Here is a 115,343-nt window from a genome sequence, read left to right as displayed (position 1 = left end):
TCATTCCTGGGGCGTAAACCCAATACCAATTATGAAGCTACAGCAAAAGGGAAAAAGGCATTCGCCGATCATCTGGATGCTTTGGAGCAATTAATAAAATCAACAAAAAGTTAAACTATATTTTTTTTACCCATTCACTTTGAAATACAAAGTACTTTTAATAATCACACAATGGAATACGAACAAGAAAAACCACAGGGATTTATGAACTGGCTCCAGGAGTCGGTCACCTTAAAATTAATGTTTATCGGCTTACTGGTATTGCTGCTGCTCATCCCCTCGTCAATGATAGAGAACCTGATAGGCGAGCGCCAGATTAGGCATGATGAAATGGAAAAAGATGTATCGGATAAGTGGTCGGCGAGCCAACTTATCCAGGGACCGGTATTGGTCATCCCTTACAAGCGCCAATATAATAACCGTGATACCAATAATAAGCTTATCATGAAAGAGGTTACAGAAAACCTGTACCTGCTACCCGAGCATCTGCATATCAAGGCAAATGTTATATCTGATATCCTGCACCGCGGTATGTATGAAACCGTGGTTTACAATACCCATGTTAAAGTTTGGGGCGATTTTAAAGCTGAACTCGCCAAACTAAGCCTAACTCCCGGTCAGTTATTACTTAGCCAGGCCAAATTAACTTTTAGCATATCAGACTTAAAAGGATTAAAAACTAATCCGCTGATAAAACTGGGCACGCAAACCCAACAGGCAGAGCCGGTATTTGATGCAAAAGGGTTATTTGAAAAAGGGTTGCAGGCCGGGATTAATTTACCTGTTTTACCAGACAGCGCGCTGCCGTTTGATTTTGACCTGGATTTGAAGGGCAGCCAGGAGCTTAGATTTTTACATACCGGCAAAACTACCGATGTAGAAGTTACAGGCAACTGGCCTGCTCCGAGTTTCAGCGGCCGCTACCTGCCCGATTATAGAAAGATAGACGAAAAGGGCTTTACAGCTAAATGGCGTATGTTATATTTTAACCGCCCTTTTGCACAACAATGGACGGCCAATGACACCTTGCTAAATAATATGCAAACTCATCAGGATGCCGTTTTTGGCGTGAGGCTCAAAGTACCGGTTGACCAATATCAAAAAACAATGCGCACCAGCAAGTATGGTATATTGATCATCCTCCTTACGTTTATTTCGCTGTTCCTGACTGAGCTGATAAGCAAAAATAAAATACATGTATTTAATTATATATTAATTGGCGCGGCTATGATCATTTATTATACACTGTTACTGTCTTTTTCTGAACAGATAGGGTATAATTTGGCTTACCTGATAGCATCAGTAGCTACAATAACACTTATCGCCACGTTTATCGCATCGTTGCTAAAAAACAAATTAGCGGCTATATTATTCGCGGTCATTCTTACCGTATTTTATGTCTTTATTTTTGTTATTATACAATTGGAGGACCTGGCCTTATTAATTGGCAGTATTGCGCTATTCGTCATCGTAGCTGCACTGATGTATTGCTCGCGAAAAATTAACTGGAATAAACCTTAACCTTATTATAATTAAAAAGCCTTCCCACTATTTAGTGAGAAGGCTTTATCTTAAGAATAAATATAGTTTTAAGCTACTTTTACGTTAATGGCATTGATACCTTTTCTGCCTTCTTCAACATCAAATTGTACGGTGTCGTTATCACGGATGTTGTCGATTAATCCTGTCGAGTGTACAAAGATCTCTTTGCCACCGTCGCTAGGTGAAATAAAACCAAACCCTTTGGTTTGATTAAAGAATTTTACTGTTCCTGTTTGCATTATAAATAAATTAATTTTTTAAATATAACTATATTATTGATAGTTAACTAAATGTGTGGGGGCATATCAATATTTAGCGGCAACAAAAAAGCCTTCCTACATAAGTAAGAAGGCTTTTGGTACGATTAATAAATATAGTTTTAAGCTAATTTTACATTTACCGCGTTAAGGCCTTTTTTGCCTTGTTGTGCCTCATAAGTAACTTCGTCATTCTCACGAATTTTGTCTATCAGACCTGAAACGTGTACAAAGATCTCTTCGCCGCTATCAGATTTGATAAAGCCGAAGCCTTTTGAGTCATTAAAAAATTTTACTGTTCCTGTTTGCATTATAAATTGATTTTAAAGTTATTGCAAGTTAGTAAAATATTTAATATCCAACACTATACCCTTAATTTCGATATTTTTTTCGCTTTTAGCTTAATTTGTATATCGCCGTTAATGGCTTTTAACGCCGTAATAAATTCGGTTTTATTTGGCGGGGAAATAACAATACTGTCGTATTTATTATATAAAATCTCAATCCTGTCTAGCGATAACGCAGGTGCGCTTAAAGCAGAATTGGTTTCGGTTATTGATTTTATATTGGCTATATCAATATCGGTATTATAAAAAAAACCGCAATGCACATTAAGGATATTACCGATGATGGTGTAATAAGTGGTAACTATCAAATACACTGTAAAAGCTGCAACTATTGCTATAATTGCCAGAGCATCCCAGATATGATTAGCAATATAGAACACGCTCAGCCCTCCCGGTAGGATGCCAAATGTCACCCATATAGCCGGTCCTATTTTTGATTTATAAACCATGTTTATTGTCTTAGGTGATAACGTTAAGCCGCATCTGATATATACTTAACCAAACAACGCTTTGCTACCGGTAACAAAGTTTGCTCCAGCGGAAAAGCGATATCGCTATGCACATGATAAACTGCGGGATTAGGCAGATGCCTGTTGTTTTTTATTAATTGCAGTTTTATAGCTTCGGGCGTGTTGGTTAAGCTTTGCTCATAAGTATCTATCAGTTGGATGTTGATGCCGCGGTACTTATCGTCCTTATCTTCAAAAATTGTAAAATGATATTCATATAAATGATTGGTGGTTTCTTTTCCATTACGTAACGAAAAGTAGCCATCATAAGGCAGCAGGGGCATTATACCAACCGGGTCGATATTTAACCGGCTTTCTACAAAATCATAAATCTCTCTGCCTGTTTGTATAGCCGGATCCATTTTATGCAGGGCGTAGGCAATGATCTGTTCAATCTCACGCATAGTGCTGTCATCCTCAACTATTTTTTGGTAGGTAAGCTTTACCGCAGCTATGTCGGCTTTGGTTAAACGCTGCGGAAAAGAATTTTGCAGCGTAGTCTTATTTTGTTTAAAGCAAAGCAGGTTATTGTAATGAAATACCAGGTCGCTCAGGTTTGGGTATAGCCTGCTCTTGTCAAAGTGGCGGTTTATGTCCTGCAGGTAAGCCAGCAGGACATATTTTTTATACTCAAAATCTATTGACCCTTCTATAAACCAGTTAACACCTAATGAATTCATTTTTTACATTTCCTTTCTTAAAAAGCTCCGCTCCCGCTGAAGCCGGATTAGGTTAGGCTACTATGCGTTAAATTAAACAAAAATGAGCAATTTTGCAATATGCCTAACGGAACCCTTTTTTTGATACCCGTGCCGCTTGCAGATGATGCCGCGGCCAAAACATTCACGCCTTACCTGGTTGATACCATAAACCATATAAAGGAATATATTGTAGAGAATGAAAAAACCGCCCGCCGCTTTTTAAAGGAAGCCGGGCTTAAAACACCGCAAAGCGAGCTGGTGATCCATGACTATGGTAAACACGCACGCGGTGCAAGTATTAAGCCCTACTTTATCGGCCTGCAATCTGGTAAGGACGTGGGGTTAATGAGCGAAGCCGGTTGTCCCGGCGTTGCCGATCCCGGTGCAGAAATTGTAGCCGAGGCGCATAAACGCGGGATTAAGGTAGTACCGTTAGCTGGCCCAAGCTCTATTTTGCTGGCATTAATGGCATCGGGTTTTAATGGCCAGAGTTTTGCGTTCCAGGGCTATTTACCTATTGATAAAATCGAAAGAAGCAAACGCATCAGGGAGCTGGAGGGCTTATCTGACAGGTTGAATCAAACTCAAATCTTTATTGAAACACCGTTCCGCAATAATCCGTTGCTTGAGGAAATTTTAAGGACCGGCCACCCTAAAACCAAGCTTTGTATTGCCAGTAATTTAACCGCGGCTGATGAGTTTGTGCAAACCAAAACCATCGCCGAATGGCAAACCCAGGTACCCGATCTTCATAAAAAGCCAACCATTTTCATCATATCGCGTTCTGTATAAGTGTTAATTGCGCAGCAACATACCTCTGTTTTAATTGTGGGTGCCGGTCCATCGGGTTTAATGATGGCTGCCCAGTTGCTTAGACACGGTGTTACACCGCTAATTATTGATATTAAACAAGGCCCTACCGATCAGTCGAAAGCCTTAGCGGTGCAGGCCCGTTCATTAGAAATCTACCGGCAAATGGGGGTGATTGACAAAATACTGGCTAACGGCAAACAAGCCGGCGGGGTAGCCTTTAACCAGGGCGGAAAAGTATTAGCCGAGCTATCCCTGGCAAATACCGGCAAAAGCGAAACCAGATTTCCGTTTATTCACCTGTATCAGCAAAGTAAAAACGAGCGGCTGCTGCTTGATTTTTTAACTGTTAATTGCTGCCCCGTTTACTGGGACACCAATTTAATCAGTGTTAAACAAGATCAAACACAGGTTAGCGTAGAATTGCAATCGGGAACCGAAACGGTAACAATAACGTGTGACTGGCTAATAGGTGCAGACGGTGCACACAGTGCTGTCCGCAAGCAATTACAAATACCATTTAACGGCGATACCTATGCGCATGAGTTTTACCTGGCCGACGCCGAGGTCGCTAACAAAGAACTGAGCGAAACTAAAGTGGGCCTTTACCTATCTAAAAAAGGATTTGCCGGTTTCTTCCCCATGCCCGAAGCAGGCTGCTACCGCATCATTGGTAACTTACCACAGGGGATTAAACCTGACGAAGATTTACAAATAGCAGATATCTTACCTCATTTAAACAGCGTAACCCAACTGGACACCCACATAGTGAACCTAAAATGGTTTACTACTTATCGCCTGCACCATCGCATGGCCGATAATTTCAGGAAACAACGTTGTTTTTTAATTGGCGATGCGGCCCATATCCACTCGCCAGTTGGTGGGCAGGGTATGAATACCGGTTTGCAGGATGCCTATAATTTAGGGTGGAAGCTGGCAGGTGTAGTAAACGGGCAACTTAAACCGGCAATTTTAGATACCTATGCTACCGAACGCATCCCCGTTGCTAAAGAATTGCTGAATACTACCGACCGGATTTTTAAAATAGTAATGTCAACAAGCTGGGTTACCATGTTATTTAAAAGATGGATAATGCCCGGGGTGCTTAAGTTTGTTTGGGGCAAAGAGGGTATCCGCGAAATATTTTTTAAGCGGGTATCTCAAATATTTATTAATTACCGGCATAGTAATATAAGCCTGCATTTAAGTAACGCTGCTAACGTACGCGCCGGCGACCGCCTTCCCTATCTAAAAGTATTCGACGAAAAAAAACAAGAGGAAACTGATTTGCACGAGTGGTGCGCAAAACCCGGCTTTACACTCATTGTATTGGGTAAGCTGCAAGAGATTGATCTGTTTACGCTGGCCAAATGGATCAAGCAAAACTATCCTGCAAATCTTAATTTCTTTTATCTCCCGCAATCAGCCAAAAATTCGGAGGTGTTTAAAATGTTTGAAGTTAGCAAAGGCAAAAAGAAAGCGCTGATTGTGAGGCCGGATATGCACATTGGATTGATCAATGATGTGGTTGATATAGAGATGATGGATAATTATCTGAATAATGTATTAGGCCTGTCCAATGCCAGCTCATGATTAGCCGTGTATGGTTTCGGCTTTACCGTAGTTTTTTACTACCTGCGCTTCGTAAGCTAAAAACTCTTTCCAGCGTTTATCTACATCTATATTAACTGCATGCTTTTTGGCCAGGTTGATAAACATAGTATAATGGGTAGCCTCACTTATCATTAACTCATAGTAAAATGCGGATAGCTGCTCATCATTAATATTTTCTGACAGGACTTTAAAACGTTCGCAACTGCGCGCTTCAATCATTGCCGAAAACAATAATCTGTCGATCAGCTGAGCCTCGCGGCCGCCGCCGATAATTATAAACTTACGCAACTCGTTTACGTAATCGTCCTTCCGTTCTTTCCCCAGCACAAAGCCACGTTGCAAAATAATTTCGTGCACGCGCCTAAAATGATCCATTTCTTCCTGTACCAATGCAATCATTTGTTGCACCAGATCGCTTAGGTTAGGATTTTGTACAATCAGGGTAATAGCGTTGGTAGCCGCCTTTTGCTCACAATAGGCATGGTCTGTCAATAATTCCGCAATATTGCTTTCCACTACATTTTTCACCCAGGTCGGGTCAGTAGGCAGTTGTAATTTAAGGATTGTCTTTTCGCTCACGGCACAAAGATAAAAGTTAATATTTTAAGGCGAAGCTAAACATATTGTTGCCGGCAGCCTTTAAGGCACACATAAAACTATTTTATAATTGAAGCCGTCTTTAAAATTATCAAAAAAGATATTTTACAAATCAAAACCCTGAGCCCGGATCTTATTTATACAAACTCTTACTCTCAATAAATTTTAAAACCGGATCAGGCACAAAGTATTGCACATTCTTTTTTTCGGCTATTGACTTGCGGATGAATGTTGCAGAAAGCTCCATTTGTGGCGTCATGGTGATAGTCACCGACGGATGTGAAGCAAGTTCGGCATTTTCATAGCCGGGGCGCGGATAAACATAGATTTGGTAGTCGCGTAATATCAATTTATAGTTTTTCCACTTAGGTAAACTTACCAGGTTGTCTGATCCCATAATGAGCGCAAACTCATGCTCGGGGTATTTCTCCTTTAAGTGGGTAAGCGTATCGATGGTATATGATGGTTGGGGCAATTTCAGTTCAACATCACTCACCTGTATGTTCTGCGCGTTGTCAGTTGCCAGGCGGGCCATCTCTAGCCTGTCGTAGGTATTGATCAGATCGCCGTATTTTTTTAGCGGATTTTGTGGGGATACCACTAACCAAACCTTATCTAAAGAGGTGTGATTAGCAAGGTAATTAGCTATAATTAAGTGGCCGATATGTATGGGGTTAAACGAACCGAATAATAAGCCGATCTTCATATCAGTTGCAGTTATCAGTTAATAGTGGCAACAACTACTTCAAAAAATTCTTCACCAATTCCTCGGCGTCTTTGCATGCCGTTTGAAGATCGTTATTTTTTAGGATAATATCAAATCTGGGCGCGTAATTAAGCTCTTTTTCGGCTTTGGCAAAGCGTTCCTTTAATTTTTCTTCACTATCAGTGCCCCTTCCCGTCAAACGCTCTTTAAGCACTTCTAATGACGGCGGTTGTACAAAGATAGCCAAGGCAGCGCCGTTGTACTTCCGTTTAAGATGTAACCCGCCTTCTACATCAATATCAAATATCACAGTTTTCCCTTTTTTCCAGATCCGTTCAATTTCTGTACGCAGGGTACCATAAAAAGTACCTGAATATACTTCCTCAAACTCAACAAATTGTTTTTTGGCTATCAGGTGCAAAAACTCTTCTTTACTTATAAAATGATAAGCTTTATCAATTTCCTCGTCACCCCGCGGTTCTCTGGTGGTTGCCGATACAGAAAACTCCAGTTCAGGAAATTTAGTAAGCAGGTGCTTAACAATAGTGGTTTTACCGGCTCCTGATGGTGCAGAAAATATAATGAGTTTTCCTTGTTTGGCCATTGGGTATTAGTCATTGATCATTGGTCACTGGTCTTCACATTAGCAAATCACTAATGGCTGTTGACTAATGACCGATGACTATAGTACGTTAAGTAATTGTTCTTTAATTTTTTCCAGCTCTTCTTTCATGCCCACCACTAGTTTCTGGATATTGGCATCGTTTGCTTTTGAACCCAGGGTATTTATTTCACGGCCTATCTCCTGCGAAATAAAGCCCAGTTTTTTACCATTGGCATCTGCATTTTTCAAGGTTTCGATAAAATAATCGCAATGGGTCTTCAGGCGGATCTTTTCTTCGGTAATATCCAGTTTATCAATATAATAAATCAATTCCTGCTCAAACCTGTTTTGATCAACAGCCTCACGGCCAACCGCTTCACTTAAAAACTGGTTAAGGCGCTCACGTATAACGGGCACACGCTTCGGCTCTTCAACCTCTATTAATTTTAAATTCTGGATGATGATGTCTATGCGGTATTTAACATCCTGCTCAAGGGTATTGCCTTCGTCAGTCCTAAATTGCTGAAAAGCGGCCATAGCCTGGTTAAAAGTTTGCTCAACTATCTTCCACTCATCTTCTGATACCGTTTCCTCGTCGTATTTTACAACTTCGGGCAGGCCCAGTGCCAATTGCAGTAAATTTGTTGCAGGCTCATTAAGCTCATCGCTCACAGCTTTTAGCTGCGAGTAATAATTCTTTAAAAGCGCGGTGTCAATACCCGCAGCTTTTACAGCGGCCGAATTGGCTTGCTCTACATTAATAGATAAGTTTACTTTACCACGTTCTATTTGCTTGCTGCAATCATTACGCAACTGAAACTCTTTTTCTGAAAATATTTTGGGCAGGCGCAAAGACAGTTCGAGAAATTTACTGTTCAGGGATTTAATTTCGACTGTGTATTTTGTATTACCCGAGTCAAAACTGGCAATTCCATATCCTGTCATGGATTTTATCATGCGTAAAGATAGCGTTTTTTAGTTATTAGGCTTAAAGATTAGTACCTGAAGATTAAAGATTAGCCCGGCCGGCCTGTATAATCACAGCTAAAATATAAGAAAATCGGCTTTCGGACGTTAGGCAGATAATGGCTGCTCATTCGTATAATCCAAAAATTAACACTTTTTTACATTTCTACTCAGATACAATGTTTAATTTTACATGTTGAATAAATTATCCATATACCTCCGTTTAGGCATAGTAATATTTTTTTGCCTTTGCCTCGCTTGCCCTGCTTCTGCACAACAATTTATTGTAAAGGGGGTGATTTTTAAAAAAAACTCGCCGGTAACAATTTCCTATGCTACCATCAGTAACTTAAATAAAAAGGTACCGGATGCAACAAGTGATGAGTTGGGTAGCTTCCGTATTGAGGCTGCTATGGGGGATACCCTGCTTTTTAAAAAGGCCGATTATACCCCGCAGTTTATTGTGGTTCAAAATTATTCGCCCCAGTCAATATATATGCAGCCGGTAATTCACTTAAATGAGGTAAGCGTTAAAGATATCAGCAAGCGCCAGGAATTAAATAACGCGCTTGATGATTATAAGAAGAAAGGGCAGTATTATACCCTAAACCCAAGTATAATGTCTGTTATAAGTTCACCGCTGTCCGGGCTTTATGAGTTGTTTGGTAAGGGCCCGTCGCAGGCACGTAAGTTTCAAAAATATTCAAAAGAAGAAATGGAGCGCATAGAAATAGCCAGGCGCTATAACAAACCACTGGTAAAACAGATAACCCAAATGCCTGACACTGACCTGGAAGACTTTATGTTGAACTTCACCCCAAATGTTGAAGATATCCGGATTTGGACCGACTATGATATTATAGATTATATTAAAAGATCATATGCTTATTTTGTTAAAAACAAGGGGTCTATGAAACTTCAAAAACTGTATTGATTAAATCCCCAAAGCTTCGCAGGCTTTTTCGGCGGCTAATTTCTCGGCGTTCTTTTTACTAAACTCTTTGCCCAGTCCCATTATCTGCCCGTCAACACTGGCCTGCACGGTAAACAGCTTGGTATTTTCGCCATCGCCATTATCCACTAAATCAAACGAGATATCTTTGCTGTGGCGCTGGCACCACTCTATCAGCTTGCTTTTAAAATTCGTTTCGGTTTGCTCAAGGGTATGGATATCAATGTGCGATTTGATAATATGGTTCACCAAAAAATGTTTGGTAAAATCATAGCCTTTATCCAAATACACCGCGCCAATCAGCGCCTCAAAGGCATCGCCTAATAATGACCCCTGCCGGGTTGGGCCCAGTGCGCGGTTGTCATATTCAATTAGCTGTTCAAAACCCAGTTTACGGGCCAGTTGGTTAAGGTTTACGCGGCTAACGATTTTTGACCGAAGCTCGGTTAAAAAACCTTCATCCTCATACGGATACAATTTAAAAAGCACCTCGGCTACCACGCTGCCTAAAACGGCATCGCCTAAAAACTCAAGGCGCTCATTACTGTTTTTTACGCCTTTTTTTACGCTTTGGGCTACCGATTTATGGCGAAATGCCAACCGGTATAAAGACAAATTGCCCGGCACGAAACCGAGCAAATTCTTTAAAACCTTAACATATTTTCTGTGTGGCGACAGGTATAGTTTATATAACCGACTAACTGGCATCCACAATTAAGCTTCGTACTTTTTAAATATTACAGAAGCATTGTGACCGCCAAAACCAAAGCCATTGCTCTGCACAATGTTTACATCTCTTTTTTGAGCCTTGTTAAACGTAAAGTTTATTTTAGGATCAAAAGTTGGATCATCAGTGAAGTGGTTAATGGTTGGCGGTATTATACCGTGGTTTAAAGCCAGTATAGATGCAATAGCCTCAACAGCGCCTGCTGCACCTAACAGGTGCCCGGTCATTGATTTTGTTGAGCTGATATTTATCCGGTAAATATCATCGCCAAATACATCTTGTATAGCTTTAATTTCCTGCGGATCACCAATTGGAGTAGATGTTCCGTGTACGTTTACATAATCAATATCAGATGCCTGCAGGCCCGCGTCTTCTAAAGCAGAACGCATTACCAGCGCGGCACCAAGGCCGTCAGGATGCGGAGCTGTCATGTGGTACGCATCGGCACTCATGCCGCCGCCCATCATTTCTGCATAAATTTTAGCGCCACGTGCCTTAGCGTGTTCAAGTTCTTCTAATATAATGGTGCCCGCCCCCTCACCTGCAACAAAACCGTCCCGGTCAAGATCAAACGGGCGTGATGCCGTTGCCGGATCGTCATTACGTACAGATAAAGCATGCATGGCATTAAATCCGCCTATACCGGCTTCATTAATAATGGCCTCAGACCCACCGCTTATAAACATATTAGCTTTACCCAAACGGATATAGTTAAAAGAGTCTATCAGCGAGTTGTTTGACGATGCGCATGCAGATACTGTTGAAAAATTTGGACCTCGTAAACCGTATTTAATGGAGATATGCCCGGGAGCAATATCAGCAATCATTTTAGGAATAAAGAACGGATTAAACCGGGGCGTACCGTCGCCCTTGGCGAAGTTAACCACCTCATCTAAAAACGTTTTTAACCCGCCAATGCCTGATCCCCAGATAACGCCTATGCGGCTGGTATCCAGTTTAGAAAAATCCAAACCGGCATCTTTTACCGCTTCTTCGGTCGAATACAGGGCGTATTGCACAAAAGGATCCAGCTTACGCGCATCCTTTCTACCTAAAAAAGCGTCTGCGTCAAAGCCTTTTACTTCGCACGCAAATTTCGTTTTGAACAGTGTTGTATCAAAACTTTTGATCAAAGCTGCGCCACTTACTCCATTGATTAATGAGTTCCAGTATTCTGGAACGCTATTGCCAATTGGAGTAAGTGCCCCAAGCCCGGTTACTACAACTCGTTTAAACCCCATTTAATTAAATTAAGGAGAGCTTATTTAACGTTTTTTTCAAGGTAAGCTACGGCTTGACCTACTGTGCCGATAGTTTCAGCCTGATCGTCAGGGATAGCCACATTAAATTCTTTTTCAAACTCCATGATCAGTTCCACGGTGTCTAAAGAGTCAGCACCAAGGTCGTTGGTGAAGCTAGCCTCAGGTGTAACTTCACTTTCGTCAACACCCAATTTTTCTACGATTATAGCTTTTACTCTTGAAGCGATATCAGACATAGTATTATAGTTTAATGATTAATAATTTCAGTGCAAAGAAAAATAAAATCTATCAAATATCAAATCTAAAACTTTTTACTTTAGACGGTAACAAAATTTTAGCTGTAAAGGTTTCAATTTGTATTTTTACCGGCGCAAATGTAATCATAATTGAATAGGAAATTTTTAAAGTTTGAGATTGATCTGGATTTTGTTCTGATTGCAGTAACAACTTCGCTTAAAGACTATCGTGTTTGTTACCTTATTAATAAATATTTAAATTTTAATTTTATTAAGACAGACGATCTGGCGGTTGATATCCATCCCGGAACAGCGCCTGTATACTTTTCTTTATACACACATAACTGGGAAGCCAGCGAGACAGATTTCTTTTTTATAGGCAATAAAGGCTCTGACGGCTACCTGATCCCTGAAATGAGGAAGGCTGACTATTTTTTAATGATTAAAAATTATATCGACGATAATGACCTTGACAACCTGATTTCGGCCCTAAACCGCATACCAGAAATTGTCGCGGCAGTAAAGATTGATCCTAAAAAAATAAAATCACGCGAAAATCTCTTATTTTAGCGCAAAATTTAAAAGGATTATATCGCATCAGTGATGCGCCACCTAAATAATGGAACCCAATAAACTATGAATATACCTTATAACCGTACTAAAATCGTTGCCACGATGGGCCCGGCCTGTGCCAAGAAAGAAACCTTGTTAGCGATGATTAAAGCCGGCGTAAACGTTTGCCGCCTTAACTTTTCGCACGGAAAGCCCGAAGATCATAAAAAGTTTGTTGATCTGATCAGGGAGATTAATGATCAACATAAAACCAATGTTGCCATACTTGCCGATTTGCAGGGACCAAAAATCAGAATTGGTTTGGTAAAAGACGGAGGCATAAACCTGGTTAACGGTACACATATTGATATTACTACCCATGAGTGCATTGGCGACGATAACAGGATCTATATAACTTATGATACTTTCCCGCAGGATGTACAGGCCAATGAAATTATTTTATTGGATGACGGAAAGATCCAGATGCGTGTTATTGAAACCAATAAAATTGATACTGTAGTCTGCGAGGTCGTACACGGCGGTATATTGACATCACGCAAGGGGGTTAACCTGCCAAATACCAAAGTATCAATACCCAGCTTAACCGAAGAAGATCTGGAAAACCTTCAATACGCCCTTGAGTGGGATATTGACTGGGTGGGCCTTTCATTTGTACGCAACGCTGACGATATTACTGAGCTTAAACAAGTGATTGCACGCAGCGGCAAAGCGGCAAAAGTAATTGCTAAAATTGAAAAACCAGAAGCTATTGACAATATTGACGCTATTATAGCCGCAACTGACGGTGTAATGGTTGCCCGTGGAGACCTTGGCGTTGAAATGCCGTTAGAAGAAGTTCCGTTATTACAAAAAATGATTGCCCGTAAATGCCGCGCGGCATCAAAACCGGTGATTGTGGCAACACAGATGCTGGAATCAATGATCACCACTCCGCGCCCAACACGTGCCGAAGTTAATGACGTTGCAAACTCTGTATTGGACGGCGCCGACGCAGTAATGCTGAGTGGTGAAACGTCAGTGGGCGAATTTCCGCTGATTGTTATTGAAACAATGGCTAAAATAGTACGTAATGTTGAAGAGCTGGGTTATCCTTTTAATACAGAAAGAGGTTCAGTTTCTGACTCTGCTTCGGCAGGTTATTTAAGTGATGCCGTATGCGAATCAGCTGTTTATTTAGCCGATCATACCAATGCCGTAGGCGTGGTATCCATGACTACTTCGGGCTATACCGCTTTCCAGATATCAAGTTACAGACCCAGGGCCCGCACCTTTATATTTACATCAAACAAACATCTGTTAAATGCGCTTAGCCTTATCTGGGGTGTGCGTACATTTTATTATGATAAAGTTGAAAGTACAGATCAAACTATTGCTGATGTAAACAATATGCTTAAAGCAGAGAACCTGGTTTCAGAAGGTGACGTGGTTATTAATACCGCAGCTATACCAATTGTAAATCACGGTAAAACTAATATGCTTAAAGTAACCGTAATAGAATAACCGGTCTTAAAAGATGAAAAAGGGGTTGAAGATCTGCCGATCTTCAACCCCTTTTATTTTTAATAGATCCCGGCATGGCACACCATGTCTGATATCTTTGCGGAACTGCCAAAATAATAGTTCCAATATATCCTTACTATTTCCATAACCTTAAAGCTGATTAAATCTAAGACTGTTTAAGCTAACCAAAGTTTAAATCCTGCCTAATAACTAACAGATAATCGAAGATAATATTTTTAATTAAGTATTTGTATCTTTTTTGTTACGCTAAATTTTGATTTGATGACACTTTGATTATATTCGTGGCATTAACCCCTAATTGATTGAAGATCATCGTGCGGACGTATACGCTAACGGTATACATGGTGCTTGGCAGTACCGGGATATTATTTGCCCAGGATAAACAGGATTCGCCGGAGGTATTGCGCAGGCAAACCGATGCCAAAGAAGTGATCAGTAACTTTTTTAATGGCAAACACGGTTTAGATACTTCTGCCAGCGGTAAAACGCACTCTACATTTTCCACCCTGCCGTCTGCAGGTTATAACCCCAGTACCGGCTTTTCTGTCGGTGTGACATCAACAGGCGGGTATGTTTTCGGTAATCCAAAAACCACCACGTTTTCTGTAGTCAACGCAAATGCTTATGTATCTACCATGGGCCTGGCCTCATTTGAAGCCAAGAATAACATTTTTACCAACAACGATTTATTTAACCTTCAGGGTGGCATACAAGTTGGCAAAACGGTAGCGCTTGATTACGGCGTCGGCACGGGTCGCAAAGTCCAGGGAGACGGATCATTTGCCTTAAATGACCTGCCGTTGGATAACAATCCGGATGTTTTCCCAATAAGGTTTTCATACCTCAAATTTTCCGAGCGGGTATATCGCAAAATATTTGAGCATATATATGCAGGCGCAGGCGTAATTTTTGATAAATACAGTAATATAGATGACGAGCGGCAAACCGGGCCCAACATCAATACGCATAACTTCAGGTACAGCATGATCCATCATTTCCCTACCTCGGGTTATTCTGCCAGCGGTCTGCTTTTTAATATCGAATATAACTCGAGAGATCATATCAACCGCACCTATAAAGGCTTATATGCTGATGTGGTTTTAAGAATGAATGAGCCATGGCTGGGTAGCGAGCACAAAACCGTGCAGGTAAAAACCGAGTTAAGAAAATATTGGAGCCTGTCAAAAGTTAACCCCGAGCATATATTAGCATTTTGGTATTGGGGCTGCTACCTGCTTAATGGCACCTTGCCTTATTTAGAGCTGCCCGGCACCGGCAGTGATGCCGCTAACCGTATTGGCAGGGGATATACCATCGGGCGCTTTAAAGGCACCTCTTTTGTTTATAGTGAGGCAGAATACCGCTTCCCTATATCTAAAAATAAATTATTTAGCGGTGTGGTGTTTACCAATATTGAAACAGCAAGCAACAACCGCAATATAAACCTGACAGAATATATCGAGCCCGGAGCCGGCGTAGGTTTACGCCTGTTGTTTAATAAATACTCACGCTCAAACCTGTGTATTGATTATGGTATGGGTAACTATGGCTCAAAAGGAATATTCCTTGGCCTGAACGAAGTCTTTTAATCCCTGTTAATACCCCTCTTAACGCAAAAAGCGGGTTCAATCGAAATTGACCCGCTTTTATTATATTATTATGTTTCTTAGTGATTTAATCTGCCTTCTAAAGCGTCGGTTGAGGTTATACCTGCCTCGGGTAAGCTACGGTGCGGCCTGGTTAAAAAAGGTGACTGGTCTGCAAAAATACCTTTTATTAATAAACCTAAACCTAAAAGGAAATGCGGCCAAAATACTTGTCCGCAAAAAGCGTAGGTCCATGGCAGCGCCAATAAAAATGATCCCATTAAAACATCAACACAGTTTTGCATTTGCATCGGGAACACTTTCAGGAAACTGAAGCCCAACGGGTTATCACTAAAAATTGACATAATAAGCTGCAACCAGCCCATTATCAGCGGCATTAATAACGCCGCAGCAATAGTTACATGCGAAAACCCAAATAACCATGGTGATGCAATTAACAGTGCCGCTAACGCGTAATTTAAAACTCCGTAAAATGTTTTTGAAATGAATGGTTTCATTATATAATGATTTTATGCTTGTCTATCCGCAAAATTAATAATTTATGCCTAACATCATTTGTTTAATTAAAAAAAAATGATGCCCGTATATCAGCGGCTATTTAGGGTTCTTCTTAACTATCTTTGAAGCTATAAAAGAAAACAACCCCAGCACAACGCCAAACATTGCCCCAAAAAGAGGGCCATAAACCAACATCATTTTACGGGGATGTATACCGGTATACATGGCCGCCATATCCGGATGATGTGCGGCATAGCTATTATAAAAGAAAAAGTGGATTGCGGTTATCCAAACACAGTTAACCAGGCTTACTAAAAAGCCATGTAAAAAATATTTCCCCGGGGCCGCTTTTGCAATTACCCAGGCGCAAAATACAAATATCACCAGCCAAAAAACAGGTTCAATTTTCTCGGGGATGAGGGTTACCGTTGCAAAGGCCATAATAAGCCCGAAAAGAGATAGTTGAAAGATGAGTTTCCAGTTCATAATTGTAATAATTGGTTATATAAATATAGAAATAATTATATAACTAAATGATATGCAACTAAATAGCCGGATCTAGCCGCCATTAATCAACCTAAACCCTGAGTCTTCATTGGGTTTATGTTCAATAAATTTTAATCTGAAAATTACAGGCATTTTGAAAAGCACCCTTACTGCCCGGTGCTTTTTATAACCCGGTGTCCACTTAGGTGATAGTTTCATAACGCGCAAGGCTTCTTCTTCCGTCCCGTAACCGGGACCATTTAGTACTTTGAAATGACTAAGTGAACCATCAATCTCGACAATAAACTGCAAATTTACATCATTCTCAATCTGGCGGTCGCGCATAATTTCCGGATACTTTATATTTTTTGACAAAAATTTAATGTAAGCATCTGTACCGCCCGGAAAGGCTGGTTCTTTATCCACCTTTACAAAAACGGTGTCATTATTTACCGTATCTGTTACCGGCTGATTAATATCAGCCTTATAGCTGACGATTGTGGTTGCCGCCTTACTGCTGTTTGTGTTGGTTAATACCCCTATTATTAATACCACCGGCCAACAATAGGAAATTAGCCAACTACAGCGGCGAATGTTTTTTGTTAACATAGTATAGGTTTTAAACCTTCTGAAAAAAAAACTATCCTTTACCCAGCGAAAAACTGATGGGTACAGTATAAGATACCCTTACCAGTTTGCCACCCTGATATCCCGGTTTCCACGCCGGCGACAAAGAAAGCACACGTACCGCTTCTTTTCCCATGGCTTCGGTTGGGGTACGTATCACTTTTATGTTTGATAAAGTACCGTCTTTCTCAACTACGAAAGTGCAGATAACACGCCCTTCTATTTTGTTCCTGGCATCATCGGCGGGGTAATGTATGTTTTGCCCCAGAAAGGCCCCAAAGGCTTGCAAACCACCCGGGAACTGCGGCTGCATTTCAACCCGCGAAAAAACGGCATCGCGGGTGGTATCGGTGAAAGGCTTGTTAATATTTGCCGCCTGGCCGTTATTTATGGCTGCAAAGCAGAACAGTAACATCAAAATAAACAGCGGAGCAACAGGTTTTTGTTTGATTGATAGATTCATGGTAAGGTTTATAATTTGAGATAAATATAATATTATCATCAAATCAAACCAAATACAAAAAAAGCCCGCAGGATTTAACCGGCGGGCTTTAATTTATTTTTACTGAATTAAGGTTTAGTGGTCTTATCTAAAGCGAAATTAATAGGCACCGTATACATTGTTCTTACCGCTTTTAAATTTAGTATGCCCGGGTTCCATTTAGGTGATAAACTTAATACCCGCACCGCTTCTGCACCCATTGCCTCGCTTGGTGTACGTATCACTTTAAAGTTGGTTAAACTTCCGTCCGTTTCAACTACAAACTGCACTATAACCTTTCCCTCTACGCCATTTTTACGATCTGCAGCCGGGTAGCGGATATTGCTGGAAAGAAATTTAGTAAATCCTTCCATCCAACCGTCCTTGAAAGCTGGCTGTTTATCTACCTTTTGGTACACCTCATTATCTTCAGGCTCGCCTAAGGTAAATTGAATAGGCAGCGTATATGACACCCTAACCGGTGCGCCATTTTGAGTACCGGGGGTCCATTTAGGCGATGTTAGCATTACTCTTACCGCTTCTTTCTTCATGGTCTCGCTGGGGCCGCGTACCGCTCTGACATCACTCAGCGTTCCGTCTGTTTCTACAACAAATGTGCAAATCACTTTTCCGCTAACGCCGTTCTCCCTATCCTCTTTTGGATACCGTACATTGCCGCCTAAAAATTTACCCAGGGCTTCTAATCCACCGGGAAATTGCGGTTGTTTTTCAACTATCGAATAAATTTTTTCGCCACCGGCGGTTTCGTTAACTATTGGTGGCTTTCCATTGCCAGGATTGTTTGGACCGTCCGCAGGCAGTGTAAACCTGATCGGTACCGTATATGAAACCCGTACCGCTTTGCCATCCTGGTAGCCTGGTGTCCATTTAGGCGATAACAACAGTACCCTTTTTGCTTCTTTTCCCATTGCTTCTGTTGGGCTGCGCACAACCTTAATATTTGTCAGGGTACCGTCCTGCTCAATAACAAACGTTACAATAGACATTCCGCTGACTTTATTGGCTTTGTCCTCTGCGGGATAATGCACATTGTTGGCCAAAAATGACCCGAAGGCAGGAAATCCGCCAGGGAACATTGGTTGTTTTTCAACCTTAAAAAATATTTTATCTGTGTCTGCAGCAATAGTTGTAGCGGCACTTTCGTGCTTTACTGCTGTTATGACAGTCGCTTGTTTTACAACCGGTGAGTTTGCTGGTTGCTTAACAAAAGGTACCGCTTGCTTTATAACGGCAGTTGCCGGCATTGCAAATACTTTTTCTGTTTTTTTATTGATGAGTTTAGCCGCTTTGCTGTTGTTAACAGTTGCTGATGAGAATATCAGCATTAAAATAAATAACGGTGCAGATAGCCCGTATTTAGCCAGCGCTATGCGCTGCGATTTGTTTTTTTGTAACATGGTGATCCGTTGTTTAAGTAGGCTGTGATTATAAAATGGTGTAACCAGGGTATGGTTATCTACCTCGAAGGTTTGGCTTAATAACAGCAGGGCATAATCTGCCTTATTGGCGCCTGCCTGTATTACCTGCCTGTCGGCTATAAATTCATGGATATATTTTATAGCAAACCGGTACAGATAAACCACCGGGTTGAACCAATTGATGATCATTACTATTTCAATGATCATCACATCTGCCGAATGCCATTGGCCGGCATGCACCTGCTCATGTTGTGCAATGAGGTTTGATTGCGAGTTGTTCTCGCCCAGACTTATCTTCTTAAAAAAAGAATAGGCCGCAGATGGCGCAGGTTTTTCTATCGCCTTTTTCAACACCAACAATTGCCATGCTAATCTTATTACCAAAAAAACAGTAACAGTGATATATATCACGTTGATTATTTGCCCGAGGGTTATTGAATTATCAGCGGTTGGCCTTACCGTAAAATTGTATATCATGCCCCGCGGGCCATTGTAAATAGTTTGCTGTACCTGTTGCGTAATAAACAGATCCTGTACCCAGTTTGCCTGTATCAGCGGAATAAAAAACGACAGCAATGATGCCGCAACCAGGTAGGCCCGGTTAAGCTGGAAAAATGTTTCCCTGCGCAAAAACAAGGTATAGAAGCCGAAAAATAATACCAGGTAAAAATTTACCAGTAATAAATAATGCCACCAGGTCATAGCTATTTGTTTTTAAGTTTCTCAATCAGTTTCATGATCTCGTCTGCTTCTTTCAAATCAATTTTTTCCTTTTTCACGAAGTAAGAGAACATGTGTTTTACAGAATTATCAAAGTACCCGTGCATTAACTTATCAGTAGCAAAATTTTGGTAATCTTCTTTACTGATGATGGGGTAATATTGATGGCTTTTGCCAAAGGCGTTATAAGCAACAAAACCTTTTGCTTCCAGTATCCTAATAATGGTTGATACCGTATTATAGGCCGGCTTGGGCTCGGGCAGGTGTTCCATTACATCTTTTACAAAGCCCTTTTCTAGCTGCCAAAGTATTTGCATCAGCTGTTCTTCGGCACGTGTCAGTTCCTTAATTTCCATAATGTTACGTCGGTTAAATTGGATTGGTTTATAATCTCAAACGAAGTTATTAGTTATAAATGACATTAACAACTAATTTTTTAGTTTTTATTTAATTAAACTTTTTTTTATCACCTTCGTTGTCCTTCTTTCAACCTCGATTATACAAATGGATATAACTTTTCACGGCGCCGCCCGTAATGTAACCGGTAGTAAGCATTTAATACATTTACAGGATGGCACCAGCATTTTGCTGGATTGCGGCATGTTTCAGGGCCTGGGCGAAAATACCGAAGGACTGAATGGACATTTTGGTTTCAATCCCAGGAAGTTGAACTATATGATCTTATCACATGCACATATTGATCATTGCGGACTTATTCCCCGCCTGGTTGCCGAGGGCTTTGAAGGACCGATATTTTGCACCTCGGCTACGATGGATCTGACGCGGATACTGCTATTGGATTCCGCTAAGATCCAGATGGGTGATATAGAGTACAGTAACAAGCATCGTGCAAAAAAGGGTTTGCCGTTGCTCGAACCGTTGTATACCGACGAACAGGCAATTACATCATTAAGACAATTTAAAATTGTTGAATATCATGAAGAATACGCAATAACGCCCAATGTAAAATTTCACTTTAGCGATGCCGGCCATATAGTAGGTAGTTGCGCCGTGCATTTGGCCATACAGGAAAACGGGAAAGAAACGCGGGTAACTTTTAGCGGCGACGTTGGCCGCTACGGCGACCTGCTTTTAAAGAGCCCGCAACGTTTCCCCCAGGCTGATTATGTTTTATTAGAATCAACCTATGGCGATTCATTGCATAAATCGTTAGAACCTATTGAAGACGCACTGCTGGAAGTAATTAAACAAACCTGCCTGATAAAAAAAGGCAAAGTTATTATACCGGCATTTAGCGTCGGCCGTACACAGGAGCTGTTATACGCTTTAAACGCGTTAGAACTTAAAGGAACTTTGCCTGATGTACCCTATTATGTTGACAGCCCGCTATCAGACAAAGCTACGCAGGTATTAAAAGATCATCCTGAAGTTTATAACCGCGATGTGAAAGAAGTTTTAAAGATAGACGAGGATCCGTTTGCTTTTAAAGGATTAAGGTTTGTTCAGTCCACCGAGGAGTCTATCGCTTTAAATGACGACCCGCAGCCGTGTGTAATTATATCGTCATCGGGCATGGCCGAAGCCGGCCGGGTTAAGCACCATATTAAAAATAATATTAACAACCCTAAAACTACTATCCTGATAGTAGGCTATTGCGAGCCAAGCTCGTTAGGCGGCCATCTGGTAAGAGGCGATCAAGAGGTGTTTATTTTTGGCGATAAATACGAGGTAAAAGCCGATGTGCGGTCTATCAAATCTATGAGCGCACACGGCGATTACGAAGACCTCCTTCATTTTTTAAAATGTCAGGACCCCAAACAGGTTAAAAAGATATTTTTAGTGCACGGCGAGTATGAAGTACAACAGCATTTTGCCAAAACACTAAATGATCATGGTTTTTCAAATGTAGAAATACCTTATCAGCACCAAAAAATTACATTAGAATAGCATGATACAAAAATATCGAAGAATGAAATGACTATAATCACTTCATTCTTCGATATTCAAAATTTATATTGATATTATCTGAGTAGTTATTTCAATAAAACTGCAACGGCGAACGAATCAATAACGATTAATTAACCAGCAGCTTATACCCCTTGCCGTGTACATTAATGATCTCGACCGAAGGATCATCTTTCAAATACTTGCGGATCTTACTTAAAAACACATCCATGCTGCGGCCGTTAAAATAATTGTCATCATGCCAGATATGCAGCAGGGCCTCTTCGCGGGTTAGCACCTCATTTTTTTTGAGGCAAAGCAGGCGGAGTAATTCAGCCTCCTTGGTTGACAGCTTTTGCTGGGTCCCGTTTATGGCTATCATTTGCGTGGTATAATCAAAGTGATAGTTGCCTATTTCAAATCTTGAAGGCTGCATCTCTTCCTTCTTCTCGGCACTGTCGGTACGTTTAAGCAATGCGTTAATACGTAATAACAGCTCTTCTATCCTGAAGGGCTTCGTAATATAATCATCGCCACCCAAGGTAAAAGCTTCGGTTTTATCCTCAATCATTCCCTTGGCCGTGGCAAATATAATTGGTACGTGCGGGTTTATCTTACGGACATCTCTGCCCAAAGTAAAACCATCCTTTTTGGGCATCATTACATCAAGTATCAGCAGATCATAGTTTTGTTTGGTGAAGGCCTGCAGGCCTTCCTCGCCATCGGTACATAAAACAACATCAAATTTCCCTTTTAATTGCAGATAATCCTGAAGCAGCAAACCCAGGTTGGGGTCATCTTCAACCAGTAATAATTTTTTCATAGGATGCAGGTTTATGTGGTGTATGTTTTGTTATAACGATCAATGCAATGTTATTGTATCATGCGCCTTGAAATCTCAACTCAAACTCTGATCCTTTATCCTTTTCTGAGCGTACATTTATAGTACCATTAAGTCTTTTTACTACCGTGTTTACATAGCTTAAGCCCAAACCAAATCCTTTAACATTATGTACGTTACCAGTAGGTATACGGTAAAATTGTTCAAATATCCTGGTTTGCTGGTCGCGGCTCATGCCTATGCCTTTATCGGCAACTTTAATAATTACATGTCCGTTTTTATTGGAGCTGCTGATGGTGATCTGTGGTTGGTCCTCGCTATATTTTATAGCATTATCTATCAGGTTGTACAGCACGTTTGAAAAATGCAGTTCATCTGCATTAATTATAGAATTGGTGGCATCCAGCTCCAGTTTCACATCGGCATTGCACTTTTGCAGTTTTAGGGCCATGCTGTCAACTACAATTCCTATCATCTCATTCACATCGAGCGGTTTTTTGTCCAGCTTGAAATCGTTTTTATCAATTTTAGCAATATTTAATACCCGCTCTATATGGCTGCCCAAACGTTCATTTTCTTCATAAATGATATTGGCCAGCCTGGCAATCCGGCTTCGGTCAATAGCAACCTCACTGTCTTTTAAAGCCTCGCTGGCTATCATAATAGTTGATACCGGGGTTTTAAACTCGTGGGTCATGTTGTTAATAAAATCAGTTTTCATCTCAGAGATCTTCTTCTGCCTGATGATGGAGAAGAGCGTATATCCAAAACAAAATATTAACACCAGCAACAAGCCGCCGGTAATACCCATGGTAGCCGTCATGCGGCTTAATATCAACGAATTTTTTTGCGGGAACGCTATTTTAATAACCCCCGGGTCATTTAATACCTCTTTACCAAATATCGGTGTCTGGTAGGTATCTGCCGGGGTAAAGGTTGGCTTTGCCCCCGTAAGGTCCATCGCTTTTGAAAATATTACTGAGTCGGTATTTTTTGTTGAAACCTCATAACTAAATGGAAGAAAGACTCCTTTATTATGCAGCTCCATCCTCAGCAGGGTATCTATCCAATAGGGACTAAGGCGTTGTTTTAATGGCTCGCCTGATTTTTGATACTCCTCATAAACGGTTTGCATCACATTGGGCTTTGCAGCCTGCGCCGTTTGCGCCGAATCAGCCGCCAGCATTTTCTTCACTCTGTTAAGCTGTGCCTCTTTTTGCAGACGGTCCTGCTCCTGCAACCATAGCGGGTTGATCTCCTTTTTGGTGATCAGTTGCTCGCCAAATTGCGGATCAGGGTAAGTATAATGAGTAATGATATACTTATCTAACTTACGGTGCACTTTAACTTCATTATGAGATGGCGCCTTCAAAACAGGCGTTAGCCTGCCGTGTATAATACCAAACTCATCTGTATACTCTTCAATGCGCATTTGGATATTGCTGGTCAGCTCATCCATAGTCTGCCGCATTAGCATATGTTTAAGGCTATCGCGTAACAACGCCAGTTTACGCAAGCGGTGCGCCTGTTTCTTCGCCGAATCTTTGTTTATAAATTTTGTTGAAACATTAGCGGGGCCTTTGCCTGATATTACAATAACCTGGCTTTCATTTGCTTTTTTTTGCACCGCGCTGCCGCGCTGGGTTTTATTATTTAAGAAATTAATAGCGTCCTGCTTGGTTAATTTTTCGGCGACATTGTCAAGCGCATCATTAACCGAGCGATCAAAAAGCTTTGATTGCATATCATAAGATTGCCTTAGAAAGTACAGCTGCATAGCAACTACACCTATTAGCGCAAAACTCATTAAGCCAATAATTACCCTTATGCTACTCTTTTTCAACGTTTAAATTGTTAACCGATTGATGTACATTATATCGCAACAAACAAAAATATTTTAAATAAGGCTATTAAGGTGGGTTTTAACAATTTTTAACATATGTGCGCCTGCCGTCTTATACGTTGTGCGACCCGACAGGTCATTATTGTAACCAGCCTAATTCTTATTCTTAAGGACAGATAAAGGTAGATGGCCCCATTTTAAACACCGATCAATGAGTGGGATCTTTCCATTAATTTACGTTCGGATATTTTGCAGGTTAGTTGTACCGGAAAACACAACATGATGAATAAAAAGGGATATGAAAACCTAAAAAAACAACAATCAATATTATCCGATAGTAACCGGGATAGCGTTTACATTCGCTTTTGCAACCATCTGTAATGCCCAGGAAACAGTTGCTGGCTGAGGTTTTTGTTAGAAGGTAGGTTCATAATTATCTCCATCTAAATCCTTTTAAGCGGCTGCGCACTAGCAGATATACTACCGTTTCCTAAAAGTGTTTTGCGCGTAAGGTTTTCTATTTTACCCTGTGCATCACGGTTTATATACACACGTGACACATCGGGGCCAATGTTGGCATTTAAGCCTGTGATAACCAGCACATCGGGCTTAACCTCTTTGAGTACATAACTTTCAACAGGTTTACCCGGCTCAACCCTGTTCCATAATAAATTTCCTTTATCGTAGGTAACAGTGATATTACTGGTGTATTTGCCCACCAGGCCTCCATACTTACTTTTCATATTTACTGCAGCATTTGCAGCTATGCCGTCGTTGTCTATCATCCATAGTGCAGCTGCTTTCTGCACTGTATCTGTCGATGTTTTCAGGATATCCTGCAGGATTAGTTTGCGGGTTGCAGCAAGGGCATCTTCCTTACCTGTTTCTACATCAGGTATTACCCCTGTGCCTTCCCAGCCTACATTGCTGTTTGGGCCTACCACCATTTTAAATGGTGTAAATACCACAAGATTGTTTTTTAGCGGCACATAAGTACCTGCTATGCCAGCACCGGCACTGGTATCGCCAACTATGGTGGCCCGTTTTAATTTCTGCATCGCGTAGGCAAACCCTTCTGAAGCCGAACCGGTGCCCCTTCCGGTGAGAATGTAAACGTTCGCGTCGCGCATATGCTTACCGGGCACGTAAGAATAGGTCCATTCCTGTTCATCATGTTTACGATCCTTATAAAATCCGTTAAGATAAAACTGCTCGCGTCCCGGATCATAAAAATAAGATGCGAGGAAACGCCCCATTTGCCCGGTGCCGCCCGGATTATGGCGGATATCCAATATGACATATTTGCTGTATGCGGCCATATTCATACTTGCAGCCGCCATTTCAAATGCCTCCTGCGATCCATAGAATGGCCCGGGTATTTCCACATAAGCTGTTGAGGTAGCGCCGTCAATCTCAACTTTTTTAAATCCGTAATTGGCTCTTTGCTCCGAGTTATCTCCGGCACCTCTCCTTCCCCTTCCATTGCGCAGCTCGGTAAGGTCTTTATAAGTATTTTCGTTTCGCATAATGCGCAGGTGCACATCCTTATGTGTCTTTCTTAGGTCCTCTGTAAGTCGTGAGGCTAGTTCGTCCTCAGATAAATTATTGTAACGCCCGGCTGCTTCATTTATAAGCAACGCCTCTTTGTACTTGGCGCTTATTTCGGGAAAAGGATATACGTCTACCAACTTATCACCAAGTTTGGTTACGATCTCGTGCCTGTCGGCGTCATTTACAGTTTGTGCAAATAATGGCACGCTGCTTATCAATAACGTCATTGCCGTGCCTAGCAACCGGCATAATCGTTTAATAGGAGTTGATTTCATCAGATAAGTTAATATGAGGTAATTAATTCAGTCAAATATAAAAGTCCTGCGGTCTCGATACAAACGCCTCACTTAATTACCGTCTGTATAAAGCCGACTTGCTGTGGCTACCTGAAAGTTAAAAGCCTCTTAGATTTCTCTGAGAGGCTTTTGTAATAAACAAAGAATATTATGAAAACAACGGCATAGCGGATTGCGAATCATTACAGTAAGTGTTTCGCCGTAACCTGCTTGTCTCGGTATATTAAGTTTTTTTTAGTTCATCTTAGGTGTTTCACGGCTGCTTTGGGGTAAAAGTACAAACCTCATAAAGTTTTTGCCGCTTAGGTATTTTTGAGCCATCAGCTTTAAACTTTGTGAGGTAATGGCCTGGACTTCGGCATTATAGCCGTCCATATCATTAAGTGGCTCTTTGTCTTGTAGTTTTCCGTTTAAATAAATCAACCACCATTTGTTAGTTTTAATGCTGGTTTCGTGGCTACGCTGGTATTCTGTTTTATATTTGTCGATATTTACCTGCGGCGGGCCTTCGGTCTTTAATTTATTGACTTCATCTAAGGCTGATGCTATCAGTTTATCAACATTTTTCGGGTCACAGCCAAATGTGATGACGAAACTATAACGTGGATGCGGATATTTACCTGCGCTGGCGTAAACACCGGGTGTATAAACGCCACCTTCATCCTCCCGCAGACGCTCTAATAGCCTGAACTCAAGTGTTTCCTTAAGTGCTTCAAGTTGTTCTTTATCTTTTGTGGTGTAATTAAAATCGCCTGTAAAATATAGTTGCACAGATGCCTTGGCTTCGGTGCCTTTATAAATATTTTTTTCCAAACGTCCGGCCGGCGGATTAATGCCCAGATCTTTAGCCTTCTCCATTTTATATGTTGACGGTAAAGAAGCGATATATTTTTCGAGCAATTGCCTAATGTTTCCCATATCAATTGAGCCAACAAAAGTAAAAGTCATACCAGAAGCATCCGCAAATCGCTCATTGTATATCTGGTAAGCCTTGTCCAGGTTAATCTGTTCTAATTTAGCCAGCGTCGGCGCTGTACGGCGGATATTGTAATTACCGATGATAGCACTTAGCGAATCTTTAAACACGGTAAGGGGATCGCCGCCGCGGTTGGCCAAACCTGCTTTAGCGCGGTTAATGATACTTTGAAACTGATTTTCGTCTTTACGGGGCTCGGTAAAGTAAGCATAAACAAGTTGCAAAGCGTCTTCCAGATATTTAGGTGTTGCGCCGCCGTTTACACCCTGGCTGCGTTCGCCAATATAAGGCTGTACGCTAACTTGTTTACCGGACAGGTACTTACTTAGTTCTGTGACGTTATAGTTACCTGCGCCAAATGATGCTATAATGACAGCGTTAGCCGCGCTCTGATAATCAGCATCGTTGTACAGCGAGGTTCCGCCGGCCGAAAACGAGCTAAACATGATCTCATTGTTTTTAAAATCGGTAGGTCTTAATATTACTTTTACACCGTTACTTAAGGTAAAGGTAGTAATACCTAAATGCGCGTCTTTTTCTTCCTTTACAATCTTGCCGATTACGGGCGCTTTTTTTAACAATGCCAATGTACTTACCTCATCGGTATAAGGTTTAAGATCTTCCGTTTCAACAGCTTTTAACCACCCTGTTACGGTAGCTTCGTCAGGCAATCCGGCCTTATCTTTTTCGGGTGCCATCAGCAAGATATCGCGATTATCATTGCGGATATAAGTTTGCACAAGCTTACTCATATCTTCCAGCGTAATCTGCGGCAATGTTGTTTTTACCAGTTCAAACTCAGCATCAATACCCGGGGCAACCTCATTTTTTAAAAAGTGTTTTAAATACTCCTGCACATAGCTTTCAGAGCTTGTCTTATTTTTTTCCTTCAGGGCTGATTCCATCTGGCCAAGATAGCTTTTCTTAGCACGGTCAAGTTCAGTAGCGGTAAAGCCAAAGCGCTTAACCCTTTCAACTTCGCGCCATACTGCTTTTATACCCATTTCCATACCCTGGGGCTTAACTGATACGCTGACGTTAAAATTGTCCAGCCCTCCTAAAAAATCTTCAATACCGGCACCGCCCTTAAGATAAGGCGGGTCGGCCTGTCTCAGTAACTCGGCATATCTTGCCCTCAGCATGTGGTTAAATAGCTGGCTGGTAATTGCAGCCCTATATTCAGAAGCTGTTATTAGTTCAACAGCTTTGTGCTTTATCATGATCTGTGCTACCAATGATGTCATTTCCGGATCGGTAACCGCCTGGAATTGATTTTTGCCCGTTAGCGGGACTGTATATTTAACGCGGGCTTTTTCACCCTGAGGATTTTTCAGGTCGCTAAATTTGGCTTTAATGGTTTGCTCCATACGGTTAACATCAATATCACCAACCACAATCAGCGCCTGCAAATCAGGCCGGTACCAGGTGTGATAATAATCTTTGATAACTTCGGGTTTAAAACCCTTTAATATTTCTTCGGTACCAATAGGTAAACGGTTAGCATAACGCGATTGATTCAGCATCATAGGAAAATACTGACGGCGCATACGTTCCTGGGCGCCTTTGCCCAGGCGTTTCTCTTCTAATATAACACCGCGTTCTTTATCAATTTCAACCGGGTCTAAAGTGGCTTCCTGTGCCCAGTCGCGCATAATCTGGATGCCGTTTTGCAGTATTTCCGGCTTATCAGTTGGCAATGGCAGCTGATAAACGGTTTCATCAAAGCTAGTATAAGCGTTCAGATCGGCACCGAAACGCACGCCCGATTTTTGCAGGTAATTAACCAACTCGTTTTTAGGAAAATGCGTAGTTCCGTTAAAGCTCATATGCTCCATAAAGTGGGCAAGCCCCTGCTGCTCGTCGGTTTCTAAAATCGAGCCTACCTTATTAGCCAGGTAAAATACCACCCGGTTCTTAGGTTCTTCATTATGGCGGATATAATAGGTAAAGCCATTGGGGAGTTTACCCATGCGTACCGCCGGATCAAGCGGCAGCGGTTTTTCTTGCGCCAGCACGTTCGCAGCAACTACCAGGACTCCGGCTATAGCCAGATAAATTTTTTTTAATTGCATTTTTCGTTTTCGCTTTGTATAAGGGACTTATTAAAAGCCGTCTTTTTATTTATCTTCTTAGTTTAATAAAGCAACATTGCAAGCCTTCACGCCTGGCCTCTCTTTACCTGGGAACGTCACACTTAACCACCCGCTGATACGCTCATGCTTGTAGCAGCATTATTGCTATCAGCATGAGCGTATCCTACTGAGGGTTATTTACTTGACAGCCACGCTAAATTCAATAGTTTCAGGTGGCAGGCACTGCTTGTCATTACAGGTCATATATTCTACCGTGCCTTTTACCGTAGCCTGGCCGGTTTTTAGTTTTATTTTTTGTTGGAATACAACGGAATGCTCAAAAAAACTAACATCCATGCTAAACACTTTTTCGTTACGGGTAATCGGCGTTGGCTCAATAGTTTTGCCAACCAAAGCGTATGATTTTGATGCGGGGAATGTAAATGTGGTTTTAATCGGGCCACCTTCTTTTAAGGTTTGCGAGTAAAGGTGCCATCCTTCCTCTATAGTAGCCTTCATAAAGATTACAGCTTCGCCTTTACTGATCTTTTTAAAACCGTAGCTCCATTTTACGGGAGTAAGTATTTGAGCGTGTAGTTGAGTACCCAATAAAATGGCTATTGCCACAAATAATAATGACTTTTTCATTTGGAAGAGGTGGTTAATATATTCATTATTTAACTAAAGCGGAAAGTTTGGTCAGCAACTCATCACCGCGAAGGTTTTTTGCAATAACTATTCCGTTGGGGTCAACTAAAACATTTTGTGGTATTGCGTCTATACCGTATTGAAGTGCTACTTCATTTTTAAAGCCTTTAAGATCGCTGACCTGCACCCAGGGTAATCCGTCATGTGCTATCGCCTTTATCCAGGGGTCTTTTTTATCATCCAGGGATATGCCAATGATCTCAAAGTTTTTCCCTTTTAACTGGTTATAAGCCTTTACAACATTAGGGTTTTCGGCACGGCAAGGGCCACACCAACTTGCCCAAAAATCGACCAGGACATATTTACCTCTAAAATCTGATAGCTTAACGGGTTTACCATTTACATCATTTTGCGTAAAATCCATGGCTGTTGCGCCATTTTCTCTTTTCTTAGCCATCGCTATTTTTTCTGTTTCCTGTTTGCCCAGATCAGAAGCTTTGAGCGCCGCCGAGAATTTGTTAAACTCTTTCTCTGCAACCTTCGGGTCGAAATTGTAACCCAGAGCTATATTGTTAAATGAAAGCAAGGCGATATATGAGTTGGGATGCGATCCGATAAAGTTCATATATATGGCTTTCTCTTCAGCTATCATCTTTCGCAAACTATCTGCTGCTTTAACATAAGCCGGATTTTCAGGTTGCGGCTTTACTCCTGTCCAGGCAATTTTTAAAGCATTTATTTTATCTTTTAATGGTTTTAAGGTCCTATTCAATTCCTTATTTTCATCATTGATAATGGACCCTTTAATGATCGCCCGTTTCACTGAATCAGGTGAACTTACTTTTATATTCGCATTTTCCAGGTAAAGCCCTAAAACATCGATGTTTTTGCCGAATGGGGCAGCATCGTGTTTAATAGTAATACCGGCAGAAACAGGTGATTGCACTGATCCTTTAAATTGAAATGCACCATTATTAACTTCAACGGAGTCAATAACTTTTTTACCTTGAGCCATATATACCAGGTAAGCTTTTGCCGGCGGGTTTAATGCTCCTACTTTTCCCGTGATCGTATATCCACTTTGTGCCTTTATCAAAAACGGTAAAAGGCAAAATGTTATTAAAATTATTTTTTTCATAGTCATGATGATTTTGGCAGATTATTTAATTAATGCTGATAATTGTTCTGTAAGATCTTCGCCGCGCAGGTTCTTTCCTATGATCATACCCTGCGGATCTATCAAAACATTTTGGGGTATGGCGGTGATGCCAAATTTAACAGCAACTTCATTTTTAAAACCTTTAAGGTCGCTCACCTGCGCCCATGGCATTTTGTCCTGGGCCACAGCTTTTAGCCATGCCGCTTTGGTTTCATCAAGGGAAATTCCTACAATCTCAAATTTTCTATCTTTTAAGGTATTGTAGGCTTTCAGTAAATTAGGATTCTCAGCACGGCAAGGTGCGCACCAGCTGGCCCAAAGATCTACCAATACGTATTTTCCTCTTAAAGAAGATAATTTAAATTCATTTCCTTTATCATCAGTCTGCGTAAAATCCAACGTTTTGCCTATAGATAATTGCATAGCTTTTTGGTACCTGGCTGCCAGCTTTTGTCCCGTAAAGCTGCTCATTACCCTTTTACTAAGCGACTTATAATAAGGGTCAAAAACTTTCGGATCAATAACAGCAGCTTTTTCGGTAGCAACCAGGTCAAGCGTTACATAAGAGTCAGGATGACTAAAAATAAAGGCATCCAGCGTGGCATTCATCCTCATGCCAAGGGGTTTGCCTTCTACCTGTACCTGTTTCATAGCGGCTTGGTCTTTTGCCGACCTTGCCTTCAAATATCTATTTGCAAGCACCCTATAGTGTGCTTGCATTGTATCCATTAAGCTGGTATAAACAAGGAAGTCGGTTTGAGCCTGTGTACCTGTTATTTTTGCAGTTGCTATGCTATCGGTACCAACCACCCTGTATTTACCTTTTTCCAGATAAAAGGCCTGGTAATCTGGTTGACCGCTGTGCTGTACGTCTTTTTTTTGTGATACTAAAGAAAGGTAAGACCTGTTGCCAAACGCGGTTTCACCTTTGAATTTGAATTTTCCGTTATTGATAGCTGCCGTGTCGTTCTTGTCTTTACCACTACTATTTTTATAGCTAAGCACAACTATTTTGTCGCTAATTGTTTTAGAAAGATTTCCGGATATTTCAAATTTATCCTGCGCCATTACCACGAAAGGTAACAGGCACAGTATCGTAAAAATTATTTTTTTCATGACCTTATAGATTTTTTAGCCCTGTTATTTAATAAATGCTGATAATTTTTCGGTAAGATCCGCACCCCTAAGATTTTTGGCTATGATAACACCCTGGGGGTTGATAAGCAGATTTTGAGGCACTGAACTGATAGCGTACATAAGCGCTACGGCATTATTCATTCCTTTGAGATCACAAACATGGATCCAGGGAAGCTTGTCTGTCTTCACGGCGTTCTCCCATGAGGCCTTAGAGTTATCAAGCGATACACTCACAACTTCAAAGTTTTTGCCTTTTAGTACCTGATAGGCTTTTAAAAGGTTAGGGCTTTCGGCGCGGCATGGCCCGCACCAGCTGGCCCAAAAATCTACCAGTACATATTTCCCTCTAAGAGACGAAAGGGTAAAGGGCTTTCCATTAATGTCATTCTGCGTAAAATCGGTAGCCTTTATATTGGTTTGACGCCTTTTACCCGCCTCAATTCTCTCAAGGGCATGCCTGCCCAATTCTGACGATTGAAGTTCCGGAGAAAACTTATAAAATAATGGTTCTACCTTCGCCGGATCAAATTTACTGTCGAGGACATTTTGATTAAAGGTATACAAACCCATAAAAGAGTTAAGGTGTGTTTCCGCAAAATTAAAGTAAACGTTTTTGATCTCTGCCAGCAGGCTTGCTGCTTTATCCCATGCTTTTTTATAAGCTTCATCTTTAGGCTTTCCACGGAATTCATTATTCAATCTGATAAATTCATTTGTAAATGGTTTTATCGACGCCTCTAACTCGCGGTTTTCCCGGTCGGACCTTGAGCCGCTGACAGACGCATTACTGATGGAGTCGGTGCCCGATATTGAAATCTGCGCGTTTTCGATAAATAAAGCTAATGCATCCTGCCCGTTGTTTGCCCGTGGTGAGTTGGCATGCGTTAAGGTCAGCATAACCCTGGTTGGAACACTCAGATTTCCCGCCAGCTTAAATCGCCCGTTTTTAACCTCCGCCGAATCTCTGGTTTGCCATCTCAGGTCCTTTTCAAACGAAAGATAAACTTTAGCGGGCTCTTTTAAACCGGATATTTTACCGGATATGGTGTAACCGCCCTGTGCCATTGCTGCCAGCGGCAATAAGCCGGCAACCAACAAGATTATTTTTCTGATACTCATTTTTACTTTATTCACGTTTTACTCTCTTTACGTAGTTTGATATTCGCATTTAGGCGCCGGCTAGCAGCCTACAATTTGCAGGCTGCTTCCTTTGACTCCTCTTTTATTTCAGGAACCTTGCTATTACATTAAAACAGCGCAGCCAGCTTTGTCCAGTCTCACCATGAAGGTTTTTGGCAATGATTTTCATCTAATGTTACCGGTTAGTTATTATTTAAGGCACCAACGATATACCACTAATAAATATGGCCGAATAGGTTGACGAATACTTTACCGAGGTTAGTGAAGTAAAACGCACATACCTGGCGGTAACCAGGCCCGTGTTAAGCGTCTGCATATTATTAACTATGTTTCCTGCAAATACGCCTTTACTTACCCAGGTTGTTCCATCCATGCTTGTTTCAATTTGTATAGATGTTGGATAACCTCCAAGCGTTGGATATTTTAATGCGGTAGGCACATAATAATTCAAAGCACTGAAAGTAACGGTCCGGTTAAAATTGATAGCTATCCATTGAGGCATTTGCTGGGTGATGTTACTTGTCCAGTATGTAGTGGTGTTATTGTCGTCAAGCACATTGGTAGCAACAAACGTGTTAAAGACTGATGAATAACCCGCGATAGTCCATCCAATTTTATTAATAAATAAAGGTTTGCCTGTTTTAAATACGAAATACACTACCCGGCTTGTTGCAGGGCCTTCCGTATTACCATCTACCGATTGGATAACAACAGGCAATACATAAGTTGTATACTCAGTTAATTTGGTCTCCAAAACAATATTAAGTTGCGCGGGATCAGAGACCGAAGCGCCGGCAGGCAAACGCGTCATCGGCTTATAAAAGAAATAAGAGCTGCTGGGCAATACAACCGCGGCTCCGTATTTGGCACGGAACAGGGCTATTTTTGTTGTGTCAACGGCAAAATTTACCCAGTGATCAGACGAAGAGGCACCTCCTGACAGGGCGGCCTTAAGCGTCATCACCAAAGTGGTATCACTTAATATTGAAACAGGCATCTGCAGGGTGTCTTTACCGGCAGCATATTGAAAAGAAATACTGCCATTGGGTAAAGCAGCCGGCTTGTTTTCTTTGCGGCATGCTGTTAATAACGCAATTAACGAGCAAAATATAACGATATTTTTATACATATAATTTCTTATTAAGGGTTTTGTTGCATACCCGGATTAAAACTTAAAACCTGAACAGGTATCTGTAATGTATACCGATTGCTATGCGGGGGTAATGTGGCAATAATATTCCCCTGTGCATCATATCTGTTCACTGTACCCATCCTGTTTTCTTTATCTAGCCTGCGCATATCAAACCAGCGCAGTCCGCAAAAGGGTAATTCGTGGCTCCGCTCTCTTAAAACTTCCTTCAGTACGTCTTCCCTTACGGTTGATTGATAACGCACGTAGCTGGCGGTCGCATACCTGTTTTTACGCACTTCGTCCAGCTGTTGCAAGGCAACAGACAAATCATTGCTGCGCGCTGCGCATTCCGCGATAATTAACTTCATCTCCTGAACGGAAGTCCCGGTATTTACATTGTCTAAAACCGGGGTAATTCTTGTTGGTATAAAGACTGTAGCACCCCTGGTAATAAATTTGTAACCGTCGTTACTGAAGTAGAGTTTTTTTACACGGAGGTCATTGGAATCAAACGAGCGCATAAAATCCAGCGTAGGGGTAATATTTCCAAGTACATATCTGCCATAAATAACATCCGGCATCACGGTTATTAAATCGGAGGTGGGCAGGGTGCCATTAAAATCAATCATCACTGCTTTGCTATTAGCCAGGGCCAACTCAGCATTCTTCCTTGCCTCGGTATAATTCCTCGCATAAAAATAGATCCTTGCCAGCATGCTATAGGCTGATGCTGTTGATCCGCGGAACCTGTTGGTGCTGTTATCCAGGGGCAGGTTCGGGATAGCCGAATTAACATCATCAATGATATGCTGATAGATTTCTGCTATGGTGCTGCGTGGCGGTACTTTTTGAGTTACGTCATTTGATGTAACAAAAGGAACGGCAAGATCCCTGTTTACCGTTGTTGAGTCGTATGGTTTTCCGTATTCATTTACCAGGTAGAAATATTCCAGGGCGCGGCCCAGCAGGGCTTCAGCTTTAAGGCTTCTTTTCTGGCTTTCTGTACCACCCGTTGCTGCGTCAATGCCATTCACTACAGTATTATACTCGTTGATTTTAGCGTAGTGTTCTCCCCAAAATAAGGGAGGAGTGCTAACATCAGTTGTAAACTGTGGCATCCAGGTATAAATCAATTCGGCTGGGAGTGTTGGGGGAGTTGTGATAGTAGGGGCATCTACGTTATCAGCGAAATAATTAAAAGTACAGGTCGGAGCTCCAAATCCCTGGTCTAGAGCGGGATCATTCAGCCACTGATCATAATCGGTAACAGTAGTAAGCAGTGTCTTTCCCTTTGGTTTGATATCAAGGAATTTATTACATCCGGCTAACGCTGTACCGCCAAGCGCCAGCAGAATAAAGATATATTTATAATGTTTCATTTGTTTTCGATTTAAAAGTTCGTAAAAATCCCAAGCGTGTAAGTAGGCGTTATATATGACTTTTGAAAACTGCCCATAGACGCACTGTAGTTAGATTTATTAAAACCATGAGTCCATAAATTCGAACCCTGACACTTTATTTCGAAATGGGTAAATCCGAGTTTCTTAATAACCTTACTGTTTAAACTGTAAGAGAGCGTCAAATCTCCTAACGTAATGTAGTCGCCATTTACTACGTACTTATCAGAATACGCGTACGCATTATTTGAATTTGCGCTGGTAGAGAAAGCCGCCAGGCTCATTACATCAGTCGTTTTCTCGTCGCCGGGAGCCTTCCAGTAATTGCCGGAACCCTCCAACGGTCTGAATGCGGAGGGGTTAGGTCTCGGTATCCTTACTTTAAATCCGCCATAATAGTTGATCATACAAAATATGTAGAAGTTGCCTATATCTACCCGGTTACTTAAGCCGGCACTGATAGTAGGTATAGAAGATCCCATATAACGGGTCACACCCGAGGTGTCGCTTGATAAAATAGCGGTTTGAGGAGAACCAAGGGCATTGTTATCTGTTTGGAAAATCTTACCATTTTGATTTTGTACCTGCGGGTATCCTGCACTATTAAGCCCGGCATCTCGGTAGGCAAACATGGCGCCAACAGGATAGCCTTTTACATAACCCAATACGTTTAAAGTTTGCGGATTATAGGCACCGCTCTGATAAACATCCAATACCTTACTAGTGTTGCGGGCAAGTACCAGGCCGGTGTTCCAGTTTAGGTTTTTCTTCGCTATCCAGTCGGCATGCAGACTAAACTCTATGCCGTTATTCCGGATAGTAGCCTTGTTTATTATGGAAGGACTAAGGCCTATCGTAGGATCAATCAATGAGTTCCCTAATAAATCAGTACTATTTTTTATATAGTAATCTACACTTCCGGTAAGGTTTCTAAAAATATGATAGTCTAGCCCGATATTTGAATTCTTTGTTTGTTCCCAACGCAAACTACTGTTTGCATAAGAGAGTGGCCTAAGCGCCGTACTGCTGGGCAATGTGTTTGTATTAAGCACATATTGTGCTATTGCCTGTGGCAGCGATAATTTTGCCACGTTACCATTGAAACCGTATGCCGCACGGAGTTTGAGCTGGTTAACCCAGTTAACATCCTGCATAAAGCTTTCTTTGTCGATATTCCAGGCCGCACCAACAGACCAAAGTGGTTTATATTTATACTTAGGATTGGTCCCGAACAAATTAGATTGATCTACGCGAATGCTACCCGTAAGAGAGTAAGTATCTTTAAATGAATACACCATGTTGCCGTACCCTGATAGATATCTGTCTTCGATATATTGCTGATCAAATAAATTGCTGTAGCTGCTTACAAAAGGCGATGACAACGCAAATGAACTTCTTGTAGTTCCGTTAACTATGCCTGCATAATCTACTGGCTGCTGCAATAACGTTTCATCGCTATAACCGAAGTAAGACGCCAGGTTGCTTTTATTGATCACATCCCTCACCTCTGTACCCAGGATACCGTTAAAAGAATGCTGACCTATTCTTTTATTATAGTTTAATTGTGCACGGGTAGTATAAGTGGATGTGTTCTCTGTTTCCTGACGAAGGTAGCCGCCTTTGGGAATGTTATATTTAAGCGTTCCATCTGTATTCAATTGTATATAGTCATCAATGTACTGCTTTGCCTGCGAAGAGTTCGCCGAAGCATAGTGCCGGATATCTGATTTAGATGTTTCATATATTCCTCCAAACGACAGACCAAATCCCCTACCAAGATTATAATTAAAATTAGCGGTAATGCGGTTATTAGCGGTCCGCGTTTTATCATTTTGCTCATTAACATCGATCAGCGGATAATAAAGACTATTTTCCAAACCCTTTGACATAAGCGCATTGTTATAAAAAGGGTTAACAGCAGACCCCGATGTAACAGCTACAGGATTTCCGTTTACGTCCTGTAAATGCTCGAAAGGCATTAATGAACTTATATCCGGAACTGGTGCACTGTTAAAACGTTGCTCCTGGTAATCGGTTGTTAACTCCAGGGAAAGCCGGGTGGATAACTTGATCGTACTGCGGGCTGAAAGTGAAATCCTGTTGTTATCGTTGTTGATTTTCGACAGACGGTTCCCCGTATAATTGCCTGTGATATAATAGAGCGCATTATCGCTTCCCCCAGAAGCATTTAAATTATAGGTCTGTGTCACTGCCGGCTGCAAAAACAATCTGCTATAATCTTCGCTATTGTTGTAATTCTGCAATGCAGCATACGAATTCGCGGCCTGCTCTGGCGTAATGACCTTTGCTGCCGACTCCGCTATGATATAGTACACCGGAGAAAACGGACTCCTGGAATTACTGCCGATAGTTGACATTTGCGACCAGGTGGTTGCGTCTATGCTTTTTGAATAAAGGGTTTTCTGATAGTTTAAAACGATAGATGATTCATCGTCAGCCGTTCTGTAACGAGTGTAATTTTCTTTTGGAGTAATGCTTGTTGTAGCGCGAAAAGTAAACCTGGCCTTGCCTGCTACTGCCTGCTTTCTTTCAATTATAATAACTCCGTTGGATGCCCTTACACCATATACTGTAGCGGCCGCGGCATCTTTAAGAATTGTTACAGATTTAATTTCGTTAGGATCAATCATATCAATTGTAAGTTCCGTCGGATACCCGTCTATTACAATTAAAGGATTTTGATTTGCCGACATCGTGGATATACCGCGGATATTAAATAAACTCCTGGCAGTAGAAGTAGTGCTGCCGGGGGTAATACTGTTAAAAGGCACATCATTATTAATCATCAGGCCCGGTAACCGGTTTACCAATCCGTCCAAAAAGTTGGTACTTATCCTTGATTCATACTCTTTGGTTCCAATTTGTGCGACAGCGCCAGTGCTTTGTTCGGGGCGTATACGCTGATAGCCCGTGTTAACCGTTACCCCAACTTCCTGCAGGTTTCCTACGGCAACCTCCATCTGAATTGTGCCAACGTCTTTTGAGGATTTAACCTCTTTCGCTTTATAACCTATAAAGGAGATAACCAATATTGCGTTCTCATCAACATTTGGCAAAAAGAAGGCACCATCGGCCCCGGTTCTGGTGCCTTTTGTTTGTCCTTTAACAATTACGGTGGCGCCCGCTAGCGGACCACCGGTAACCATATCGACAACCCGTCCTTTAACATCAATCGGCACAACGAAGAGGCTACTTACTCGTTCCAGAAAAGATTTTTGTTTTGGAGAAACAACAACCGCTTTATCTTCAATAGAAAACTCTAACGGCTGCCCGTCAAAAATCTGTTTAAGAACATCATTTAAATTGGCGTTTGTTACATTTACACTAACAGGTTTAGTACCTTTTAATAAAGTAGTGGTAAACAGAAAATCGTAACCCGTCTGTGAACTGATTTTGTTAAAAATTTGGCCAAGTGGCGCATTTTTTTCATTTAAAGTTACTTTTTGAGCAAGGGTAGTTGCGCTAACCTGTAAAATCATTGCCATTAAAAGAAGTGTGGTCAGCTTCATAGTCAACAGGATTTGCGATATACAGCCAGGTGGCTGCACAAAAATTTTAGGGTAAAATTTGTACATTTGTATAGAATGGATTTTAAGCGTTAGCGCCTTTTGCATTTTCCAGATGGCAGGCACTCACAGTTTGTGAATAATTTAAACGATTATTAAGGCCCCATTCGATAAACCATTCCGGCTCGAACCGGAATGGTTTTTTTTGGGTATAACCTTCAGTTAGTAAAATTTGCTATATAACGGTCACCCTCCTTCCTTCTACTTTAAAATGAACAGCCTTTGTTTTCTCAAGCATTTTTAAAGCCTGACTTATATTCTTGTAGCGGGATATTTTGCCGTTGAATCCCTCGTCTGACGGATTCCCTTCAAAAACCACCTCGATATTATACCAGCGTGAAAGCTTACGCATTACACTACTGATTTTTTCATCATTAAAACGGAAATAGCCATATTTCCAGGCCACTGCTTCCTCCACATCCGCTTCAGCAACATTTAAGTTATTGCCTTTCAAAACAGCTTGCTGCCCTGGTTTAATGAACTTAAAACCATTTAATCCGGTTACTTTAACAGATCCTTCCAACAGCGTAGTCTTGGTTTCATTTTCATCTGCATAAGAGTTAATGTTGAAATGGGTACCCAACACCTCAACAAGCTGGTTATTGGACTGAACGCGGAAAGGTTTAGCGGCATTGTGTGCTACCTCAAAGTACGCCTCGCCGGTAATTTCTACCTTACGTTCGGCGCCGGTAAAAGCTGTTGGGTATTTTATGGAAGAGGCAGCATCTAACCAAACATTCGTCCCATCTGCTAAAGTTAAGTGGTATTGACCACCTATTGGGGTACTTACAGTATTATAAACTGAGGTTGATAGAGTCGCAGATTGCCCGCCTGCCTGTTTATAAACGATGTCGCCGTCAGCGGTCTTGGTTATCTCAGTGTTTCCCTGCAAAGCCAGTTGCCCATTTTTTGCACTTGTTAATACAATATGCTGCCCATTGGCTAAAGTCAAAATAGCTTTGTTGCCGCCCGGAGCAATATCATTCTTAATTTGTATTTGAGCAAATTGCTGCTGATCCTGTTTATCTATATAATACCCCCCAATTCCCAGAGCAAACAATATAGATGCCGCTACCGCTATCCGCGGCCATTTAGATGTGCGCTTTGGGCCGATATTCCCTCTTTTGACGATGAGGTTGTATAACCTGCGCTCTGCTTCCTCATGTGATTCATCCGAATTTATTTCAAGTACATCCTCAAAATCAGCATACCATTCCTCGAATTCTTTCTTTTCTAGATCGGTAATGGTTCCGTCCTGCCATTTTACGGCTATTAAGTTGATCCGTTCTGGTGGGTTTAACTCGTTCATGTATTACGCTTTTTATATATAGCCAAATTAAAACGGGAATACCCTACCATTTTTTGCAAATAATTTTTAAATTAGTTAAAAAAATAATGAAACCGGGAAAATCATGCCACGGAACCGCAGAATGAGTTAAATAAAAAAAATAAGAAGAGCGAAAAGTACCCGAAAACGCGTTTTTAGTATTTTAAGCGCATGGGTAATGTGTTTTTCAACGGCCTTTTCAGAGATTTGCAATTCTAACGCTATTTTTTTATTGGTCTCTCCCTTTTCACGGCTCATTCGAAATATTAACTGACATTTGGGCGGCAATGAACTAATGGTATGTTCCAGCTGCTTTTGAAGCATGTCAAAATCAAAACGCTCAAAAGCGTTTTTTTGCTGTCCGGCAAGTGTTTCTGCAAAAGCGTTATTTCGTTGACTTTCCCTGGCTCTTTTAGCCAACCGGTTAATCACTTCGAATTTAATCGCGACAGCAAAATAATTATCGAAACCTATTTTTAAATTAAAAGACTCCCGTCGTTTCCATAAGTTCAGGAAAATGTCCTGTACAGCCTCTTCCGCTTCCTCTATATCATTTAGGCGCCTTCCGGCAACAACCAAAAGTTTACCCCAATATTTTTGATAGATCACCTTAAACGCGGCATCATCACCAATCCTTAAAAGATCTGCTAATTCCCTGTCCGAAAGCCCGCTATAAGTGATCATAAAGTTATAACAAATATAACGATAAATTAACATTAAAGATAGCGACTGCATTTCAATGCCTGATATTGGTTGATGAAATTTAAACATTGCCATTCTTCCAATAATTTCGGCGACGGGTAATTACGGAAAATTCAGAAACTCACATCCCGGGATTAGGTTTCACTCATGTAAAACAAAGCATCAGACCATTACAGCAACTGATTAACTTCTTTATTTCACGTTTGCCTTGTCACATTTACACTTTGTTGTTAAGAAATAAACTAAACCTGGATTTATTTGTTAGCCGTTAAGGAAAATTAAGCCTGTAACGGATGAGCAAAGTATTTACAATAACCGACGGCCTGGAAAATATGGGCGCATTGCGAACGGGCGGACAGGGATCGGTATATAAAGGCCGCAGAATTGGGCCTATAATTACCGCGGTTAAGATCTTGCCTACGCCGATACATTCTGAAAGCGAGGAAGATAAAAACTATCGGAATTTTTTGAATGAGGTTGATAAACTAAAAAAAGTTAATGAAGTCCCCAATCCTAACGTAGTAAAAATATTAAACTCCGGTATTACCGAAAGCGGTTCGTTCCCTTTTATCGAGATGGAATTTATTGAAGGACCGGATCTGGGCGATTTACTGGCCCCTCCTAACGATAAAATATTCACACTTAAGGATGTTATTAAATTAGCCGATCAACTGGCTTGCGCCCTCGCTCACTGCCATAAAGTTGGTGTTAAGCATGGCGATATTAAAAGCAATAACATAAAGTTCAACATCCATTCGGGCAACTATGTTTTATTGGATTTTGGGTTGTCCATAATGTCTGATGAAGATCGCCGTAGCAGTATGCGACATGCCGGAGCTATTGAATTTATGGCTCCGGAACAAAATGAAGGTAAAATGCTGACACAAACTGATGTGTATAGCTATGGGGTTATTTTATTTGAGCTATTAGCCGGGGTTGTCCCCTTTCCGTTGGAAGATAACGGCGAAACCGCCCGGAACAATGTAATGTTAGCCCATATGGAGGCTAAGGTGCCGGATATTTTAAATCTGAGAAAGCAAAATCTTCCCACCGGCTGGTCAAAAAAACAGCGTGACCAGGAAATGAATGTGCCCCAATGGCTGTTAAAATTAACTTACAAATGCCTGGAAAAATCGCCGGACAACCGGTTTGCCAACGGCATGGAGCTGCACGAGGCTATTATCCAAAACAGCATTGCTGATATAAAATTTGAGGCTCCCGCCAAAATTGATAACGATACTATAAAAGAACAGGCCCGGGAGGTTGCTGATCCAGGAATTACAGGCGGATCAGCTGGAAGCAACAACATGATCCAAATGTCTAAGCCGGTATTTACCTGCCTTATACTATTACTGATGGGTTTTATGGGCTATACGGCTTATTTATTATTTAACAAACCAGCCGGGCAAACCGGAACAGCTATACACCCAGTCTCAGATAGTGTCAATACAGCAGATAGTATTGCCACAGTAAACAAAGCCCACGCCTTGTACCGCGAAAAAAAGCGGCTTACCGACTCCATTATGAAAGCTACGGTAAGAGAGGAATTGGAGAAGTCTAATAAAAAAAATCCGTATGAACCGGACAGCACAGTGGTAGATACTTCTGATACAGAACCAAAAAACTAGCAGTGACTGGAACAGCGGGCATATTTATTATAATGATTAGTTTAAAACATCTGCGGGGTTAGCGCTGTTAATAAATCTGATTTACACTACATTAAACTCGTATACTATTACATGGATCCTAAGACTTCTATCTGGCAACGCATTGGGCTACAGGACTGGTTTTTAACCAGCGAAAATACCGGCAGCTCAAAAAAACAACAATCACTTACGCCCGATGATGTTTACAATTACGTAATTGATAAGTTCAATGATTCTATCCGTCAGCTATCATTTGCCGACCGGGTAGTATTTTACCACGAGTATATTATTAGTTTTAATCCTGATGATTATCAGGAATTCATGAATAATAAACAGGGCATATTTGGCCTTATCGTAAACGAAACGGTAAAAAAATTCTATGAACAGTTAAAGCAGTACCGGGTTACAGGCAAAACAGTAGTGCCATCCAGCTCAAAATGGGTATTCCGTTTAGTATCTCATCCCGATTACGCACGTGGTGATATTGGGTTCATTGGCAAACTCTTACCGGGAACTGTAAAAAAGGAAGAAAATTTACGGGTGACTTTTATTCCGCGTCAAACAGGTATAGCGCAAACATTTGACGTGAGCCAAGATGTCTTGAAAGGATTTAACTATTACAGTGAGGGATATTATGAATTACCCTATATTGAAGACCTTGAATACGATGAAGAAGCGCCGGCCGATGATAGAAAGAAAAGTTTCGCGCGCTTTGAAACCGTATTACCTGAAAAGCAATTTGCCGGCAAAAAGGTTGAGTACATAATGAAGGACGACGAGATCGTGGTATCCGGCGACGAAGAAACACGGGAAGATTCGAACATTTTTAAAATACCAACCGAATGGGTAAATACCCCACACCTGCAAATCAGGTTCAACAAATCGGATGGAAAATTTTATTTGGCATCATTTGGCGAGCGCACCATTTTAAATGAAAATGAGGTGGAGAAAAGCGATATCAATTCCCCATCATGGGTAGAGCTTCCGGTAAACTCAAAAATATTGCTTAATGGTATTGTAGGTATTAATATCTTTAAATCATAAACCTATGTCACAGGTGCTATCGGCAGGCTTACTAGTTATTGTGGTTATATTATTAACTACCCATTTTTTAGATATCAAAAACTCAGGAAGAAACAATGGCTGATCAGTTTTACGGGCTAACAGATACCGGTAAGGAAAGAACCAATAATGAAGACACTTTTATTGCACAGGTGGGCGCCGGCAATAAGTTTGTTATTGCCTGTGTTATTGACGGGGTTGGCGGTTACTCGGGCGGCGAAGTTGCAGCAGCATTGGCCCGCGAAGCGATATTGCGACGACTGGACAAACCTACAGGCGAGATCATCCCTATAATGATCGATTGCTTTAACCTCGCGAACCAAAAAATTCTTGACGAAAAAAATCAGGTAAAAGAACACGATAGCATGGCTTGTGTTGCCACCCTTGCCCTGGCAGACATCGAACACAATCAATTTTATTACGCCCATGTGGGTGATACACGCTTGTATCTTTTACGCGATGCTTCCTTAATCAAAATATCCCATGACCAATCCTTTGTGGGATTTTTAGAAGAATCGGGCCGTGTAACCGAAGGAGAAGCTATGGCCCATCCAAAGCGTAACGAAATTAATAAAGCGCTGGGGTTTGAAGCCAACCTTGCCAGGGATAGCGATTATATTGAAACCGGGCAATCACCCTTTTTACCCGGCGATATGCTATTACTTTGCAGTGATGGTTTGACTGATATGATTGACAAAGCAGGGATCACTGCAATTATCACCACCGACAAATCTTTGAAAGACAAATGTAAGGACCTTATAAATGCGGCTAATCAACGTGGCGGTAAGGACAATATTACCGTAGTACTGGTTCAAAATAATAAGCAAACTTTAAAACACGATGCTACTATGCCAATGGCAGGTCAAAAAAAAAATGAGCAACCAAACATAGCTTCATCTCCGGCAAAACCAAAACCGCAAATAATACCCGAAACGCAGACAGCCCCTCTCCCGTCGAAAAACAACTTCCTGTTAAGTACGATATTAAGCTTTTTGGTGCTTTTGTTTTTAGGGACCACCATTTGGCAATACGTGCAGAATAAACATACCACGACTGTTGTCGCAACGGTAACACCTGATATCGTCAGGCCATTAAGCGCCGGGGAGATTAAATTGCAAACTGCCATAAATAGCCTAAAAGGGAATGTGCTTTTGCTTTCTGATTCTGTCTTTACTTCCCCTATACACATTAGCCGGGCCATCCAAATAAAAAAGGATACTTTATTTATTAAAACCCGGGGAAAAATTGAACTGCTTAGTGATACCGGATATACAGGTGCTGCATTTAACATTGATCAGCAATGTAAGTTGGTATTATTAGATAGTTTAAACATTAAAAATTTCAAAACAGCTATCGTCACATACAATAACGCCCTGCTTTTAAAAAATGTACGGTTTGACAATTGCGCTATTTCGGTTCAACATCTATTTGCTTTTGCTGACAACAAATATATCAACGGTGGCATCCAATCCTTTAAAGCAGACACCTTACCTGTAACGCATAAATAATGGATCAGGAAATTATAACGCCGGTTAACAGAACAAAAGAACGGTTATTCTTGTCGTTGATAGCATTGGTATTACTGTTGCTGTTTGGCCGCCTTTTTTATATAGAACAAAAGAACTTCACCGACGTGGCCAAACGCCTGCAGGACGGCACAATGGTAAATCTAAACGCCAAAAACCCGGCGAAGAATATCAGGACTTTACTCGAGCGTGGCTATTATTTTGATGATAAACGTGACGTCGACCTTATTGAAAAAATTATCGCAGAAAGAATAACCACCGGCAGCAAGTTTGAAAACATTGGTGAACTAAACAAAAAGAAGTACGACGTCAACGCCGATACCGCCATGAGTATGGGTGGCAAGTCGTTCCAGCAACGTGTTGTCGTATCACGCTCCTTACTGGGATATACCGGCGATGATTCATTACGGTTTGTACAGGAACGAACCAACCCTCCTGTTTTACCAGCCGTTACGGATGTCGGCTTAGCCGGTGGCTCAATATCCGGACAGGTATTAGCCAAAAAAGTGCCTGTTGCAGGAGTCTTATTACGGCTGCAACTAATATTGCCTCAGGACAGCACCTATAATGACGAAGAAACGGACCAGGTGATTACTAAAACCGAAAAAGGAACCGGCTTTAAGAGACAATATGTATTTGATGAACAAAAGCAGCGGCACCTGCAATCGCTGATAGCCTTTGCCCGGACAGACGAGCATGGCCGCTATACTTTTAAAAATCTGCCCGCGGGTAAAGCCTTTGAAGTTCTGCCGTTACAGCCGGGCTATCAGTTTGGCCGGTCAGCGGGTACCGAGAGTTTGGACGAAGACGAGACTTTTAACTTTAACCGGGCGCCACATACTATCAGGCTGTTATCGAATCGTGATTTTAACATCCTGAAAAAAGAAAAGTCATTTATAATACGCACGCCGGCAGAATTCAACTTGTGGTTTTTTGTCATAATCGGTTGTTTTTTTGGCTGCTTTACTGTAGCGCATTTACTTTTAAGCTGGAAGTTTAATACAGCCGATCAATTGATCCTGCCATTTATAATGGTCCTTACCGGCCTGTCTTTTCTTACGCTGCTAAGCCTGCAGGATCCTTTGCGTGATCGTTTTTTGGCTAAGGACTCCTTAGTTTACCTGGCGATGGGATTTGCTGCAATGGTGATTATGCTGTTGTTTAACCTGCGTCGTTTTACAGCCGATTCTACTTTGTATAGACTATTGATCTTTAAAAACAACCGTAAAGCGGGTAACGGTTGGCCATGGATCATTATCGCTATAAGCTTGTTGGCATTGACCATACGTTTTGGGTCGGGGCCCGAGGGTAGCGGCGTTAAGGTAAATCTGTTTGGCTTTCAGCCAAGCGAAATAGTAAAATATTTGGTGATCATTTTTTTAGCCGGCTTTTTTGCAGCCAATGAGCGCTTTATAAGTGAATATGCCAGCTTTAAAAAGCGGTTCTCCTTCTTTTCCTTTGCCGTTATAGCTATCGGTATCACGCTGTTTCTGTTTCTTATCCTTGGAGATCTGGGACCGGCAATGGTAATATGTTTTACGTTTATCATTTTGTTCTCGTTTTCGCGGGGCGATTTCTTGTTCATGGCCGGGTCTGTTATTTTTTATGTATTGGTTACCTGGATATTTAAGAGTGTCTGGCTTTCGGCATTGGCGACAGTTGTCATGCTGGTAGCGGTGACAGTATTCAAAAGAAAACAATTGAGCGAGTCGGCCATCATGGCGCTCATTATTATAGCCGGTTTTTTAACTATCGACAAAGTACCGCATCTCGACAAGCTGATACCCGGACCTGTACAAAGGCTGGTGGACAGAAAGGCTATATGGCAGGATGCCTGGGATAATGAAGTTTACGGCGGCGACCAGGTTGCCAATGGTCTTTGGGCCATGGCCAGTGGCGGCATTACCGGGCAGGGAGTTGGCGAGGGATTTGCCAAGACTATCCCCGAAGCCCATACCGACATGATTTTACCGTCTATCGGCGAAGAGTTTGGGTGGACGGGTATCGTATGTATATTCCTTATATTTTTACTATACCTCCACCGGTCCATTATAATTGGCAGGCAAACGGGCACGCCTTTCCTGTTTTATTTATGTGCCGGTATCGGTATTTGCACCTTTGTGCAATTTTTATTGATAGCCGGTGGTTCAACGGGGGCATTACCCCTATCAGGTGTCTCGCTTCCGTTTGAAAGCTATGGTGGTTCATCGCTGGTTGCCAACTTTTTAGCCGCCGGTTTTTTATTGTCGGCATCAAGGGTGAAAGGCACGGCTGTACAAATGAACTTTATTACCAAACAACAAGACAGGAACCTGGTGCCTGCATTGGCAGTAGCCTGTATCGGGATATTATTACTTACAGTAAACGTATCGCGCTATTTGTTTAACAATGCCAAATGGATAGTAAAGCCAGCATTGGTAGCAGACAAAAGCGGCGCACGCATGTTTAGTTATAACCCTCGCATTGCCGTATTAATGAATAAACTGCAGGCCGGTACTTTATATGACAGAGGGGGCCGTATACTGGCGACCAGTGATCCGAAGCTTATTCAAAAACAGCGACGGCTTTTAGATTCTTCGGGGATTCAGAGCTATAATCTTGATTCGGCTATGCATAAGCGGCTAACGCGTTATTATCCTTTTGAAGAGCAAACTTTTTTTTGGGTGGGCGATGCTAATAGCGGCGTGTTTAATGGCAGCACCAATGGTTATTTTGCCGAATATGAACATGCTGCAGAACTGCGTGGATTTAAGATGCCGGTTGCCAGCTATAATACCCACGCCAGCCGGTTTAAAGAGGACCGGTTTTTACCACGTGGCGTAAAGGAAATGTCTGTAAGTAAAAAAGATTACAGCGCATTGGTTCCATTGCTTATAGCCGGAATTAACAGCACTGAAGTGGCTGAATTTAAAAACCGGAACCGGGATGTACAGCTAACCGTAGATGCCGATCTGCAAACAAAAATACAGAAATCCATCGCGACAGATACCTCGTTATACGATAACCGGGTTTCTGTAGTAATTATGCAACCGTCAACCGGTGACGTCCTTGCATCGGCTGTATATCCATTACCACCTGTGCACAACTGGGATCAGTTAACGATGCCGTTAAATGAGCAAAATAAGCTATCGCAATGGCTAACAACCAGCGACCTTGGCTTTACTTATGCTACGCAACCCGGATCGACAGCCAAAGTACTTACAACAATGGCATCTTTCAACAAGCTGGGTTTAGCTGCTGCCAATAAAAAGTTTAATGTAGCCAGCTGGGAACGTATTCGTACCAAAGGAATAGAACCCGACGAAACCGGTGTGATCACTTTGGAAAGAGCGGTAGCTAAATCAAACAATGTGTACTTTATTAAGTTAGCTAATCAGGAACAACTGCAGGAAGATATGGCTACTTTGTATTTAAAGACCGGGATGTTTTTGCATGGAGTAGGCGGGTACTTTTATGGAAAGCAGCCTGACAATGCTGTACAGGAAGAAAAATGGCGCGAGCTTTGGCGTAAAACAGAATTTAACACTAAACCGCGATACGATCCTAATAATATACGCCGTACGCGTGCCAAAGGCATCTCAGGCATGGCGTGGGGCCAGGGCGAATTGATAGCCACCCCGGCTGCCGTTGCCAGATTAGTATCCGGTGTGGCCAACCATGGGGATCTTGTAGCTAATCGTTTTGTGTTAAGGGTAAGTGGCACGGAGCAACCGGTTAAAGGCAGTATTAAATTGGCTAATGATCCGCAATATACCGCGCTGATAACCAAATATATGATAGAGCAAAGCGCGCCAAAGGCGCCTATATTAGGCTTAAGCGTAGCGGGTAAAACCGGAACGCCTGAGCGTATCTGGAAGAAGAATGGCATTAACGATGGGTGGTACGTGTTTTTTGCGCCAATGGCCAGAGGCGGGGGTAATATTGTGGTATGTATCAGGATAGAATCAACCAAGGGATCTGCAGATGCGGTACACCTGGCAGGCAGGCATGTTATCCCATTCCTTATAAAAAAGGGATATATCAAGAGTATAGTACCTGCTAAAGAAGAAAATATAAACACTGCCGGTAAAGAGCAAAGTGATGATCTGCCTGTTAAAGGACCGGACACAGCGACATCAAATTAAAATTAACAGAGAATGTTCAAAATATTCAGCCAAAGTAACGATGGTCCTAACGATGTAAAAGGCGTGCGTGACGCCTTGTTACGGGGCATAAAAGAAAATTTGCAAAAATCGGAAGGAGGGGAAGGACGCAACATTAGAGGGATTAATCTTTTTATAGATACAAGCGGTACGGACAAGCATATGTACGAAGCGGCGGTGTACCAGGATGAACCCGATAAATTCAAAGATGAGGTACAACGGATCGCCGACGATTTTGATATCGGCCTTCCCGACTCGTGGGTGTTAGAAGTTAATTTTAACGAGCCATTTCCGGCAGAAGCCGTTAAACTTGATGATATCAGTGCGGCCATATTTATCCGCACCAGGGACCATGTTATCCAACGCTCCGGATCTGCTTATATCAGGGTATTAAACGGTGAAGCAGAAAAAGCGGTTTATCATATTAAATCTGACGATGGCAAGCTAAACATCGGGCGCGAAAAAAAAGCACAGGTAGAAGGTGGTTTCTTCAGAACTAACCACATTGCTTTTCCGGGTGATATTAACAATGATCATAACAAGTATGTTAGCAGGCAGCACGCACATATCGAGTGGAACAATGAAAAGGGCTGTTTTATGCTTTTTGCCGACGAAGGCGGTATCCCGCCGGGAAATAAAGTAAAAATACGTTCGGCAGCTATGGATAGCCTGGTGAAACTGCATTCGAGCCAAATAGGACACCAGTTAGCAGAGGGAGACCAGATAATTTTGGGCGAAACAGCCGTAATAGAATTTAGTTATAAAAAGGGTAAGTAAGATAATGAGCAAGGTGTTTACGATAATGGATGGGCTAGAGAACATGGGGGCGTTACGCACTGGTGGGCAGGGCTCTGTGTATAAAGGCCGGCGCATTGGCCCTATTTTAAGCGCAGTAAAACTTTTACCTACACCTATCGCCAATGAAAGCCTTGACGATAAAAACTACCGGAATTTCATCAATGAAGTAGAAAAGCTAAAAAAGGTTAATGAAGTTGCCAATCCTAATGTCGTTAAAATATTAAGCTCGGGTATTACCGAAAGCGGCTCGTTGCCATTCATCGAAATGGAATTTATAGAAGGCCCGGACCTGGCCGAATTGCTTGCCGAGCCGCACGAAAAAATATTCACCATTAAAGAAACTATAAAACTGGCCGATCAATTAGCCGGCGCGCTAGCACATTGCCATAAAGTAGGTGTTAAACATGGTGACATTAAAAGCAATAACGTTAAATTTAATGTGCACACCGGAAACTATGTTTTGCTGGATTTTGGCTTATCGATCATGTCAGACGAGGAGCGTCGCAGCAGTATGCGCCACGCAGGCGCTATAGAGTTTATGGCACCGGAACAGAACGAAGGTAAAATGCTGTTCCAGACGGATATCTATGGTTATGGTGTAGTACTTTATGAATTACTGGCCGGTACGGTCCCTTTTCCACTGCAGGATAATGGCGAAACAGCGCGTAATACGGTAATGATTTCACACATGGAGGCGCCCGTTCCTGATCTGTTGGCGAAAAGGCAACAAAATTTACCCCCAACCTGGAGCGACGCGCAAAAAGAGCACGAGTTGCAGGTACCGGTCTGGCTTTTAAATATTATTTATAAATGCCTTGAAAAATTACCTGAGAACCGATTTGCTAATGGCATGGATCTGCAGGAGGCCATTGTGCGGAACAGCGTTTCAGCAGGGAATACAGATAATAATATTGTAGTATTAAAGACGGAAAATGAAATACTGCAAACGCAGCTATTACAACTGCAGGAAGCAGCGAAAATCAACCAAAAATTAACTATCCCTGTAGCCAGGCCGCTGTTTAATGGCGCAATTGCCGTTATAGCTATACTGGCTTGTTTAAGTATTTATGGCCTTTTTTCTAAAAAAGTAGTTTATCAACCCGCCCCGCAGGACACTGCATCATATGTTCCGTTTATATTTCGCTATAAACCTGTCCCGACTGCTGTAGCCATTACTTATACAAAAGACAGTGTAGCAAAAGCACGTAAATTGAAAGCAAGGACTGCCGTTATCAATAAAAGCAAGCACCGCCGGAAAAAATTTCTGGGTATTTTTTAGCCGGCCGCTTTAACAGCCCTGCTATTAATATCTGTGAGAGATTTATTTCACGCGTTCCAAATATTCTCCGGTACGGGTATCTACTTTTACTTTATCGCCCTGATTCACAAAAAGCGGCACTTTTATTTCAACGCCATTCTCGGTGGTCGCATATTTAAGCGCGCCTGACGAAGTATCACCTTTAACAGCAGGCTCGGCATAAGTAATCTCTAATTCTACGAAATTGGGCGCCTGTGCCATGATAGGCTCTTCACTTTCAAATGAAACGATCACGTTCATTCCCTCTTTTAGAAATTTAACAGACGGACCGAACAGCGCTTTTGGAATATTAAACTGATCAAACGTGGTATTATTCATGATCACCATAAAATCACCCTCTTCATAAAGGTATTGGAAATCATTAGTCTCTACCCGGCAAATCTCAACCTGCTCGTCAGTAGCTAACCGGGCCTCAACAATTTTCCCGGTTTTTATATTACGAAACTTATCTAAATAAAAAGCCCCTCCTTTACCTGGTGTACGATGTAAAACTTCAGTAACGGTTACCAGTTCGCCGTTATAACGTAATATATTTCCTACTTTAATTTCAGATGCCTTTGCCATGAATATCCTTTAATTTTGAGCCCAAAGATATATTAAGTTATGATAACTCCGCTTGCCGGCAATAATAATAAAACCAGCCCCGGGAACAAAACATCAAAAATACAGCGGAAAAATAGTGATACCCGTTAAGCTCCTAACCGCCCAATGGCAAACCCGATTCATTCCAACCACTAAGAAACGACCTACTACGAAACTGCAGCATTAACTCTTCTTTTTATGCAGTTTATTTTCAAAGTAGAATACCCCTTTTTTGTTCCCGATAATAATATCTTTTCTTTTATCATTATTTATATCCTGTATAACAACATGCAGGCCTACGCCCGAATCGTTATCAATTTCGTGCGCTATCCACAAGGGATCTTTGCCCCGCTTAAATTCAAACCAATACAAAACGGCAGGCTCATGTGAACCCGGATCGGTATCTGTATCATTGTGGGCAAAAAAGCGTTTACCTGTTATCAGGTCAGGGGCGCCATCTCCATTCATATCCACCAGCGCTAACCCATGCGTTTCAGAAAATGCTTTGCTGATCTCATGTAGCTTCCAGGTAACATTTCCCTGGGCGTCCCTAACCTGCTCATGCCACCAAATACCATATCTATGTGCCGATGCGCTGATCACATCGTTATAACCATCACCATTTACATCATAGGCATACATCTCAGAGCAGTCTTCCCCAAATCCCGCCGGGTGAAATATCCAATCAGGTTGCTTCCGGTTAACCGGTGCTTCCCACCAGCCGCTTTTTATAATAACATCGGCCCGGCCATCTCCATTTACATCGCCAAGGCCAAGACCGTGCGAGAATTTATCCGTTCCGGGCGCGTTTACCACACTAATTGGATAGCGTGTCCAGACAGTGTCTCCTTTTTTAACCGGCGGGCTCAGCCAAACCATTTGTTTGGCATTTACATCGGCACAAAGTATATCTATACGGCCATCACCATTAACATCAACAAAGTTTGGCGATTCATTGCCCACGCCCACATTATCCATAATTGCATGCTTTTTCCAATACCCCCCCTTATTTTTTGGATTCTCATACCATACAGCAGGAGTGCCCGGGAAACCTATTATTACCTGGTCAACCCAGCCATCCTGGTTAACATCCATAGCCTGATTTAAAAAAGATGTACTGTAATCTTTACCCGGATTATATACTTTACCCGGAGCAATTTCATGATGTTTCCAATCAGGTGCTTCAAACCAATAGGTCCCGGCTAAGATATCCAGCTTTCCATCCCGGTTAACATCCCCTACAGTTACCCCTTCAGAAATAAAATCATTGGTTAGCGTATGCTTTGTAAATGATGCGTTAACTACCTGACCATATCCTACAGTAGTGGTAAATATCAATGCTGGTATAAAGAAAATGTTAAGCCTGTTCATCGTACTGTTTTTATAAGTTGATATTAACTTTTATGGTTAAGCAAGTAGTTTATAATGGCATTAAATTCACTTTGCGAAAGTTTATTCCTGAAATTATCTGGCATTAATGTAAACCTGGATGCTGTACGTTCGGCTATGTCATTTTTTGCTACGGTAAACTCGTGTCCGGAAGCATCCGCAAATACCATTATAGCACCCTCATCCCTGCGATATAATCCTGATAACACCTTCCCATCTTTTAGTTTGATGGTATAATTTCTAAAAGCTTCAGAAATATTACGGTTAGGGTCAATTATTTTTGTAGCCAAAGCGTTGGGGCCCCATTTACTTACGCCATCCAGATTAGGGCCGATATTTCCCCCTTCAATCCCTATTTTATGACATGGGGAGCAGTTTTGAATAAACACCAGGTGCCCGTCCTCTAATGATGGGATTTTGTTTTCTTTCGCGCCGGTGTTGTACAAGCCTACCATCATGCTGATAGCCTTGTTTCGTTCTGTATTTACCGGCTCAAGATTGGCGGTTAATTCATCATATTCCTTTTTTTGTTTAGGCGATATATTAAATAACATTCTCTCGCCAACCTTTGGCTCAATTAATACTCTTGAAAAGATCTGGCCCTGTCTAACCCTGGTAAAAACAAGGTCCTTGCCTTCAGGAGAACTGGCCAACGAGGTGACTATTGCAGATTGCAGATCGGGCGGTGCATTTTTAACATCTGCCAAAACCCTGTTAACATTTGTTAAGGTCTGTTTTAAAGATGATCCTGTAGAGCCTGTCAGATCGCCCAATACATTAGCAACTTTTATTTTAAACTCTAAGCTGGAAGACGGATCCTGAAATAATTTGGCAGCCAGGTCGGCATTATGCTCCGGGTCGATCTTTAATAAAGCTCTCAATGCATTAGTCCTGGTGTCGATGCTGCTATTTGAGCCGGGCTCTAAAAACAGTTTCAGGCCGGGCCCGAGCATATGTACTTTATAGTTCCCGGCTATTTCAATTGCGAATTCCTGTTTTACCAAATCGGCGGCGTTAACTTTGCTTCCCGCCGGATATTTATTTAAAAGACTTTCTGCAAGTTGTATACCCCACTGCTGTAACGCGGCTATTTCTTTTCCGCCCCTTCTGGCAATGCCCTGCTGAATGCCTCCAAAAATTATAAATTCAGACTCTACATCCGCTTTCCTTTGTCTTGCATCGCTTATTACTTTAGCTATTTGGTCAGCGGGTATAAATTCTGCTATTTGCTCATAAGTAATTGCCCTATCGCCCGGCACAGGATACTTGCTGATGTAGCGGGCCAGAAACATTGCCGACTCTGCTGATGGCACTGCGTCCAGTACATCGGCAATGTTTGCAGCATCCTGTTGCCTCCAGTCCTTTGCAAGCACCTGCTTCATCAGGTCATCATGTAATAAAAGATTCTTAAGACAAAGCCTGGCCGAATAGATCATATGGGTATCATAGACCGGCATCTGGGGCCTTACGGCCAGTATGGCCTCGATTGAAGTCAGGGTCGGGTAGTTTACCAGGTCCTCTGTTGCTGCCCGCGATACATGAGAATCTTTATCATTAACAGCGTTTAATATAAGCCGATAATTTTGCTCGCTCGGTTTTTGCTCTAAAAGCACACGCATTGTATGCAATCTTATCAATGGGTTTGGGTTGGTGGCCGACTGCTTTATTAGTTTATCAGTCAGCGCATTTAGCCGCTGTAACACCCATAACGCATGGATATATTTTATAGCGCTTGTTGATTTTTTGCCAAGCACGGCCTTTAGGGGTGCGACTGCTTTCATTCCTATACGATCTGAAAGCTGATCTGTTACTGCCATTCTTACGGCAATATTCTGCATATCCAGCGCGGATAGTAACTCGTCAATGGTTGCAGCGGTCCAATCCTTATTGGGATTATGCTGCCCTTTATAGGTGATGCGCCAGATTCTGCCACGGGTTTTATCACGATGCGGATCATCAAGCGGAACTTCATAATGCCCAATAATGCTGTTATAAAAATCAGCAATATATAAAGCACCGTCCGGTCCCAGTTTTACGTCTACCGGACGAAACCACGGATCTTTGCTTTTCACGAAATCGGCCTCTCTTTTTCCGACAGGGGTAGAACCTTTATTAATATATGAATTTCGGTACACCCTACTGGTTACAACGTCTCCCATATAAAAATCATTTCGATATTGCTCAGGAAACTGCACGTCGTCATAATAAGCCAATCCGGCGAGGGCGGTAGCTTCGTTTTCCAGACGTTTCATATCGGGCGCGAAACCCATTCTTGTGGTCTTGCCAAAGCTGGGATAATCACCGCCCATTATAAGCTGGTACAAAGGGGACGTATGACAATCTGTCGAATACAGATACCCTCTTTCATCATAAGCCAACCCGAAGGGGTTAACCCTGCCGTAAGTAGCCTGTTCAACCCGGCTGCCATCTGCACGAAAACGAAAGGTGTTTCCCGATGTCATCGTAATGGAGTGCCCGTCACTACCTGCTACTGTAGATTTGTTGGTAAATCCATGATCAGCATATATCCAGCCATCATATCCGCGCACAAAGTTATTAACCATGCCATGTGTATCGGTATGACCAAATCCGGTTAATAACTTTTTTTCACTATCTGCTATTCCGTCGCCGTTTGAATCGGTAAATCTGGTAACTGAAGGGATACTATATGCAATAGCGCCATCATTTAAGGGCAATATCCCGATGGGAATATTCAGGGTATCGTTAAAATGAGTAAAACGGTCTGCTTTGCCATCATGGTCTGTATCTTCTAATATAGTTAAACGGTCTTTACCCTTATTTGGCGATTTAGCCGGAAACGGATATTCAAATGATTGCGTAACCCACATTCTACCTTTGGCATCAAATGCGATGTTAATGGGTTTACCTATATCCGGTTCAGCTGCATACAACTGGATCTCAAAGCCGGGAGGAAGTTTAAATCCCAGCCGCTCTTCCTCGGGGGTACGAGATTTTGTAGACCGGATGTTATCATTAAATAAGGGGCCGCTGTACTGGCTATCGTCATCCATGCTGTCATCTTCCCCTTTTGTGTTTAAGATAGCATCAGCGGGCTTATTTTGCTGCTGCATTTTATGGATTTTACATCCTATTATGATTATTAAACACAGTCCTAAAAATACAGATAAACTTAAAATTTTATTATTCATCCTTTGCTTATGTTGGTATAGTTGTCTAAAAGATCTGTTATTAATCAATTACACCCACCTGATCGTTTGGCGGTGAATGGTATTTTACAAAACACGCTTTAAAAAATCCAGTCCCTTTATAGCAATATCTTCCTGTGAAGGCTCAATCTTACGCCATATTGATGCCGCTTTGGCAATTATTTTAACATCGGTTGTAAATGATTCTATTACAACTTGCTTATCATAACCTATTTGATTAAGCGCCGCGCTGATTTTGCTCCAATCGGTATGGTCACCGCCCGGCGTACCGCGGTCTGAACCACATGCATGAAAATGGCCCAGCTTATCACCGGCACTTATAATCGCCTTAGAAAGATCTTTTTCTTCTATATTCATATGAAAGGAATCCAGATGAAGCATCAGGGCATCACTATTAACAGCGGCAATCATTTCCAGGGCCCGCTCGGCAGTATTTATAAAATCTGTTTCATACCTGTTTAAAGGTTCAATAGCAAGTTTTACCCCGGTTTGTTCAGCGTACATCGTCAGCTTTTTTAAATTATTGACTACTGTATCCCATTGCGTCTGATAATCTTCTTCGCTTACTGGTTCTGCCCGGCCAACAGAAGAATATAACGGACCAACAAGTATAGGGCAACCCAACACCGGCATTATATCAATAACCTCGCAAATATATTGGGCGGCTGTATTTTGTTCCTCGGGCGTACCTCTAAGGTCACGGCCAGGCCCCATTGCCGCGCAAATAGAACCACACGTCAATCCATTTTCATCAAGGGCTTTTTTGACAAGTTTTGGGTCGATATGTGAAGCGTCCTCCAACGCTATTTCTACCGAATCAAACCCCCATTTTTTAAACGTGGGAAATAGGGAGATACTATCGCTTTTAAATGGCGATGTAAATAAAAAGGTATTAATACCAAATTTCATTTTGTATTAATTGGGGGATGGCTCCTATTAAATTGGTTAAATCAAAGTTATTATTAAAACAATAAATACCTAATTTATTATTAAATCATTTTTCTGCGTTAACAATTTCAACCAACCGGAGTATTGCGTTTTTCACAATTTCAACTCTATCTGCCGGGATATACAGGCTAAATACTTCTGACGGACTATTGTTTACCGTTAATTTTCCATTGAAGTAAATGTATAATTCTGATCGGTTGTCGTTATATCCAAATGCTTTTAAAGTATCCCATTTAATTTTATCTATAACAGTTGTTGTCTGTTTAACATCGAAAGTTCTTTTTACCTGTATATAGCTTTCAGCATGCAGTTTCTGCGATAATATTAACGGATTGCTCTTGCTTAGCGGCAATGGTTCATATAAGGTTGTTTCTTCCCTGAGCTTTAATATGCTATTAACAAAATCAATGGTTTCAGACTTCGTGCGTTGGTACTGCGCACCCGCCTGATTCCCCGTTATTAAAAGCAGGGAGCAATAATAAATAGCTTTTCATGCTTTGGTTTAATGCTGATCAGTTGTAAATCTAAAAAAATCATCATATCATCAGGCTTTTACGTTGGCCTCTTGTTCAATTTTTACCCGGCTTCATGGGGTTGCCTGCTTAACTGCGGACGAGGCGGAAACATTATCAACCTCTATCTGTATATAGATAAAATATTAAATGATGTCTACTAAAGTAAACTATACCAAGCTACTGCAACAGGTAAAGAAATTTGTTTTATCTTACTATAAAGCTCATTCTGACCCTAAGTTCACCTATCATAATATTGATCACACCAATGATGTAGTATCGGCAGCCAAGAAAATAGCAGATCATTACCAATTAAATGATGCTGATTATTTTGCTGTTTTGGTTGCTGCCTGGTTTCATGATATCGCCTATTCTGCCGGCGCGGAAAACCATGAAGAAAAAGGTGCCGTGATTGCAGCAGACTTTCTTAAAGGTTTTGACCTTGATAACGAATTAGTACAACATATAACGGATTGTATACTGTCTACTAAGCTTCCGCAAAACCCAAAGGATATTTTACAAAGCATCGTTTGCGACGCTGATCTGTTTCATTTGGGGACGAATGATTTTCAACGAAAAACAAAGTTATTGCGTAAAGAATTTAACACCCTTTATGGTACTGACATAAGCAAAGAAGATTGGCGAAAAAAAACCATGCAACTGATGGAGGAGCATGATTATCATACGGATTACTGCCGCCTGTTGCTAAATGAGACCAAACAAAACAACCTGCATGAACTTGAGCGCAAGCTAAAAGCAAAAGATGATAAACCTGATGAAGAAGAAAGCATACCTTTTGCCAGCACCGAAGATGATATGCGTATTTTTAAGAATGATAAAAATAAACAAGAGTTAAGCAAGGGCGTCGAAACTATGTTCAGGCTTACCTCAAGCAATCACCAGCGGTTAAGTAATATGGCCGATAGTAAGGCGCATATCATGATATCTGTTAACGCAATTATCATATCACTACTGTTGAGTTTGCTGTTACGAAACATGACCGCTCATCATAACCAGGTCATTCCGGCTATTATGTTGCTTACCGTTAACCTGGTTACTATAGTTTTTTCTATACTGGCCACCCGGCCCAATATATCACAGGGTACCTTTACCCAAAAGGATATAGATGACAGGAACGTGAACCTTTTATTTTTCGGCAATTTCTACAAAATGGGTTTTGACGACTATCGTCATGGAATGATAACCCTTATAAATGACAACGAATTTTTGTACGGAAGTTTAATAAAAGATGTCTACGCGCAGGGCATAGTGCTCGGCCGCAAATACAGATTATTAAGAGCGTCATACAACGTTTTTATGTTTGGGTTGGTAATTTCGGTAATTGCTTTCGTGATCTCTTCATTAATTAGATAATGAAGCCCGAGAATTTAGCCGATGATTATTTTTTTGACCGCGACCTGAGCTGGCTGTCATTTAATGACCGCGTACTTGACGAGGCTGCCAAATCAAGTGTTCCTTTACATGAGCGACTTAAGTTTTTAGCTATATTTTCATCAAACCTGGATGAATTTTATCGGGTAAGATTCCCTGTTTTACTGGCCGCAAAACAAATCATCCAAAAAAAGGATAATAAAGCCTTTTTGCATTTGCCGGATGCCGAACATGCAACCGATATTATATCGTCTCAACAGGAAAAATTTGGCAAGTTATTGGTTAACGAGCTATTGCCTGCGTTGCACCAACATAACATACAGTTAGTTTACAATCAACCCATTCCGGATCCGGTAAAAACTATAGCTACCGAATACTTTTACAGCCAGGTACTGTCGTTTTTACAGCCTGCATATCTCTCAAAAAAGAAATTCTATGCCACCAATAACAGCCTTTATTTCCTGGTTGTTTTACGTGATGGTGCCGATAAAGAAAAACTGGTGGCATTAAATATTCCGTCAGACCAGTTACCACGTTTTTTCAGCATTGATGCGGGGGAAAAACAGGTAATACTTTTCCTGGAGGATATTATTCGCGATAACCTTCATGTTTTATTTAAAAATGAGGAAATAACAGGTTGTTACACCTTCAAAATAACGCGGGATGCGGAGATCGAACTTAAAGACGAATTTCCCCGCGATATCGCCCGCCAGTTTGAAAAGCAATTAAAGAAACGAGACTTTGGATTTGCAACCCGCTTTTTATACCAGCCGGGCCTCCCGCTACGTATTTTAGAAATGCTTACGGACAGATTTCAATTAGAAAATACAACAATGGTTGAAGGTGGCGTTTACCATAACTTGAAAGATTTGTTTGCGCTGCCGCTAAACAATAGCGGGCTGGGTTTTGAGCCTTGGCCGGCAATTACTTATACCAAAATAACCGCACCTGATATATTTGACCATATAGCAGCAAAAGACATTTTGTTTCATCCACCATATCAATCATACAATACCATACTCAGGTTTTTTAATGAAGCGGCGGCCGATCCCTCAGTAAAAGAAATATTTGTAACTCTTTACAGGGTAGCCGCAAACTCGGGAATTGTAAATGCTTTGATAAGCGCAGCCAAAACGGGCAAAAACGTTGTGGTAATGATTGAGCTAAAAGCACGGTTTGACGAAGCAAATAACTTAAAATGGGCAAAAAAATTAAAAGCCGCCGGGGCCACAATTGTTTATAGCGTTACCGCATTAAAGGTACACGCAAAGCTGGCTTTAGTTAAGCGGGAGGAAGATGGACGGCTAAAGTATTATGGGTTGTTAGGCACCGGTAATTTTAATGAAGAAACCGCAAAACTGTATACAGACCATATCCTGATGACGGCCAACCCGGAGCTGCTGGCGGAGGTAGAGTTGCTGTTTTTATTCCTGACAAAAAGGGTACAACCCGAAAAGCATGATCCTATTAATTTCACCTGTTTACTGGTGGCTAAATTTAATTTACAGGAACGGTTTATTGCTTTAATTGATAATGAAATACGCAACGCAAACCAGGGATTGCCCAGCGGCATTACCATCAAGTTAAACAATCTCGAAGAGCGTAAGCTCATTTCCAAACTTTATGAGGCGTCGGCGGCAGGTGTACCGGTTAAATTAATTGTAAGGGGGGTGTGTTGCCTTATTCCCGGTATAAAAGGGATAAGCGAAAACATAATAGTTAAACGGATTGTTGACCGGTATCTTGAGCATGCACGCGTATTTATTTTTAACAACAACAACGAGCCGGTAGTTTATGCCGGATCAGCAGATTGGATGAACCGTAATATATACCGGCGCATTGAGGTTTGTTTCCCCATATTGGATACTGCTATAAAAAAAGAGCTTATTGATATTATTAACCTGCAACTACAGGATAACGTACAGGCTGTGATTATAAACAGCGACCTGGAAAATTTAGAAATTAAAGAGGCAGAGAAAGGTCTGTCGGCACAGCGGGCCATCTATGAAATGTTAAAAAAACAAATAACTCTTTCAGCCATGAAAACATTAATAACATGCGGAATAGCAACTGTAATTGGTGCTTCCACTTTACTGTCATGCATACAGCCAACCACTTATGAAAGCCCATTGGGTTATGATTTGACAAAGCCGGTTAAATACAACATGCCGGCCGAACTCAACGAAATATCGGGCATAGCTTTTGATAAAGGCAAAACAGACCGTATTTATGCTGAAGCCGATGGAATAGGCAAAGTTTTTTATTTTAAGCTGGGCGATAAGGCCGTAAAAAACACAGAGTTTAAAGAAAACGGCGATTTTGAAGATATTGCCATAAGCAATAACCAGGTTGTTATGCTGCAAAGCAAAGGGGTATTGTTTACCATACCGCTGTCAGAAATTGGTAAGCCGCAAACCACTAACATCCATAAAAATAAAGACATTTTACCCGAGGGTGAATATGAAGGCATGTACGCTACAGATGCCGGCCAGGTATACGTATTGTGTAAACATTGCACTATAGATAAAACAAGTAAAAAAAGCAGTGGTTTTATATTCCAGTTGGCTGCTGATGGATCGGTAAAACAAACCGGCGACTTTACAGTAAATGTAAAACACATTGAAGAGTTGCTTGGTGTTGATAAGATAAGTTTTCACCCTTCGGCGATTACGCGCAGCCCGCTAAACAATGACTGGTATATCCTGTCTTCAGTAAACAAAATTTTGGTAGTGGCAGATGCTAAATGGAAAATAAGGCAGGTATACAAACTAGATCAAAACGTGTTTACCCAACCGGAGGGAATAACTTTTGACGATCAAAACAACCTGTATATATCAAACGAAGGACACGCCCCTCAACCGGGTAACATTTTAAAGTTCGCATATAAAAAATAATAACTGTTAATGAAGAAGTTTTTTTTAGTATTCCTGCTATTTGCCTCACTTACAACTCATGCTCAGGATTCTGTACGCTACCGTATCATTTTAATTGGTGACGCAGGCGAATTGGATAAACAGCAAAACGGTGTGCTGCAAAACGCGGTAAGCAATATTTTAAAGGGGAAAACTTCTGTACTGTACCTGGGCGATAACATTTATCCGACAGGCATGGGTCTACCCGGCAGCACAGAAGAAGAAGGGACAAAAAAAATCTTACAGCAACAATACCAGCCTATGAGAGCGGCAGGCGCGCCGGTATATTTTATCCCGGGTAATCATGACTGGGATCGAATGGGCCCTAAAGGCCTGGCAAAAATAAAGAGGGAAGGCGAATATCTGGCCGAGCAAAAAGACTCATTATTAAAACTGGTACCCGCCCGGGGCTGCCCCGACCCTACAGAAATACCCATAAATGACGACATGGTTGTTATAGCTTTCGATTCGGAGTGGTGGTTATATATTTACAATAAAGATAACCCCGATGCTGATTGTAATTGTAAAACCAATGATGAGGTGATAGACCGGTTTAGAGAGCTCTTATATAAAAACAGAAACAAGATCATCATCCTGGCGGATCATCACCCGTTTGAAACTTACGGCCACCATGGAGGCAGTTATATATGGCAGGATTATTTATTCCCGTTAACATCGGTTAAGAGCAGTTTATACATCCCCTTGCCCGGAATCGGAGCTCTATACCCGCTATTACGTGGCACTTTTGATAACCCAGAAGACAATGGCCACCCGCTGTATAAAACCATGATCAAGGAAATTAACAGGGTCTTTAATATCGACTCAAATGTCGTTAGGGTTTCGGGGCATGAACATGGCCTGCAGTTTATAAACGACGGAGGTGTAATGCAGGTAGTAAGCGGTGCCGGTGCAAAGCAGGCCGTTGTTAAAAAAGGCAAGCACTCCCTGTTCGCTTTAAAAGAGGCAGGGTATGTAACTATCGATCTGATGATTGATAAAAGTATGAAATTCACTTATTATGCTAACACCGCAAAGGACAGCTTATTTAAAAAAGTATTTACTTATACCCGGCCATTTATTAAAGTACATATCCCGGTCGAAAAAATAGACCAGGTAATCAAGGATGATAGTATCACCGTAGCCGCCCATCCATCCTTTGATAAGGCAGGCAAGCTGCACCGGATAATTTACGGTGAAAATTATCGCAGAGAGTGGTCGGTAAAAGCAACTTTACCTATCATAAAAATTGATCAGTATCAGGGCGGTTTAAAACCGGTAGGTTACGGTGGCACCCACCAAACAAAATCGCTGTTGTTAAAAAATGCAGCCGGTAAAAGCTACATTATGAGCAGTATTGAAAAATACCCATTAATACTGCTGCCTCAGGCGCTAAGACAAACTTTTGCAAAAACCTGGCTAAATGACGCTATGTCTGCTCAATATCCCTATGGGGCCGTAATAGCATCAGAGTTGGCTGCGGCCGTTAAAGTAAGTCATACCAGCCCAACTATTGGCTGGGTAGCGCCTGATACGCATCTTGGTTTTTACGAAAAAGAATTTGCCGGTAAAATATGCCTTATAGACGAACGTGAACCCGGCAGCGATACCTCTATTAATACCGGCAATATGATAAAATTACTAAATGCAAATTATAACAACCGGATAGATAGCATTGAGTTTTTTAAGGCCCGCTTATTGGATTGGTTCCTGGGCGATTGGGACGAGCATGAGGATCAATGGCGCTGGCAAGCCAAAATAAGGAACGGGATAAGATATTTTACCGCAGTACCGCACGATCGTTCTGAAGTATTTTTTACCAACCAGGGTTTAATACCAAATATCGCTTCACGGCAGTGGGTGGCACGCTACTTAAAAGGATATAATGCCGGTTATAAATCTATTAATGACTTTTTTTTAAATGATCATACGCTTAATACCCGGTTTATGACCCAGATAAGCCATGAACAGTGGATGCAGGTCACACGCAGCTTTCAGGCTGCGTTAACAGACCAGGTATTGGAAGCCGCTTTGCGTAAACTGCCGCTGGCAATTTATCGTATACGCCATAAAGAGTTATTGTCCGCCATGAAAAAAAGGCGCAACAGTTTAGTTGATGCAGCCGAGACTTATTACCGCTTTTTTAACCGCCGGGTTGATATTAAGGCTACCGACCTTAACGAGAACTTCAGTATCAGGGACACGCTTAACGGTAGTTTAATTATTCAAACCACGGTGTCTGCTTCCAGGAGCGGTAAAAATATCTTATTTTCCCGGATATTTGACCCCCGCGTCACTAAGGAGGTCCGCCTCTATATATCTAAAGGTGATGACAATGTCTTTATCGATAAAAAAATATCGCCTATTAAAGTCCGGATAATTGGTGGCAACGGGCACAAGCAGTATAATATTGTAAATGCAAGTTCTACGGTAAACGTTTACGAGAAGGTTAATACCGCTACTTTTGCAGGTGCTGCGCAAGGGAGGGTTGATAAACATATATCCAACGATACCTCAAACGTGGCTTATATACCTACCAATTTATATCATACCATACTACCCTTACTAAAGATGGGTTATAACGTTGATGAAGGCGTTTATGCCGATGCGGGGTTTAAATACATTCACCAGGGTTTCCGTAAAGATCCAGGCAGCTCCCAACAAATTATATTGGGCAGAGCGTTTGGTACCCGCTCAACCCGCTTTAGCTATACCGGGGATTGGGTAAACGCTATTGATAAGGCTGATGCCGAAATTGCGGTTAAAGCGTATTTCCCCAATGTTATCAATTTCTTTGGACTGGGCAATCAAACCCCTTTTAATAAAACCGGCGAATACCAGGACTATTACCGGGCCCGTTTTGGCTTTTATACCGCCGATGCAACTTTGCGTTTTCAAAACCTGGCCGGTACCACCAGTTTAAGAATCGGCCCGTCAATTCAATACTATCATTCTATTGTGAACAATGACCCGCATCTTACCGGCAACACAAATCTTATTCATTCTTACGATAGCACTACCATCAACAAAAACAAGATGCATATGGGGCTTGTGGTCACCTATATCAATGATAAGCGAAATAACAAAGTGCTTACAGATTGGGGCGTTTATGTAAATGTCCGGCTGCAGGCCTATGCCGGTTTAGGCAACTCGGCCCGTACTTTTTTCCAGGCCATTCCCGAGGCAATTTTATATAAAAGCGTTGACACCAAATCAAATTTTGTAATATCAGAACGCCTGGGGGGCGGTATCACCTTCGGGCAAACCGCTTTCTATCAATCTATGTTTTTAGGCGGCGAAGGCAATCTGATGGGCTTCAGGCAAAACCGATTTGCAGGACAGCAAATGATGTATAACAACCTGGAAGCCAGAATAAAGTTAAGCGACTTCTTTCCTTACATCACACCGGGTCAATTTGGCTTTACAACGGCATATGATATTGGCCGCGTATGGGTAAAGGGCGAAAGTTCAAATGAGTGGCACCACGGTTTTGGCGGCGGCATGTATTTTTCACCGTCGGATATGGCGTTATTTCAGGTTAAGGGCGGTTATTCTAAAGAAGGCTTTTATCCATATATTAACTTTAGTTTAACCTTTTAACTATGCGCAACAAGGTAATTAATATAAGGGGGCAAGTACAAATAAAGAACTTTGTTGAAGAGCATTTTTCTTTTAAACCTTTTATTAAATACCTGAAGAGCCGCGCCGAGCAGGAGAAAACCATTAAAGCTCAATTCTTTCAGTTGGTGTTAAATAAGTTTAAAATATACCCCGAACTTCAAACCGGCATTATTGATCCGCAAAAGGCAGAGAGCTATACTGAAATATTAGAACTTATATATACCATACTCTCGCCAACTATTGAAGACGAGAAAACACTTTTTTGGGCATTAGCCACTCCAACTCGGTCAAAAGTCATTTTTAGTACCGATGCTTTTTCTGACCTGATTAAAGCGCAAGCCAAAAGAAAAAAATCCGAACGTATGACGGATAAGGACTTTAAGCAATTACAGCTGGACTTCGCTTACCGGCTTATACTGCAACGGTTATATAATTTCCCCGCCGGGCTAAATAATGATTCGGTATATGCCCTGCCTGATGCTAAAACAAAGCTGATTAAATACTATAGCGTACATGCTGATACCCGGTTTATTGATGTAATACCTAATAAACCATTGCCAGACATAAGTCCCGAGATCATTGAGCCTTATATATATGAAGGTGCTGACACGGCTTTGCTTAAAAATATAATTCCGCTGGACATGTTCACCATGGAAGGGTTCTCTATAATCACTATGGAAGATGTGACCGCAGAGCATTCCATAGAAACCATACGCCTGGCACTGATAAATGCCGACCACAATGACCTGTATAAAGATGTTATAAACGCGTTACAAACCCTGGCAGGAAACGCTGCTATTAATTTTGGCCTGTTGCCTTTTTTAAGAATAAATGGCCGGTTGATATTTGACACCGTAGAATGCGGCAATAGCCTGCTGGTAAAAAACTTTAAGGGTCATGACGATATCAGTGATGATTTCAACACATTTATAAGCGCCTATGTCGAAAAACCTGAGGCTATATATTTTAACACCCTCTCTGCCAAAAAAATTGCGCAATATCCTTTCTTAAAAACACTTAAAAATGCCGGTATAACGTCCTATGCTATATTACCTGTTTTTTATAACAAACACCTTGCAGGTATACTGGAAATATACTCAGCGCAAAAAGTAGTGTTTTATGAAAAGCTGTTATCGCAGATACAGCGGGCCGTCCCATTAATATCCCAACTATTACACAATACAGCCGAGCAATTAAATGAGCGGCTTGAGGAAGTGATAAAAACTAAATTCACCACCTTGCAGCCATCGGTGCAGTGGAAGTTTAATGAAGCGGCCTGGCAGTATCTTTTAGAAGAACAGGAAAAAGAAAAGCCAGACATGAAGGTGGTATCTTTTCACGACGTATATCCACTGTACGGCGCTATCGACATCAGGGACTCTACCATCTATCATAACCAGGCATTAAAGCAAGACACTGAAACGCTTCTGAACATTTTAAACTCACTGATACTTGATGTTAAAGGTCAGGTTTCAAATAAAAGGCTGGGCATTACCCTGTCTAATAAATCCATCGCCTGGACAAAAAAAATAAAAATATTTGAAAAAGCTAATGACGAAACCATGCTCAATGATTTTTTGCGGCATACCGTTTCCCCTTATTTAGTGACGTTAAAAAATAAATATCCTGCCGTAGAAAAATTGGTTAGTGTATATGAGAAAGCAGTTGATGAGAATGGCGAAATCTATAAACAACGGCGTGACCTTGAGTTATCTGTTAAGTTGATTAACCGTACGCTAAGTAATTATTTCGACCAGGCACACGGCAAGATTCAAAAGATCTATCCTTGTTATTTTGAAAAATTCCGGTCGGATGGTATAGAATATGATATTTACACCGGGCAGGATATTGCACCGGCCGTTCCATTCAACGCCAAACATCTCAGAGATTTCAGGCAATGGCAGTTAAAGGGGATGATTGACGTTGCCAGCCTCACTTATTCCCTGCAAAAAAAGATGCCGGTAGTATTGCAGACTGCATCGTTGATATTTGTCCATTCGAGCCGCATAGATATTTGTTTTAGAAATGACGAGCGACGGTTTGATGTTGAAGGTTATTATAATATCAGGTACGAAGTAATAAAAAAGCGCATTGATAAAGTACGCATAAAGGACACCAAGGAACGGCTCACCCAACCCGATAAAATTGCACTGGTGTATTTTAATGATGCCGAAGCCGAAGAATATATAACGCTCATTAAGCAATTTCAAAAAGATAAGGTCCTAAAAAAAGACATGCAATTTATTGAGCTTGAAAACCTGCAGGGCGTTACCGGTTTAAAGGCATTAAGGGTTAGTATTAATTACAAATAGCCGATCTGCTAACAAATTTTACTTTTGGGTGTTATGCTTGAGCATTTAACATAACCCTATGTATAATAACCATACTTGTAAAAAACACCTGTTCTTTTTAATTTTGGGTTGTCTATCAACAACCGCCACATTAGCCCAAAATGGCACCGACAGCATAAAAGTAGCTCCTCACGCAAAATACAACCACGTTACACCACAACGCAGGCTATTTTTTGGTGAAAATTATCGCAAGTTATGGGCGTTGCCGGTTAATATTAAAATACTGCATTTGTCGACTGAAAAAGGTGGCCTAACCGTAACCGGGCTAGGCGGCGGCAATCAAACACGTTCCTTGCATTTGCAGGACGCCGCGGGCAATAAATATGCATTGCGGTCAGTACAAAAGTACCCAGAGCGTGCTTTGCCAAAAGACGAAAGGCAGACCGTTAAAAAAGATATTTTACAAGACGAGGTCTCTACTTCAAATCCATACGCGGCATTAATTGTTCCGCCACTGGCTGATGCGCTTGACATTCCGCATAGCAACCCGCAAATAGTATATGTAGGTGATGACGAGGCGCTAGGTGAATATAGGAAGGATTTTGCGAACCAGGTTTACCTGTTTGAAGAAACCGAACCTGTTGATAAAAAAGTTATAAAAACAGAAAAAGTACAGGATAAACTGCAGGAAGATAACGATAATAAGGCCGACCAAAAATTACTGTTGCGTGCGCGGCTCCTGGATATGATAATAGGCGATTGGGACCGTCACGGCGACCAGTGGCGCTGGCAAAAAGAAGACCTGGAGAAAGGCAATTTATACAAACCGGTACCGCAAGACCGGGACAAAGTATTTTACTCCACCTCGGGCATTTTTCCCTGGCTTGCTTCAAGTAAAAACCCACAGTTGCAACCTTATCATGATAAAATAAAAAGTGTTGGCAAGTGGAATTATAACAACCGTTTTTTTGACCTGTATTTCCTTAACCAGTTAAGTCAGTCCGACTGGCTGGAGCAGATCGCTTACGTGCAAAATAAGCTGACAGATCAGTTACTTGCCGGCGCCGTAAAATTAATGCCTGCAGGCATCTATGCTATCACCGGTAAAAAAACCACCGGCACTTTAATAGCCAGACGCAATAATATCAAAGAGAGTGCGCTGGATTATTATCGCTTTTTGAGCAGGAATATTGATATTCCGGCATCAGATAAACGCGATGAATTTGTTGTTGAAAAACAACCAAATGGGTTTGTTAACGTCGCTATCTATAAAATCAAAAAAGACGGGACACAGGCGGACGCTTTTTATCAACGCACGTTTGACCCTGAGGTTACAAAGGAAATAAGACTTTATGGCTTGGGCGGAAAAGATATGTTTAATGTAAGTGGTACTGCGACATCGCCAATAAAAGTAAGATTAATTGGCGGTGATGATGAAGACAGCTTTACCGTAAACAGCGCTATTTCCAACAGGAATAAACTATTTATCTATGATCGGTCGGATGAGCCAAACACGCTGCCCGCTGCTAAATATGCCCGGATAGAAACATCTAAAGATACTGACGTAAATAAATTCGATAAAGAAAATTTCAAGTATGACCGCTCATCGCCAAAGTTTGGGCTGGGTTATAATACGGAGGATGGCGTCAGATTGCAAGTTGGCTATGTTATTGAAAAACATGGCTTTCGTGATGATCCCTATGTTTATAAACAGGATTTCTCCGCCGGCTATACTTTGTCCAAAGGTTCTTTCATATTTACTTACCTGGGCGATTTTAAAAATGTTATCGGCAAAAACGGGCTATTGGTAAATATCATTTCACGCGGCCCACATAATGTAAATAGCTTTTTTGGCTATGGTAACAATACCGTTTTCCCTAATGAGGGTACCAATGTATTTAACCACTACCGTAACAGATACGACTATACTATAGCCGACGTAAGGCTTTATCAGCAATTGGAAAACTGGCGCATCAGTGAAGGCCTGGTGGGCGAATATTATTCAAGCAAGGCCGCTAATAATACCAATCTGTTTTTTAACGAGTATAACCTTGCACATCCTGCTGAGAATTTATTTGCGACAAAAATCTACGGGGGCGTTGTTATCGGCGCCGAGTACGATACGCGTAACAGCGCAACCTATCCTACTAAAGGTGTTTTCTTCAGCACCAGGTTTATTGGCTTGTCAGGCCTTAATTTATCAGGCCATACTAACGGGCAGCTATTTTCAACCTTTAGCTTTTATTTAAATCCGGGGCAGGACTCTACTTTTGTAATTGCCGATAAAATTGGTGGCGGGGTATTTACCGGCAATGGCGAGTTTTTTCAGATGATGAACCTGGGCGGCCCGTTTAGTTTACAGGGGTTTCATACCAGCAGGTTTATTGGTAAACAGATGGTGTTTAACGACCTTGAACTGCGGTTAAAGCTATTTAAATTCAACACTTATTTCTTCCCCGGTACGCTGGGTTTAATAGCCTTCAACGATGCGGGACGGGTTTGGCTGCCGGGCGAGACGTCTACCACCATACATGACACTTATGGCGGCGGCTTATTTATTACGCCTTACAGCAAATTCATCCTGTCGGCAGTTTTGGGCCATGCGCCGGCGCCCGACGGAACGTTGCTTTATTTAGCGGCCGGATTTAGGTTTTAACAGATCGATATAACTGGGTTGAAAAGCAAAGGCCTCAAATTTCCAACTTGAGGCCTTTACAAAGCATTATCTAACTTATTGATAAAAAGGATAATCGGTATATCCTTTTTCGTCAGCAGTATAAAACGTAGTCATATCCAGATCGGTAGATAAATCAACATTTTTAGCAAAACGCTCTACCAAATCAGGGTTGTTAATAAATGGCCGGCCAAATGCCGCCAGATCCCCCAAACCGCTTTCCAGCTCGGCCTGCGCTGACTCGCTGCTGTGACCGCCAGCCAGGATAATTATATTTTTAAATTTATTCCGGATAGTTTGCTTGATTTGTAAAGGCACAGCCGGCGCACCCATCGCAGAGTGATCAACAATGTGTATAAAAGCAATACCTAACTGGTTAAGCTGCTCAGCTAAATAACTGTAAGTTGCATCAATTTCCGGATAGTGTGGCATATCACTAGCTACGCCATAGGGCGATAAGCGGATACCAGTACGGTCTTTACCAATGGCTGCCGCAACTCCGCTTACTACTTCTAATACAAAACGTGCGCGGTTTTCAACGCTTCCGCCATACTCATCAGTACGCACATTGCTAATTGGCGACAGGAATTGTTCTAATAAATAACCGTTAGCCCCGTGTAACTCTACCCCGTCAAAACCGGCGATGATGGCATTTTTAGCAGCCGCTACAAACTCAGCTTTTGTAGCGTTAAGTTCGTCAGCAGTCATCGCTTTAGGCATCGGGAAATCCTGCATTTGCAAAGTGTCGGTCCACATCTGGCCTGCCGGCTTAACTGCCGATGGCGCAAGTATTACAGCGCCTTCAGGCATATTTGCAGGATGACTTATACGGCCGGTATGCATTAGTTGTATAACTATCTTACCCCCCTTTTCATGAACCGCGCTGGTTACCTTTTTCCAGCCTACAATTTGTTCATCACTGTAAATACCAGGTATACGGGCATAACCCAATCCGTTTGGCGACGGAGAAGTGCCTTCGGTAATAATGAGGCCGGCGTTTGCGCGCTGTCCGTAATATTTTGCCATCAAATCGTTAGGCACATTTCCAATGGCACGGCAGCGTGTCATTGGCGACATTACGATTCGGTTTTTTAATGTTATAGCGCCAACTTGCGCGGGCTCAAATAATTTGTTGTTTTCCATTTTAATGTTTGTGAATATGTTTAAACACCTAAATGTATTATACTTTAATTTGGTGTCAAACTATTCATTTCAAAAATGACATATTAATGTATAAGAACCTGACTCCATTATTATGTTGTTTTTCGGGATAATTTGTAGGTTAGTATTATAAACCGATTATTAACCCTGAATGCGATGAGATTTATAAAATTTCTATTTTCTGCTATTTCTTTTATGCTGATTTTAGGTTTCGTTCCGTTTAAACAAAAAACGCAGTGGCAGTCACTATTCAATGGTAAAGACCTAAGCGGCTGGGATAGCTATATTGGCCCGGACCAGGACGACAAGGGTAACCCTATTAATAATATACCTATTGGCCTTAATAATGATCCTCGGCATGTTTTTAGCATTGTAAAGGTAGACGGTGAAAATGTTATCCGGGTATCAGGCGAAAACTGGGGTGCCATAGCAACTAACAAAGAATTTGAGAACTACCATTTGCAACTTCAGTACAAATGGGGTACACTCACCTGGGGGCAAAAAAGGGGAAGAAATAAAGACAGCGGCTTGCTTTACCATTCGACAGGCCAGTACGGCGCTGATTACGGCGCCTGGATGCGGTCGCATGAGTTTCAAATAGAACAGACTAACAGCGGAGAGTACTGGGGCGTTGCGGGTGGAATGGCAGATATCCCGGCTTACAAAAAAACCGATGGTAATTTTGAGTACAATCCGTCAGGCACCATGTACACCTTCGCCGAAGAAAGCCCGCAAGGCCGGCATTGCATGAAACGCGGCGCCGACGCGGAGAACCCAACGGGAGAGTGGAATACACTCGATCTATATTGCCATGGTGATACCAGTATCCACATGATAAACGGCAAAGTGATGATGGTGTTATATCATTTAAAGCAAAGCGATAAAGGACATAATCTATCAGCCCTTACCAAAGGCAAAATACAACTACAATCAGAAGGAGCCGAAATATTATACCGACACGTAAAAATTCAGGGTATTAATAAATTACCAGCAGAGTTATTATGACTATCATATAGTTCAACCGGGTTACCAGCATTTGGCTCAATTATTGAAACGAATAGTCTATCGTTTTAAATTGCTCACCGGCCATTAATGTATCTATATGCCATGAGCTACCTACGTTTTCAATCGTATACCTAAATCCCGCGGCAAGTTTTGAATTATCGTTATATACTTTCTTCTCAAATACCAACTGTTTAGTGGCATTGGGTATATCTTTAATTTTCATAGGAGCAATCGCCGAGTCTAAAAGCACTTTACTACTATTCCTGATATATAGAGAAAACGTGATGTTATCATTGACGTTTGAAAAATCTTTCTCGGTGTGCAAGATAAATTTTATGGTTCTGACATAAGGTATAGCAGGCACCTGTTCTCTTTTACAGGAAGCCAGCATCATCACAATTACAAGGATTGATGATAGGGATAATAAATTTGTTTTCATGCAAATAACGTTTAAAGCAAAGTTACGTAACGTCGGTCAAAAAGGTTGCTTTGATCGTTTGGCGCAAGTTTCACCTGCGTAATTCCATTAAATCTATCGTTCGATTTGCCTGTAATTCTCATTTTATCCCCGTAGGTAAAATACTTACTGATGTCCATCCGCCGTCAACCACCAAACTCTGCCCGGTGATATGCCTGGCTTCATCTGACACCAGGAACAAGGCCGTATTGGCAATGTCACTTACGTAGGCCGGGCGGCCCATAGGCGTTATTTCGGACCATACGCGTTCATAATCCTCCTCCAGCATCGTCCGCTCGGTTAACGTGGCGCCCGGAGCGACTGTATTTACAGTTATTTTGTATGGTGATAGTTCAATCACCAGATTTTTAGCCAGCATCTCTAGCGCAGCCTTGGTCATGGCATAGGCCGCCAAACTTTTCAGGGCCTGGTGCCCTACCACCGATGAGGTGAAAAGGATAGCTCCGCCGGCAGGCTGTAACTTCATTTTGTTTGATGCCGCCTGTGCCAGAAAAAATGATCCGCCTAAATTAACCTGCAATACTTTAAAAAAAGCCTCCTGCGAATAAGTGGCAAAATCACCATATAGTGTAATTCCAGCGTTAGCAATAACAACATCTAAATGCCCGAATCGCTCAACAGCGCTATCAACCATTTTATGAATAAAGTCCAATGAGCTTGAATCGCCCGCAAAGACGATGCATCTGCCTGCAGCGTTCAAATTTATTTTAAAAGCGGCGGTTTGTGCTAATTCAGCATCCAGGTCATTTAATAGTACGATTGCTCCGTTTGCAACCAATAGTCTGCAAATTTCAAATCCAATACCCTGGCCTGCACCGGTAACAATGGCTACTTTATCCTTAAAATCCATGCTGTAGGTTTATTTAACCTTCTAAAACAAAAGGTCCGGATTTAAATCCGGACCACCAAAGTAGTAAAATAAAAGTTTAATTTTTAGTATGGATAATAACCAGTTATTTATAAACTATTTTAAAAATAGCGCCTTTTATATCATCCGCCACGTACAGCGCGCCGTCAGGCCCCTGCGCCAAACCCATTGGCCGGTATTTGATAGGACCGGTTGGATGTTCCAGATCCGAGCCGGTAAAGTTACTTGCAAAAACCTCCCAGTTGCCTGATAGCTTCCCATTGACAAATGGCACAAAAGCCACTATATAACCTTGAACCGGCGAAGCTGATCTGCCGTGAAACACAACGAACGCACCGTTTTTATAACGCTTAGGAAACATATTGCCTATGTAAAATAATAAATCGTTTGGCGCCAGGTGACCCGGGAAAGCTATTGCCGGTTCGGCATATTTATTATCGGCGGGCATTTTGCCGTCACCACCGTACTCGGGCGATAACATTTTCCTTTTTTGCTGTTGATCATAATAAGCAAACGGCCACCCGGCATCCAGGCCTTGTTTAAGCTCATAAATGGTTTCGGCAGGTAATTCGGTACTTTTTTTAGCTGTAAAAAAATCAGGAGACTTATTATCAAAACTACGTCCGTGCTGGGTGGCAAATACCGTTTTAGAAGCCGGGTTATAATCAATACCCACTGCGTTTTTTATGCCGGTAGCATACCGGATGCCATCGCTATAAGTTTGATTGAGTTTATTGGCTTTAAATTTCCATACACCGGCTGCCGAATCTAAAATAGGGCAGCCCTGTATACCAACGCCCGAACCAGCTTGACGGCAGGCATCAGACCATGAGCCGATAGTTACGTAAAGATTATTCTGATCGTCAAGAGCTATGGATTTTGAATTATCATGTTGCCTGTCCAGCAAACCATGAACAATTGTCTCAGGTTGATTAGGTGTAATCACCTGGTCTTTATCATTCAATTTATATCTGAATACACCGGTGTTTGAGGTTGCATACAGGTAATGATCTTTAATTTTAATGCCTGTGCCCGGATAATCCGCAAACATCAATTTCTTATCGAGCCTGCCATCATGATTGGTATCGCTCAGAAAAAAGATACCTTTGCCGCCTCTTCTTACCGAGTTTAACTTTACATAAACGTCCCCCTGATTAGTAACTGCCAGGTGCCTTAAAGGGCCCAGCGAATCAGCTATCAGGGTTGCCGAAAAGCCTTCTGGCAATTTTAAATCTGCTTTATAAACTGTAAAGTTTTTATTGGCGATAAAGCCGGTTAATCCAATCAATACCGCGAAAACGCCCGTTGACCACAGAACTTTTTTATTCATTGTAACTTAAATAATTTGATTTAATTGATTGTCTGCTTTGATGTAGCCAAGATACACATTGCCCTCATAGCACCAATTATCTATCTAAATCGTTACTTTTCAAATCGCAATATGGTATATGAGTTGGGCGAAAAACTGTAGGTAACAGTATTACCGACAAGCTGTACCGTTTTTTCTTTAGTAGTAATCATTTCAGGATTTTGCGGGGTGTTTTCAGCCTTAGGGTTGCCTGATAGTATATATACTTTAACCCCGTTTTTGTAGCTTTCAAATCCCCTAATATCGATAGTAGTTTTAATAGCCGTTGCAGATATGTTGACTACATGGAGCACCAGTTGATGGCCTTTTTCATCACGTGTAGCAGTAACATCCAGATCGCCATCAACGCTATTAAATACCCGTAAAGGCTCATGGTTTTTGGCAGCCATTTGCGTGGCGTAAAAAGGGGGCATCCCCCAAACCTGCGATGGCGTAAAAAATATCTGCCCCTGGTCCCAACCATTGTCATTTTGGCCAAGCCCCTGCAGGCCGTTAGCCGCGCACGATGTCAGCACAAAATCGCCATGACGACGCACCGCGTTTAAGGTAGTGGCATGACCCAGCGCGCGTTGCATATTGTGCAGACCGCCATTCTCTTCAAATATGGTGCACTTTAAGGAAGTGGCCGGATCCCATTTTAAAAACAGGTCATGCATGATCTGCAGGTTGTTGTCGACTATCTTGCCAGAGTTGGCTTCGTCGGCTTCGGTATGCAGATCCCAATAAGCTGCCTTACCATTAACAGCCCGGAAAACAAGCTCCATATTAGCTTCAGATTTTGGACGCCACCATGCCGCGCAAATTACTTTTATCCCGGGGTTTTTAGCATGTATTACATTATACAGCAAATTAAAACGCTCGGCATAATGTCTATAATCATTAGCAAGATCGCCCCAGATCACTTCCTCATTCCCCAATTCAATATATTTTAGTTGATAAGGTTTAGGATGGCCGTATTCGGCACGTTTTTTACCCCACGGGGTAGTTACGCTGCCGGTAAGATATTCCAGCATGTCGGCTATATCTTCGGGCCTTTCCTCCACGTTTATGGCAAATGCAGGATCAAAACCGGCAGCTTCGCAATAAGCAACAAATTCTTCTATGCCAAAACCGTTGCTGGTGTACGGGTACCAATGGCCCTCATAGATCGGCCGTTTATCACGGGGGCCCACCATGTTCTTCCATTTATAATCCGGAGCGTTTACCATGGTACCGCCATAGCGTACAAAGTTCAAACCTTCCTCCTTCATTTTTGTGGCAATGTCCGCACGTAAGGGCAGACCCTTAAACTGCGCATTGCCAGTGCCCATCAGCACGGCCTGGTCTATTTCCAGTTTGCCTTTTTTGTCGATATAAATAGCAAGCCTTGCTTTGGTATCTGTACTATTTACGATAAGCGTAAAGGGATATTTTTTCCAGCCTGCGCTGATGCCTGTTATTTGTTTCGCAGCATAGGTTTTAGTACCCGCAGCATTTTGCAGCGCCAACGTAACCGGGCCAATTACATCGCCTTTTAAAAACACGTACCCCTGGAATTTTTGGCCCTGTTTAACCGCTATTCCCCAATGATTAAGCCCGTTATTGGCTATACCAGCCTTGCCGGTGCCTTTAAGGTAATTAACTACCTGGGCCTGTTTGCTGTTATAAGCGCCAGTGGTATCCAATGAAAATTTAACATCAGCCGATGGCGAAGTAATGCCATCCCAAACACTGCTTATTTGCAGCGCTTCTTTGCCAATAAATTCATTGTTGATGGTAAACCCGTTTTGTTTGATCACCACATCTTTAAAAATAACATCGGCCTGGAAAGTACGCAAGCCAATTTTGCCAGTGAGCAATGGATTTTCATCATCAATAAATTCAAGCGCCGGAGTATTGTTGTTATTTAAATAAATAGAAATCCGGCTACCCGTTACCATTGCTTTTAAATGCAGCCAATTGGTCCTGTCAAAAGCAATTTTTGTCTCTTTAAGCAATTTAAAATTATGCACATGTTTGCCTAAAACCAGCATCTGCCTGCCGGGGGCAACACTTATTTCGTAACCATCAAAATCATCAAGTCCTGATTGTTCGTTAGCTACGCGCACAATAAAACCGGCGTTTTCTCCGCCCCGGCCAAATTTTAAGTCGGCCTCTATGCTGCCATCTTTTAATATTGGGTTTTCTTTAATCAGCTTATAACCTGGGCCCGATTTTACAGCTATCCCCCCGTTAACAACGTTCCAGTCGCCCTGCAGCGTTTTCCAGCCTTTGATCCGGACAGGCGGTGCCGGCTCTTCAAAGCTTTCACCGTATAGTCGCTGGTCGTATAATCCGCCGTATATCTCATGGTTAACATCTTCTATACATGAGCCATACATTTTGGCTGGTATTTTATTGATAACCTTTGCGGCATCTACCACCACCCTGGCAGTTTGGGCTAAACCGGTTAACGATGAAAAAGTGATTGCGAATATGGCCGCGCCCCTCAGAATAATTTGACTATTAGAGTTAATCTTTATCATAAATTGATTGATACGGAAAGCATTGAATTTGCTTGTTCAAAAATGCGTTTTACGTCTGGATTGCGATTGAACAAATTTGATGTTTTTTAATGCAATTTTGACTAAAGATATGGTAATGCCCCCATTATACCATTAACACATCAACCCTATGCAAAAAATACAAAATTGTGCAAGAGCATAGGGTGCTTAAAGTGCATTTTTGTATCTTGTAGAGTGCAAAGTATCTTACCAGGTTTCGGCCTAATCGCGGCCACCGCACACCGCGCGTACCTTATCAGGTTTAGATACGTGAAAAAAGCAACTAAATTTTACCTGCGGATAGCCAGGTGATTTTCAAAAATTAATGGTAGGTTTAATTCTCATTCCCCATACCGGAGGTTGATGCTTTATGAGAATCTTTCGCGAAAATATTGTTAGTCCTGAAAATCTGTTTGTCGTTAAGGAAGAGCAGTTTAAGTTTAATGATTTTCCGTTCCATTCGCACCCCGAGTTTGAGATCATTTTGATAACCGAAGGCAGCGGGCAGCGTATGGTAGGCGACAGCATTACCGAATTTGCAGCCGTTGATCTTTGCCTGTTTGGAGCCAACCTGCCGCATACCTTTTACACCAAAGGTTTAAGTAAAAATGAAGCTATAAAACAGATTGTTATCCAATTTCATGAAAATTTTTTAGGCGCCGGTTTTTTTGACCGCAAGCCATTCAAAAAGATTAAGAACTTGTTGCATCGGTCATCACAAGGTATTTTATTTAATGATGATACAACCGCTGTCATCGCTCAAAAAATGAGTGTGCTGGTTACCAAAAACCCCGCCGAAGTAGTTATTGGTCTGCTGGATATCTTAAACGTGCTTTCTGTAGCTGCGGATTATTCTTTGTTATCGAGCCCCGGCTTTTTGCATGATTTGACTTTTGACGAGTCGTCAAGAATGAGCAAGGTTTATGATTATATTCTTGAGAATTTCAAACGCGACCTTTCACTTGATGAAGTTGCCTCAGTTGCCTATTTATCGCCGTCGGCATTTTGCCGTTATTTTAAAAAGTTTACCCGCAAAACACTGTCTGAGTTTTTGACAGACCTGCGCATAGGTTATGCCTGCAAACTGTTACAAAATAATAACATGGGGATCTCCCGGATAAGCCATGATGCTGGTTTTAACAATGTGTCTTACTTTAACCGCAAGTTTAAAGCTATAAAAGGGCAAACGCCAATGGAATATCAACGGCACTTCACGATAAAAAGGGCAAACTAGCCGTTATTTTCTGCCCTCTAACAGCTTTATCACGTATGGGGCTATGATGTTTTTTGACGCTTCTATACCGGGATGGATTCCATCGGGCACTTCGCTTAGATAAGCGTCCTTACCTTTAGCTAACAACTCTTGCCAATGCGGATAATGGTCGATCAGTAATAATCCGCGTGCTTTGGCAACGTCACGATACATTTGATAATACTTTAACAGATCAGGACGTGCGGTGGCGTGTACATTAAGTGCTATGTTCATCGTCTGTAAAATCACCTCGCAGTCGGGGTTATATAGTTTTAGGCGATCAATCATATAATTCAAGTTCAACCGGGCCAATTCAACACTGGTTTTATAGCTTAAAAAAGCATCGTTCATGCTAAACTCTATCAACACCGCATCCGGATTTTTCCTGATCACACTATCCTCTAAATTCTGCACGCCCCAGGTTGACCACATGCCGCTTTTAGCTGCGTTTACTGTTTTCAACAATCCACTGTATTTTTTATTTAGAGCCCGGTTTACGGAATCTACCCAGGCATGGCCACCTGCTGCAGCCGTAAGACTAGTACCGTAAGCTACCAACGTCTGAGGTTTGCCTGCTGCCAGGTTCTTTACTAATTTGGATTGTGCTAATGCAAGATTGGCTTGCAGTATTGTTAACAATATCGCAACAAAGACCACTAATTTAGACGACCGGTTTTTCATAGAGCCTGGAAGGGATTGGTTATTACAAATATGTAAAAGCCATTTATTAATACGGCTTAAAACGACTCATTCAAGTTAAGAAAGAACCCTTTGTTGCCATATTTACCAAAGGCATAATCAAGCGCGAGGTTGGTGCGGGTAGCTTTATTAAACAGCACACGCAAACCGGCGCCATAACCCGGCTGGAAAACCTGAAACAGTTTGGTACCATGCTCATCATTGGCACTTTGCATACTGGCAAACGTAACGCCGCTTAAAAACTTATTAGCCAGTATCGGGAATCTGAATTCAACCTCAGTATCATTAAATTGCGTACCTTTAAAATATTGCGAGGTATAACCCCTGCCGCTTCTAAAAGCGCCGTCACGGGCTGTGCCGGGTAGTTCAAGATAGGGTACGTCACCACTAACCAGGTATGATCCCCAGTTCCAGAAAGCTATAACTGTTTCAGGATTAATGGCTGATAAGCTAACATACTTTCTGAAATCGGTAGTAACCTGTACCGAGTTTTTAGTGCTCCCTATCCACATTTGATTAATCCTTATACCGGCATCAAAATAAACACCTTTATAAGCGCGGTTCGGATTATCGCGTGTAGTGTAGGCCAGGTTAAACAGAAACCCGTTTGCCGAGTAATGATCCTGCGGAAAACCATGTTCATTATTATAAACGCTTGAGGGCGTAGCGTTACTGGTTGTGTCTTTGGTAGTGATGTTGCGTCTGACCTCAAATGATAAACCGGCGCCTGCAAAGAAATTATTACCTAGTCCTTTATATACTTTTTCGCGGATATTAAAATAATACGAGTGGATGGCGTATACTTTATGCGCACCGTCGGCTAACACTTTTTCTGAACTAGTGCCGCCGTTAACATCATGGCCTATACCCAATCCATAGTCGGGCGTAACCGTTTTTGCAGCTACTATGTTACCCTGGAAATTCCATTTATTACCCGGCGTAAAAACATTATGGTTAAGATAGAAATAGATAATGCCCTTACTGGTAATTGACGCAGATGTAGCCGCTACAGAAAGCAATGTTTTAGGGTCATTCCCCAATTTACGGCCGGCAACCGCTTTAATACCAATTTGAGCGCCAATAGTTGGATTAGCGGCAATATTAGGCACTACGGTAATGCCCGAGCTTTTCTTTAATGTATCGGCTTTTCTTTTGGGATGTATAACGTTACGGGTCAAATCGCCAAAATCATATTGGTGATTGATATTATCAGCGCGTTTTGCAATTGCTAATTTTTTAGCACGTAAGGAATCTGCTTTCAAAGAATCGGGCGGACCGCCCACCTGGCCAAAAACCAACGCCGGCGCGACGATTACTATCAATAATAACAACGATTTTAAAATGTAGTACTTTGCATTTATCGGTTTTAAATCCATCCCAGTTTAAGCGTTCTAAATTGCATTTTGTTTGGAAAACAAGTTGTTGGAATGTCATAAAAGTTATGGCTTTTTTGTGTTGGGATATTTTTATAGGTTAGCATGATAAAAGGTAATGAGCAACAGATATAATTAATAACTTATAAAATGAAAAAGCTGGGGATGTTTATTTGTTTTTTACTTGGTGCCCTCCCAACGTTAAATGCCCAGGGTTTAAAACCAACACCTATAGCCGCTGATCTGGTCATCCATAAAAACCTGACCGACAACCAACTGCTTAACCTGGTACAAAAACAAACTTTTAGATATTTTTGGGATTTTGCACATCCCGTTAGCGGTATGGCGCGCGAACGAAGCACCATCAGCAAAAACTTTGGCGACAACGTGGTTACAACCGGCGGTACCGGCTTTGGTATTATGGCAACCATTGTAGCTGCCGACCGCAAATTTATAGCACGCAAAGAAGCGGCCGCTCATACCCTTAAAATTATAGATTTTTTGTTAAAGGCCGATAGATTTCATGGCGCCTATCCCCACTGGCTAAATGGCGAAACTGGCAAAGTGATACCATTCAGCAAAAAGGATGACGGGGCCGATATTGTTGAAACCTCTTACCTGTTTCAGGGATTGCTAACTGCACAGCAATATTATAACGCTAATATCCCCATTGAAAAAGAGATCAGAACCAAAATAAAACAACTATGGGATGGCATGGAATGGAATTGGTTCACACACGAAAAAAATGTATTGTACTGGCACTGGAGCCCAAATTATACCTGGGATATGAATATGCCTATTAAAGGGTGGAATGAATGTTTAATAACCTACATATTAGCCGCCTCATCACCAACGCATGCTATAAACAAAGCCGTCTATACCGAAGGCTGGACAGGCAGCAATACATTTACTAACGGCAAGACCTACTACAACAATATTATCCTGCCATTGGGCCCTGACTATGGAGGACCATTGTTTTGGACCCAGTATTCTTTTATGGGGCTGAATCCGCAGGGTTTGACTGATCAATATGCTGACTACTGGCAGCAAGTAACCAGCCATACCCTCATTAACCGGCAATATTGTATTGAAAACCCAAAACAATACAAGGGCTATGGCGCCAATTGCTGGGGGTTAACAGCCAGTGATAGCTGGCAGGGCTATTCAGGACACTCGCCAACTAATGATTTGGGGGTTATCACGCCAACTGCTGCTTTGTCTGCATTCCCTTATGCTCCGCAGTTTTCAATGCAGGCTTTAAGGCATTTCTACCAAGACCTCGGACCTAAAATATGGGGCGAATATGGCTTTGTTGACGCCTTTAGCGAACAGCACAACTGGTACGCAAAGTCATATCTGGCTATTGACCAGGGACCCATAATCGTAATGATCGAAAACTATCGTAGCGGCCTGCTTTGGAATCTTTTCATGCGTAACGCCGATGTTAAAACGGGATTGAAAAAGTTGGATTTTAAAATCGACAACTAAAAGTCGGACCGATCTCTGGACTTTTCGCCCCGCTGCTATACTGTGTAAAAAACCTGTAGCAAATAAACGGAGATAAAAAAAGTTGCTAACTTGCCGTCCGCTAGAAGCAATTATAACTACCCTAATACTGTATTCGGATAAAAGTTTAAAGTGCAGTTAACGCTTTTTAAACCTGTGTCCCAAATAGAAACTATATGAAAAAAAACATACTCCTCCTAAGTTGTGCAGCTATGTCATTAGCGGTTTCAGCACAAATAAAACAAGCGACTCCTGAACTTTTGCAAAAAACAACTTTTCAAACAGGCAGCCCATGGATTCCGCAAATTGATGTTAGGTCGGACATAGCTATTGTTTACGGGACTAATGACCGCCCGGGTATGACATTTGAGCAGCGTGTACAATCATGGCGCGATCATGGCTACCAGACCGCCTTTATGACCGGTATAGCCTGGGGTAATTATGCCGATTTCTTTTTAGGTACATGGGATGGCAAAAACCACCTGGACCTGGCGCAGGTTGAAAAAAACGGCACTGCTATTATGCACGGTCCAAATATACCTTATGTGGTACCTACTGATGTATTTATTGAATATATGAAAACCGCCGTTATGAAACGGGTTATTGATGTAGGTATTAAAGAGATCTTTTTAGAAGAACCCGAGTTTTGGGCACGCGGTGGTTACAGCGTCCATTTTAAAGAAGAATGGCAAAAGTTTTATGGTTTCCCCTGGAAACCACAGGATGAAAGTGCGGAAAATACCTATCTTTCAAGCAAGCTTAAATACCAGTTATATTATAACGCCATCAAACAGGTGTCTGATTACGCAAAGGCTTACGCAAAAAGCAAAGGCATCGACATCAAAATTTATATAGCTACGCACTCATTGGTAAATTACTCGGCGTGGCGCATTGTAAGCCCAGAGGCCAGCCTGGCATCATTGCCCGGGATTGACGGATACATCGCACAGGTATGGACCGGCACTTCGCGCGAAGCCACTTATTTTAACGGCGACCGAAAAGAGCGTGTATTTGAAAACGCGTTTCTTGAATACGGCTCAATGGTATCAATGACCGCGCCTACCAAACGCAAACTTTTCTTTTTAACTGATCCGATTGAAGATGCACGCCGCGACTGGGCCGACTACAAACGCAACTACCAGGCAACCTTTAGCGCTAAATTATTATACCCGGTTGTTGCCAACTATGAAGTTATGCCCTGGCCTGAGCGTATTTATACCGGTAAATACCGCTTAGCCAATAGCGACTCAAGCGTATATATCCCCAAATACTATTCTACCCAAATGCAGATTATGGTAAATTCATTAAACAAAATCCCGGTATCTGCCAATAAAGTAACTGGGGTTAATGGCATTGCTGTTTTAATGAGTAACTCGTTAATGTTTCAGCGTTTCCCTACCCATAACGGTTTTGAAGACCCGCAATTCTCCATTTTTTACGGGCAAACCTTGCCGCTGGTAAAACGCGGTATCCCGGTGCAAACCGTCCATATGGAGAACCTGGGCTATGCTGCTACTTTAAAAGATATTAAGGTGTTGGTGATGAGCTACTCAAACATGAAACCTAATTCCGCCAGCGTGCATGAGCAATTAGCGGCCTGGGTTAAAAAGGGCGGCGTATTAATTTATTGCGGCAAGGATGATGATCCGTACCAATCAGTAATGGAGTGGTGGAACACAAAGGGTAATAATTTTACGGCCCCGTCTCAACACCTGTTTAAATTACTAGGCATCAATGCTGATGGCAGTAAACACAAATATAAAGTTGGTTTGGGTACGGTATATATTATCAGGGAAAACCCTAAAGATTTTGTTATGCAGGCCAATAATGATGGCACTTATTTAGAGGCAATAAAACAAGGTTATGAAACCGACGCCAAAGCAGGCAAACTGATAATAAAAAATAATCTTTATCTGGAACGTGGCCCCTATGATATTATAGCAGTATTAAACGAAAATCCGGATACTAAACCGTATGTGGTTAAAGGCCCCGTTATTGACCTATTTGATCCAAAACTACCGGTTTTGTCAGAGAAGGTGGTAAACCCCGGCGAGCAGTCTTATCTGTTTGATGTAAAACGTGTGGTAAATAAAACCAGGCCACAGATACTGGCGTCGGCATCAAGAGAATATGATGAAAAGATAACGGGCAGGCAATACAGTTTCGTTGCAAAGAGCCCTGTCAATACTTTAAACAGCATGCGGATACTTTTACCTGCAAGGGCTAAAAAAATAACACTTACCGACAGCAAAGGGCAAACAATTACAGACGTACAATCATCATGGGACGCGTTGTCAAACACCCTGTACCTGGGTTATGCTAATAGCCCTGACGGTATACAGGTAAGTTTGAGCTGGTAATTAAACCGATATTTAGTTACTGAAGGAAGATCCGATCAGATCCTCCTTTTTATTTTTTGAGAACGTAAAAATGCATCTTCCTGCGGTTTATAAAGCCCATACTTTCATAAACCTTTATAGCACGCTGATTATCGCATCTTACATGCAGGAAGGGAATATTGCCCTCTGCAATAATGCGGTTTATGTGGTATTGCAGTAACAGTTTGGCGTAACCCTTCCCTGTATGATCAGGGTGTGTACACACCGCGCTGATCTCTGCATAAGGTAATGGAAACATCCGCTGCCCGGCCATAGCTATCAATTTATCGCCTTCAAAAACACCGCGGTAATGGCCAAAATCAATCGTACGAGAAGCAAAGGGCCCCGGGTTGGTAAGCCGCGTTAATTCAAGCATTTGCGGAACGTGTTCCTCTGTCAACGCTACCAGCCCGGTATCATCTATCGCCATTGCACCACCATCATAGATCATCTGTAAACATTTTATCTCATTAAGCACCTGCCATTGTTGAGGTATTTCTATTTCAATTGGCGAGATAAAGATGGCCACATTATCATAATCAGCATCATCATGTAAGAACTCAAAATTACATGCTGAGTTCTCCTTAAATCCAATAAACGCACCAACTTCTTTGTCAAAATATTTTATTTGTTCACTGCCCCTGGCTAAAGACTTGTTGCCTGTAGCCAATGCATTATATGCTGGGTTATCTAATACGTGTTCCATTATTAGCAAACCTATAAAAAAGATGCTGAATGTTGATTGCCGTTTTATTTGCATCAAACTTTTATTGTGTAATTACTGTTGTACAAGCATGAAATACATAACCATAGCTTGTCTTGCTGCTTTAATAATAGCGTCTTGCTCATCGCCCAAAAGCAATACCGCAGGTGCAGATTCTGTAATTAATGAAGAAACCGTTGCTAAAAACACGCCAATAAACAATAACAACCCCGCCGTATATTCTTTATGCTTTTTAAATAGAGAAGGAAAAGACAGTACCAGTATTGAGCTGGTTGTAAGTGGCGACAAAGTAACCGGTACAATGAACTGGCTGCCTTATCAAAAAGATAGCCGCAAAGGCACATTAAATGGCATAATAAAAAACGACGAGTTACTTGCCACCTGGAACTTTATGCAGGAAGGGATGAAGGATACATTAAAGCTGAATTTCCTGTTAAAAGACGGCGAGCTTTCACAAAAACCGCTTAAACAAAACGCTAAAACCGGCCGGCAGCAAACGGACGAATCAGCGGACTATAGTATAAAATATGAGTCGAGTACGAGGTTGCATAAATAATCAGCGGTCGTAAATCTCTCTCATCACCAGGCCCAGCAAAATACCAAAGCCAACACCCAGGCCATGGTGATGCAGTGCTATGCCCGCAGCAAAACCAATAGCAAACCCTGCAATAAATACCGCGTTTTTCTTTCTTTTGATATCCACCAGGTAAAAGTAACAAAACGGTATCATTGAACGATATTAATAGATGGATGCCCTTCATTTTTGATGAAATCATCTTATTACTCTTCCCAACCCAAACTGATCGCCCGCCCTAATCGGCTTACTATCTTTAAAATCAATCTCCAATACCTTTTCACTTTCAACGGTATTATAGTTCTCATCTTTTAAGATGGTTAGTACCTTACGGGTTTTCACATCTATAACTTCGCCACTTGACGGGTAAGCATATTTACCATCCAAAGTAAACGTTACCCAGCCCGGCATATCCTGCAGCGGAATACTGGTTAGCTGCCGGTAAGGCTCAATGCCGCTAAAAATGTGCAGTCGCATGTTTGTACCATCGCACAGCCAAATTTCTTTTTCATCGGGAGTGAGGCCAATACCATGACTGGGGCAGCCGTGCCGCCTGACTGTCCCCTTATCCCAACCCTCAACAACGATCTGTTTAATTCTTTTACCTGTAGTTAAATCGCCAACCTCAAAACCCAGCAGATCATTACAGTTTACAAAAATCCGGGTTTCCCGGCGGTTAACCGTAAACGGACGCACAAAATTACTAAAAGGGCCAACTTCGGCACTGACTGCGTTGGTTTTGGTATCGGCAATTTTTACCGTCGTGTTTTTAATATCCGCCAAGTAACGTGCTTGCCGGATAGCGCATAAATGGTATTATGTGATGCATTGAACCCGTCAAGTCTTTTAATAATAGCACCGGTTTCGCAGTCTATCACATTCCAGTAATGACTTTCTAAAGATGGCAGGTACATCGTTTTGCCATCCGGCGATATCGAAAGGCGATCGCATCCATCCGGGATAGGTTTCTCCCATATTAATTTACCGGTTATCAAATCCACTCGCTGTAAACCCTCCAGCGTAGTTACATATACACTGTGCAACGGAATACTAACCGCTATGCCTTTTATATTTGATGGCTGACCGTTTTTTGGGTGATAGCCCCTAAAGGGAATACGTTTAACAAATTTATGCCCATGGTCAATATCAAATATCAGCAGGCCATGACCGCCGTACCCTAAATAATCACGCACACCCGGTACAGCTGCAAATAAATAACGGCCATTTAAAACAGTTGCCGGCTTTACCGGCACCCGCCAGGCTAAAGCAAAAAACACTACCACACCTAACATAAGCATAGCTGCTAAACGAAGAAGGATTTTCATAACTAATTTATTTTGAGGGTTATATTGGTGATGTTAAGATAGCCATGGATTTTGACAACTGCAAGGATATTAAATTTGATGGCGAGGGGGATTGTGAAAACAAAAAGCATAGTTTTTTTATTTATAAAAGCTATAGATTATATAATTAAATATAGATATAAACTATAGGTTATATAAAATTGCGATATTTTAAAAATGTAAAAAGGCCTATATTCGCATAAAATTAAAAACACAAATCATATATGATTACCATAGGACAAAAATTTCCGGCATTTTCTAAAACAGCTGTAGTTAGTTTAGAAAAAGGAAAAGAATTTGAAACACTAACTTCTGAATTTTTGGTTAATGACGACAACGTTTGGACAGTTATGTTTTGGTGGCCAAAAGATTTTACTTTTGTTTGCCCTACCGAAATTGCGGAGTTTAACAAAAATTATGGCGAGTTCCGTGACCGCGAAACCCGTTTAATAGGCGCATCAACTGATTCTGAGTTTGTGCACGCTGCATGGAGAACCCATCATGATGATCTGCGCGATCTTAAATTCCCGATGTTGGCAGATACCTCAAAATCACTAGCTGAAGAACTGGGCATTTTAGAGCCTAATGAGAAAATTGCTTACCGTGCTACTTTTATTATTGACCCTACAGGCATTGTACGTTGGGTATGTGTTAATGACCTAAGCGTTGGTCGTAACGTTAAAGAAGTATTACGAGTACTTGACGGGTTACAAACCGATGAGCTTTGCCCATGTAACTGGGAAAAAGGCCAGGAAACGTTAACCGTTTAAAAACTTAAAAGATCCCCGATAAAACGGGGATTTTTCATTAAAAAACAAATTATATAAAGATCATGAGCGAAAGCACTGAAGTAATAAATGAACTATTGCAAAGTATAGGCGTTGATACGGTTTATCGTACCGCCAGCCTTACTTTGCTTGAAAATGGCGAATCTCGTTACCTGCGCGATTTAAAACTAAATTTTACCAGTACACTTAAGTCTGAGCATTTAAGCGCTAAAGAGTGTGGTTTACTGGGCCTGGGCGTTGCGGTAAACAATAATAACCTGCCGTTAACTAATTTTTATACTAAATATGCTGCTGAAGAAGGCGCATCCGGTGAAGACATTGCCGAAGCCGCCGCCTGTGCGTCGTTACTGGCATCAAACAATATATTTTACCGTTTCAGGCATTTCACACAAAAGGAGAAATACAGCCAGATACCCGCCCGGATAAGGATGCAGATTATGATGAAACCGGTAACCGGCAAAGAATTTTTTGAATTGATGAGCCTAACCATATCAGCCGTAAATGGCTGCGAAATGTGTGTTAACGCCCATGAAGATTCGCTTATAAAGCTGGGAACTACCGAGGAACGCATTTTTGATGCTGTAAGAATAGCGTCATTAATAACGGCAACCGGAAAAATTATATTCTAAATAGTTGTATTTTTTCAGATATTTATACCTAGATTGTAATAAACCAGGTCATTTTACGTCTAAAATGCATCATGACCTGGTTTAGGTTAGATTTACTATATAAAAATGCGTCACCCCCATGGCCGATAAAAAAATAACCATTCTATACGTAGACGATGAGGAAAATAACTTATTTTCTTTTAAAGCCACTTTTCGTATAAAATATCAGATATATACTGCAATTAGTGGCGATGAGGCACTGAAAGTTCTGGAAGAAAAACCTGTACATATTATTATTACGGACCAGCGCATGCCTAATATGACCGGCGTTGAGTTTTTGGAGAAAGTTATAAGTAAATTTCCCGATCCGATCCGGGTATTACTAACCGGATACGCTGATATGGGTGCGGTTGTAGATGCCGTTAACAAAGGTAAAATATTTCATTACCTGACCAAGCCCTGGAATGAGGAAGAGTTGGATATGACCATTATCCGCGCTTATGAGGCGTACCTTGAAAAACTTAAACTTAAGGAAGAGAATGAAAAACTTGGGACATCAAATGATCAGCTTGAGTTTTTGCTCAGACAAAAGTTATTGTCCTAACTTGTTTACATACTGATACCATATTCATCAATCACTTTATTTAATAGCTCCTTAAGTTCGTCGGCAGTGATAGGTTTGGTTATACGCGCTCTAAAAGAATGATATGAGCTTATTCGGTTGATGTCTGATATTTCTATAGAAGATGTAAGGGCGACAATATAGTATTTATCTTGTATGGCCTGATCCAGTTTTTCAAATGCCTCGACAAATTGAAAACCGTTCATTAGTGGCATGTAGATATCTAAAAAAAGCAATACAACCTTTATACTGTCGTCGTGGCCATCAACCATAATATGTTCTAAAGCCTGCGACGCATCCATAAAGCTCCTGACATGGAAAGCGCTATTTGCATTAGTGATCATTTTACGGGCTATAAAATGATCAAGTTCGGTATCATCAATAACTATAAATGATAATTCCATGCAATTTTATTTAGTAGGTATTGTTACTTTAAAAGTAGTGCCTTTATTTAAAACCGAGTTAACCTCAATTTGTCCATTGAGCTTAAGCAGCGCGCTTTTTACATTGTATAATCCAAAACCTGATCCCGCTTCCTGCGAACTGGCACGGTAAAATAAGTTAAATATCTCGCCCAAGTGATTACCCAGGATACCAATACCTGTATCAGATACCTGTATTGTTGCCACACCTTTATGAACATCAATAGTTAACTCAACCATTTTAGCGTCGGTATTTTTGTTTTGATATTTAAAAGCGTTTGACAACAGGTTGTTAAGAATAAGTTTTAGTGGCACGGTGTCGCTTCTAAATGGTTCGCGCTGATTTATATTTACTTTGAAGCTTATGTTGGCTGTATTGGTAAAAACTTTATAAATATCTTTAAACTCCTCCGTCAATTTTTTAAAATCTATATCGCCTATATGTAACTCGCCACGCTGAAGGCTGTAATAATCATGCATGCTCAGTATATAGGTATCCAGTTTTTTTAATGATTTTTCCATTAAAAAAAGCATCTCCTTCATTTCGGTAATATCATACATTTCGCGGGCTACGTTTATTGCCCCTAAAATACCCGACAGCGGTCCCCGGATATCATGACTTACGCTGTACGCAAATTTATCAAGCTCGCTATAAGCACGCTGTAGCTCCTCATTTTTTACGGAGAGCATAGAATTGGCCTGGTAAAATTTGTTAGCCTCTTCAATGGCCGAAACCAGGTCAGGCTCCATCCAGGGTTTCTTTACAAATCTAAAAATGTTGCCACGGTTTATCGCATCAATTACAGACTCGATATCCGTATAGGCAGTTATCAGTATCCGCATTGGCAGCGGATGGGTGCCACGTATTTCTTCAAAAAACTCAACCCCGGTTGTTATGGGCATACGCTGATCGCAGAATATAACCCTGATATCAGCGTGCTTCTCCAGATGCTCCATAGCTCCGGGAATATTTACTGCAGTGAATACCTGGTAATCTAGCCTTAAAGTAGCTTTAAAACCTGTTAGATTATCCATCTCATCATCTATATACAGTATCTTAATTTTCTCTGCCATTGTGTTGGGTTTTATGTGCAGTTTTAATTGGGTTTATATGTTTGTTAGCGGGTGTGGTCATCAGGCATTTTTTACGTCATAAATCACCGGTATTTTTAAAATAAACTCGGTGCCTTTGCCGGGTTCAGAACTTACAATTATCTGGCCGTTATGCTTTTTAATGGTGTTATAGGCTATGCTCATGCCCAAGCCTGTGCCTTCGCCAACCTCCTTAGTAGTGAAAAATGGCTCAAATACTTTTTTTGCGATTTGATCATCCATCCCTATTCCGTTATCGGCTATTTTAATTACTACGTTTTCGTCCTCAATGCCAGTACTGATTTTTATCTCCCCCCCCTCACTGTCACCAAACTTTTTCTCGATAGCATAAATAGCATTCGAGATGAGGTTTAAAAATACCTGGTTTAGCTTACCTGCAAAACATTCAACCAAAGGCAGTTCCCCAAATTCTTTTTTAATACTTATTCTGTTATTTAACAGGTTATTGGCAACAACCAGGGTTGAATCAAGCCCTTCGTTTAAATTGGTTCTTTTTAGATCATCTTCATCCAGGCGCGAAAATATTTTAAGACCCTTTACTATCTCGGCTGTTCTGGTTGCACCTTCAAAGATACCTTTTATCAGATGACGGATCTCAACTACAAGGTAGTCAAAATCCACCTCTTCTTTATAGTCTTCAATTTGCTTTTGCTTATCTGCTAAAGAAGCATCAGACTTGCTTACCTGCTCAATAGTGTTTATTACTTCTAAAACCAGCTCAACATCACGTTTTAGCGGATTGATGTTTGATGTGACAAAGTTGATCGGGTTATTGATTTCATGAGCTATGCCGGCGGTTAACTGACCCAGTGAAGCCATTTTTTCAGACTCAACCAATTGCGACTGTGCCTGTTTCAAATCTTCGAGAGATTGATTTAACTCATGGGTACGTTCTTCAACCTTTAATTCCAACATTACGTTTTGCTCTCTTATTATGCGTTCATTTTCCTGTAGCGCGATCAGCGTTTCTTCCTGTGACCTTTCTTTCTCGGCTTTAAACACGTTTATCCTGTCGGCAAGAGCGAGGGATAGCAGCGTAACTTCAAAAGCCGTACCCACCTGCATAGTATAGTTGGTAAAATTATTATAGCCCAGTACGCCAAGATTACGCAGCACAAACAGCACCAGGCCGGCCAGGAATATAGTCCAGGCCAAAGCAAAAAATTTGGCGGGCCTGAATCCTTTTATGGAAAGCCTGATTACCGCAACATAAATGCTGACAGACAGACACAACGCCGAAATATCGATTGCCCTATAGCTACTTAATGCATAGCCCAATAACCTCAACACTATAGCTATAAGGTAAAAAACAATTACAATTTTAAATATGTAACCCATTATGGGCATGCGCTCTTTTACACCTAAAAATGAACGCGAAAAATTTAAAAGAGAAATGCCTGCCAAAGCCGGAAAAATGATTATGCATTGATTAAACGCGGCCGGCGCATTAGGAAACAGGAACCGGTAAGTATAGCCGGATAGCGTTGTTTGGGTTAGGCCAATAAATAGGGTATAGGATACATAGTATAAGTAACTGATGTCTCTGGTTGATATGTATACAAAAAGATTATAAAACATCATTACCAGTAGTATACCAACCAGGCATCCCCAAAGCAAATCGTTGGTGAGCTTGCTCTCGGCTATTTTTTGCGGCGTGCCCAGCATTATCGGCAATACCATTTCTTCACCGCTTTGCACTTTTAGATAGTAAGTCACTGTACTGTCAACGGGATTATTAATATCAAAAATAAAATCCTGATGCTTGTACTTCCGTTGTGAAAAAGGGTACTTATCACTTAAGCGCTCAGACTTATATACGCCATTAACGGGGTAATAAAACTCACATATATCCAAAGTCGGGTATTCAAGATTAAGCAGAAGCTGATTACCCGCGCTTTCATTTTTGATAGTAAATTTCAACCAAAAATTAGATCTGCTTAATTGCAGATTTGGTACTGAAGTATGTAACGGAATAAATTTTGACGATTTACGCACCGCGTCTATATTAAGTTTATTAGTAGCGTCTTCTAATACGGCTACATTTTTACCGATAACAATATTTTCACCTTTAAATTCAATAGGTTGTTGCGCATTTGCTGAAGAAGCAAAAAGAAAAACCAGCAGAATTAAATAAAAATTCTTCATTTCAGATTTGTTATTTATCAAATACCAATACTTTGTCTAATGGCAACCGGTGCGATTTTAATACAGGCTCCGCAGCAACAGCAATTTTTGTCAGGAATACTTCTGCACGGTTATCCCCAAGCCCGGTAATCGTGTCAAATTGTTTCCGTAAAGCTGTAAGTTCATTAATAGCCCGGGTATTAAGGCCTTCACCATTACCATGCAATATCCTTGAAAACAAATAAAATGGCGATATAACGGGATGCACTGCCAGGTTAAGGTTAGTGGCTTCCAACCAGAAACGCTCCATTGCCCGGCCTCCTTCAAAAAAATTAGCCAGGCTATATTCAGGCAGGGTGATCATGCATATTGCAGACGCGGTTTTAACAATACGGCGCGCAAGCCCGTCAAAACCTAATCCGCCTTCCAGTTTGTTGATCGTACGTATTACTTTTTCGTTACGGATAATATTAAGCGCGGCAAGTTGCGAGTTGGTGAACCCCAGGGTTTTGGTATCTATACCATCCCGTGTTCGTTCTGCATCTTCTGACGTCCAGCGCATTTCACGACTGATAAAATCATTATGCCCGGCCGGGTTCAATAGCCGGGTGCGATCACATGCGCCAATAATATCACCCAGTTGTTTTAATGTTTCTTCATCCGTAAAAACTTGAAATTTCGCACCGGGTATAGTTTCAGCAATACTGCCCAACTGCTCAAAAACGTTTGTTGCCAATTGCATTTTTGGTGCCGGATTTCTGTTAGTATGGCGTTTATAAATGGCTTTATCCAGGGTAATCAATTTAGAGTCAGGGATTTGAGCTTCACTAAAACAAATGGCAGCAACCAGTCTTTCATTTTTTGTATCAGGCAAAAAGTCGTATGATGTTTGCATGCCTTTTGCCAGTGCATGGATGCTTAGATTTTCGAAAGCGGCGCCGAATGAAATGAATGACGCCGTTTTTTGAAAATCGCCAAATGAGAAGGAACGATACTCGTCATGATAAAGAAACAGTATGCCATTATCACTACGGTATAACCATTTCCATGGTTGATCATTACCGGTTGATGGCGCCGCGCAGGCCGCATTAACTAACTCAGTAATAGTGGCGTTATCTAAGACAAGCCGACCTGCCTCTTTATTAGGCTTGTATTGCCTGGCCAGGGAGCTCATTTCGTTCCGCTGCATGGGCGAGAATGGATTAGATGGCACTTCGCTCGCAAATACGTCAGGGGTTTTATCACTAACAATTTCATCCAGGTCAATATAATACCTGCCCGAGTCATGAAACTGATCCAATAAGATGCGCCTGCAAACATCGGCACCAATGGCACCACCCAGCACCACTGAACTAGCCAATTGAGGCCAGGTGTTGATAGTTTGTTCAACCTCAATCATTGAAGCTTTTATACGCAATGATACGTTTTCAATACCCAGCATTTGCAAAATGATAGGTATTTTCTCTTCATTTGTCAATTCTTTTATGGTTGATGTGTCTACACCTTCAACTGCGCCGTGTAATATCGGGCGGTCAGGCTCAAGGTCAAAGCGCTCTACGTCAAGCATGCCGCGGTCGCTGGTATCCATTACTACCGGAATCATGAGCGCCCTTGCTTTTACACGTGAATTTATTTTGATATCCAGTCCGTCGCACTCATCCACTAAAATATCTAGCTTGCCATTCTTTAAAAAGAAATCATCCATATTTTCCTCAGTAAGACCTTCAAAAAAACAGGTTATTTTAAGATAGGGGTCTATCTCTGCAATCTCACGGGCGGTAACCACTACTTTAGGCAGACCCAGGCTATGTACCCCGGCCCTAATGCGATTAAGGTTGCTCAGTTCCAGCTCATCAAAATCAGCCAGCCGCAATTCACCAAAACCACGTTCCATCGCTAGGGTTAGTGCTATGGATTGCCCTACTGACAGGCCAATAATACCGATCCGTTTGGTGCCCAATATATCGCGCTCCGCACGTGTAATTTTGTATTGATTACGATTGGTGCGTACTTCAACAAATTCGTCTTCATCAAGAATATGTACCAGTCGCTGGCTCCACGGATAGTAAGCCCATACGCCATATTCATCAATATTGGTTCCGTTTAAAAAGTCATTAATACGTTGGGGGTATTCTTCTAAGGATATTTTTATCGAAGGATTTCGGCCTTTAATCAGTTCCTGCAGCTGAGTAAACATTTCGTCAATAACAAAGGTTACTTTTCCTGCAGCCAGCAAGGTATCAAAAACTTGCTTGTCGGCGGCATTATTAAGCCGCATTAACTGCGGCGCGTGGATTTGCTTTAATTGGCCGGAGTTAACCAGCAAGGTTGCTAAATTTTCCATTATATTATTATTACAGCCATTATTCTGGTAAAGGCTTACTGTATGTGTGCTTTATATAAAATCCCAGTCTTTATGTTCAACACGAGGCTTTTGTCTGTTTTTTTCAGCATTGGCTATGGTCTCATTCAAGTCCCATTTATCAAGATTAGGTATCAGGGTTTGGTAATGTATGGTTATTTTTTTACCCCGCAATTCTTCAATGCGCACGGTATTTAAATTTTCACGTACCCGGATAATAGCATCCCGGTCCTCCTGCTGCGCTTTGCTTAATACAGGCACGTCTTTCAACAACATGGTAGTCGCGATTAAGTCAAGTTTTGGATAATAAAATGTACCACCATTACCAATACTAGCTTCGAGCTCCATTCCAACAGCTGCAACCGGCTTTACGGTATAAGGCGCGCACAACGCAAAAAGCGACTGCAACCCGATCTGATGAGCTATTGCCACCGCGGCGCGTATTAAAAAAATACTACCGACACCATATCCGGCAATTTCTCTTGAGTTCCACAATCCGCAAAGTTCGCCGGTGCCGTATTGCGCGTATTTCCAAACCAGGTTATATATGTTTTTATCCATGGCACATGTTGCCTGTTCAATAGGCAATGGTTCTGTACCGCCAGATACATGAACACGGGCTCCTCCAAATATGCGCTGGCCGTCTAATGATTCAACAACTATTACAAACGCAGCCGGATTATTTACCCATTCATTTTTACTATAGGACACTTTGGTGACGCCTATATTGGTTAAAACATGGGTGTGACCTTCAATAAACAGTGCGCAAGTTTGCGGTTCGTCAATAGCTCTGAACGCCCTAAGCCTGACTTCGGGGTTTTCTTTGCTTATACCACCACCCATTTGTTGTTTTTAATAAAGCACATTAATAGTATCAATTAAAAGGTAAGCCTTAAAACGGCAAAGCAATCAACTATGTTACAGTACAAACACTTCAAAATCAATCTGGATTAAAGGAGTATTTTTTTTGCAAATTGCTTATAGGTTTAATTACCGAAATTTAGTGATATTTCAGCAAAAAATCCCGCACAAAAAAACTTTAATTAAGCTAGAAATGCAATTATTTGAGGTCAAATATTTAATATATTGTTAATCGTTATTAAATTAACTTTCAATTAAATACGGGTAATAAATAGCTTATATAAATTAATTAAATTTATTTTATTTCTTATTATACGGTTAAAACATAATTACCGTTATTGCCTGTAATTGTGCAATTTGCACGCGACCGTAAATTATAAGGATGAAAAAAAACTACCCAAATCATTTTCCGGTGTTGCTGGGAACACTATTTTTAATACTATTTGCGACATCCTGTAAAAAAGAGCCTAAATTCAATCCCACGGTTTCCGAACCGGTTAATTATGCCAGGCTTGGGTTATATGAGCAGGTCAGCGGCAATAACAGACGCATTTTTATAGCGGTTCCAAAACTGGGTGACGTGACTACTATAAATTACGGCCTGGTGTTTGACACCGGATCAACCGGAATGACGATTGATGCCGACGGGATCATTCCGGCCTCTATGATCAGTGCAAATGGTTTTGTATTTACGGGTGACTCTGTAAATGTAAACGGCATTACCATTACTTCGCAGCAATCAACAATTACTTATGGCGGGATTGACGGCGCCATACAGGAGTATGGTAACCTGGCTTATGCCAAAGTAACCATTGGCGACGGAAATGGCAGCACAGTAACACCCCGTATACCTATATTTTTATACTACAAAATTGTTAATTTAAATAATGGACAGCAACTTGCCGCGCACTCGGCCGATGTTTTTGGCGTAGCGTCCGGCGTAATGGCTAACAGCAGAAAGATAGCCAGCCCTTTAAGCTATTTTAAACTTGCGGATAACGTTACAAGCGGTTTCCGGTTGGCAATGTTAAATTCAGCAAATTTCGAGACAACAGCCACGTATACGCCGGGCCTATTATACATTGGGTTAACACCTGCCGAACTTAATTCTTCAGGGTTTATAATGCACCCGCTTACTTACAATGCAATAAGCGGCTACTCGCCCAACATTTCGTCATCCATAACTTATAACGGAAAAACCATACCCGGCACAATTTTATTTGACACCGGTACCCCAACCACAACTATTGTTGAGGATGCTACTGCTGCCAGCAATTCGGCTGCCCTGCCTGTTAATAGCGCGGTATCTATAACAACAGGGCAAGGGTTTAATTATCAATATACAACCACCAGTAATTTTAATTTAACCCAGGTTGAAAACCCATCATACTCAAAAGACAACCGAACTATTTTTAGTATAGATTTTTTTCTGAGTAATGAATACCTGCTCGATTATACCAATAACCGCATCGGGTTAAAAAATAATTAGCCTCACAAAATGCACCTTGCACTACTTGACCATATGCGCAAATATGTAACCATCACTGATGAGGAAGCCACACTTATTTGTACAAAACTTAAAGCATCAACCTTAAAGAAAAAAGATTTTTTACTACAGCCCGGCAAAGTGTGCCGGGCCAATTATTTTGTAAGTAAAGGATTACTGCGCCTGTATTTTATTAATAAAAAAGAGCAGGAGCAAATTACTCAATTTGGTTTGGAGGGATGGTGGATAACCGATTATGACAGCCTTGATACCCAAAAGCCGTCGCGTTTTTATATCCAGGCGGTTGAAGATGCCGAAGTTATTGCCTGGGACAAAACCGTACAGGAAGAATTAACACAATCCTTCCCACAGTTAGAAACTTATTTCAGAAAAATTTTACAGCGGGCCTATGCTGCGGCGCAACGCCGCATCGAATACATCTATTCTTACAGTGATGAAGAACGTTACAGAAATTTCAGCACTAACTTCCCCGGCTTCGTACAACGCGTGCCGCAATATATGCTTGCTTCATACCTGGGTTTTACTCCGCAGTTTTTAAGTAAGATACGAGCCAAAAAATAACTACCCGCGATGATTTCTTAATCGTGATTAACTTTTGCCATTCCTTTTATGCTCAACTTTGCCTGTACAAAAACATACGATCATGAGTAACAGAATAAACGTATTGCAATCAGAGCCCGATGCTTATAAAGCCATAATGGGTTTAGAAAATTACATTGTAAACAGCGGCATCAGCAAAACGCATTTAGAGTTAATAAAAATTCGCGCTTCACAAATAAATGGCTGCGCCTATTGCCTGGATATGCATACCCGCGATGCCCGTAAAGCCGGTGAAACAGAACAACGCATTTATGTTTTAAATGCCTGGCGCGACACTTCATTTTTTACGGAAGAAGAAAAAGCCATACTTGCTCTGACTGAAGAAGTAACTCTTATCAGCAAGGGCGGCGTAGCCGACCAAACTTACCAGCAAGCTGCAGCCCTTTTTGATGGGCATTACCTGGCTAAGGTTATCATGGCTATTACCGTAATTAACGCATGGAACAGGATTAGCATAAGCGCCCGCCTGGAACCAAAGAAGGAAGCCTTAAATGCCTGACCCGATATTGCGGGTAGGCTACCCGCAATATTTATCTTACTTATTAGCCTGATATATAACTATCTATAAAAGCCTGATGCACTGTCTGAATAATTAATTGGTAAAAAAACGCTGAACCCGCCACAAAACAAATTATTCCTAATTTGCGTAAGAGTCTTAATAAGAGCCTGATTAACACCGTTTAAGTATTGATTATCATTTAAACAGGCGTGGCCGGCTTTTTACGACATTTTATAATTTGTGGTAAGTAAAACATTTGCTTATCATTATAGTTTTATATATGTTCACACAACTAGTTTTAGGCAATGAGTAATACCAAACGGAAGATCATCGTATTTGATGATGATGAAGACATTCTGTCGATCTGCAATTATATTTTGGAAGAAAAAGGGTGGGAAGTGCATACGTTTACAGATTGCAATGCCATAACCGAACGGGTGTCTGGTATAATGCCGGATGTAATACTGATGGACAACTGGATACCGGATGCCGGAGGCATTATTGCTACACAAACCCTGAAAAATACAGAGGCCCTGAAAAATATCCCGGTTATCTATTTCTCTGCAAATAGCGATATCCAGTTATTGGCAAGCCATGCCGGTGCCGAAACTTACCTTGCCAAACCATTTGATCTTGAAGAACTGGAACGCGTAATAAGTACGGTAGCTTAAATCTATATATTTATAAAAAAGAATCCCCTCCCGGTAAACAGGAGGGGATTCTTTTTTATCCGCTTTTTTTGTAAGGCCCGGGTTAATTGAAACCTCCGCCGCCGCCATTCCCCCCGCCGAAACCGCCACCACCACCGCGCTGACGATCGCCGCCGCCACGGGGACGATCACCCCCGGGCCCGTCACCTCTGCCATCCTGAGTTGGGGCGCGGCCCGCAAATTTTTGAAGACGTAATGCAAAAGTTATCATATAATAACGGCCCAACCTGTTAACGCTGGTTTGTGTAACGCTCGCTCCGTCGGACGTTACCGAAAAACCGGTGTTTTGGTTAAACAAGTCTACGGCAGCTAAGCGTATTGTAGCCCTGTTTTGTGCCAGGAACCTGCGCTCTAAATACACGCTTAAAATATTGGGATTGGTTACCGGTATAGTGTAGCCGGAATTTAATTGTTTAGTATAATCATAACTGAACGTCCAGTCGCCAAAGTAATTTTTTCCGGTAAGGCCTAAATTTAACGACCTGACATTGGTGTTTTGCAACAATGAGCTATTGCCTGTTAATGAGTTATCAGTTTTGCTGATGGAGTAATTTGCACTGGCCTGCGCATCAATAACATTGGTAATATCTAACCTAAAGCGCATGCCCGGTGTAAAGGTTAATGTTTTTGACAGATTTCTTTGAGTGGCCGAAGTGACATTGTTAACATCAACACTGTCAACAAAGTTAGGGTACTTGGTATAAGTAATATTTCCGTTAAATATCAATGTATACTTACGCTCGTCCCACGGTTTCGAATACAAACCTTGTGCTGAAGCCGAATAATAACCGTCTGAATTTAAATAGCGGGTTAAAGTTGCGTTCCTGAAATTTTTCAAATCAGGATTTGCCGCGATCACTGCCGGACTCAAATTTCTGTAAGTAGTGGTACGCGTTGCTACATAATCATTGATCTGGTTAAACTGCGCATTTAAAAATAAAATGTTTCCTGAGGCAATACCAAACGAGTTATAGCGGATTGAAAAATTATTAACAAACTGTTGTTTCAGGTCGGGGTTACCCTGTACCGGGTATGAAGCGCTTGAAAGATCAACAACCGGTTGCAACTGGTTAAATGATGGCTGGCTGCTTGAACCGTTATAGTTAAGGCTAAAAGTTTCATTTCTTGAAAAATTATAAATGAAACGGGCAGTTGGGATATAGTTTAACTGGCTGACATGGGTATTGATGTTATTGGTTATTGAGCGGCCATCCAATACTGAGGGCTGTACGCCAATACCTAAGGTATAATTGTACTTGGTATCAATAACCCTGAAGTTTAAACCCAACCTGTTGGTTACAAAGGTATAATTATAGTTATTGCTAAGCCTCGCATAATAATCTAGTGTATTGGCTGTATTTAGCGTATCAGTTTCTTTATCATTTGAAGTATAAGAATGGCTATAAGTATAGTTTAACTCCAGGTAAGATATTTTACCGATAGGCTCTAAATAAGATAAGTTACCGCCAAAGGTGCTGGTATGATTATCGGTATTAATAACCTGGTACAGCGGCACGTTGGGTGCGCCTACAGTATAGTTAAGAACCGGATTACTGTACGAGTTGGTTTTACCGGTGCTTGCATTTAAGTATAAACTAAAATTACGCCCTCGTTTTTCAAACCTGTGATTATATAATGCATTAATGCCAAAGCTTGGCGCGGTCGAGTTGCTTAAAATATTGGTTTTATATGCCTGGCTTATTACATTATTGCTACGGTAATTTACATCTTCAAGTGAGGATGAATTGGTGCCTGCATAAGTAAAGGTTGGCGATATTTTCAGATAGTTAACGGTATCGGGCTTGTACTCCAGGTTAAAATTAAAACGGTGGTTAACCGGGTTATCATTAGCCGAGGTCTGGTTGGTATTTGTCGTACCCGAACCATTGTTGGTACGCAATGTATTGGTAGTTGTAAAAGTTGAGTTATCAGAAAAACTGTAGCTCCCATAAACGGAGATGTATTTACCCCACTGGTCGCGATAATTGGTACCAATTGCACGGGCAATAGTAATACCGTCTTTAGTGCTGGCTAAACCGGTGTTACCACCACGCGGGCCTCCGCCACGGCCGCCACCTCCACCTCCACCGCCATTACCACCACCGTTGCCGCCATTACCACCTCCGCCGCCACTACCAAAATTGAAAGTATTGGTATTGGTATTGTTGATATTACCCAAAACGGTTAATTGCCTGTTTCCTTTAAAATTAAAAAAGTTAACAGATCCTATATACCGGTTATTATTTTCAACGCCCGGCGCTTTTGGCAAAGCATCTTCACCATCACCGGCAGTTGCCTGTAAAGAGTAGCCATAGTTTTTGTCAGACCTGATGGTAAAGTTTAATATCTTGTTAGGCTCGCCGGTTTTAACACCGGTTAAATTGGCCTGATCGCCGTAATCATCAATTATCTGTACGCTTTCCAGGATATCAGCAGGTATGTTTTTTGTGGCCGATTGCACGTCGCCGCCCATAAAATCTTTCCCATTAATCCGTATTTTAGTAATGCTTTTACCCTGTGCGCTAACGTTGCCATTTGCGTCAACATCAACACCCGGCATCTTTTTTAACACATCTTCAACAGGCGCATTTTCACGTACCGGATAGGCTGCTATTTTATAGTCAATCGTATCTTCTTTAAATTTTATAGGGTTAACTCCTACAATCGTAACTTCTTTTAATTGCTTGCTTTCGCTTTTTAAAATTATCGGCGGGATCACAAACGTATTATTGTCAGTTGGCGAGAAAGTATAATGTTTTATAACAGCCTGGTAACCAAAAGAGGATATATAAAGCGTTATCTTACTGCCTTTAATATTAGAAAAACTGAACTTTCCGTCCGCGTCTGTAGCTATTTGTGTGCTATCGCCCAGGTCTGTTTTTAACTTTACAGCACTACCTGGCAGGGTTTGCTTTGTAGAGTCTATAAGCACTCCCTGGACACCGCGGCCCGTTTGCGCATAAGAGTGCCCGACAAATAAGAAGATAAAAATTAAGGGTATAAATATAGATTTCATAAAGTTTAGATGTACGCTGTTTTTGTTAATAATTCAATTGCTTAAGACTTTGCAAAGGTTCAATTTATATTACGTTTAAATTTCTATTTAATACTATTGTTACATAATTAGGGGCCAATAGTTCTGTTAATCCCATGATTGTTACATTTATCACTCTATAAATCACTACATTGCATTGCAATTGATAGAAAATATGTCAGTTAGCGCTTTCAAATTCCTCGTCAACACTCTCGCGAAGATCATATAATAACCACTGTTTTTGGGCGATAGCTTTTGTCTTTGATTTAAGCAGGTTAATAAAATCGGCTACCCCTACCGGCTCGTTGCCGTTACCATGGATCAGCACGATACTACCCGCCTGGGGCTGTTGTCCCTTAGCCAGCCAGGCATCGGTGCCGATGGGTATTAATCCGAAATCGGTTATGCGTTTCACCAGTTGCTGATCAGACACCAACCCGGGGAATCTAAAGAAAACCGAGGGCAGTAACCCGTTTTTTAACATCGCTTTTTCGGTTTCCAGAACTTCATAAGTTATGTCCGTACCCGCCTCCAGTAAAAAATTTTCTTTTAGCGGCAGTGTTTTGCTAACGCGATGATTAAAGGAGTGGTTGATCCAGGTGATATAGATCTCGCCCTTTTGTTCCATCTGTTTCAGCCATTCCAGGTCGCGTGGGTGCTGGCGCATCCAAATGCCGGTAATTGATAGTGCAATGGGCGCAGGCTTTTCCACTTTTTGAAACTCAGTAAAAATGTCGGTAAAGATCCTCTTATCCAGCGGCCGGTGTGACGGGCAAAGATCTGCCGTTAAACTAATCCCGCTTTCTTTGGGCATCCCCATTTCTATCCCCGCATCCTGAATCATTACCGATCGTTTTTCAGCTTTGGCTAATGCCCTTTGGTAGGGGGTGCCTTTAAAAAAGCTACGGGCGGCATCCATAGTCATGGTTTTAACCTGGTAAAAATTGGTTTCATCAATTTTAGTTTGCAGGGTTTGCGGGTTTACCATCAAAAAATACTGTCGGCCCTGGTTTTCAAACCGGCGCAGTATCATCCAATCCTGCGGGAAATGTTTGGCCCAGCCATAGTATACTTTATAATTCTCAATTTTTAAATAATTGGCCTGTGCACCGGCTGTTAATGAAACCGAGGACAGACAGCTAAAGGCCAGCAAATATTTTATCACAGTTTTCATTGTGCTGTTGCAACTAAATCCGGTTAAAAATGTTTGGTCTATTAATTAACTAATAGTGATATTTGATTTTTTTAAGCTGATTACTACATGACCCGATTATCCGTAAATATCAATAAAATCGCAACCCTGCGTAATTCGCGCGGCGGTAACAACCCTGATCTGATAAAAGTAGCGCTAGACTGCGAGCGTTTCGGCGCGCAGGGTATAACAGTACATCCGCGCCCGGATGAAAGGCATATCCGCTATAATGATGTTTTCGAGCTAAAAAAAATAGTCACCACCGAGTTTAACATTGAGGGCAATTGCCAGGAGCAAAAATTTATAGACCTGGTATTGGCCAACAAGCCCGAGCAGGTTACCCTGGTACCCGATGTGCTGGGACAGATCACCTCAAATCACGGTTGGGACACGCTTAAAAACCAGCAGTATTTAAAAGATATGATCGCGGTATTTAAAAATGCGGGCATCCGTGTTTCTATTTTTGTTGATCCGGTAGTTGAAATGGTTGAAGCCGCCGCCACAACTGGCACAGACAGGATAGAACTATACACCGAAGCTTACGCCCACCAATATCACCAGGATAAGGCTGCCGCCATTGCACCTTACATTAAGGCTGCGGAAGCGGCGCATAAAGCCGGCTTAGGCATTAATGCCGGGCACGATCTGGACCTGGGCAATCTCAAATATTTCGCCGAAAATATTCCCGCTCTGGACGAGGTAAGCATAGGCCACGCATTGATAACCGATGCCTTGTATTATGGGTTGGAAAACACCATACAAATGTATTTGCGCCAGTTAGTTTAATATAGTTTGAATCGTTCAAAACAGCCGATATTATTCTGTCTTTTGATCGCTTAAACAAATTAAATTTCCCCTGTAATTTTATACTGACGATTGGGTTTATCAATTGATAGTCAGCGGCTAAATTTGTACCTTTACGGCTTCAAATAACTGATACTTATTCATGAAATTAAACACGGCTTACGAGGAAAAATTTGAGGGAAGGCACATCGCACCCAATGAGGCAGACACCGCAGAAATGCTTAAAGCTACAGGCGTTGCAACGCTTGACGAGCTGATCGCACAAACGGTACCGGCAAAGATCCGGTTAAAAAATCCGCTTAACCTGCCTGCAGCAAAAAGCGAGTTTGCTTACCTTAAAGACCTTAAACAAACGGCATCAAAAAACAAAGTTTACCGCAGCTATATCGGCCAGGGTTATTATGATGTTATTGTGCCGGGTGTTATCCAGCGTAATATTCTTGAAAATCCCGGATGGTATACCCAGTATACCCCTTACCAGGCCGAAATTGCCCAGGGCCGTTTACAGGCGCTGTTAAACTTCCAGACCATGGTTATCGACCTTACCGGGATGGAAATTGCCAATGCATCGTTATTGGATGAAGGCACCGCCGCTGCCGAGGCCATGTTTATGCAATATACCCTGCGTAAGAAAGATACGGCTAAAACCTTTTTTGTATCAGAAGAAGTTTTCCCGCAAACGATAGATATTTTAAAAACCAGGGCCGAGCCTTATGGCATTACCCTGCAAATAGGCGACCACCGCACCGTTGAATTAACCGACGAGATGTTTGGCGCCATTGTACAATATCCTGCCGGCCACGGCGCGGTTTATAACTACGCCGACTTTGCCGCCAAAGGACACGAAAAAGGCATTAAGCTAACCGTTGTTGCCGATTTGATGAGCCTGGTACTCCTAACCCCTCCGGGCGAATGGGGTGCTGACATTGTTGTTGGTACTACCCAGCGTTTTGGTGTACCAATGGGCTTTGGCGGCCCGCATGCTGCATTTTTTGCAACTAAAGAAGAATACAAACGCTCTATCCCGGGCCGTATCATCGGGGTAACCATTGACAGCGCCGGCAACTACGCGCTGCGTATGGCCCTGCAAACCCGCGAGCAACATATCCGCAGGGATAAAGCAACCTCTAACATCTGTACCGCGCAGGCTTTATTGGCTATCATGGCCGGTATGTATGCCGTTTATCATGGCCCCAAAGGTGTGAAGCTGATTGCAGAGCGTGTACACGGTTTAGCTATCCTTTTAAGCCAAAGCCTGGAAACATTAGGCTTTAAACAATTAAATGAGGCTTATTTTGATACGGTTAAGTTTGACCTGGGCGACCTGGTTGGCCCTATCCATTCGGAAGCTTTAAATAACGAGATTAACTTAAATTATAAGGGCTCTGTAGTTACTATTTCTGTTGATGAAACTACTTCGCCTGATGATATCAAAACCCTGGTGCGCCTGTTTGCAAAAGTAAAAGGCAAAACAATTGCTGCTGTTAATTTTGAAGGATTGCAGGCTAATTTAGAGACGGTTATCCCTGCAGGTCTGCAACGTACATCAGCATACTTAACGCATGGCATCTTTAACTCGCATCATTCAGAGCATGAAATGTTGCGCTATATCAAATCTTTAGAAACTAAAGATCTTTCGCTTTGCCACTCGATGATAGCCTTAGGTTCATGTACCATGAAACTTAATGCTACTACCGAAATGGTACCGGTTACCTGGGCCGAGTTTAGCCGCATGCACCCTTTTGCACCAACCGACCAAACAGGCGGTTACATGCAACTATTTGACGAGCTGAACCGCTGGTTAAGCGAGATCACCGGCTTTGCAGCCATGAGCCTGCAGCCAAACGCAGGCGCGCAAGGCGAGTATGCCGGCCTGATGGTGATCCGCGCTTACCATATGGACCGCGGCGATCATCACCGCAATGTGGTGCTGATCCCGTCATCGGCACACGGCACCAACCCTGCATCAGCAGCAATGGCCGGCATGAAAATAGTAATTGTTAAATGCGATGATAACGGTAACATTGACGTTGCCGATATGAAGGCTAAAGCCGAAGAGCATAAAGACGATCTGTCCTGCCTGATGGTAACTTATCCGTCGACCCACGGTGTGTTTGAAGAGTCGATCATTGATATCTGCCAGATCATCCATGATAACGGCGGACAGGTTTATATGGACGGTGCAAACATGAACGCGCAGGTTGGCTTAACCAGTCCGGCTACTATCGGTGCCGATGTTTGCCACCTTAACTTACATAAAACCTTCTGTATCCCGCATGGCGGTGGCGGCCCGGGTATGGGTCCCATTGGTGTGGCTAAGCACTTAGTACCTTACCTGCCGGGTCACGCTGTGGTCGACATCGATAATGGCAAAGCTATCCACGCGGTGTCTGCAGCGCCATGGGGTTCGGCATCTATCCTCATCATATCACACGCTTATATAGCTATGATGGGCGGCGATGGCTTAACCAACGCTACTAAATATGCTATCCTTAACGCCAACTATATCAAAACAAGATTAGAGAGCCATTACCCGGTATTATACACCGGATCGCATGGCCGTTGCGCACATGAGATGATCCTGGATTGCCGTTCGTTTAAAGCAGCCGGCATCGAGGTGGTTGATATTGCCAAACGTTTAATGGATTATGGTTTCCACGCGCCGACAGTATCGTTCCCGGTTGCGGGCACGGTAATGATCGAGCCAACCGAATCAGAGCCTAAACATGAGCTCGACCGTTTTTGCGATGCGATGATCGGTATTCGTAAAGAGATTGCTGCCGCTGAAGCAGGAAAATCTGATAAAACTGACAACCCATTAAAAAACGCACCGCATACTGCGGCAGTAATAACTGCCAACGATTGGGAGCATCCATACAGCCGCCAAAAAGCAGCCTTCCCGTTGCCATATGTAGCAGCTTATAAATTCTGGCCGTCTGTGGGCCGGGTTAATGATACTTATGGTGATAGAACGCTGATATGCTCATGCCCGCCGCTGACTGATTACGAGTTTGAAGAAAGCGAAGTAACAACGCCGGAATACGGAACGTGATAAACTTAAAGGCTCCCATAAAACGGAGCCTTTTTTATTTGGCAATAACTAAATATCATGATAGCTCAAACCCCACCAACACCCTATTACGCCGTAATCTTTACCTCTACCCGCACGCAAGGCGATAACGGCTACGCCGCCATGGCTGATGCGATGGACGAGCTGGCTAAACAACAGGAAGGCTACTTAGGCATTGAATCGGCACGAAACGAAATCGGTATTACCGTATCCTACTGGCAATCGCCGGAAGCTATCCGCAACTGGAAAGCCAATGCCGATCATTTAATAGCACAAAAGTATGGGCGTGAGAAATGGTATGCTAATTATAAAGTGAGGATTTGTAAAGTGGAGTGGGATTATGAGTTTGAGGGGTAGTCAGCATATCGCCGTTACCCGATTGACTAAACGCGTGTCAGGCCCTGCCCCTCGGCTTGCCCCGCTAAGGCCGCGGAGGCCTTTGTTCTTTTCCTTGATGAAAAGAACCAAAAATCAAGTCAGCAAAAGAGGCTTCTTTGCGCTCTTGGCTTTTACCCGGCAAAACTGATAAAACCACGGGCTGCATAATTTTGCCGCTATCGCTCTGCCCGTCTCTCATGGCAAAAAGACGCTATGCCCTTGCCGTCCGCAAGGCCAACCTGTTTTATCAATTTTCCCCCGAAGCTTTTTTGCTGACGGCTTTATTTTCAAACCCACATCGTCTTATGAACATTGCAAAGAAGCGCAAAGGCCTGTCAGGGCGCGCGGCCGGGAGTCTGGCCTGTGAAGTGGCAGCGATCGGCCTGACTTGATTTTTTTGTTACTTTTTTCATCAAGGAAAAAAGTAATGGGCTTCCGCGGCCAAGAGCGGGGCAAGCCAAGCGCGCGTTGGCCACAAAGCAATAGGACTAACGCGCCATATGTTCGCCATTACTTTCTCCGCAACAACAAGCAAACCCCCATTATTTGAATTTCGCAAATAACCGATTGATTTATCCAAACACCAGCCTCAACATTGCAGCGATCTTTGTGTTATAATTAAAAGAAATGGAAAACAAAAATAAAATAGCATTAGTTACCGGCGGCAGCCGCGGATTAGGCAAAGACATGGCCCTTAAGCTGGCCGAAAAAGGCATAAGCGTTATCCTTACCTATAATAATAAGGCGGACGATGCCAACGAAGTGGTTAAACAGGTACAGCAAAGCGGGCAAAAAGCCGCAACGCTGCAATTGAATACCGGCGATATTAAAAGCTTCGGCGCGTTTATTGAAAAAGTACAAGGCGTTTTGAGTGATACGTTCGGCACCGATCATTTAGACTTCCTGATCAACAATGCCGGAATGGGCCATCACGCACCTATCGACCAAACTACTGAAGAAGCGTTTGACGACTTGATGAATGTACATTTTAAAGGCGTTTATTTCCTGACACAAAAGGTTTTGCCTATTCTGAATGATGGCGGCGGCATCATAAATATTTCATCAGGTTTGGCCCGTTTCAGCATGCCTGGCGCATCGGCCTATGCATCAATGAAAGGCGCTGTCGAGGTATTTACCCGTTACCTTGCAAAAGAGCTGGGATCGAAGGGCATCCGTGCTAATATTGTCGCTCCGGGTGCTATAGCTACCGACTTTAACGGTGGTACAGTGCGGGATAATGAGCAGGTTAACAAAATGGTAAGCAGCCTGACAGCATTGGGTCGCCCGGGCGAGGCGGAAGATATTGGCGGTGTGGTAGCATTTTTATGTACCGAGGATGCCAGATGGATCAATGGTCAGCGCATTGAAGTATCAGGCGGTATGAATCTATAATTCAGATTTTATTAACTTTGAATAATACAAACAGGTATCATGATAGGCAAAACGTCATTAGAAGGCTTTTACGAAGAAAGTTCGGCGCAGCTACCAAGCGGTATCGCTAAAGAGATCGGCCATTTTAATGTATTTGTTACCGAAACGTTATTTGATAAAAAAACCGGCGCGCGCGAGATGCCTTATAGCCGCAGAGAGTATTATAAAATAAGCTGGATAAGAGGGAAAAGCAGGGCGGAATATGCGGATAAGACTATTGATATCCCGGAAAGCGCCTTGCTTTTTGCAACGCCTAAAATCCCCTATAACTGGATTCCGGAGACCGGCAACCAAACCGGGATGTTTTGCATTTTTACGGCTGATTTCCTGGCTCTGGGAAAAGCCGGGGTGGACCTGGATGACCTGCCGCTGTTTCAACCGGGACAAGTGCCTATATTTCAATTAAATCCGGAAGAAGTCAAGGAGATAGAATATATCTTTAAAAAGATGCACAGGGAGATAGCTTCAGATTATCGTTACAAGTATGACCTGTTGCGTAACCTTGTATTGGAGTTGATCCATTATGGTCAAAAATTACAACCGGTTACAGCTTTAGAGACTACACATAATGCTTCTGAACGTATCTCGTCTTTATTTGTTGAATTATTGGAAAGGCAGTTCCCTGTCGAATCACAGCATCAACGGTTAAAGCTACGTACTGCTAAGGACTATGCCGACCGCCTGGCGGTCCACGTTAATCATTTAAACAAAGTATTAAAAGAGGTTACCGGTAATACCACCACGCAAATCATCGCCAACCGAATTATACAGGAAGCCAAGATCCTGCTCAAACAAACCAACTGGAACATAGCCGAGATTTCGTACACATTAGGCTTTGACGATATAGCGCATTTTTCTAATTTTTTCAAGAAACAAACGTCGGTAGCGCCGGTGGCGTTTAGGGGATAACGGCGTATCAAACGCGACTTAAATCCTGATTTATATTGAAATAGGTTCACATTCAAAGTGGCACCTTAGGTGGTGACTCAGGATACTGTCAACTCGCCGCGCAGGTCGACCTCCAGGAAGTGCTTCACTTGCTTAGGGTCATCAAACTGGCCAAGCAGGTACATCATTTTGGTTACGGCTGCTTCAAAGGTCATATCGTAGCCATTGGCAACGCCTATGTCTTTTAGCTGCCTGCTGGTTTCGTAACGGCCAAGCTCAACGGTACCAACTTTACATTGCGATATATCCAGGATTACCTTCCCGTTGTTTATGGCATCTTCAAGCAGGTCAATAAACCATTGGTCGGTTGTGGTATTACCCGCGCCAAAGGTCTCCATCACAATGCCTCTCACATCGGCATTCAATATAGCCGCAACAACCTTTGGGCTAATGCCGGGGTATAGTTTAAGTACGGCAACCTCATTCAATAAATTCTTGTGCAGTATCAGCGGAGCGTCGGCTGGTTGCCTTATATCGTTCGCACTGAAACGTAAATGCACGCCCGACTCGGCCAGTATAGGGCAGTTAGGCGAGCGGAACGCCTCAAACTTAGAGGAGTTATATTTAAATGAGCGGTTACCTCTAAACAATTTATAATCAAAATAGATACAAACCTCGGGTACGCGCGCACGGTCATGTTTTTTAGCGTTAGCTATTTCTATTGCCGTCATCAGGTTTTCCTTAGCATCGGTACGGATGGCGCTGATGGGTAATTGTGAGCCGGTGAAAATTACCGGTTTGGCCAAATTTTCCAGCATAAAACTTAAGGCTGACGCAGTATAGGCCATGGTATCTGACCCGTGCAGGATCACAAACCCGTCAACATCGTCATAATTAGATTCGATCAGGCCCGCCAGTTCGCTCCAGATCTCCGGGTTCATGTTTGATGAATCGATGATCTCCTCGAACGAATGCACCTTAATTTTACAATTAAGTTTCTCCAGTTCAGGCACATTATCCATTATCTGCTCAAAGTTAATGGGTTTAAGCACCTTGGTTACAGGATCGGTCATCATGCCTATTGTACCACCGGTATAGATGATGAGTATCTGGCTCATTAAATCAAGATTATACGTAATTAAATATTATCCTCACACACCAAAGATTTGCTTGGAATTGGCGGTTGTTATATTGGCTACTGTTTGTATATCGGTTTGATATATTTCTGCTACTTTTTGAGCAATATAGATCAAATAAGAACTTTCATTGGGTTTCCCCCTGTGCGGAACGGGCGAAAGATACGGAGAATCCGTCTCTAAAACGATATGGCTTAAATCAAATTGAGGTAAAATTTTGTCCAGGCCGCCATTTTTGTAAGTAACTACGCCACCAATCCCCAGGTAAAAACCCAGTTCAATTGCGTGTTGTGCCTGTGCCGCATTACCCGTAAAGCAATGAAATATGCCATGCAGATTATCATCGTTTTCCTGTTCCAGCACTTCAAACACTTCGTCAAAAGCTTCACGGCAATGGATCACTATGGGCAGCTTTAAGGATTTTGCCCAGTTGATCTGCTCTTTAAATGCCTGTACCTGTATGCCTAAGGTTGTCTTATCCCAGTACAGGTCAATCCCAATTTCGCCGATAGCATAAATGGTATGATCTTGCAGGCTGTTGCGGATAACAGCCAGCTCGTGCTCCCATCCTTCCTTAACTGAACACGGGTGCATTCCGAGCATAGGATAACACATTCCAGGATATTCTTTTACCAAACCCAATACCTGGCTTACAGATTCTACATCAACATTGGGTAAAAACAAACGCTTAACATCATTATCCAAACAACGCTGTATCAGCTCTGTCCGTTTAACTTCATCTTGCTGATAATATAAATGCGTGTGCGTGTCTGTCAATATCATGCCGCAAAATTAAAAAAGCCTTTCGGTTTAATCGAAAGGCTTTTTCTTTATTGTTTCTTTTTGGTGGTCAGCGTCTTTTTTGCCACCGTATGTTTAACGGTTGATTTTGCTACTGGTTTCTGAACCGCTGCCGCCGGATGGCTGCCTCTGACTACTTTAACCAGCTCGACATCAAATACCAGGGTACTAAATGCCGGAATATCAGGCCCGGCCTGATTAGCGCCATAAGCCAACTTTGATGGTATTACAAAGGTGGCTTTACTGCCTTCGTTTAATAAAAGCAGTCCTTCTTCCCAGCCAGGTATTACGCCTTTGGCGCCAAGCAGAAAATTAATAGGCTCATAAGTACGGCCCGGTTGCTGTAAACCGACAGCTTTTGCTACCGACTCAATACTTGTATCAAATACTTTACCCTGCAACGTATGGCCAATATAGTTTACATAAACACTATCTCCCTTAAGCGGCTTCGGTTTAAACCCGGCTTTTGTAATTTTATATTTCAATCCTGATGCAGTGGTTGTTAAAACCATTTTATGCTCGGCCAGGTATTTATCTGTGTTCACGCCTTCCTGAGCCTGCATTTTAGCCGCCTCTGCTTTGGCTGCTTCCACGGCTTTATCCCGCTCGGCCATAGCCTCCGCTAAAGACTGTATCTTTTCCACTTTCAACACAAAAAACAAGTTACTGCCTTTGGGTAAAAATGGCGGGCGTTTATCTTCCTGCGTTTTAAATATGGTATCCGTAGGCACTCTTATCAGTACACTGTCTTTCACGGTTAATAAAGGCATAATATCCATTAAATCTCCCGCTGCTTGCACCTGCATTTGTACAGGTTTGCCCATTTGGTAGCTGCTATAAAGAACCGAATCTTTTTCAGTTTTTTGCACTACATTAAATGTAACAATGTCGCCAACTTTAATGCGGTCGCCGGGGTTATGGGTAAGCATTTGATATTGGGTACCTTTTGCAGTACGCTGAAAACCATTCTGCGCATTCGCTTTTATGGCGAACGCAGTAATTAAAATGTATAAAAGATATTTTTTCATAATTAAAAAAGCCTTCCTTAATACAAGGAAGGCTATATAAAAGTTAGCTTAAATTATTTTTTTACCGGGGCTGCAACAGCTCCTGGTTTTGGATGTACAACATCAACCACTTCAACTTCAAACGTAATAGGCGTATAAGGTGCAATCGGGCCTGCGCCTGCAGCGCCGTAGGCAAGACTTGAAGGTATAACCAACGTAGCTTTTGCGCCTTTGTTTAATAATAACAATCCCTGATCCCATCCCGGAATAACTTTTCTTTCGCCAACAGCTACACGTATAGGTGTGTACGGGCGTTGGTCAAGACTTCCAAGTTTCGCTTTTACCGCTACTTCTTTAATGCTGCTGTCAAATACTTTACCGCTTAATAATTTACCGGTATAGTTAATAACCGCGGTATCGCCTTTTGCAATTAGCGGGCCCACACCTGGTTTAGTTATCACATAGTATAAACCAGAATCTGTTTTATTAACAGTCAGCTTATTTTCAGCGATATAATTTTTGATTTTAGCCGGTTCTGCGTTTTTGTCGGCAGTAGCAAGGCCGGTCATATATTTAGTGATATTGTCATGAAACACCTGGTCAGTCTGGGTTCCTTTAGGGATCAATTTAACGATCTTTAA

General features: G+C 41.9%; 96 protein-coding genes (2 of these 96 cut by a window edge). 38 read left to right on the top strand and 58 right to left on the bottom strand.

Annotated elements, in window-relative coordinates:
* Together LJ658_RS18255 and creD are read left to right on the top strand one after the other, a co-directional pair.
* A protein-coding gene (locus LJ658_RS18255) for a transcriptional regulator (protein ID WP_230547987.1) crosses the window boundary here: on the top strand, window positions 1-114 show its end. The gene continues 189 nt to the left of window position 1, outside the view; the window shows 114 of its 303 coding nt (coding positions 190-303); the start codon falls outside the window, past its left edge; its stop codon occupies window positions 112-114.
* Window positions 115-171: 57 nt separating this feature from the next.
* The gene (creD, locus tag LJ658_RS18250; RefSeq protein WP_230547986.1) at window positions 172-1,521 is read left to right on the top strand and encodes a cell envelope integrity protein CreD; all 1,350 of its coding nucleotides are present in this window, start codon (window positions 172-174) and stop codon (window positions 1,519-1,521) included.
* A 68-nt stretch (window positions 1,522-1,589) separates the two neighbouring features.
* Here creD and LJ658_RS18245 read toward each other — a convergent pair whose 3' ends face one another.
* From LJ658_RS18245 to LJ658_RS18230, 4 genes are all read right to left on the bottom strand, one after another.
* The gene (locus LJ658_RS18245) at window positions 1,590-1,781 is read right to left on the bottom strand and encodes a cold-shock protein (RefSeq protein WP_230547985.1); all 192 of its coding nucleotides are present in this window, start codon (window positions 1,779-1,781) and stop codon (window positions 1,590-1,592) included.
* A 140-nt stretch (window positions 1,782-1,921) separates the two neighbouring features.
* Window positions 1,922-2,110 (bottom strand): cold-shock protein, encoded by a 189-nt coding sequence (locus tag LJ658_RS18240; RefSeq protein WP_144247458.1) that lies wholly within the window; start codon window positions 2,108-2,110, stop codon window positions 1,922-1,924.
* Between the two features lie 53 nt (window positions 2,111-2,163).
* On the bottom strand, window positions 2,164-2,595 hold the full coding sequence (locus LJ658_RS18235; RefSeq protein WP_230547984.1) for a PH domain-containing protein: 432 nt from the start codon (window positions 2,593-2,595) through the stop codon (window positions 2,164-2,166).
* 23 nt (window positions 2,596-2,618) lie between these two features.
* Window positions 2,619-3,335, bottom strand: a complete 717-nt coding sequence (locus LJ658_RS18230) for a hypothetical protein (RefSeq protein WP_230547983.1) — start codon at window positions 3,333-3,335, stop codon at window positions 2,619-2,621.
* A 99-nt stretch (window positions 3,336-3,434) separates the two neighbouring features.
* Here LJ658_RS18230 and LJ658_RS18225 point away from each other — a divergent pair, with 99 nt between their 5' ends.
* Both LJ658_RS18225 and LJ658_RS18220 read left to right on the top strand, forming a co-directional pair.
* Window positions 3,435-4,148, top strand: coding sequence for an SAM-dependent methyltransferase (locus LJ658_RS18225; protein ID WP_230547982.1), 714 nt, complete (start codon window positions 3,435-3,437; stop codon window positions 4,146-4,148).
* Window positions 4,149-5,759: an FAD-dependent monooxygenase gene (locus LJ658_RS18220; RefSeq protein ID WP_230547981.1), complete on the top strand. Its 1,611-nt coding sequence runs from the start codon at window positions 4,149-4,151 to the stop codon at window positions 5,757-5,759.
* Here LJ658_RS18220 and LJ658_RS18215 read toward each other — a convergent pair whose 3' ends face one another.
* From LJ658_RS18215 to LJ658_RS18200, 4 genes are all read right to left on the bottom strand, one after another.
* Window positions 5,760-6,359 (bottom strand): tRNA-(ms[2]io[6]A)-hydroxylase, encoded by a 600-nt coding sequence (locus LJ658_RS18215; protein WP_230547980.1) that lies wholly within the window; start codon window positions 6,357-6,359, stop codon window positions 5,760-5,762.
* A 151-nt stretch (window positions 6,360-6,510) separates the two neighbouring features.
* Window positions 6,511-7,083 (bottom strand): nicotinate (nicotinamide) nucleotide adenylyltransferase, encoded by a 573-nt coding sequence (gene nadD, locus LJ658_RS18210; protein ID WP_230547979.1) that lies wholly within the window; start codon window positions 7,081-7,083, stop codon window positions 6,511-6,513.
* A 34-nt stretch (window positions 7,084-7,117) separates the two neighbouring features.
* A complete protein-coding gene (gmk, locus tag LJ658_RS18205; protein ID WP_230547978.1) occupies window positions 7,118-7,687 on the bottom strand; it encodes a guanylate kinase in 570 nt (189 codons plus the stop codon).
* A 78-nt stretch (window positions 7,688-7,765) separates the two neighbouring features.
* A complete protein-coding gene (locus LJ658_RS18200) occupies window positions 7,766-8,644 on the bottom strand; it encodes a YicC/YloC family endoribonuclease (protein ID WP_230547977.1) in 879 nt (292 codons plus the stop codon).
* A 202-nt stretch (window positions 8,645-8,846) separates the two neighbouring features.
* On the opposite strand from LJ658_RS18200, the gene LJ658_RS18195 reads away from it, so the two are divergent.
* Complete coding sequence (locus LJ658_RS18195; RefSeq protein WP_230547976.1) at window positions 8,847-9,587, top strand: hypothetical protein; 741 nt, start codon at window positions 8,847-8,849, stop codon at window positions 9,585-9,587.
* On the opposite strand, the gene rnc is transcribed toward LJ658_RS18195, so the two are convergent.
* The 3 genes from rnc to LJ658_RS18180 are packed head-to-tail and all read right to left on the bottom strand — an operon-like array spanning window position 9,588 to window position 11,830.
* Entirely contained in the window at window positions 9,588-10,313 is a 726-nt protein-coding gene (rnc, locus tag LJ658_RS18190; RefSeq protein ID WP_230547975.1) for a ribonuclease III, read from the bottom strand.
* A 6-nt stretch (window positions 10,314-10,319) separates the two neighbouring features.
* Entirely contained in the window at window positions 10,320-11,573 is a 1,254-nt protein-coding gene (fabF, locus tag LJ658_RS18185) for a beta-ketoacyl-ACP synthase II (RefSeq protein ID WP_230547974.1), read from the bottom strand.
* Window positions 11,574-11,593: 20 nt separating this feature from the next.
* The gene (locus LJ658_RS18180) at window positions 11,594-11,830 is read right to left on the bottom strand and encodes an acyl carrier protein (RefSeq protein ID WP_031266521.1); all 237 of its coding nucleotides are present in this window, start codon (window positions 11,828-11,830) and stop codon (window positions 11,594-11,596) included.
* Window positions 11,831-11,980: 150 nt separating this feature from the next.
* On the opposite strand from LJ658_RS18180, the gene LJ658_RS18175 reads away from it, so the two are divergent.
* From LJ658_RS18175 to LJ658_RS18165, 3 genes are all read left to right on the top strand, one after another.
* The gene (locus LJ658_RS18175; protein WP_230547973.1) at window positions 11,981-12,400 is read left to right on the top strand and encodes an IPExxxVDY family protein; all 420 of its coding nucleotides are present in this window, start codon (window positions 11,981-11,983) and stop codon (window positions 12,398-12,400) included.
* A gap of 66 nt (window positions 12,401-12,466) precedes the next feature.
* Window positions 12,467-13,903, top strand: a complete 1,437-nt coding sequence (gene pyk / locus LJ658_RS18170) for a pyruvate kinase (RefSeq protein ID WP_230547972.1) — start codon at window positions 12,467-12,469, stop codon at window positions 13,901-13,903.
* A 323-nt stretch (window positions 13,904-14,226) separates the two neighbouring features.
* Window positions 14,227-15,513, top strand: a complete 1,287-nt coding sequence (locus LJ658_RS18165) for a BamA/TamA family outer membrane protein (RefSeq protein WP_230547971.1) — start codon at window positions 14,227-14,229, stop codon at window positions 15,511-15,513.
* A gap of 77 nt (window positions 15,514-15,590) precedes the next feature.
* Here LJ658_RS18165 and LJ658_RS18160 read toward each other — a convergent pair whose 3' ends face one another.
* The 6 genes from LJ658_RS18160 to LJ658_RS18135 form a co-directional block, all read right to left on the bottom strand.
* Window positions 15,591-16,028 carry a hypothetical protein gene (locus tag LJ658_RS18160; protein WP_230547970.1) on the bottom strand — a complete coding sequence of 146 codons (438 nt, stop codon included), beginning with the start codon at window positions 16,026-16,028 and terminating at the stop codon, window positions 15,591-15,593.
* Between the two features lie 97 nt (window positions 16,029-16,125).
* Window positions 16,126-16,515 (bottom strand): hypothetical protein, encoded by a 390-nt coding sequence (locus LJ658_RS18155; RefSeq protein ID WP_230547969.1) that lies wholly within the window; start codon window positions 16,513-16,515, stop codon window positions 16,126-16,128.
* A gap of 72 nt (window positions 16,516-16,587) precedes the next feature.
* On the bottom strand, window positions 16,588-17,070 hold the full coding sequence (locus LJ658_RS18150) for a TonB family protein (RefSeq protein WP_230547968.1): 483 nt from the start codon (window positions 17,068-17,070) through the stop codon (window positions 16,588-16,590).
* A gap of 85 nt (window positions 17,071-17,155) precedes the next feature.
* The gene (locus tag LJ658_RS18145; protein WP_230547967.1) at window positions 17,156-17,605 is read right to left on the bottom strand and encodes an energy transducer TonB; all 450 of its coding nucleotides are present in this window, start codon (window positions 17,603-17,605) and stop codon (window positions 17,156-17,158) included.
* A gap of 107 nt (window positions 17,606-17,712) precedes the next feature.
* The gene (locus LJ658_RS18140) at window positions 17,713-19,764 is read right to left on the bottom strand and encodes a TonB family protein (RefSeq protein WP_230547966.1); all 2,052 of its coding nucleotides are present in this window, start codon (window positions 19,762-19,764) and stop codon (window positions 17,713-17,715) included.
* A gap of 2 nt (window positions 19,765-19,766) precedes the next feature.
* Complete coding sequence (locus LJ658_RS18135) at window positions 19,767-20,138, bottom strand: BlaI/MecI/CopY family transcriptional regulator (protein ID WP_230547965.1); 372 nt, start codon at window positions 20,136-20,138, stop codon at window positions 19,767-19,769.
* A 148-nt stretch (window positions 20,139-20,286) separates the two neighbouring features.
* Between LJ658_RS18135 and LJ658_RS18130 the strand changes: the two genes are divergently transcribed.
* Complete coding sequence (locus tag LJ658_RS18130; protein WP_230547964.1) at window positions 20,287-21,690, top strand: MBL fold metallo-hydrolase RNA specificity domain-containing protein; 1,404 nt, start codon at window positions 20,287-20,289, stop codon at window positions 21,688-21,690.
* A gap of 127 nt (window positions 21,691-21,817) precedes the next feature.
* Here LJ658_RS18130 and LJ658_RS18125 read toward each other — a convergent pair whose 3' ends face one another.
* The 13 genes from LJ658_RS18125 to LJ658_RS18065 form a co-directional block, all read right to left on the bottom strand.
* Window positions 21,818-22,510, bottom strand: coding sequence for a response regulator transcription factor (locus tag LJ658_RS18125; RefSeq protein WP_230547963.1), 693 nt, complete (start codon window positions 22,508-22,510; stop codon window positions 21,818-21,820).
* A 58-nt stretch (window positions 22,511-22,568) separates the two neighbouring features.
* On the bottom strand, window positions 22,569-24,272 hold the full coding sequence (locus LJ658_RS18120; protein WP_230547962.1) for a sensor histidine kinase KdpD: 1,704 nt from the start codon (window positions 24,270-24,272) through the stop codon (window positions 22,569-22,571).
* A gap of 542 nt (window positions 24,273-24,814) precedes the next feature.
* Complete coding sequence (locus LJ658_RS18115; protein ID WP_230547961.1) at window positions 24,815-26,197, bottom strand: S41 family peptidase; 1,383 nt, start codon at window positions 26,195-26,197, stop codon at window positions 24,815-24,817.
* Between the two features lie 255 nt (window positions 26,198-26,452).
* On the bottom strand, window positions 26,453-29,266 hold the full coding sequence (locus LJ658_RS18110; protein ID WP_230547960.1) for a pitrilysin family protein: 2,814 nt from the start codon (window positions 29,264-29,266) through the stop codon (window positions 26,453-26,455).
* A 198-nt stretch (window positions 29,267-29,464) separates the two neighbouring features.
* Window positions 29,465-29,914: a protein-disulfide reductase DsbD domain-containing protein gene (locus tag LJ658_RS18105; protein WP_230547959.1), complete on the bottom strand. Its 450-nt coding sequence runs from the start codon at window positions 29,912-29,914 to the stop codon at window positions 29,465-29,467.
* A 25-nt stretch (window positions 29,915-29,939) separates the two neighbouring features.
* The gene (locus LJ658_RS18100) at window positions 29,940-31,052 is read right to left on the bottom strand and encodes a TlpA disulfide reductase family protein (RefSeq protein ID WP_230547958.1); all 1,113 of its coding nucleotides are present in this window, start codon (window positions 31,050-31,052) and stop codon (window positions 29,940-29,942) included.
* Between the two features lie 21 nt (window positions 31,053-31,073).
* Window positions 31,074-32,189, bottom strand: coding sequence for a TlpA disulfide reductase family protein (locus LJ658_RS18095; RefSeq protein ID WP_230547957.1), 1,116 nt, complete (start codon window positions 32,187-32,189; stop codon window positions 31,074-31,076).
* Window positions 32,190-32,213: 24 nt separating this feature from the next.
* Window positions 32,214-33,329: a TlpA disulfide reductase family protein gene (locus LJ658_RS18090; protein WP_230547956.1), complete on the bottom strand. Its 1,116-nt coding sequence runs from the start codon at window positions 33,327-33,329 to the stop codon at window positions 32,214-32,216.
* A 214-nt stretch (window positions 33,330-33,543) separates the two neighbouring features.
* Entirely contained in the window at window positions 33,544-34,479 is a 936-nt protein-coding gene (locus LJ658_RS18085; protein WP_230547955.1) for a discoidin domain-containing protein, read from the bottom strand.
* An 11-nt stretch (window positions 34,480-34,490) separates the two neighbouring features.
* Window positions 34,491-35,861 (bottom strand): RagB/SusD family nutrient uptake outer membrane protein, encoded by a 1,371-nt coding sequence (locus LJ658_RS18080; protein WP_230547954.1) that lies wholly within the window; start codon window positions 35,859-35,861, stop codon window positions 34,491-34,493.
* 11 nt (window positions 35,862-35,872) lie between these two features.
* Entirely contained in the window at window positions 35,873-39,409 is a 3,537-nt protein-coding gene (locus LJ658_RS18075) for a SusC/RagA family TonB-linked outer membrane protein (RefSeq protein WP_230547953.1), read from the bottom strand.
* 232 nt (window positions 39,410-39,641) lie between these two features.
* The gene (locus LJ658_RS18070; protein WP_230547952.1) at window positions 39,642-40,775 is read right to left on the bottom strand and encodes a FecR family protein; all 1,134 of its coding nucleotides are present in this window, start codon (window positions 40,773-40,775) and stop codon (window positions 39,642-39,644) included.
* Window positions 40,776-40,901: 126 nt separating this feature from the next.
* Window positions 40,902-41,477 (bottom strand): RNA polymerase sigma-70 factor, encoded by a 576-nt coding sequence (locus tag LJ658_RS18065; protein WP_230547951.1) that lies wholly within the window; start codon window positions 41,475-41,477, stop codon window positions 40,902-40,904.
* 311 nt (window positions 41,478-41,788) lie between these two features.
* Between LJ658_RS18065 and LJ658_RS18060 the strand changes: the two genes are divergently transcribed.
* The 6 genes from LJ658_RS18060 (at window position 41,789) to LJ658_RS18035 (ending at window position 51,948) form a co-directional block, all read left to right on the top strand.
* Window positions 41,789-43,123, top strand: a complete 1,335-nt coding sequence (locus LJ658_RS18060) for a serine/threonine-protein kinase (RefSeq protein WP_230547950.1) — start codon at window positions 41,789-41,791, stop codon at window positions 43,121-43,123.
* 111 nt (window positions 43,124-43,234) lie between these two features.
* Complete coding sequence (locus LJ658_RS18055; RefSeq protein ID WP_230547949.1) at window positions 43,235-44,185, top strand: hypothetical protein; 951 nt, start codon at window positions 43,235-43,237, stop codon at window positions 44,183-44,185.
* A gap of 95 nt (window positions 44,186-44,280) precedes the next feature.
* A complete protein-coding gene (locus LJ658_RS18050) occupies window positions 44,281-45,711 on the top strand; it encodes a PP2C family serine/threonine-protein phosphatase (RefSeq protein ID WP_230547948.1) in 1,431 nt (476 codons plus the stop codon).
* Window positions 45,711-49,853, top strand: a complete 4,143-nt coding sequence (locus LJ658_RS18045; protein ID WP_230547947.1) for an FtsW/RodA/SpoVE family cell cycle protein — start codon at window positions 45,711-45,713, stop codon at window positions 49,851-49,853. Before LJ658_RS18050 ends, LJ658_RS18045 begins: the two co-directional genes overlap by 1 nt.
* 12 nt (window positions 49,854-49,865) lie before the next feature.
* On the top strand, window positions 49,866-50,648 hold the full coding sequence (locus LJ658_RS18040) for an FHA domain-containing protein (RefSeq protein ID WP_230547946.1): 783 nt from the start codon (window positions 49,866-49,868) through the stop codon (window positions 50,646-50,648).
* Window positions 50,649-50,652: 4 nt separating this feature from the next.
* Entirely contained in the window at window positions 50,653-51,948 is a 1,296-nt protein-coding gene (locus tag LJ658_RS18035; protein WP_230547945.1) for a serine/threonine-protein kinase, read from the top strand.
* A 42-nt stretch (window positions 51,949-51,990) separates the two neighbouring features.
* On the opposite strand, the gene efp is transcribed toward LJ658_RS18035, so the two are convergent.
* From efp to LJ658_RS18010, 5 genes are all read right to left on the bottom strand, one after another.
* Window positions 51,991-52,551 (bottom strand): elongation factor P, encoded by a 561-nt coding sequence (gene efp, locus LJ658_RS18030; RefSeq protein WP_230547944.1) that lies wholly within the window; start codon window positions 52,549-52,551, stop codon window positions 51,991-51,993.
* 201 nt (window positions 52,552-52,752) lie between these two features.
* A complete protein-coding gene (locus LJ658_RS18025; RefSeq protein WP_230547943.1) occupies window positions 52,753-53,940 on the bottom strand; it encodes a VCBS repeat-containing protein in 1,188 nt (395 codons plus the stop codon).
* 23 nt (window positions 53,941-53,963) lie between these two features.
* Complete coding sequence (locus LJ658_RS18020) at window positions 53,964-57,050, bottom strand: PVC-type heme-binding CxxCH protein (protein WP_230547942.1); 3,087 nt, start codon at window positions 57,048-57,050, stop codon at window positions 53,964-53,966.
* Window positions 57,051-57,212: 162 nt separating this feature from the next.
* A complete protein-coding gene (locus tag LJ658_RS18015; protein WP_230547941.1) occupies window positions 57,213-58,055 on the bottom strand; it encodes a sugar phosphate isomerase/epimerase in 843 nt (280 codons plus the stop codon).
* Window positions 58,056-58,140: 85 nt separating this feature from the next.
* Window positions 58,141-58,446 (bottom strand): hypothetical protein, encoded by a 306-nt coding sequence (locus tag LJ658_RS18010; protein WP_230547940.1) that lies wholly within the window; start codon window positions 58,444-58,446, stop codon window positions 58,141-58,143.
* Window positions 58,447-58,756: 310 nt separating this feature from the next.
* Between LJ658_RS18010 and LJ658_RS18005 the strand changes: the two genes are divergently transcribed.
* From LJ658_RS18005 to LJ658_RS17985, 5 genes are read left to right on the top strand one after another with little or no spacing between them, the layout of a single operon-like run.
* Entirely contained in the window at window positions 58,757-59,980 is a 1,224-nt protein-coding gene (locus tag LJ658_RS18005) for a Pycsar system effector family protein (RefSeq protein WP_230547939.1), read from the top strand.
* Window positions 59,980-62,892, top strand: coding sequence for a polyphosphate kinase 1 (ppk1, locus tag LJ658_RS18000; RefSeq protein WP_230547938.1), 2,913 nt, complete (start codon window positions 59,980-59,982; stop codon window positions 62,890-62,892). The genes LJ658_RS18005 and ppk1 overlap by 1 nt, the downstream gene beginning before the upstream one ends.
* Before the next feature lie 9 nt (window positions 62,893-62,901).
* Window positions 62,902-66,507 carry a BamA/TamA family outer membrane protein gene (locus tag LJ658_RS17995; protein ID WP_230547937.1) on the top strand — a complete coding sequence of 1,202 codons (3,606 nt, stop codon included), beginning with the start codon at window positions 62,902-62,904 and terminating at the stop codon, window positions 66,505-66,507.
* A gap of 2 nt (window positions 66,508-66,509) precedes the next feature.
* Window positions 66,510-68,840: a hypothetical protein gene (locus LJ658_RS17990; RefSeq protein WP_230547936.1), complete on the top strand. Its 2,331-nt coding sequence runs from the start codon at window positions 66,510-66,512 to the stop codon at window positions 68,838-68,840.
* A 58-nt stretch (window positions 68,841-68,898) separates the two neighbouring features.
* Complete coding sequence (locus LJ658_RS17985) at window positions 68,899-71,475, top strand: hypothetical protein (protein WP_230547935.1); 2,577 nt, start codon at window positions 68,899-68,901, stop codon at window positions 71,473-71,475.
* A gap of 75 nt (window positions 71,476-71,550) precedes the next feature.
* On the opposite strand, the gene LJ658_RS17980 is transcribed toward LJ658_RS17985, so the two are convergent.
* The gene (locus tag LJ658_RS17980; RefSeq protein ID WP_230547934.1) at window positions 71,551-72,636 is read right to left on the bottom strand and encodes an alkene reductase; all 1,086 of its coding nucleotides are present in this window, start codon (window positions 72,634-72,636) and stop codon (window positions 71,551-71,553) included.
* Window positions 72,637-72,810: 174 nt separating this feature from the next.
* On the opposite strand from LJ658_RS17980, the gene LJ658_RS17975 reads away from it, so the two are divergent.
* Entirely contained in the window at window positions 72,811-73,659 is an 849-nt protein-coding gene (locus LJ658_RS17975; RefSeq protein ID WP_230547933.1) for a DUF1080 domain-containing protein, read from the top strand.
* Window positions 73,660-73,699: 40 nt separating this feature from the next.
* Here the strand turns inward: LJ658_RS17975 and LJ658_RS17970 are convergent, their stop codons facing one another.
* From LJ658_RS17970 to LJ658_RS17955, 4 genes are all read right to left on the bottom strand, one after another.
* Window positions 73,700-74,098 (bottom strand): hypothetical protein, encoded by a 399-nt coding sequence (locus LJ658_RS17970; RefSeq protein ID WP_230547932.1) that lies wholly within the window; start codon window positions 74,096-74,098, stop codon window positions 73,700-73,702.
* Between the two features lie 118 nt (window positions 74,099-74,216).
* Window positions 74,217-74,987 (bottom strand): SDR family NAD(P)-dependent oxidoreductase, encoded by a 771-nt coding sequence (locus LJ658_RS17965; protein ID WP_230547931.1) that lies wholly within the window; start codon window positions 74,985-74,987, stop codon window positions 74,217-74,219.
* A gap of 103 nt (window positions 74,988-75,090) precedes the next feature.
* Window positions 75,091-76,335 (bottom strand): sorbosone dehydrogenase family protein, encoded by a 1,245-nt coding sequence (locus LJ658_RS17960; RefSeq protein ID WP_230547930.1) that lies wholly within the window; start codon window positions 76,333-76,335, stop codon window positions 75,091-75,093.
* Window positions 76,336-76,427: 92 nt separating this feature from the next.
* Complete coding sequence (locus LJ658_RS17955) at window positions 76,428-78,878, bottom strand: alpha-L-arabinofuranosidase C-terminal domain-containing protein (protein WP_230547929.1); 2,451 nt, start codon at window positions 78,876-78,878, stop codon at window positions 76,428-76,430.
* A gap of 388 nt (window positions 78,879-79,266) precedes the next feature.
* Here LJ658_RS17955 and LJ658_RS17950 point away from each other — a divergent pair, with 388 nt between their 5' ends.
* Window positions 79,267-80,130, top strand: coding sequence for an AraC family transcriptional regulator (locus LJ658_RS17950; protein WP_230547928.1), 864 nt, complete (start codon window positions 79,267-79,269; stop codon window positions 80,128-80,130).
* Between the two features lie 3 nt (window positions 80,131-80,133).
* Here LJ658_RS17950 and LJ658_RS17945 read toward each other — a convergent pair whose 3' ends face one another.
* Both LJ658_RS17945 and LJ658_RS17940 read right to left on the bottom strand, forming a co-directional pair.
* A complete protein-coding gene (locus tag LJ658_RS17945; RefSeq protein WP_230547927.1) occupies window positions 80,134-80,829 on the bottom strand; it encodes an SGNH/GDSL hydrolase family protein in 696 nt (231 codons plus the stop codon).
* A gap of 56 nt (window positions 80,830-80,885) precedes the next feature.
* The gene (locus LJ658_RS17940) at window positions 80,886-82,223 is read right to left on the bottom strand and encodes a BamA/TamA family outer membrane protein (RefSeq protein ID WP_230547926.1); all 1,338 of its coding nucleotides are present in this window, start codon (window positions 82,221-82,223) and stop codon (window positions 80,886-80,888) included.
* Between the two features lie 147 nt (window positions 82,224-82,370).
* Here LJ658_RS17940 and LJ658_RS17935 point away from each other — a divergent pair, with 147 nt between their 5' ends.
* Both LJ658_RS17935 and LJ658_RS17930 read left to right on the top strand, forming a co-directional pair.
* Window positions 82,371-83,708: a glucoamylase family protein gene (locus LJ658_RS17935; protein ID WP_230547925.1), complete on the top strand. Its 1,338-nt coding sequence runs from the start codon at window positions 82,371-82,373 to the stop codon at window positions 83,706-83,708.
* Window positions 83,709-83,902: 194 nt separating this feature from the next.
* On the top strand, window positions 83,903-86,086 hold the full coding sequence (locus LJ658_RS17930; RefSeq protein WP_230547924.1) for a hypothetical protein: 2,184 nt from the start codon (window positions 83,903-83,905) through the stop codon (window positions 86,084-86,086).
* Window positions 86,087-86,135: 49 nt separating this feature from the next.
* Here LJ658_RS17930 and LJ658_RS17925 read toward each other — a convergent pair whose 3' ends face one another.
* A complete protein-coding gene (locus LJ658_RS17925) occupies window positions 86,136-86,810 on the bottom strand; it encodes a GNAT family N-acetyltransferase (protein WP_230547923.1) in 675 nt (224 codons plus the stop codon).
* 88 nt (window positions 86,811-86,898) lie between these two features.
* Between LJ658_RS17925 and LJ658_RS17920 the strand changes: the two genes are divergently transcribed.
* Complete coding sequence (locus LJ658_RS17920; RefSeq protein WP_230547922.1) at window positions 86,899-87,384, top strand: hypothetical protein; 486 nt, start codon at window positions 86,899-86,901, stop codon at window positions 87,382-87,384.
* Here the strand turns inward: LJ658_RS17920 and LJ658_RS17915 are convergent, their stop codons facing one another.
* From LJ658_RS17915 to LJ658_RS17905, 3 genes are read right to left on the bottom strand one after another with little or no spacing between them, the layout of a single operon-like run.
* The gene (locus tag LJ658_RS17915; protein WP_230547921.1) at window positions 87,385-87,558 is read right to left on the bottom strand and encodes a hypothetical protein; all 174 of its coding nucleotides are present in this window, start codon (window positions 87,556-87,558) and stop codon (window positions 87,385-87,387) included. It lies immediately after the preceding gene.
* 42 nt (window positions 87,559-87,600) lie between these two features.
* On the bottom strand, window positions 87,601-88,185 hold the full coding sequence (locus tag LJ658_RS17910; protein WP_230547920.1) for a YncE family protein: 585 nt from the start codon (window positions 88,183-88,185) through the stop codon (window positions 87,601-87,603).
* A complete protein-coding gene (locus LJ658_RS17905) occupies window positions 88,158-88,727 on the bottom strand; it encodes a YncE family protein (protein WP_230547919.1) in 570 nt (189 codons plus the stop codon). Before LJ658_RS17905 ends, LJ658_RS17910 begins: the two co-directional genes overlap by 28 nt.
* A gap of 242 nt (window positions 88,728-88,969) precedes the next feature.
* Between LJ658_RS17905 and LJ658_RS17900 the strand changes: the two genes are divergently transcribed.
* The 3 genes from LJ658_RS17900 to LJ658_RS17890 all read left to right on the top strand — a co-directional run bounded on the left by LJ658_RS17900 (window position 88,970) and on the right by LJ658_RS17890 (window position 90,745).
* Window positions 88,970-89,515: a peroxiredoxin gene (locus tag LJ658_RS17900; protein ID WP_230547918.1), complete on the top strand. Its 546-nt coding sequence runs from the start codon at window positions 88,970-88,972 to the stop codon at window positions 89,513-89,515.
* A 62-nt stretch (window positions 89,516-89,577) separates the two neighbouring features.
* The gene (locus LJ658_RS17895) at window positions 89,578-90,162 is read left to right on the top strand and encodes a carboxymuconolactone decarboxylase family protein (RefSeq protein WP_230547917.1); all 585 of its coding nucleotides are present in this window, start codon (window positions 89,578-89,580) and stop codon (window positions 90,160-90,162) included.
* A gap of 118 nt (window positions 90,163-90,280) precedes the next feature.
* Window positions 90,281-90,745, top strand: coding sequence for a response regulator (locus LJ658_RS17890; RefSeq protein WP_230547916.1), 465 nt, complete (start codon window positions 90,281-90,283; stop codon window positions 90,743-90,745).
* Between the two features lie 5 nt (window positions 90,746-90,750).
* On the opposite strand, the gene LJ658_RS17885 is transcribed toward LJ658_RS17890, so the two are convergent.
* Genes LJ658_RS17885 through LJ658_RS17865 form a run of 5 tightly spaced genes read right to left on the bottom strand, consistent with a single transcriptional unit; the run spans window position 90,751 to window position 97,627 of the window.
* Window positions 90,751-91,167: a response regulator gene (locus tag LJ658_RS17885; protein ID WP_230547915.1), complete on the bottom strand. Its 417-nt coding sequence runs from the start codon at window positions 91,165-91,167 to the stop codon at window positions 90,751-90,753.
* 6 nt (window positions 91,168-91,173) lie between these two features.
* The gene (locus LJ658_RS17880; protein ID WP_230547914.1) at window positions 91,174-92,259 is read right to left on the bottom strand and encodes a hybrid sensor histidine kinase/response regulator; all 1,086 of its coding nucleotides are present in this window, start codon (window positions 92,257-92,259) and stop codon (window positions 91,174-91,176) included.
* Between the two features lie 60 nt (window positions 92,260-92,319).
* A complete protein-coding gene (locus tag LJ658_RS17875; RefSeq protein ID WP_230547913.1) occupies window positions 92,320-94,443 on the bottom strand; it encodes a 7TM diverse intracellular signaling domain-containing protein in 2,124 nt (707 codons plus the stop codon).
* A 10-nt stretch (window positions 94,444-94,453) separates the two neighbouring features.
* Window positions 94,454-96,766, bottom strand: coding sequence for an Rv1355c family protein (locus tag LJ658_RS17870; protein ID WP_230547912.1), 2,313 nt, complete (start codon window positions 96,764-96,766; stop codon window positions 94,454-94,456).
* Between the two features lie 51 nt (window positions 96,767-96,817).
* The gene (locus tag LJ658_RS17865; RefSeq protein ID WP_230547911.1) at window positions 96,818-97,627 is read right to left on the bottom strand and encodes a hypothetical protein; all 810 of its coding nucleotides are present in this window, start codon (window positions 97,625-97,627) and stop codon (window positions 96,818-96,820) included.
* A gap of 400 nt (window positions 97,628-98,027) precedes the next feature.
* Between LJ658_RS17865 and LJ658_RS17860 the strand changes: the two genes are divergently transcribed.
* The 4 genes from LJ658_RS17860 (at window position 98,028) to LJ658_RS17845 (ending at window position 100,922) form a co-directional block, all read left to right on the top strand.
* Complete coding sequence (locus LJ658_RS17860) at window positions 98,028-99,134, top strand: hypothetical protein (RefSeq protein WP_230547910.1); 1,107 nt, start codon at window positions 98,028-98,030, stop codon at window positions 99,132-99,134.
* 9 nt (window positions 99,135-99,143) lie between these two features.
* Window positions 99,144-99,713: a Crp/Fnr family transcriptional regulator gene (locus tag LJ658_RS17855; protein ID WP_230547909.1), complete on the top strand. Its 570-nt coding sequence runs from the start codon at window positions 99,144-99,146 to the stop codon at window positions 99,711-99,713.
* An 82-nt stretch (window positions 99,714-99,795) separates the two neighbouring features.
* Complete coding sequence (locus LJ658_RS17850) at window positions 99,796-100,251, top strand: carboxymuconolactone decarboxylase family protein (protein WP_230547908.1); 456 nt, start codon at window positions 99,796-99,798, stop codon at window positions 100,249-100,251.
* Window positions 100,252-100,556: 305 nt separating this feature from the next.
* A complete protein-coding gene (locus LJ658_RS17845) occupies window positions 100,557-100,922 on the top strand; it encodes a PleD family two-component system response regulator (RefSeq protein ID WP_230547907.1) in 366 nt (121 codons plus the stop codon).
* Window positions 100,923-101,004: 82 nt separating this feature from the next.
* Here LJ658_RS17845 and LJ658_RS17840 read toward each other — a convergent pair whose 3' ends face one another.
* Entirely contained in the window at window positions 101,005-103,977 is a 2,973-nt protein-coding gene (locus LJ658_RS17840) for an outer membrane beta-barrel protein (protein ID WP_230547906.1), read from the bottom strand.
* A gap of 196 nt (window positions 103,978-104,173) precedes the next feature.
* Window positions 104,174-105,169 carry a polysaccharide deacetylase gene (locus tag LJ658_RS17835; RefSeq protein ID WP_230547905.1) on the bottom strand — a complete coding sequence of 332 codons (996 nt, stop codon included), beginning with the start codon at window positions 105,167-105,169 and terminating at the stop codon, window positions 104,174-104,176.
* Window positions 105,170-105,256: 87 nt separating this feature from the next.
* On the opposite strand from LJ658_RS17835, the gene LJ658_RS17830 reads away from it, so the two are divergent.
* The 3 genes from LJ658_RS17830 to LJ658_RS17820 all read left to right on the top strand — a co-directional run bounded on the left by LJ658_RS17830 (window position 105,257) and on the right by LJ658_RS17820 (window position 109,418).
* Complete coding sequence (locus LJ658_RS17830) at window positions 105,257-105,973, top strand: pyridoxine 5'-phosphate synthase (RefSeq protein ID WP_230547904.1); 717 nt, start codon at window positions 105,257-105,259, stop codon at window positions 105,971-105,973.
* Between the two features lie 160 nt (window positions 105,974-106,133).
* Window positions 106,134-109,043, top strand: coding sequence for an aminomethyl-transferring glycine dehydrogenase (gene gcvP, locus LJ658_RS17825; RefSeq protein WP_230547903.1), 2,910 nt, complete (start codon window positions 106,134-106,136; stop codon window positions 109,041-109,043).
* 57 nt (window positions 109,044-109,100) lie between these two features.
* Window positions 109,101-109,418 carry an antibiotic biosynthesis monooxygenase gene (locus LJ658_RS17820; protein WP_230547902.1) on the top strand — a complete coding sequence of 106 codons (318 nt, stop codon included), beginning with the start codon at window positions 109,101-109,103 and terminating at the stop codon, window positions 109,416-109,418.
* Between the two features lie 64 nt (window positions 109,419-109,482).
* Here LJ658_RS17820 and LJ658_RS17815 read toward each other — a convergent pair whose 3' ends face one another.
* Window positions 109,483-109,638 carry a hypothetical protein gene (locus tag LJ658_RS17815; RefSeq protein WP_230547901.1) on the bottom strand — a complete coding sequence of 52 codons (156 nt, stop codon included), beginning with the start codon at window positions 109,636-109,638 and terminating at the stop codon, window positions 109,483-109,485.
* On the opposite strand from LJ658_RS17815, the gene LJ658_RS17810 reads away from it, so the two are divergent.
* The 3 genes from LJ658_RS17810 to LJ658_RS17800 all read left to right on the top strand — a co-directional run bounded on the left by LJ658_RS17810 (window position 109,637) and on the right by LJ658_RS17800 (window position 111,779).
* Complete coding sequence (locus tag LJ658_RS17810; RefSeq protein WP_230547900.1) at window positions 109,637-109,831, top strand: hypothetical protein; 195 nt, start codon at window positions 109,637-109,639, stop codon at window positions 109,829-109,831. The two genes, LJ658_RS17815 and LJ658_RS17810, sit on opposite strands and share 2 nt — an antisense overlap.
* Window positions 109,832-110,066: 235 nt before the next feature.
* Window positions 110,067-110,831, top strand: a complete 765-nt coding sequence (locus LJ658_RS17805) for an SDR family NAD(P)-dependent oxidoreductase (RefSeq protein ID WP_230547899.1) — start codon at window positions 110,067-110,069, stop codon at window positions 110,829-110,831.
* A gap of 39 nt (window positions 110,832-110,870) precedes the next feature.
* On the top strand, window positions 110,871-111,779 hold the full coding sequence (locus LJ658_RS17800) for an AraC family transcriptional regulator (RefSeq protein ID WP_230547898.1): 909 nt from the start codon (window positions 110,871-110,873) through the stop codon (window positions 111,777-111,779).
* 77 nt (window positions 111,780-111,856) lie between these two features.
* On the opposite strand, the gene LJ658_RS17795 is transcribed toward LJ658_RS17800, so the two are convergent.
* The 4 genes in view from LJ658_RS17795 to LJ658_RS17780 are tightly spaced (at most 53 nt apart) and all read right to left on the bottom strand, a layout consistent with a single transcriptional unit that may run on beyond the window.
* On the bottom strand, window positions 111,857-112,876 hold the full coding sequence (locus LJ658_RS17795; RefSeq protein WP_230547897.1) for an asparaginase: 1,020 nt from the start codon (window positions 112,874-112,876) through the stop codon (window positions 111,857-111,859).
* A gap of 33 nt (window positions 112,877-112,909) precedes the next feature.
* The gene (locus tag LJ658_RS17790) at window positions 112,910-113,677 is read right to left on the bottom strand and encodes a TatD family hydrolase (protein WP_230547896.1); all 768 of its coding nucleotides are present in this window, start codon (window positions 113,675-113,677) and stop codon (window positions 112,910-112,912) included.
* Between the two features lie 47 nt (window positions 113,678-113,724).
* Window positions 113,725-114,723: an FKBP-type peptidyl-prolyl cis-trans isomerase gene (locus tag LJ658_RS17785; RefSeq protein ID WP_230547895.1), complete on the bottom strand. Its 999-nt coding sequence runs from the start codon at window positions 114,721-114,723 to the stop codon at window positions 113,725-113,727.
* Window positions 114,724-114,776: 53 nt separating this feature from the next.
* Window positions 114,777-115,343 carry the 3' portion of an FKBP-type peptidyl-prolyl cis-trans isomerase gene (locus LJ658_RS17780; RefSeq protein WP_230547894.1) on the bottom strand. 375 nt of this gene lie beyond the right edge of the window, so only the last 567 of its 942 coding nucleotides appear in the window; the start codon falls outside the window, past its right edge; the stop codon is at window positions 114,777-114,779.

The sequence above is a fragment of the Mucilaginibacter sp. UR6-11 genome, assembly GCF_020880695.1.
GTDB lineage: Bacteria > Bacteroidota > Bacteroidia > Sphingobacteriales > Sphingobacteriaceae > Mucilaginibacter.
The sequence above is the reverse complement of the archived record's forward strand: the minus strand, read 5'-3'. Positions and strand labels throughout refer to the sequence as shown.

Excerpts from the sequence above, each read along its gene's own strand:
- LJ658_RS17815 (WP_230547901.1), bottom strand. The coding sequence starts at position 109,638 with ATGAGAGACGGGCAGAGCGATAGCGGCAAAATTATGCAGCCCGTGGTT.
- LJ658_RS17830 (WP_230547904.1), top strand. The coding sequence starts at position 105,257 with ATGACCCGATTATCCGTAAATATCAATAAAATCGCAACCCTGCGTAAT.
- gmk (WP_230547978.1), bottom strand. The coding sequence starts at position 7,687 with ATGGCCAAACAAGGAAAACTCATTATATTTTCTGCACCATCAGGAGCC.
- LJ658_RS18120 (WP_230547962.1), bottom strand. The coding sequence starts at position 24,272 with ATGCAATCAAAGCTTTTTGATCGCTCGGTTAATGATGCGCTTGACAAT.
- LJ658_RS18135 (WP_230547965.1), bottom strand. The coding sequence starts at position 20,138 with ATGGAAATTAAGGAACTGACACGTGCCGAAGAACAGCTGATGCAAATA.
- LJ658_RS17850 (WP_230547908.1), top strand. The coding sequence starts at position 99,796 with ATGAGTAACAGAATAAACGTATTGCAATCAGAGCCCGATGCTTATAAA.
- LJ658_RS18130 (WP_230547964.1), top strand. The coding sequence starts at position 20,287 with ATGGATATAACTTTTCACGGCGCCGCCCGTAATGTAACCGGTAGTAAG.
- nadD (WP_230547979.1), bottom strand. The coding sequence starts at position 7,083 with ATGAAGATCGGCTTATTATTCGGTTCGTTTAACCCCATACATATCGGC.
- creD (WP_230547986.1), top strand. The coding sequence starts at position 172 with ATGGAATACGAACAAGAAAAACCACAGGGATTTATGAACTGGCTCCAG.
- LJ658_RS18020 (WP_230547942.1), bottom strand. The coding sequence starts at position 57,050 with ATGCAGCAGCAAAATAAGCCCGCTGATGCTATCTTAAACACAAAAGGG.
- LJ658_RS17805 (WP_230547899.1), top strand. The coding sequence starts at position 110,067 with ATGGAAAACAAAAATAAAATAGCATTAGTTACCGGCGGCAGCCGCGGA.
- LJ658_RS17800 (WP_230547898.1), top strand. The coding sequence starts at position 110,871 with ATGATAGGCAAAACGTCATTAGAAGGCTTTTACGAAGAAAGTTCGGCG.
- LJ658_RS17925 (WP_230547923.1), bottom strand. The coding sequence starts at position 86,810 with ATGGAACACGTATTAGATAACCCAGCATATAATGCATTGGCTACAGGC.
- LJ658_RS18060 (WP_230547950.1), top strand. The coding sequence starts at position 41,789 with ATGAGCAAAGTATTTACAATAACCGACGGCCTGGAAAATATGGGCGCA.
- LJ658_RS18180 (WP_031266521.1), bottom strand. The coding sequence starts at position 11,830 with ATGTCTGATATCGCTTCAAGAGTAAAAGCTATAATCGTAGAAAAATTG.
- LJ658_RS18115 (WP_230547961.1), bottom strand. The coding sequence starts at position 26,197 with ATGAAATCAACTCCTATTAAACGATTATGCCGGTTGCTAGGCACGGCA.
- efp (WP_230547944.1), bottom strand. The coding sequence starts at position 52,551 with ATGGCAAAGGCATCTGAAATTAAAGTAGGAAATATATTACGTTATAAC.
- LJ658_RS17970 (WP_230547932.1), bottom strand. The coding sequence starts at position 74,098 with ATGAAAACAAATTTATTATCCCTATCATCAATCCTTGTAATTGTGATG.
- pyk (WP_230547972.1), top strand. The coding sequence starts at position 12,467 with ATGAATATACCTTATAACCGTACTAAAATCGTTGCCACGATGGGCCCG.
- LJ658_RS18015 (WP_230547941.1), bottom strand. The coding sequence starts at position 58,055 with ATGAAATTTGGTATTAATACCTTTTTATTTACATCGCCATTTAAAAGC.
- LJ658_RS18035 (WP_230547945.1), top strand. The coding sequence starts at position 50,653 with ATGAGCAAGGTGTTTACGATAATGGATGGGCTAGAGAACATGGGGGCG.
- LJ658_RS17955 (WP_230547929.1), bottom strand. The coding sequence starts at position 78,878 with ATGATAAAGATTAACTCTAATAGTCAAATTATTCTGAGGGGCGCGGCC.
- LJ658_RS17900 (WP_230547918.1), top strand. The coding sequence starts at position 88,970 with ATGATTACCATAGGACAAAAATTTCCGGCATTTTCTAAAACAGCTGTA.
- LJ658_RS18235 (WP_230547984.1), bottom strand. The coding sequence starts at position 2,595 with ATGGTTTATAAATCAAAAATAGGACCGGCTATATGGGTGACATTTGGC.
- LJ658_RS17875 (WP_230547913.1), bottom strand. The coding sequence starts at position 94,443 with ATGAAGAATTTTTATTTAATTCTGCTGGTTTTTCTTTTTGCTTCTTCA.
- LJ658_RS18240 (WP_144247458.1), bottom strand. The coding sequence starts at position 2,110 with ATGCAAACAGGAACAGTAAAATTTTTTAATGACTCAAAAGGCTTCGGC.
- LJ658_RS18160 (WP_230547970.1), bottom strand. The coding sequence starts at position 16,028 with ATGAAACCATTCATTTCAAAAACATTTTACGGAGTTTTAAATTACGCG.
- LJ658_RS18055 (WP_230547949.1), top strand. The coding sequence starts at position 43,235 with ATGGATCCTAAGACTTCTATCTGGCAACGCATTGGGCTACAGGACTGG.
- LJ658_RS18045 (WP_230547947.1), top strand. The coding sequence starts at position 45,711 with ATGGATCAGGAAATTATAACGCCGGTTAACAGAACAAAAGAACGGTTA.
- LJ658_RS17855 (WP_230547909.1), top strand. The coding sequence starts at position 99,144 with ATGCACCTTGCACTACTTGACCATATGCGCAAATATGTAACCATCACT.
- gcvP (WP_230547903.1), top strand. The coding sequence starts at position 106,134 with ATGAAATTAAACACGGCTTACGAGGAAAAATTTGAGGGAAGGCACATC.
- LJ658_RS17930 (WP_230547924.1), top strand. The coding sequence starts at position 83,903 with ATGAAAAAAAACATACTCCTCCTAAGTTGTGCAGCTATGTCATTAGCG.
- LJ658_RS17860 (WP_230547910.1), top strand. The coding sequence starts at position 98,028 with ATGAAAAAAAACTACCCAAATCATTTTCCGGTGTTGCTGGGAACACTA.
- LJ658_RS17810 (WP_230547900.1), top strand. The coding sequence starts at position 109,637 with ATGGCAAAAAGACGCTATGCCCTTGCCGTCCGCAAGGCCAACCTGTTT.
- LJ658_RS18145 (WP_230547967.1), bottom strand. The coding sequence starts at position 17,605 with ATGAATCTATCAATCAAACAAAAACCTGTTGCTCCGCTGTTTATTTTG.
- LJ658_RS17945 (WP_230547927.1), bottom strand. The coding sequence starts at position 80,829 with ATGAAAAACCGGTCGTCTAAATTAGTGGTCTTTGTTGCGATATTGTTA.
- LJ658_RS17880 (WP_230547914.1), bottom strand. The coding sequence starts at position 92,259 with ATGGCAGAGAAAATTAAGATACTGTATATAGATGATGAGATGGATAAT.
- LJ658_RS17960 (WP_230547930.1), bottom strand. The coding sequence starts at position 76,335 with ATGAATAAAAAAGTTCTGTGGTCAACGGGCGTTTTCGCGGTATTGATT.
- rnc (WP_230547975.1), bottom strand. The coding sequence starts at position 10,313 with ATGCCAGTTAGTCGGTTATATAAACTATACCTGTCGCCACACAGAAAA.
- LJ658_RS18230 (WP_230547983.1), bottom strand. The coding sequence starts at position 3,335 with ATGAATTCATTAGGTGTTAACTGGTTTATAGAAGGGTCAATAGATTTT.
- LJ658_RS18125 (WP_230547963.1), bottom strand. The coding sequence starts at position 22,510 with ATGAAAAAATTATTACTGGTTGAAGATGACCCCAACCTGGGTTTGCTG.
- LJ658_RS18155 (WP_230547969.1), bottom strand. The coding sequence starts at position 16,515 with ATGAACTGGAAACTCATCTTTCAACTATCTCTTTTCGGGCTTATTATG.
- LJ658_RS17820 (WP_230547902.1), top strand. The coding sequence starts at position 109,101 with ATGATAGCTCAAACCCCACCAACACCCTATTACGCCGTAATCTTTACC.
- LJ658_RS17785 (WP_230547895.1), bottom strand. The coding sequence starts at position 114,723 with ATGAAAAAATATCTTTTATACATTTTAATTACTGCGTTCGCCATAAAA.
- LJ658_RS18085 (WP_230547955.1), bottom strand. The coding sequence starts at position 34,479 with ATGTATAAAAATATCGTTATATTTTGCTCGTTAATTGCGTTATTAACA.
- LJ658_RS18110 (WP_230547960.1), bottom strand. The coding sequence starts at position 29,266 with ATGCAATTAAAAAAAATTTATCTGGCTATAGCCGGAGTCCTGGTAGTT.
- LJ658_RS18100 (WP_230547958.1), bottom strand. The coding sequence starts at position 31,052 with ATGAAAAAAATAATTTTAATAACATTTTGCCTTTTACCGTTTTTGATA.
- LJ658_RS18080 (WP_230547954.1), bottom strand. The coding sequence starts at position 35,861 with ATGAAACATTATAAATATATCTTTATTCTGCTGGCGCTTGGCGGTACA.
- LJ658_RS17835 (WP_230547905.1), bottom strand. The coding sequence starts at position 105,169 with ATGAAAACTGTGATAAAATATTTGCTGGCCTTTAGCTGTCTGTCCTCG.
- LJ658_RS18195 (WP_230547976.1), top strand. The coding sequence starts at position 8,847 with ATGTTGAATAAATTATCCATATACCTCCGTTTAGGCATAGTAATATTT.
- LJ658_RS18040 (WP_230547946.1), top strand. The coding sequence starts at position 49,866 with ATGTTCAAAATATTCAGCCAAAGTAACGATGGTCCTAACGATGTAAAA.
- LJ658_RS18050 (WP_230547948.1), top strand. The coding sequence starts at position 44,281 with ATGGCTGATCAGTTTTACGGGCTAACAGATACCGGTAAGGAAAGAACC.
- LJ658_RS17840 (WP_230547906.1), bottom strand. The coding sequence starts at position 103,977 with ATGAAATCTATATTTATACCCTTAATTTTTATCTTCTTATTTGTCGGG.
- ppk1 (WP_230547938.1), top strand. The coding sequence starts at position 59,980 with ATGAAGCCCGAGAATTTAGCCGATGATTATTTTTTTGACCGCGACCTG.
- LJ658_RS17950 (WP_230547928.1), top strand. The coding sequence starts at position 79,267 with ATGAGAATCTTTCGCGAAAATATTGTTAGTCCTGAAAATCTGTTTGTC.
- LJ658_RS18070 (WP_230547952.1), bottom strand. The coding sequence starts at position 40,775 with ATGAACGAGTTAAACCCACCAGAACGGATCAACTTAATAGCCGTAAAA.
- LJ658_RS17920 (WP_230547922.1), top strand. The coding sequence starts at position 86,899 with ATGAAATACATAACCATAGCTTGTCTTGCTGCTTTAATAATAGCGTCT.
- LJ658_RS18025 (WP_230547943.1), bottom strand. The coding sequence starts at position 53,940 with ATGAACAGGCTTAACATTTTCTTTATACCAGCATTGATATTTACCACT.
- LJ658_RS17865 (WP_230547911.1), bottom strand. The coding sequence starts at position 97,627 with ATGGGTGGTGGTATAAGCAAAGAAAACCCCGAAGTCAGGCTTAGGGCG.
- LJ658_RS17795 (WP_230547897.1), bottom strand. The coding sequence starts at position 112,876 with ATGAGCCAGATACTCATCATCTATACCGGTGGTACAATAGGCATGATG.
- LJ658_RS17980 (WP_230547934.1), bottom strand. The coding sequence starts at position 72,636 with ATGGAAAACAACAAATTATTTGAGCCCGCGCAAGTTGGCGCTATAACA.
- LJ658_RS17905 (WP_230547919.1), bottom strand. The coding sequence starts at position 88,727 with ATGAAAATCCTTCTTCGTTTAGCAGCTATGCTTATGTTAGGTGTGGTA.
- LJ658_RS17985 (WP_230547935.1), top strand. The coding sequence starts at position 68,899 with ATGTATAATAACCATACTTGTAAAAAACACCTGTTCTTTTTAATTTTG.
- LJ658_RS17885 (WP_230547915.1), bottom strand. The coding sequence starts at position 91,167 with ATGGAATTATCATTTATAGTTATTGATGATACCGAACTTGATCATTTT.
- LJ658_RS18105 (WP_230547959.1), bottom strand. The coding sequence starts at position 29,914 with ATGAAAAAGTCATTATTATTTGTGGCAATAGCCATTTTATTGGGTACT.
- LJ658_RS17790 (WP_230547896.1), bottom strand. The coding sequence starts at position 113,677 with ATGATATTGACAGACACGCACACGCATTTATATTATCAGCAAGATGAA.
- fabF (WP_230547974.1), bottom strand. The coding sequence starts at position 11,573 with ATGGGGTTTAAACGAGTTGTAGTAACCGGGCTTGGGGCACTTACTCCA.
- LJ658_RS17890 (WP_230547916.1), top strand. The coding sequence starts at position 90,281 with ATGGCCGATAAAAAAATAACCATTCTATACGTAGACGATGAGGAAAAT.
- LJ658_RS17965 (WP_230547931.1), bottom strand. The coding sequence starts at position 74,987 with ATGGATTTTAAGGATAAAGTAGCCATTGTTACCGGTGCAGGCCAGGGT.
- LJ658_RS18090 (WP_230547956.1), bottom strand. The coding sequence starts at position 33,329 with ATGAGTATCAGAAAAATAATCTTGTTGGTTGCCGGCTTATTGCCGCTG.
- LJ658_RS17915 (WP_230547921.1), bottom strand. The coding sequence starts at position 87,558 with ATGATACCGTTTTGTTACTTTTACCTGGTGGATATCAAAAGAAAGAAA.
- LJ658_RS17940 (WP_230547926.1), bottom strand. The coding sequence starts at position 82,223 with ATGGATTTAAAACCGATAAATGCAAAGTACTACATTTTAAAATCGTTG.
- LJ658_RS18245 (WP_230547985.1), bottom strand. The coding sequence starts at position 1,781 with ATGCAAACAGGAACAGTAAAATTCTTTAATCAAACCAAAGGGTTTGGT.
- LJ658_RS18065 (WP_230547951.1), bottom strand. The coding sequence starts at position 41,477 with ATGATCACTTATAGCGGGCTTTCGGACAGGGAATTAGCAGATCTTTTA.
- LJ658_RS18075 (WP_230547953.1), bottom strand. The coding sequence starts at position 39,409 with ATGAAGCTGACCACACTTCTTTTAATGGCAATGATTTTACAGGTTAGC.
- LJ658_RS17935 (WP_230547925.1), top strand. The coding sequence starts at position 82,371 with ATGAAAAAGCTGGGGATGTTTATTTGTTTTTTACTTGGTGCCCTCCCA.
- LJ658_RS17870 (WP_230547912.1), bottom strand. The coding sequence starts at position 96,766 with ATGGAAAATTTAGCAACCTTGCTGGTTAACTCCGGCCAATTAAAGCAA.
- LJ658_RS17990 (WP_230547936.1), top strand. The coding sequence starts at position 66,510 with ATGCGCAACAAGGTAATTAATATAAGGGGGCAAGTACAAATAAAGAAC.
- LJ658_RS17995 (WP_230547937.1), top strand. The coding sequence starts at position 62,902 with ATGAAGAAGTTTTTTTTAGTATTCCTGCTATTTGCCTCACTTACAACT.
- LJ658_RS17895 (WP_230547917.1), top strand. The coding sequence starts at position 89,578 with ATGAGCGAAAGCACTGAAGTAATAAATGAACTATTGCAAAGTATAGGC.
- LJ658_RS17845 (WP_230547907.1), top strand. The coding sequence starts at position 100,557 with ATGAGTAATACCAAACGGAAGATCATCGTATTTGATGATGATGAAGAC.
- LJ658_RS18225 (WP_230547982.1), top strand. The coding sequence starts at position 3,435 with ATGCCTAACGGAACCCTTTTTTTGATACCCGTGCCGCTTGCAGATGAT.
- LJ658_RS18005 (WP_230547939.1), top strand. The coding sequence starts at position 58,757 with ATGATGTCTACTAAAGTAAACTATACCAAGCTACTGCAACAGGTAAAG.
- LJ658_RS18200 (WP_230547977.1), bottom strand. The coding sequence starts at position 8,644 with ATGATAAAATCCATGACAGGATATGGAATTGCCAGTTTTGACTCGGGT.
- LJ658_RS17975 (WP_230547933.1), top strand. The coding sequence starts at position 72,811 with ATGAGATTTATAAAATTTCTATTTTCTGCTATTTCTTTTATGCTGATT.
- LJ658_RS18140 (WP_230547966.1), bottom strand. The coding sequence starts at position 19,764 with ATGACCTGGTGGCATTATTTATTACTGGTAAATTTTTACCTGGTATTA.
- LJ658_RS18095 (WP_230547957.1), bottom strand. The coding sequence starts at position 32,189 with ATGAAAAAAATAATTTTTACGATACTGTGCCTGTTACCTTTCGTGGTA.